The sequence below is a fragment of the Streptomyces sp. NBC_00029 genome (genome assembly GCF_045160505.1).
Lineage (GTDB): Bacteria > Actinomycetota > Actinomycetes > Streptomycetales > Streptomycetaceae > Streptomyces.
Window position 1 is genome coordinate 282,334 of sequence record NZ_CP108292.1, and the last position, 113,332, is coordinate 395,665.

The window sequence follows — 113,332 nt, forward strand, 5'->3', positions numbered from 1 at the left end:
TCGGCATCTTCACTCCCCAAGGGTCTCTACTTACATGTTAAGTAGAGACCCTTCTTCATGCATGCGGGCATTCATGCACAAACCATCCCAGCTTTGCGCTGTTTCTGGACACATCGTTGACACCTTCCGGTCGCTGCTACTTAACATGCATGCATAACAGCGCACCGATCCGGAGCGCTCTCGCATTCAGCAGACAGGTCGACGCGAGATGCTCAGCACCCTTCCGGCCGCCACCGGCCACCTCTCCCCCGCCGCTCCCGCCCCTGCCCCCTGGTGGCGTGACGCGGTGATCTACCAGGTCTATGTCCGCAGCTTCCTCGACAGCACCGGGGACGGCATCGGCGACCTGGCCGGCGTCCGGACCGGACTCCCCTACCTGCGCAAGCTCGGGGTCGACGGCATCTGGCTCAGCCCCTTCTACCCGTCGCCGCAGCACGACCACGGCTACGACGTCGCCGACTACTGCGGGGTCGACCCCGTCTACGGCGACCTCGCCGAGTTCGACCGGCTGGTGGCCGACGCCCGCCGGCTCGGGCTCAAGCTCCTGCTCGACATCGTCCCCAACCACTGCTCCAGCGAGCACCCGTGGTTCCGGGACGCGCTCGCCTCGGGACCCGGCAGCGCAGCGCGCTCGCGGTTCCACTTCGCACCCGGCCGCGGCCCGGACGGGGCGGAGCCCCCCAACAACTGGCGCGCCATGTTCGGCGGACCCGCCTGGAGCCGGATCACCGAGCCCGACGGCACCCCCGGTGAGTGGTACCTGCACCTCTTCACTCCCGAGCAGCCGGACCTGAACTGGCGCGACCCCGCCGTGGGGGACGACTTCGAGCAGGTGCTGCGCTTCTGGCTGGACCGCGGGGTCGACGGCTTCCGCATCGACGTCGCCGCCGGACTGTTCAAGCACCCCGCGCTGCCCGACTCCGACGACCCCGGAGCGGACGAGCGCGCCCGCGACGCCGTCAACCAGCTGGCCTGGAACCGGCCCGAGGTCCACGACGTGTGGCGGCGCTGGCGCTCGGTCTGCGAGGAGTACACCGCCCGGGACGGTCACGAGCGGCTGCTGGTCGGCGAGGTGTCCGTACCCACCGCACGCGAGCACGCCGAGTACGTCCGCCCCGACGAACTGCACCAGGCCTTCTTCTTCGACCTGCTCAGCGCACCCTGGGACGCGGACGCCTTCCGCGGGACGATCACCGAAGCGGTGCGCGACATCGCCGGCACCGGCTCCACCGTCACCTGGGTCCTCAACAACCACGACCAGGTCCGCACGGTCACCCGGTACGCGGGCGAGCCCGGGGTGGAAGGCAGCGGACTGGGAGCCGCCCGCGCCCGCGCCGCGGCCCTGCTGATGCTCGCGCTGCCCGGCGCCGCCTACGTCTACCAGGGCGAGGAACTCGGACTCCCCGAGGTCCTCGACCTGCCCGACGAGGTCCTCACCGACCCGATCTTCCTGCGCACGGGCAGCCGCAAGCACGTCCGGGACGGCTGCCGCGTGCCCCTGCCCTGGTCCGGGCACGCCTCCCCGTTCGGCTTCACCGGGGACGCGGCCGGCGCCAAGCCGTGGCTGCCACAGCCCGAGTGGTTCGCCGAGCACGCCACCGACCGCGCGCTGGCCGACACGCGTTCCTTCTGGCACCTCTACCGCGACGGCCTCCAGCTGCGGCGCACCCTGCCGCAGCTCGGCGACGGCGCCCTGCGCTGGCTGGACGCTCCCGCCCAGGTACTGGCGATGGTCCGCGGCGACGGCCTGGTCTGCGCGGTCAACTTCGGCACCGAGCCGGTACCCGCCCCGGTCCCCGGGACGGCGCTGCTCGCCAGCGGTCCCTGCCCCGACGGTGTCCTGCCCGCGGCGACCGCCGCCTGGTGGACGGCCGACTGCCCGGCCCCTGCCCCGGTCCTTGCCCCTGCCCCTGCCCAGATCCCCGGCGCCTGACCCACCGGTTCTCCCCGTTCCGCTTCCCAGTGCGGTCAGGGCCCGCCCCCCGGGGCACCTGACCTCCACGAAAGGACCCCTCTCATGCGACGACCCAGCAAGGCGACCCGACGTACCGCGGCCACCGCATCGGCGGCCTTCGCCCTCGCCCTCGGCGCCACCGCCTGCGGCAACGCCACCGGACCGGCGAGCGGCGGCGAACTGAGCGGCCAGACCGTGACCGTGGCCGGCGTCTGGACCGGCAGCGAGCAGAAGAACTTCAAGAAGGTCCTGGACGCGTTCACCGAGAAGACCGGTGCCAAGACGGTCTTCGTGCCCTCCGGCGACAACGTCTCCACCTTCGTCGGAAGCAAGATCGAAGGCGGCAACGCGCCCGACGTGGTGATGGTTCCCCAGGTGGGCGTGCTCCAGCAGTTCGCCAAGGAGGGCTGGCTCCAGCCCCTTTCCGACCAGACCACCCGCACGGCCGGCTCCACCCTCGCCCCCGTGTGGAAGAACTACGGCACCGTCGACGGCACGTACTACGGCCTCTATTTCAAGGCCGCCCACAAGTCGACGGTCTGGTACGCCCCGGAGGCCTTTGCCCAGGCCGGCGTCAACGAGCCCAAGAGCTACACCGACATGCTCAAGGCCGGCCGCACCCTCGCCGACTCCGGCCGCCCGGCCTTCGCCATAGCCGGCGAGGACGGCTGGACCCTCACCGACTGGTTCGAGAACATCTACCTCTCCCAGGCCGGGCCGGAGAAGTACGACCAGCTCGCCCAGCACAAGCTCAAGTGGACCGACGAGAGCGTCGTCAGGGCGCTGACCACCCTCGGAGAGCTGTTCAAGGACAAGCAGCTCGTCGCGGGCGGTGCCCAGGCGGCGCTCGGGACGGACTTCCCCTCCTCCGTCGCACAGGTCTTCGGCCCCGAGCCCAAGGCGGGCATGGTCTACGAGGGCGACTTCGTCGGCGGCGTCGCCAAGGACCAGTTCGGCAAGAAGCTCGGCACGGACGCCAAGTTCTTCCCGTTCCCCTCGGTCGAGGGCGGCAGGCCGCCGGTCGTCAGCGGCGGCGACGCGGCCGTCGTCCTCAAGGACGGAAAGAACAGCAAGGCCGGCATGAAGCTGCTCGAGTACCTGGCCGGCTCCGAGGCGGCGGAGGTCTGGGCCCGGGCCGGCGGCTTCCTGTCGCCGAACAACCAGGTCGACATCGCCTCGTACGGCGACGACATCACCCGCAGCACCGCCAACTCGCTGATAGCGGCGGGCGACTCGATCCGCTTCGACATGTCCGACCAGGCCCCGGCCGCGTTCGGCGGGACCAAGGGAGCGGGCGAGTGGAAGCTGCTCCAGGACTTCCTGCGCGACCCGTCGGACCCGCAGGGCACGGCCGCGAAGCTCGAGGCCGAGGCCGCCAAGGCCTACGGGAACTGAGGCGACTCTCATGGCTGACACCCTGACCGCCGCCCGCGGCGACATCGCCGACGGGCGGCGCCGGGCCCAGCGGAGGAAGCGCCGCCTCGCGGTCGTCTTCGTCCTCCCGGCCCTGCTGCTGCTCGGCGCGCTGGTCGTCTATCCGGTCCTCTTCTCCTTCGGCCGCAGCCTCTTCGACGCCGACGGCACCCGTTTCGTGGGCGCCGGGAACTACGCGGCGATCGTGCAGGATCCGGCCACCCTCAAGGCGATCCGCAACAGCGCGCTCTGGGTCGTCGTCGCCCCGACGCTGCTGACCGGACTCGGTCTGATGCTCGCCGTGCTCACCGAGAAGGTGCGCTGGGCGACCGCGTTCAAGCTGGTGCTCTTCCTCCCGATGGCCGTGTCGTTCCTGGCCGCGGGCATCATCTTCCGGCTCGCCTACGACCAGGACCCGGACCGGGGCGTGCTCAATGCCGCCGTCGTCGGCGTCCACGACAGCTTCGAGGACTCGGCCGCCTTCCCGACGGCCCGGGCCCGGGAGGGCCAGGGCGTGACCGGGAGCGCGGGCGGCCCGTACAGCACCGAGGGGACGCTGCGTCCCGGCAGTTCGGTCAGTCTCGGGTTCATAGGGGTGGCACCCGGCTCGATGCCCGCCGCAGCGAAGGCCGCGGCCACCGCTGCTCCGGTCGCGGACGCGATCGGAGGCGTCGTCTACCTCGACTTCGCCCCCGGCGGCGCCGGTACGCCGGGCAAGGTCGACCCGGGCGAGAACGGGCTGCCCGGTATGACGGTCGAGGCGGTCCGGGACGGCGGACGGGTGGCCGCGACCGCCGTCACGGCCGACGACGGATCGTTCCGCTTCACGGGGCTGGCCGACGGCGACTACACCGTCCGGCTGCCCGCGGCCAACTTCGAGGCCCCGTACCAGGGCGTGAACTGGCTCGGTCCGGCGCTGGTGACACCGGCCATCATCGGCGCCTACCTGTGGGTGTGGACCGGCTTCGCGATGGTCCTCATCGGCGCCGGCCTCGCCGCCATCCCCCGGGACGCGCTGGAGGCCGCGCGCATGGACGGCGCCTCCGAGGGCCAGATCTTCCGCAAGATCACTGTGCCGCTGCTCGCTCCGGTGCTCACCGTCGTCTTCGTGACCCTGGTGATCAACGTGATGAAGGTCTTCGACCTCGTCTACATCATCGCGCCCGGACCGGTCCAGGAGGAGGCGAACGTGCTGGCCACCCGTATGTGGCTGGTCTCCTTCGGCGGCGGCAACGACCAGGGGCTCGGCAGCGCGCTCAGCGTGGTGCTCCTCCTGCTGGTCGTCCCGGCGATGGTCTTCAACATCCGGCGTTTCCGAAGGAGCGGATCATGAGCGGCCCCAGCACCATCGAGCGCCGGCCGCCGCGGCGACCGTCGGCGGTCCGCCCCGTCGCCGGCCCGGCGGCCACGCCTCCCCGGCCCGGCCGCCGCGGCGGGGGGCGGCTGTCGCGCCTGCTCAGCAACTCCCTCGTCCAGGGCGCGCTGATCCTGGTCGCCCTCGTATGGATCACCCCGCTCGCGGGCCTGCTCATCTCCTCCATGCGCTCCGAGGGCGACAACGCCTCGGACGGCTGGTGGACCGCTCTCACCGACCCGGCCCAGCTGTCCCTGGACAACTACGGCGCCCTCCTGAAGGATTCGGGCATCGCCGCGGCCTTCGGGAACACCGTCCTGATCTCCGTACCCACCACCGTCCTGGTGGTGGCCATCGCGGCCCTCGCCGGATACGCCTTCGCGTGGCTGGAGTTCCCCGGCCGGGACGCCGTCTTCCTGGTGGTCGTCGGACTGCTGGTCGTACCCGTGCAGATCGGGCTGCTGCCCGTGGCCAAACTCTTCGGCGCGGTGGGGCTGTTCGGCACGGTCGCGGGCGTCGTCCTCTTCCACGTCGCCTATGGACTGCCGTTCGCGATCTTCCTGCTGCGCAACTACTTCGCCGAGATTCCGCGAGAGATGCTCGAGGCCGCCCGGATGGACGGCGGCAGCGAGTGGCGGATCTTCTCCCGGCTGGTGCTGCCGCTCGGCCGCCCGGCGATCGCGAGCCTGGCCATCTTCCAGTTCCTGTGGGTGTGGAACGACATGCTGGTGGCGCTGCTCTTCGCCGACAGCGAGTCCCAGCCGCTCACGGTCTCCCTGCAGTCCCAGATGCGGCAGTTCGGCAGCAACATCGGCGTCCTGGCCCCGGGGGCCTTCCTGTCCCTGGTGGTCCCGCTGATCGTCTTCTTCGCCTTCCAACGGCACTTCGTCCAGGGCGTGATGGCGGGCTCGGTGAAGTAGCCGCGCACCCGCCCCGGCCCCCGTCGACGCAGCCGTCGGGCCCGGACCCGCACCCGCGGGTCCGGGCCCGACGCCGTTCGGGGCGACCGGGATCCAGGTCGGATCTGCGAACGGCTGGAAGATTTCTGCAAGTTGCCGCAAGAACTTGCAGAAGTGGATAGGCTGCTGCCGCCCACCGCACTCCGAACGAAGGGACCAACTCCCCATGCAGGGACCGAAGAGCAGACGCGCCGGTGTCATCGTGGTCGCCCTGGCCGCCGCACTCCTCCCCTTGGCCTCGCCGTCCTCCGCGGCGGACACGCCCTCGACGTCACCCGTCCGGTTCCAGGTCACGACCACCACCGGCTGGGGCGACCAGGTCTTCGCCGTCGGCAGCGATCCGGCCCTCGGATCCTGGGATCCGGCCCGCGCGCTGCCGCTCGACGCGCACGGCTATCCCGCATGGGACGCCGAGGCCCTCGTGGGCTCCGGCTCCTCCGTCGCGTACAAGTACCTGGTGAAGGCGGCCGACGGAACGATCACCTGGGAGGCCGGGCCGGACCGCAGCTTCCGGCCCCGGCCCGACACCGCCCTCACCACCCGGGACACGTTCCGGCGCACACCCGGCACGCCGGCCTCCGGCATCGCGCCCACGTGCGTCACCTGGTCCGAGACCTGGCGCTACACCTCGGTCTTCAACGGCTGCGGCGACACTCGCGGCCTCCAGGTCCTCTACCAGGACGGCAGCACTTCGCCCTGCCGGGAGATCGCCGCCGCCACGACCGCCACCTTCGCGGGATACGGCCCGCACGAGAACCACCCCGTGGCGGTCAACCACTGCTGACCGTCCGGCACTTGTCCGCGACCGGCTCCGCCGCGTCGGCGCGGTCAGAGGGTCGCTGTCGGGGTGTCGCTCTGTTCGCGCATCGCCCAGGGTGACCCGTACGCGGTGAGCAGGTCGAGGAAGGGGAGCGGCGGGAGCGCCTCGGGGCCCAGTACGCCGGCCTGCGACCAGACGCCGGTGGCGAGGAGTTCGAGGGCCACCACCGGGTTGACGGCGGTCTGCCAGACGACGGCCTGGGAGCCGTACTCCCGCATGGACCACTGGTTGTCGACCACGTGGTAGAGGTAGACCTCGCGGGGCAGGCCGTCCTTGGTGCCCTTGACCCAGGTGCCGGCGCAGGTCTTTCCGGTCATGCGGTCCCCGAGCGTCGCCGGATCGGGCAAGCAGGCGGCGACCACGTCGCGGGGTGAGACGCGCACCTCCGCGCCGCCCTCACCGCGGACCGCAACCCGGTCGGTGGAGTCCAGGCCCAGGGCGTGGAGGGTCTTGAGCTTGCCGATGAAGTCGTCGCCGAGGCCGTACTTGAAGGTGACCCGGCGGGCTCCGACCCAGCGGGGGACGAGGAGGACCTCCTCGTGTTCGACGTTGACGCACTCGACGGGGCCGATGCCCTCGGGGAAGTCGAAGACCTCGGGCTCGCTGAAGGGCTCGGTGGTGAACCAGCCGCGCTCGCGCTCGTAGACGACCGGGGGGTTCAGGCACTCCTCGATCGTCGTCCAGATGTTGAAGGACGGGGCGAAGTCGAACCCCTCGACGGCCAGGTTCGCACCGTCGCGGATGCCGATCTCGTCGATGTCGTCGAAGAGGGTGTCGGCCGCGTAGCGGGCGAAGACGTCCGAGAGCCCGGGCTCGACGCCCATCCCGACGAGCGCGAGGCGGCCCGACTTCTCCCATTCCTCGGCCCGTTCGAACTGCTCGTCACCGAGCTTCACGCCGCATTCGCCGTGCGGGCGGTCCGGGTGCGGCCGGGAGAGGGACATGGCCATGTCGAGGTAGTGGCTGCCCGCCGCCAGCGCGGCGTTGAACAGGGGCATGACGAAGCGCGGGTCCGTGGCATTCATCAGGACGTCGCATCCGCTCTCGGTGAGCAGCCGGGTGACCGCCGCCTCGTCGGAGGCGTCCACGCGGCGGGCGCTGAACCGCTGCTCGGCGCCGCCCAGGGCCGCGACCGCCGCCTCGGCGCGGGCCAGATCGTAGTCGGCGACGACGAAGTGGTCGAAGAAGTCGCGGCGGGCGGCGATCTTGGTGATCGCGCTCCCGACACCGCCGGCACCCACAAGCAGAACACGCATGGCGAGGTCCTTTCTCTGCGAGGCGTGCGCCTCGGGGGACTGATGGAACCGGGCGCTCCGAGTTAAGGTCAATGGTGTTGGCATAAGGATGGGAGAGCGCCCGATGGCGAAGGACGTGGTTCCGGAAGAGGCCCGCAGGCGGCGGCGTCCGACCCGGCAGGGGACGGTGCTCTCCGAGCGCCTGATCGTCGAGACGGCCCTGCGGATGGTGCGCGAGCACGGCAGCGCGGGCCTGTCCGCCCGGCGGCTGGGCGCCGCCCTCGGCGCGGACCCCAGCACCCTGTACCGGTATTTCGACGGCATGGACGGCCTGACTCTGGCCATCGGCGAGGAGCTGATCGGCCGGGCGCTCGCCGGCTGGGTTCCCACCGGGCAGTGGCGCGACGACCTGCGCTCGCTCGGGCTGCGCATCCACGGCGCCTACCTCGCGCATCCCCAGGCGGCGCTGCTGACCGCGAGCCGGGTGACCGGCCGGCCGCGCGAGATCGCCGCCGACGAGGCGATCCTCGGCAGCCTGCGCGGCGCGGGATTCGCGGACGGGGACGCCGTACGGATCTACCACGCGTACATCGACCAGTCGCTGGCCTTCGCGGCGCTCGACGCGGGTCCGCTCGCGCTGACGGACAAGGCGCGCGAGTCGGACGAGGAGAGGTGGGAGTCGACGTACGCACGGCTGCCGGCGGACGAATACCCGAACATCGCGGCCACCGCCGGGCTGCTGGCGGCCCGCATGCCGCACAGCGCCTACCCGGTCGCGCTGGAGATGCTGCTGGACACCGCCGAGAGGCAACTGGCCGAGGCGGCCGGGAGCTCCGGGGGCCGGCCGGCAGCCGGGGGCGGGGACGCGGGGCGGCGCGGCTGATCCGGCGTGCTTATGCCAACACCATTGACCCTCTGTGCGGCGTACGGGTTTCCTCATCGCATCCGCTTTCTACTAACTGAACAGGGCCGACCCCGACTGCGGCACGACCTTTTCGTGGGTGACGCGTGCGCTCGGTCCGACGGCCGGCTGGCTGGGCGGCTGGGCGATCGCCATGACCGGGCTCCTGGTGGTCGGCTCGCTCGCCGACGTGGCCGTCCAATTCGGCCTGCTGGCCGTCGGCCTGGACGGCTGGGCCGGTGACACCCTGATCCGCCAGGCACTGACCGTGCTGGTGATCGTGACGATGGCGGCGCTGTGCGTGCGGGACACGCAGGCCGCGGCCCGCCTGCAGAACGTCCCCGTCCTGCTGCAGACCCTCTGCCCGTTCGCGTTCGCTGCCGTCGCCCTCTACCGGTCCACGCCGGCACCGGGTCGCTCGACGCGCCGCGGCCGTCCGTCGGCTGGCTCGACCCCTTCGGGGCGGGAGGCACGGCGCTGACCGGCGGGCTGCTCCTCGGCGTCTTCGTCTACTGGGGCCGGGAGTCGGCCGTCAACCTCGCCGAGGAGACGACGGACCTTCAGGCCGTCTTCGCGTCCCTGGCCCGCGAGGCACTCGGCGGATGGGACTGGATCGTTCTCCTCGCCGTCGCCACCTCGGCACTCGCCTCGACAGGGACGACGATCATCCCGGCCTCCCGCACCGCACTGTCCATGGCCCGCAGACACGCCCTCACCGGCATCGCCTGCGCGGTCTACCACCGGCGCCGGCTGACCTCTGGGGTGCGCGCGTTCCTGTTCATCGGCACCGGACCCCTCGCCGGAGCGGGTCCACGAGGGCCCGGACGACGGGCCGAAAGCATCGCGGCCCGGCTCCCCCGGCCCGCTGGACGGCGCCGAACCCGAGGCGGGCGGGCGGGCCGTGACAGGACGGCGGTGAGGGGGCGGCGGTCAGGGGGCGGCGGTGAGGGCGCCGGGGCGATTGTCAGTGCCTCGCGAGAGGATCACTCCCATGACGAACCTTTCCGCCGTTGAGGCGCTGTCCAGCATGTCCGGCCGGTCCGAGTACGAGGCCGCGCTCGAGCGCCTGCGCGCCGCATCGGGTGCGTACTACGCCGACGGCGACAGCTCGATGGACGACGCGACCTACGACCGGCTCCGGCTCGCCGTGCTGGCCTGGGAGGAGCAGCACCCCGAGGACGTCGCCGCCGACTCCCCCACCGGACAGGTCGGCGACGGCGTCGCCCCGGCCGGTGACGTCGCGCACACCACCCGGCTGCTCAGCCTGGACAACGTCTTCAACCCCGAAGGCCTGCTGTCGTGGGGCGAATCCCTGCAGCGCCGGCTGGGCGCCGCTGCGGCCGGCGGGTTCACCGTCGAGCCGAAGCTGGACGGCGCGGCCGTGGCGGCCCGCTACCGGGCGGGGCGGCTGGTGCAGATCATCACGCGTGGCGACGGCAGCAGTGGCGAGGACATCAGCCACGTCATCGGGCAGATCGAGGGCCTGCCCGAGCGGTTGGCGGTGCCCGCCACCTTCGAGGTGCGCGGCGAGGTGCTGTTCACCCAGGAGCAGTTCGAGACCGCGAACGCGGTCCGCACCGCGCACGGCGCGCAGGTCTTCGCCAACCCCCGCAACGGCACGGCCGGCACCCTGCGGGCGAAGGACCGCCCGTACCGGCTGATGATGACGTTCTGGACGTACGGCGCCGTCGAGCTGGACGGGGAGGCGTTCCTGCCCGTCGGGGGCACGCACGCCGAGGTGCTGGCCGCTGTCGCCGCGGCCGGAGTGCGGACGACCGCGGACACACCGGCCGGGCTTCACGTGGTCGCCACCCTCGCCGAGGCTCAGCAGCGGGTGGACGAGATCGCCGCGATGCGCCCCGGGCTGCCGTTCGGTATCGACGGTGTCGTGATCAAGGTCAATGACCCGGCCGAGCAGCAAGCGGCAGGCCTGGGCAGCCGTTTCCCCTACTTCGCCGTCGCCTTCAAGCTCCCGGCCGTCGAGCGGCAGACCGTGCTGGAGGATGTGGTGTGGGAGGTCGGCCGGACCGGCGTGCTCGCCCCGACCGCCATACTCGCACCCGTCCTGATCGACGGGTCCACGGTCACCCGGGCCACGCTCCACAACCCGGCCGACATCCGGCGCCGCGATCTGCACCTGGGCGACACGGTGACCGTCTACAAGGCGGGCGACATCATCCCTCGCGTCCAGGCCGCCGTGGTGGCGCTGCGCCCGGCCGGAGCGACGGAGGTGCCGCTCCCCCAGGAGTGCCCCAACTGCGGCGGAGAGATCAACAAGACCCAGGAGCGGTGGCGCTGCGCACAGGGCGCGGCCTGCGCCCTCCCGGCCCTCATCGAGTACGCCGCCGGGCGCGAGATGCTCGACATCGACGGGCTCGGCAAGACGTACGTGAAGGCCCTGGTCGATGCCGGAGACGTCACGGACGTAGCCGATCTGTTCGTCCTGACCCTCGACCAGCTCACCACCGCCTCCGGCAGCGCCAGGCGTGCCGCGAAGCTCGCCGAGCAGATCGAAACGGCGAAGACCCGCCCGCTGAGCCGCGTCGTCTGCGCACTGGGCATCCTGGGGACCGGGCGCAGCATCTCGCGCCGCATCGCCCGGCACTTCGGCACGATGGACGCGGTCCGCAGGGCCGATGCCACGGCCATGCAGGCCGTGGACGGCATCGGCCCGGAGAAGGCCCCGGTGATAGTCGACCAGATCGCCGCCCTGGCTGCGGTCATCGACAAGCTCGCCGCGGCGGGGGTCAATATGACCGAGCCTCAGGAGCCGGCCGAGGCACAGGGATCGGGTCCGCTGGCCGGCAAGGTCGTGGTGGTGACGGGGAAGATGACAGGAGCGCTGGAGGGCCGGGGGCGGGACGCCATGAACGTCCTGATCGAGAAGGCGGGCGGGCGCGCGGGCAGCAGCGTCAGCGCGAAGACCTCCGTCCTGGTCTCCGCGCCGTCCGCGAACGGCAAGCCGAGTTCGAAGGCCGTCAAGGCCGCCGAACTCGGTGTCGAGGTCCTCACCCCGGAGGCCTTCGCCGAACTGGTCGCCGACTTCCTGGACTGACCGGCCTGTTGCCGCGGAGGGACGCGCCGACGGCGCGTCCCTCCGGCCGGTCGTCGGTCCGATCGGCCGTCCGGTCCGCCGTGCGGAGGCTGCCGGGCCGGGACATCACCGGTCGTTGAGCCGGCGGCGACGGGGGCGACGGGGGCGAAGTAGGCTCCCCGGCGGCGGGCCGGGCCGGGCAGGCGGTCCTGACCCTGCCGCCGAAGGTGATGCGGAATGTGCGTGTGAACGCGCCCTCCGCCCGACCACAGGAGACCGTATGGCAACAGCGACCGACCACTACGAAGACCTGCTCGCCGACCAGTACACCTGGATGCTCGGCGGGGACATCACCTCTCTCGCCGAGGGACAGGCCTCCCTGCTGAAGGGCCTCGGCGTCCTCCCCGACGAGGATCACGCCGAGGCGGGCGGCCACGCGATCGACCTCGGCTGCGGGCCCGGCGTCCAGTCCCTGGCCCTGGCCGCCCTCGGGTTCAGTCCTGTCACCGCCGTCGACACCAGCGGAAAGCTCCTGGCCGAACTCACCCGTTGCGCCGGGAAGAACTCCCCGATCCGCCCCCTGAACGCCGACATCCGTACCGCCCTGCCCCGGATCGCGGCCCCCGGAACAGCAGCGGCGGTCCTCTGCATGGGAGACACCCTCCCGCATCTGCCCACGCCGTCGGACGTTCCGGCCCTCCTCGCCGACGTCCGTCGGGCGCTGGCCCCCGGCGGCCACCTCGTCATCACCTACCGCGACCTCAGCGCACCCCTGGAAGGCACCGACCGTTTCCTTCCCGTGCGCAGCGACGAGAACCGGCTGCTGACCTGCTTCCTGGAATACGTCGACGAGGACACCGTGATGGTGCACGACCTCCTCCACACCCGCGCCGACGGTGAGTGGACCCTGCGCACCAGCAGTTACCCGAAGCTGCGGATCCCCGCCGAGCGGCTGGCCGCCCAGTGCCGGGAGGCCGGCCTGGAGATTTCGCACGACGCCACGGGTGCACGGGGCATGCGCGTGCTCCACGCCCGCAAGCCGTAGCGGCCCTCCCCGCCGCACCCTGCCGATCGCAGACGGGCCCGGGATGTGACCTGTCGTCACATCCCGGCGTCCGGAGTGCGGTGCGGCGATCGCGGACCCGGACGCGGGGCCGGACGCGGGGCCGTCGGAGCGATGCCTGCGCCGGGGATACCCTGAGGTCATGCCAGCCCTGAACTCCCCCGCACCGGGCCCGCTGCGCCTGGAACCCGTGACCGGCGACAACTTCGACGCCGTCTGCGCGATACAGGTGCGCCCCGACCAGAGCCACCTCGTATCCCCCGTCGTGAAGTCGCTCGCCGAGGCGTACGTGCACACGGCGACCGCCTGGCCGCGGGCCATCGTCGACGGCGACGAAGTCGTCGGCTTCGTGATGGCCTTCCACGACATCGTCTGGGACCCGGCCACCGACCCCGCCGACCGGCGCAGCGGCATCTGGCGCCTGAACATCGACGCACGCCACCAGGGCAAGGGGTACGGCCGCTTCGCCGTCCACGCCACCACGGAGGAGATCCGCTCCCGCGGCATCCACGAGGCGTACGTCTGCTGGGACACCGGCGACAACAGCCCCGAGCCGTTCTATCTCGGCCTCGGCTTCAGTCCCACGGGCGAGCTCAGCGGCGGCCAACGCGTGGCCCGGCTCGCTCTCGCCCCGAACGGCCCGAGCCCGGCGACGAGTTGACGGCGATCCCCCCGGTCCTGACCCTCGAGGAGGCCAAGGACCTCCAGAAGATGCTCCCGGCCGAGATCGGGCCGGGGCTCGACGAACGGGAACTCGGCCGGATCGAGGAGCGGTTCGGCTTCAGGTTCGCGGCGGACCATCGCGTCTTCCTCGCCGCCGGACTCCCGCACGGGACTCGGGCCTGGCCCGACTGGCGGGGCGGCGATCCCGCCGAGCTGGCCCACCGGCTCGCCGGCCCGGCCGAGGGCGTGCTCTTCGACATGGAGCACGCCCGCTTCTGGCATCCCGACTGGAGAGCGAGACCTGCGCAGACGTCCGATGCCCTTCGGCTCGCACGGGCCGAACTCGCGGCCGCTCCCCCGCTGGTCCCCGTGTACGGCCACCGCTACCTGCCCGCCACGGCGGGCGAGTGGGGCCACTGCGTCCTGTCCGTCCACCAGAGCGACATCATCGTCTACGGGAACGACCTCGCCGATTACATCCGGCACGAGTTCGCCGGCCGGGCGAGCGGCCTTCCCACCCGTCGATCGACCGTCCGTTTCTGGTCGTACTTCGTCAATGGCAGGCCGGGGATCGACGTCCGTGCGCCCACACCTCATACCCCGTACGCCGTCAGTGCGCAGGAGGCGGTCGAGTACCTGCGGATGCTGGCGCTCGAGCGCCTGATCGGCCGTCGGCTCCATCCGCACCACCTGATCGAGGCCGCGCTTGCGGCACTGGTGCTGGGCGTCGAGACGGAGTCTCTGGTGCTGCTCGCCGGTCTGACGCGGGCCGGGAGCGAAGGGGCCGATGCGCTGTTCGACCGGGCACTCGTCGAGCTGGGCCTGGCCGAGGGCCTTCCCACCGATGACACCGACCTGCCGTGGGAGTCGGCCCGCTGGGAGCTCGTGCGCTGGTGGCTCCGGCTGATCGTGAACGGCAGCATGGCTCCCGCCGACGGTGGGGATGTGATCGTGCACGAGGGCTGGGAGGCTCTGGCGCACCCGCGCGCCCTTCGGCCGCTGGTCGACAGGGTCGATGCGTACCACGGCCGGGGGGCGAACCGGGTTGGCCAGGGGGTGCAGTTGGCCGCTGCCATCGTCGCGGAGGCGGGGCGTCTGCTGGCGGCCGGTCCCTGGCCACCGCCGGATCGACCCGGTCCGGCAGAACGGAAATCTTCCGTCCGGAGCGGGTGCTGAAACGATCGGCCCCGCCACCCGGTGTCCTACCGTGGATGGGATGAAGAATCTCGTCGCCGGCCTCACCGCGGCTGCCGCCGTACTGCTCCTCGCTCCCTCCCCGGCGCACGCGGCGGTGAACCCCGCCCCGTGCACCGCGAAGTCGGGCCCGGACGCGACGGAAACCCGCGCGGACAGTTCTGTGGACGACGGTGAGATCCGGTGGACCGACCGGACCGGCTACGACGACGCCTTCAAGTGGGCGGTCGCGAAGTGGCAGTACCCGGGCTCGAGGATCAAGATCGTCGCTGATTCGGCGATCACCTCGAACGACCTCGAGTTCACCGACTATTCGAGCGCCTCCGACGTGGCCGCGGCGAAGTGGGAACGGCGCCCCGGGACCGGGGCGACGGACTACATCAGGTTCAACAGGGCCAAGATGTCCCGCTACGACGCGGACACGCGGCGGGAGGTGGCCGTGCACGAGCTGGGGCACGCGCTCGGGCTGTGCCACAAGAGCGACGGCGGGTCCACCTACGTGCGGTCGATCATGTGGACCGGCGCCCACTCGCTCTTCACCCTTCCGCAGGACGTGGACAAGGCCAACTACCGGAAGCTGTGGGGCTGATGCACACGAAGGTATGGACGTTCGGCGGACTGGCCGCCGGCTGCTTGCTCGCCGCCGGGGGCTGGGTCGTGGCTGCCGGCCGGGGCGAGGTGACGACCTCGATGATCTGTGCGGCGGACCTCTCCACGGACACCGGGGTCGCCTCGGCGGCACGCGGCATCGCCCTCGTCGAGGGCGTGCGCACCGGGCCGTACCAGGAGGACGAGAGCACGCAGCCGGGAGCGTTCCTGACGACCGAGGTGAAGGTCCTGAACGTGGTGAAGGGCCGGTTCCCGGCGGTGCTGTCCCTGACGCAGGGCGTCAAGGGCGGCGGCAGCCCGGGCAGGTACGCGACGGAGGACCCGGACCGGTACGCGGTGCTGGAGCCGGGCAAGCGGTACGTCATCGCCGTCCGCTTCGGCTCGACGATGGGCGAACCGGGTACCGAGGCGTGGGTGTCGCACGCCGAGCCGTTGCGGCGCGGCATCGACGGGGAGATCTCGCACTGGAGAACCGCTGTCGCGGACAGCCCGAAGGCGGCCACCCCCGCCGAGTGCAACGACGTGTTCAGTCCGGGCTGACCGCCGCGGCCCGGTCCGCTTCCGGTGCACGGCACTCGGGGCGGCCGGCGGACGGCGGCTCACCGGCCTGTCCGACGCACGCGCTTCACATCGATTGCGGCTCGGCCAGGAGGACCACCCGATCGGCCCGGACGTCGAAGCCGAGTACCGGGTGGCCGTGAGCACCCTCCGGATCCATCAGGACCGGCTTGCCCAGGAGCCGCCCGATCTCCCGCAGGAAGCCGCAGAACACGTCAAGTCGTTCCTGCCCCTGCAACTCCCTCAGGTCGACGTCGAAGTCGATCACCTCGTCGTCATGGAAGCGGAAGATCGCCAGGACGTCCGGATCCGGCCGGACGCGCAGTTCCGGGCACTCGGCGTCCGCCGGGCGGGACAACACGGTCTCCGCCCGGGGCACCGGCAGTACGGTCGCGCCCTCGGAGTACCGGCACGCCCAGCCCCTCGCCCCGACGAGATCGAGGACCGCCTGCCAGTCCCCCACCGAACAGTCCGGGACGCGCACGTCCGGCAGCGACCCCATCGAGTCGGGGTCGAAGAAGCACTTCACGTCATCCCACAGAAGATCACTCACACCGCCATGCTGCCCGGGTGCTCGATCGAACGCAGCCCGGTTTCCTGCCTGCGGGCGGCCAACGGCCAACGGCCGGCGGTCCGGAAAACGGGATGACAGCGCGGCAGACCGCGGGGAAGACTCGCGGCGTGCGTGAACGTATCGATGTTTCCCCGGGCTTGGTGCTGCGTAGATGGGCGATGCGTGATGCGCCATCGGTGATGACCGCCTTCGCGGACCCCCTCATGCGTGAGCAGACCAGCGAGCCGATCGGCACCGTGCACGCCGCGGAGCAGTGGATCGCGGCTCGTGATGACGAGTGGGACTCCGGCTCTGCCTTCGCCTTCTCCGTCGTCGTCGACGACGATGACGGCATGGTGCTCGGACACGTGTCGGTCGGTGCGGTGAACCGGCGCCACGGCATCGGTTGGGTCTCCTACTGGACCACGGCGACGGCCCGGGGTCGCGGCGTCGCGTCCCGGGCCTGCCGGACTCTCGCTCTCTGGGCGTTCCGCGACGCCGAACTGTTCCGGCTGGAGCTGGGGCACCGGGTGAACAACCCCGGATCGTGCCGAGTCGCTCTCGCTGCGGGCTTCGCCGTGGAAGGCCGGCAACGCCAGAAGCTCTCCTACGACGGCAGTCGCTTCGACGTCGAGCTCCATGCCCGCCTGGCGACGGACCCGGATCCCTGTCAGTACGCGATCTTGTAGGTCACGTCCTTCGGGACCGGGGACGGAGCGGTGTCCGTGTAGAGGAGTCTCATCATGGTGAAGCGCTGGACGCCCGGGTGGTCCGGCCAGGGTTCAGGACTGCTCAGCGTCACCTTCACCGGGTAGGGCCGGAAGCGGCCCGCCGCGCAATAGGGGGTGCAGTCGTTCACCATGTCGGTGCCCGTGGCCGTCGCGTCCTGCGCACCCCATGTGTCCCAGCGGAGATCCACGAGGCGGTTGTTGCCGTCCCCGCAGGCCAGCAAGTACTCCTCGGGCTTGACCTGGGCCTCCGAGAAGCAGTCGACGACCACGACCGGCGCCGGTGCCCGGTCCGGTGCGGTCCGCGTCTGTGCGGAGGCCGGGACCACGGCCGTGACGAGGGCCGCCGCCGCGCAAAGCAGCGTGGCGGTCCGCACTCCGGAGCGGATCCGCGACCGGGGTGCGCGAACGGACCGGCCGTCTGCTGATCTTTCCACGAGGCCTCCTCGCCCGTCTGTCCCGCGCTCGGCTCTGCGGCTATGCCCAGCTTCCCCCATCCGGGCGACCCGCGCACGTGCAGGACCCGAGGGTGCCGTCGGCGCAGGCCCGTGCGCTCAAGGGCGACGCCGCCGCCGAAGCCGCTGGTGGCGGCCTCAGGTCCTGTCGGACGCGCTCGCTCCTTGATCGCGAAACCTTTCCCCGAGCGGCGGCTGCCCCGACAATGGGGTCGGGCCGATTGACGCGGCGGGCGGGCGAGCCCACGCGCGCGGCCTCGTAGCCGATGGCGGCTCAAGTCGACGGGGGACGTCCATGCAGATCGGGGTCTATCTGGCACACCCGCGGCCGGGGAGCTTCAACCACGCCGTGTTCGATGCCGTCGTGGAGGAGCTGCGCGGTCTGGGGTGCGGGGTCATCGCGCACGACCTCTGCGCCGAGGAGTTCCCGCCGCTGCTGTCCGCCGAGGAGACGGGGACGGTCGAGGCTGCCGCGCCGGCCATCGACCCGCAGGTGGCGCTGCACCAGCGAGAGATCGCTGCTCTCGACGCCCTGGTGTTCGTCCATCCGAACTGGTGGGGGATGCCGCCCGCCGTGCTCACGGGCTGGGTGCAGCGGGTACTGGCGCCGGGTGTCGCCTACAAGCTGGGCACCGCGGACGGGGAGCCCGCACCGCTCCTGAAGGCCGGCAGGGCGCTCGTCCTGAACACGTCCGACACCCCCCTCGACCGCGAGGAGAGCGAGTTCGGTGATCCGCTGCAGAGGATATGGGCGGCATGTGTCCTGCCGTATGCGGGGATGACCGACGTGCGGCGCGTCGTGTTCCGTACGGTCACCGACTCCTCCGACGAGGAACGCGCGGCCTGGCTGCACCAGGCACGCCGGCAGGCCGCGGCGCTCATGGACTGACCCGAGCGGTGTTCCACCGAGCGGCTGGCCCGCCCGGTTCATCCCGATCGCCCGATTCCGTTTCGGTGGCCGGCCGTCGTGGGATCGCCCGCGGAAACGTGCGCCTTGGTCCCGGGACCGCAACCAAGGTCAAACCATGTGATCATATTGCGGCATGACCACGAGGACGCTCCACCTGCTCTGCTCCGCCGCCCCGCCCGTCTTCGACATCGCGCATGTCATCGAGGACGCCCAGACGCGCGGCTGGGACGTGTGCCTCGGCCTCACCCCCACCGCAGCACACTGGCTGTCCGGAAGCCTCGACGGACTCGCCGCCCTCACCGGCCATCCCGTCCGCTGGCAGTACAAATTCCCCGGCCAACCCGACCTATGGCCTGCCGCCGACGCCGTCCTCTTCGCACCCGCCACCTTCAACACCGTGAACGCGTGGGCCCTCGGCCTCACCAGCAACCTCGTCATAGGTCTCGCCGCCGAGGCGACCGGCAAGCGCCTGCCCGTCATCGCGATGCCCTGCACCAACACGGCTCTCGCCGCCCACCCCCAGTTCGAGGTCTCCCTGAACACCCTGCGCACCGCCGGGGTCGAACTGCTCCACGGCGAAACCGGCTACACCCCTGATCCGGTCGACCCCGACGCCCCGCTCAACTTCCCCTGGCCCACCGCGCTCAACGCCCTCAGCCAGGTCTCCGCCCAGGCGTAGCGCGCGTCCCGGCCCCCTCGCCCGGCCACGGCCGGGGGCGAAGTCCGTCAGCGCAGGTCGAGCCGCATCAGGATCCGGGGATGGCCGGCCAGCACCGAAGTGGTGTCAGCGGCGTGGACGAAGCCGGCGCGCTCGAAGTTCTTGCGGATGCCGGCGTACGCCATCGTCAGGTCCGCCTTGGCGTCACCGTTGTCCAGGGGGTAGGCCTCGATCACCGGTGCGCCCTGGGCGCGGGCGAATGCGACCGCACCGGCGATGAGGGCGTGCGAGATCCCCTTCTTCCGGTGCCCGGGTCGGACGCGGACGCACCACAGGGACCAGACCGGCAGGTCGTCGACGTGCGGGATCCTTCGACTGTGGGCGAACGAGGTGTCCGCACGCGGCGCCACCGCGGCCCAGCCGACCGGCTCGTCGCCGTCGTACGCGACCACCCCGGGAGGGGGATCACTGCGGCACAGCTCTGCGACGTACTCACCGCGAGCGGGCCCGCGCAGCTCGTTGTTGAGCTTGGACGGGATCCGGTAGCTCAGGCACCAGCAGACATTGGCGCCGGGTGACTTCGGCCCGAGCATGACGCGGACGTCCTCGAACTCCGCGGCCGGGCGAACACTGATGACCATGGCATCACGATGCCACGATGTCATCGCCGGGACGGTGACCCCTGTGGCGTGCGTCAGTACCGGCAGGGCCAGACGCTGACGGAGCTCCGTCCGGCGCGTACCTCCACCCAGGTGCCGTCGGCGTCGTCCGGCGGTGGCGGACCGGCGATCTCGAAGAGGATCAGGGCGCCGCCCACGTCCAGGACGGCCGCCCCGTCCTCGGTCAGGCCCAGCCGCCCCCGGAAGACGATGTGGCCGCCCTCCTCCCGCACCCCGGACGTGGCGGAAGCGGCCGACCGGGTGTTCCCCGCCCAGGCGATGTCCTCGTCGACGGTCCACTCGATGTGGTGCTCGCCGCCCACCGCCTCACGGGCACCGTCCTCCCAGACCACGACAGCGGCACCCACCGCCGAGTGCACCCGCACCACCACGGGCCCCGATGGTTCCTGCCGCAGCGTTTCCACTCGTACCAGCACTCCGCCATCATCCCCGGTCCCGCCCCGCGGGCGGCCATGCCCCCGCGACCGGCCGCGCCAGGTGCCCGCAAGCGAATTCCGGAGAGGCGACCCCCGCACCGGCCGGTTCCGGCCAACCTGCCTCGCGGCTCGGCCCGGCAGCCCGGCGGCCGCCGGACACGATCAGCGGCCACGGCAAGGGGGCCGTCTCCACGAGGTCGGCCAGATCCCGCTGCTCCGGCCTCCGGCCTGCGCTCTACTCGCTCCTCCCCGTTCCCGCGACCACGCATCCGCCCCCTGCGCAACCGCGCAGCAGGGCTTCTCCACCATGCGCACGAGCACACGAACGGGCCTCCGAAACAACCCGGTTGAAGGAGAAGCAGCATGTCCGAGCAGCAGACCGAGCAACAGACCGAGCAGCAGGCCGAGCACCGGAAGACCGCCGCACCGCCCGCCCCTCCGGAGTTCAAGTACACCTGGGGCCAGCACAACGAGACCATGGAGGCGCTGTCGCTCGGGCAGATGGCCCGCCGCGTCCCCTCCGCCCTCCGGCAGACCGCGAGGCTCGCCCTCGCCGTCAACCGCGCCGCGTTCCACGTCCTGGTCGCGGCCCAGCTCCTCGGCGGGATCTGCACGGCGGCCGCACTCGCGGCGATCTCCCGGGCGATGGTCCCGCTCCTGGCGGGCGACGGCGTCCAGGAGCGCATCTCGGCGGCCGCCCCGCCCCTGGTCTTCGCCGCCGCGATGACCGCGCTCGGCGCACTGGCCTCCATCACCTCGGGCAGCGCGGCCCGCCGCCTGAACCCCGGTATGGCCACCCTCGCCGACCTCGCCATGGTCGACGCCCACATGGACGTGGAACTCGCGGCCTACGACGCCCCGGACTTCACCGAGCGCTCCGAGGCCGCCGAGACCGGATCCGCCCGCTCCGCCATGCTGCTGCAGGACGCCCTCGGCTTCACCGGCGGTCTGATCGACATGGTCGCCGTGGCGTCCGTCCTCGCCGTCGTCCACCCGGTGCTGCTGCCGCTCCTCGTGCTGTCGGTGGTCCCCCGCGGCCTCGGTTCGGTCTACGCCGCCCGCCTCGACCACCGCCTCCACAACCAGACGATCGCCTCGCGCAACATCAAGCACATGATGCGCTGGCACCTGACGACCCCGAAGCTCGCCGACGAGCTGCGCGGCAACAGCATGCGGCCGTACGCCCATTCCTGGTACGCGGCCGTCTGCGCGCGCATCGACTCCAGGATGGTCAGCTCCGCGCCCCGCTACCTCACCGTCCACCTGATCGCCGCCGCGGCCTCGGGGGTCTTCGTCGTCGCGACGTACGGGACGCTCGCCGGGCTCGTCCTCGGCGGGTACATGGCGATGGCCGCAGCCGGCACGGCGATCGTCGCCATGCGAACGTCCACAGCCGCCCTGTCGCAGCTCGTCGTCTACGGCGCGGCCATGTTCCAGCACGCCCTCTACCTCGGCGACTACACCGCCTTCGTCGCGGAGGCCCGCGAGAAGTCCGGCCCGCGCGGACCGCACGTGATGGAGGGCGCCCCGGAGAAGATCCGCCTGGAGGAGGCCACCTACACCTACCCGGGCAAGGACACCCCCTCGCTCGGGCCGGTCTCCCTCACCCTGTCCCGGGGCGAGGTGATCGCGGTCGTCGGCGAGAACGGCGCCGGGAAGTCCACCCTGATCCGGCTCCTCACCTCGCTGACGGCCCCGAGCTCGGGCACGGTCTCCTGGGACGGGATCCCGACCTCCGACGCCGACCAGCGCAGCGCCTGGCAGCACGTGGGCCTCGTGACGCAGTCGTACGGGCACTGGCCCTTCTCCGCCCGGGAGAACATCACGCTCGGCCAGCCCGGCCCGCGCGGCGAGGAGGCCGTCTGGGACGCCCTGGACGCGGTCGGCATGCGGACGGCCGTCCAGGCGTTCCCGGACGGCCTGGACACCCTGCTGGCCCGTTCGGTCTGGGGCGGGCACGAGCCCTCGGGCGGTCAGTGGCAGCGTCTGGCCTGCGGGCGCGCCTTCCACCGGAAGCCGGGTCTGCTGGTGATGGACGAGCCGACGTCGGCCATGGACCCGCGCGGGGAACACATGGTGTTCTCCGGGCTGCGGGACATGAAGGACGACCGGATCACGGTGATCGTCACCCACCGGATGGAGAACTGCCGCCTCGCCGACCGGATCATCGTCCTCGACGGGGGACGGATCACGGAGCAGGGCACCTACGGGGAACTGGTCCGCATGGACGGCTCTTTCGCCGAGCTCGTCCGGCTCTCCCAGGACCGGTAGACCGGCGGCTCCGGGCCGGGCGGCGTGCGTACGGCCGTGTACGGGCGCCGCGCCCGGCCGTCGGCGGTGCTGTCAGTGGGGCCGTCTAGCCTGGTCACATGATCAAGGGGGAATTCGCCGTACCGTCACTGGGTGCGCTCGCCGACGAGGTCGCGGCCGTGCTGGCAGAACGCCGTGACCCCGGCGTGGAGTCGTTGGAACGGCTGCTCAACGCCGTGGTGAGTCACGGCTACCGGGACCGGGAGGCACTGGCCACCGCGCTGGGATCCGTCCCGCGCGCGTTCAGGCTGAAGCCGCACTCGCAGGTGCAGTCCCTCGGGGGTGTGGTCGGCGCCGCGGTCGAGCCGGTGCAGGCGCTGACGTCCTGGGAGAAGGTCGGGGCGGACTGGCTCGAACTGTGCCAGCACGTGGCGCTGAACTACATAGCCGGGGCGCGCGTGGGCGAGGTCGCGGCGCGGTTGCGGGCCGGTGATCACGTTCCGTTCCTGCTGTCCGTCCCGAGCGGGCCGACGGGCGCGGTGGAACCGTACGATCTGGTCGCGCGGCTCGCGGAGTACGAGCGCCTCGGCGTCCGGCCCGGGCCGGCCGATCTCGGCCAGGCCCTGCTGCGCTGTGGCGGCCCGGTGGATCCCGAAGCGGTGCGGGCCGCGGAGGGGTTGGAGCTGGAGGAGGGGGCCCGGGTGGCCGCCTGGCTGCGGCAGGGCGGTCTCCCCCGGCCTGTGTGGTGGCGGGAGCGCGAAGCCGGTGAGCCCGAGCGGCCCAGCAGGCGTCGGGGAGCACGGATCGGCCGCAGGATCTATGTGGGGCACGAGGCGATCGAGGGCCGGGGCGCGTTCCCCCGGGCCTTCTGGTCGCTGTTCCGCAAGTTCGAGCCGCACCTCTCCTGTCCGCACTGGTCGATGCCGGACTACCGGAACGCCCACACGGTTGCGACCCTGCCCTGGCATCCGGAGATAGCCGCGGCCCGGCTGCTGACGGGGGTCGCGTCGGCCGCCGATCAGGACGGCAGCGGCTCCCCCTCCTTTCTGCAGGCGCTCGCGACGACCGACGGCCCGGCGGGACCCGCCGTGCACCTGGCCGTCGCCTACGGGCTCGCGTCCGTCCCCGAGCAGGACCGGGAGGCCGCGGTGCGGGCGCTGGTCCTGCTGGCCGCTCGGGGCCGGCTGGACGGAGAACTGCTGGGCCGGGAGCTGACCGAACTCGTGGGGCTGGGCACGCTGAAGGTGCCCCTGCTGACCGAGTCGCTGCGGGCGGCGACCGTCGCGCCGCAAGGCGCCGGGGCGGTCTGGGCGGTGCTGGCCACTGCTCTCCCGGGGCTTCTGGCCTGCACCCGCCCGCAGGTCCACGGGGCGTTGCTGGCCGTCTCGGCGGACTCGGCCCGGCTGTCGGGTGCGCGCGGTGAGCTGCCCGAGGTCACCGCTCTCGCCGGGCGACCCGGTTCTTCCCGGCTGCTGAAGGAGGCAAGGCGGCTGCGGGACGCGCTGGCCGGGGTCTGAGCCCGCGGGCCAGTCAGCCGTGCTGGTGCTGTTCGGGCAGCCGGCTCTCCGGGTGCGCCCACAGCAGCACGTTCTCGGGTCGCTCGTCGCGGAAGAAGTCGAGGACGTCCTGGTCCGAGTGGCGCAGGCTGAAGTGGGTGAGGACGAAGAGGGTGTCGGGGTGTGCCTCGACAACGGGCTTCAACCGGCTCCACACGGTGTGTCCGACCCGGTCAGCCCGCTCCAGCTCGGTGTCGTCGAGGAAGGTGCACTCGGTGATGACCACCGGATACTCGAACAGCCACGGGTTGTCCTCGAAGACGCTCACGTGGGTGTCGCCGAGGAAGGCGAACAAAGGCTTGAGCACCTCTCGTTCGACCTCGGCCCCCTCCTTTCGGCGCTGGGCGAGGGTCCGGCCGAACTCCGCGCCCCGGCCCTGTTCCGCGAGGTCGCGCCGCAGTTCCTCGTACTCGGGCAGCAGCGCCTTGCGGCGCTCGGAGAACGCGTACCCCACGCACGGCACCTTGTGGACGCACTCCACCACCCGTACGTGGTGGCCGCGGCGTCCGAAGGTGAACTCGTCGCCGCCGCGCACGCCGTGGAGCCGGCAGCCCTCGGCGAGGACGGGGTCGTAGGCGGCGCCGTGGTTCAGCTCCGCGGAGGACCGCAGAAAGGTCTCCACGTACGGGACCGCGGCGGCCGGCAGGTGGATGTCGACGCCGTCGGGTCTGGCGGCGAGGTAGTCGAGGTCCTTGGAGTGGTCGTGGTGGGTGTGGGTGAGGAAGACGGTTTCGGGCTGACGTCCTTCCGCCAGCCCGGCGTCGAGCGCACAGCGCAGTTCCGGTATGTGGAAGAACGTCTTGTCGTTGGCGCGCGAGTACCCGGAGAGGGTGAGATCGGTACCGGGGATGCGCCAGGTCTCCACTGGCGGAACGGATGCCCGTTCTCCAGCCGTTCGGGGTGGGCGGGTGTCCACGCAGGGGCCAGTGTCATCGGTGCCTCCGTGGGACCGCCATGATCGGATGAGGCCCCGATCGTAGCGGCCGGTGCCCCTGAGCGGCCCGCGGTTTTCCGGCGCGGGAAACGGCCTCCCGGATCGTCACCGGGCGTGGTGGGTGGGGCGTCCGGGGCGCTTGCGGCAGGGCTTGCGCGGGGCTCCGTTTCCGTCCGCCCCAATGCACCGGAACCGGTGGACGGCCGCTCGCGGGGAACCCGAAGATGAGCGCGGCCCGCGCTCGGTGGGCTGCGAAGGGAGTGCCATGACGACGTCTCCAGTGGCGGGCAGGCCGGCGCCACCACCGAGCACCGCCCGGGAGGTCCCGGACAAGAACAAGTGGGCCGTGGGGCCGCTGAACGACGGCAAGCAGGCGTACGCGCTGCCCACCGAGTGGAAATCCGGTGCACTGCACCACAAGATCTCGAAGGAACGGCTCAGCTCGATGGCCGAACAGGTCACCCCGGCCTGGAACTCCAAGAACCGACAGGTGCAGGATGCGGCGCGGGCGTTCTGGAACCTGTGCTGGTCGGTGGCCGGGGAGGACGTCGCCCGCGCCGTGGCCATGGCGGGGCACGGCGGCAGCCCCAACCCGCACCGCCTGCTGTGGAACCTGCCGCTGATGGTGTCGCTGGGGCCGCAGAGCCCGGCCAACGACCCGGGCATGAACTTCGACCCCGACACCGAGCCGGTGCCGGACGGTCCGGGCACCCGCCGGATGGACGCCGTGTCGCTCGCGCTCAAGGCGCTGGAGACCGCCTGGCTGAACGCCGCGGAGGCCGACAACGGGCGCGGTGTGTACGACGCCGCGCTCTGGACCACCCTGCACGGGCACCTGCAGAGCGCGCACATGGCCGCCGAACGGGTCGCACGCGGTGGGCGGGTGCTGTACCCGCCCCTGCGCGAGCAGTGGGTGTTCGACGCCACGACCAAGCAGAACCTGCGCAAGGGGCTCACACCGTTCCCGACGACCGAGCGGGGACTGCGGCTCTTCGCAGCGGCCCGGGTGAACGCGCCGTCGATCGCGGCGTACGCCGGTTCGGCGACGGCTGCCGCCACGGCCACGGTCCGTGCCACCGTGAGCGGGCGGAGGGTCACCCTGACGCTCACCGCGGCCGAGAAGAACGTGCACCACGTGTGCGTGCGCCACACGCTCACGTTCTTCGACTTCACGGACGCGTCCCGGCCCCGCCCGATCAACACCTTCTGGCCCGGCGTGCGCACGTTCGCCGATGCCACCGCCCTCGCCGCGACGCTGCTTCCGGGAATCGGGCGCAGCTGTCTGCGCGAGCTGGACCGCACCCTGGGCAACGTGGTGAAGGCGGACGACTGGCTCGACGAGGTCCTGGAGATCTCCAACGAGGACGTGGACGGCCGGATGGTCTTCTACAACGTGCAGTTGACCGAGGTGGACGGCACGGACGAGGCTCCGGTCATCCAGGCCGTCATCGAGTCGTTCGCACCGGACGGCGCAGACGGTCCGGGCTTCACCCGGGGGGACCTGGACCTCATCGCCGGGCGGCTGTGACGCCGGCCGCTCCGGGGCTCACGGCAGGACCACACCCGCGGCGGCAGCCGCCGCGCCAATGAGGAGGACGAGGACGACGAGGGCGATGTCCCAGCGGGCGGAGCGGCGGGCGTCGGCCGGATCCAGGGCGCAGAGGGTGAGGGCGTCGGGCGCGTAGTGCATGGCGAGTTCCCGTCCGTACGCATGGGCCAGGTCCGGTATTCCGGTGCGGAGGCGGGCGGTGACGGCCGTTCCCTCCCGGCCCCGCCGCCCGCAGACCCGTTCGGTGCTCCCGTTCGGTGCTCCCGTTCGGTGCGCTGACCTGCGATCCGCTCGCGGGGTGGCAGTCGGCTCGCCGTACCCTGAATCCCGTGCCGCCCTCCCGCCTTCACCGTGTCGCCGTCCTCGTCCTCGAGGGCGCCAAGCCCCTCGACGTCGGTATCCCCGCGCAGGTGTTCACGACCCGCGCGAGCATGCCGTACGAGGTACGGGTGTGCGGCGCGGCGCCCGGCCTCGTGACCGGCGGGGACGGTCTGTCGTACCACGTCACGCACGGGCTCGACGCGCTCGCGTGGGCCGACATCGTCTTCGTCCCCGGCTACCGCTTCCCCGACCGTGAGGACCCTCCCCGGGCCGTGATCGACGCGCTGATCGCCGCGCACGACCGGGGCGCGCGGCTCGCCGCCATCTCCACGGGCGCGTTCGCGCTCGCCGCCACGGGCCTGCTCGACGGCAAGCGCGCCACGACCCACTGGCACTACGCGCGCGCCCTCGCCGCGAAACATCCGCACATCCGGCTCGACGAGAACGTGCTGTTCGTCGACGAGGGCAGCGTCCTGACCTCGGCCGGCGCCGCTTCCGGCATCGACCTGTGCCTGCACATCCTGCGCCGCGACCTCGGCGTGGCCGCCTCGAACCACGCGGCCCGGCGCCTGGTCGCCGCCCCCTACCGCAGCGGCGGGCAGGCGCAGTACGTGCCGCGGAGCGTTCCCGAGCCGCTCGGCGAGCGGTTCGCCGCAACCCGCGAGTGGGCGCTGCACCGGCTCGGCGACCCCCTGACCCTGGAGGCGCTCGCCCAGCACGCGGGGGTCTCGCCCCGTACGTTCTCCCGGCGTTTCGCCGAGGACACGGGGTACACGCCCATGCAGTGGGTGATGCGCGCCCGGATCGACGTGGCCCGCGAGCTGCTGGAACGTTCGGAGCGGAGTGTGGAGCAGGTCGCGGACGACGTCGGCCTCGGCACGGGTGCGAATCTGCGGCTGCACTTCCACCGCATCCTCGGCACCACCCCGACGGAGTACCGGCGCACGTTCACGCAGGGCGAATAGCTCGAGGTCAGCCAGGTGGGACCGGTGTGCGAGCGGCGTGGGAGCGGTGTGGGAGCCGTGTGGCGAGATCCTTACGAACCATGGCGATCTCGCCGCTGTCGCGGACGGTGAGCGGGCGCGAACCTGATGGCGAACGAAAGGGACATCGCTCATGACTCGCATTGCCATCAACGGATTCGGTCGCATCGGCCGCAACGTGCTGCGCGCGCTCCTCGAGCGCGACACCGACCTCGAGGTCGTCGCCGTCAACGACCTCACCGAGCCCGCCACCCTCGCGCGGCTGCTCGCCTACGACACCACGTCCGGCCGGCTCGGCCGCCCCGTGACCGTCGAGGGGAACGTGCTCGTCGTCGACGGCCACCGCATCACGGTGCTCGCCGAGCGGGAGCCGGAGCAGCTGCCGTGGGCCGAGCTCGGTGTCGACCTCGTCCTGGAGGCGACCGGCCGCTTCACCTCGGCCGAGGCCGCCCGCGCCCACATCAAGGCCGGCGCGCGCAAGGTGCTCGTCAGTGCGCCGTCCGACGGTGCCGACGTCACGCTCGCGTTCGGTGTCAACACCGACGCCTACGACCCGGCCGTGCACACGATCGTCTCGAACGCGTCCTGCACCACCAACGCGCTCGCCCCGCTGGCCGCCGTGCTCGACGAGCTGGCCGGCATCGAGCACGGCTTCATGACCACGGTGCACGCCTACACGCAGGAGCAGAACCTGCAGGACGGTCCGCACCGCGACCCGCGCCGGGCCCGCGCCGCCGGCGTCAACATCGTGCCGACCTCGACCGGCGCCGCGAAGGCGATCGGCCTGGTGCTGCCGCAGCTCGACGGCAAGCTGTCGGGCGACTCGATCCGCGTGCCGGTTCCGGTGGGCTCGATCGTCGAGCTGAACACCACCGTCGCCCGCGAGGTGACGCGCGAGGAGATCCTCGAGGCCTACCGCGCCGCGGCGCAGGGCCCGCTGGCCGGCGTCCTCGAGTACTCGGACGACCCGCTCGTGTCCTCCGACATCACGGGCAACCCCGCCTCGTCGATCTTCGACTCGGAGCTCACCCGTGTCGACGGCCGCCACGTCAAGGTGGTCGCCTGGTACGACAACGAGTGGGGCTTCTCGAACCGCGTCATCGACACGCTCACGCTGCTCGCCGCGGGCTGAACCGACGGCGGTCCCCGGCGGGGCGGCTCAGAGGTTGTCCCAGAGCCTGCGCCAGAAGCCGTCGCGCACGTCGCTGATCCAGTGGCGGGTGTTGCAGTGCATCTTGCGCACCACCGGGAAGGGCTGAGGCACCGGGCGCCCGCACCACTGGCACGGCTTCGTGCGTCGTGCGGGCGGGCCCGGCGCCTGCATGCGGTTGGTCTCGGTCATGGATCACAGTGAACCGGCCGGCCGCGCGCGGCGCCTCGGCGTACCTACTCAGCCGCCCCGGTGCTTCCTACTCATGCGGATCGCTCAGCGCATGCGGGGAAGGCGGAGGCTGAGGACGACCGTCAGCGCGATCAGGGCGAGTTGTACGAGCAGGGTGACGCTCACCGCCCCGCGGACGCCCGCCGTCGGGATCAGGGCGAGGAAGAGGCTTCCCAGCGTGGCGACCCCGAGCGCCACGGCGGACTGCTGGGCCGTGATCATGACGCCGCTGCCCGCCCCGGCCCGGTCGGCGGGGACGTCCGAGAGCATCAGACGTATCAGTACGGGCATCTGGAAGCCCTGGCCCAGTCCTGCCAGGGCAGTGCCCGGCGCGAGCACGGCGGGGCCGAGGTCCGGCCAGCCGTGGCGCAGGGTGGCCAGCAGGAGGGCGATCCCGGCCGCCTGGATGACGCCTCCGGCCGTGACGATCCGGCTGCCGAAGCGGGTGACGAGGCGCGGCCCCGCCAGCGAGGCGCCGAAGAAGGCGACGGCCATCGGCGCCAGCGCCAGGCCCGCCGCCACCGGACCCATCTCCAGGCCCTGCTGGAGGGTGACGGCGAGGACGAACATGAAGCCGCCGAACCCGATCGAGAACGGCAGCAGGAGCGCGAGGCCTCGTCGCAGCGACTCCAGCCTCAGCAGGCTCGGCGGCACCAGCGGGGTACGGCCGCGGCGGTCGGCCCGGCGCTCGGTGAAGTAGAACGCCACGGCAGCGACGGGGAACACGGCGAGTGAGACCCAGGTCCACAGCGGCCAGCCGGCGGCCCGCCCCTCGGTCAGCGGGAGCAGCAGCGAGACCAGCGACAGCGCGAGCAGCAGGGTGCCCGGTACGTCCACGCCGGCGGGCCGGCCGGCGCGGGTGTCCGGCACGGTGCGCACGGCCAGGACCAGCCCCAGGAGCACCACGGGGACGTTGACCAGGAACACCGCGCGCCAGCCGGTTCCGGCGAGGTCCGCGGCGACCAGGACGCCGCCGAGGATCTGCCCGGCGACCATGGACAGGCCGCCGGTGGCCCCGTACAGGCTCAACGCCCGCGCCCGGCGCGGGCCTTCGGTGGTGGCCTGGATGGTGGCGAGCACCTGCGGCAGCATGAGGGCGGAGGCCGCGCCCTGGGCGACGCGGGCGGCGACGAGGCTCCAGGCGTTCGGGGCGAGGCCGCAGGCGAGCGAGGTCACGCCGAAGGCGGCCATGCCGATGAGGAAGAGCCGGCGGCGGCCGAGGCTGTCGCCGACGCGCCCGCCCAGGACGAGCAGGACGGCGTACGCGACGCCGTAGCCGCCGACGACGAGCTCCAGGAGGGCGGGGCCGGCGGACAGGTCGTGCTCGATGGACGGCAGCGCGACGTTGACGATGAAGAAGTCGATCAGGGGCAGGGCCGCGCCCAGGAGCACGGTGAACAGACCGAGCCCGCCCAGGTGGGGCGCGGACGCGGTGGCGGTGCGTGCGGTGCCGGTGCGTGCGGGGGTGCTGCGCGCAGAGGTGTTGCGGAGAGGGGTTTGAGTCACCCTCCGACGGTCGCGCAGGCGCCGGGCGGGTACCAGAGTGCACTTATCCGGGTATCAGGAGTACCTGGCAACAGGATGGGCCGTGCGGCAGGCTGGCAGTATGACCACTGTGGCCCCTGGAAGCGATGTCCGCCGGCACGAGCTGGCCGAGTTCCTGCGCAGCCGCCGCGAGCGGATCACCCCCGAGCAGGTCGGACTGGTGCGCGGGCCGCGCCGCAGGACCCCGGGGCTGCGCCGCGAGGAGGTCGCGCACCTGTCCTCGGTGGGCGTGACCTGGTACACGTGGCTGGAACAGGCGCGCGACATCCAGGTGTCCGCGCAGGTGCTGGACGCGGTCGCGCGGGCGCTGATGCTCGACGTGAGCGAGCGGGAGCACCTGTTCGCGCTGGCCGGGAGCCTGGACCCGGCCCCGCCGGCGTTCTGCCCCAGCGTGACCCCGGCCGTGCGGGCGATGCTGGACCAGTTGGGCCACATCCCGGCGTGCGTGCAGAACAGCCGGTACGACATCCTCGCGTACAACGCCGCCTACGGGCGGCTGCTGGGCGACCTGGACGCCACGCCGCCTGAGGACCGCAACTGCATGTGGCTGGCCTTCACGGACCCGCAGTGGCGGGAGGCGGTCGTGGACCTGCCGAGCACGCACCGGCTCATGGCGGCAAGGTTCCGGGCGGCGATGGCCGAGCACCTGCTGGAGCCCGCGTGGACGACGCTGCTGGCCCGGCTGGAGGCGGCGTCGGCGGAGTTCCGGGCGGTGTGGGCCCGCCACGAGGTGGCCGGCGGCCCGATCGCGAAGTCGAAGTACATCCGCAACGCGCACGTGGGCATGCTGCACCTGGAGCACACCAACCTGTGGCTCGGCCCGAGCACCGGGCCGAGGCTGGTGACGTACGTACCGCTGGACCCGCAGACGCGGGAGCGGCTGGAGAGCCTGGAGCAGCTCGCGAAGTCGGCGGATGCGTCAGAGCCGGCGGAGGTGGCCGGCACCGGGTCCGTCGTGCCGGCCTGACCTTCGAAGCGATCATGGCCGCGATCGCGGCCGAGGTCCAGGCCGAGATCGCAGTCGAGGTCGCCACTGCGCCGAACGCGTCGCCCCGGTCCGCTAGGCGAAGGGCCCTTCGGCCATGAAGCGGCACAGGTGGCGGGCGAAGGTCTCGGCCTCGCCCGGGGGCCACGAGGACAGGCTCTCCGTGATCCGGTCGGCCAGGCGCGTCCGCAGCTCGGCCACGACGAGCCGGCCCTCCTCGGTGAGGACGAGGAGGTGCGCGCGCCGGTCGGCGGGGTCCGGCTCACGGCGGACGAGGCCGGCGGCCTCCAGCCGGGAGGCCCGGCGGGTGACGCCGGAACGGTCGACCCCCGCGACCTGAGCGAGGTCGGCCGCACTGCGGGGGGCGGTCCGGGCCAGGGCGCTGAGCACCGGGTAGGTCAGCTCGTCGACAGCCTCCCCATGCCGTCCGTGAGCTGCTGGTGCAGGCGCGTGCGAGTCGTGCGCTTGAGCAGAATGCCCAGCGCGTCCGCGATCTCGTGTCCGATCGGCCCGCGATGTTGGCCCTCGCCAAAGACGTGGCCGGCCGCCGGATCCTGGACGCCGGCTACGGCTCGGGCTCCCTGTCCGCTGCACTACGCGACGGCGGTGCGGTCGTCACCGGCATCGACGCCAGCGCCGGGATGCTGGCGTTGGCCAGGCGGCGGCGGCTGGATGACGACGTGGCCCTGCACGTGGTCGACCTGAGCGACCGCCTGCCGTACGCCGACGGTGCGTTCGACGACGTGGTCGCGTCGCTGGTGCTGCACTACCTGGAGGACCGGGGGCCGACACTGGCCGATCTACGGCGAGTGCTCAGGCCCGGCGGCCGGCTGATCGCGTCGGTGAACCACCCGTTCGTGGCCTACACGATCCAAGATCCTCGGCCCGACTACTTTGCGACCACCAGCTATACATTCGACTGGACGTTCAACGGGCAGTCCGTCCCGATGAGGTTCTGGCGCAAGCCATTGCACGCGATGACTGATGCCTTCACCGCCGCCGGCTTCCGTCAGTTGCTCCAGGGCACGGGCCAAGTCACCGAGGTCGAGATCGCGGAGAACCGTCAGGCCCTCCGTCAGCGGGCCCCGGGCCCGCTTCACATCCGTGCTCGCGGGCGCAGCCCACGGATCGGCGGCCTCCCCCGAACCGGCGGCGCGGCGGGCGCAGGCGCAGCGGCCGGAGCGGGGACTCGGCGGGCCGGGCGCTCCGCCGATCGGTGAGGTGTGCGTCGGTCGGCTGCCGGCGGTGGTGGCTGAAGGCAATGAGGACGGGCACCGCGCTGCTCGCCTCCCTGAAGCGGGACCCGGGTGCGGTAGTGCTTGCGAAGGTCGGCTTGATTCCCATGCCGTAGGGTCATGCAGTGACCAGCTCCTTGCCCCCTTCCGAATGCGTGTTTGCCGATGAGTTGCTGCTCGAGGGGTATGGCGGCCCGAGCGCGCTTTATGTGCGCGACCAAGCGCGCGGCGTCGTCAGGGCGGTGCACGCCGGAGGGGCGATCGCCCCTGATGACAGCGACAAGCTGGTCGACCTGCTCGGCGACCCGCAGGCATTCATCAACGAGCCGACCGAGCCCGCCCATCTGGGCGGGGACAACCGCCACAACATCACCAAGGCCCTGCTGATCCACGCGTGCCGCACCGACGATCCGGACCTTATTCGACGCCTCCGGCAGGTAGCGCCGTCGGAGGTCCACCGCATCGATCTTCGCCTCCCGCTGTCGGTGCCATGCCTGCTCGCGCTCTTCGACGGCCTCGGACAGGAAGAACTGGCCGTTCGTCACGCCGCCATGCACATGGTCCGCAACAGCCACAGGCACACCGACATCACGCCGATCCTCGACACCATCGTCAGCGAGCTGGCCTCCCCTGAGCATGGTCGCGGCTACCACCGGGTCGCCCCGGCCGACGGTGCACGCTGGGCGCTGCTCTCCTACAGCCTCGACACCGACGACTTCGACAGCCTGTACGAGCGGGTCGCGGCGGCGATCGACCCGTCTACGCCGACCCAGAACGCGCTGCGCACGCTGGCCGCCCTGTACGCGGCTACCGAACAATTCGACCGGGTGATCAGCCTTGTCGGACGCGCAAGCACCCGGGTCGCGGTCATCGGGGGGATCCACGACGCCGTCTGCGCGATCGCTGGAAACCTTAAGTTTGCGAGACATCTGCCCAATGCCCGCTACCCCTTCACCGAGGCGATCACCCTCGCCGAGGGCCTGGCCACCAACGCCGGCCACCGCAAGCAGGTGGAGCACATCCGCAAGCGGCTCAACCATCTCCGGCCCAGGAAGGCCGAACCCGGAAATCCGCGCAGTGCCACGTAGTGCGTACGGAGGGATGCGGAACCGATGGCGCTCGCCATGAGTGCGTGTTTCTGATCCCTGACCTGCAAGGACCGCGACCTGTAGGATTCCTGCTCTTTGACTGGAGGGTCGCGGTGGAGCACGAAGCACTGATGGCAGGGTTGTCGGATGCCTTGCCAACGGATTTCGGCGTTGACGAGGGCGTCGACTGGGTTGCAGCCGAAGCGAAGTGGGAGTCACGCTTCCCCAGCGACTTCGTGGCCTTCATGTCCGTGTATGGCGCTGGCACCCTCACCCGCCACGTCGGTATCTACGAGCCCTTGTCCGAGGCGTTCGACGAGGAAACGGAGACCGCCCGCGATATCTGGGAGGTGGAGGGTGGTCGAGAGGTCTTGGACGTTGATCCCGCCCACATTCTCGCGTGGGGCGTGACTGGAGGCGCGGACATCCTGTGTTGGCTGACCGCCGATTCAGACCCGGATGAATGGCCCGTCCTGGTCTGCGGGCGTCACACGGAGGAAGTTTTCACGGTCTACCCGTGCGGCATGGCAGAGTTCTTGCGCAGGCTCCTTCTGAACGACTTCCCCGTCTACCCCATCAGCATCGATGTGACATCGGCGGACAGCGGGTTCGTGCACCGTTCCGTGGCACGGGAACGCAGAAGAGCGGGCCTCGATGCCTATACGGGCCAGCCGCTTTAAGCGTGGCAGTGATTGCTGCAGCGGTCACCGCGCGGTGCAGGTCTGCTTGGTGCACCCACTGGTGCGACGGGTGATGCGTCGGGTCATGAGGGTGATCGCGGCCCAGGTGATGAGGGCTTCGCTGTGCTGGACAAGTCGTTCGTAGTCTCTCGCGTGGCGCCGGGCTTGCGTGATCCACGACAGGCTGCGTTCAACGACCCAGCGGCGGGGCAGGACGACGAATCCAGTGGCATCCTTGGGCCGGCTGACGGTCTTCACGGTCAGCCGGAGGTATTTCTTGGCCGAGTCGACGAGCTGGTCGGCGTCAGCGGAGTCGGCCCATACGAGGGTGATTTCGGGGTGCATGAGGCGGAGTCTGAAGAGGACTTCTTTGGCCGCGTCGCGGTCGGTCATGTCGGCGGGGGGGACCATGACCAGCAGCGGAAGACCTCGGGTGTCGACCACGAGGTGGCGTTTCCTGCCGTTGATCTCTTTCGCGGCGTCGTAGCCGCGTGAGTCCTTGCCGACGGTCTCGGCGGCCTTGACGCTCTGGGAGTCGATGACGGTGGCGACGGCCCGGGGGCCTTTGCCCATGTCACGGCGGATGTGTCCGCGCAGGTGGTCACGGATCTGGCCGACGACTCCGGCTGCGGTCCATCTCGCCATGAACCCCCAGACGGTCCGCCTATTAGTTACGTGGAATCACGCGCCGCAGGATGCAGCTCGTATCCTGCGGCGTCCCCACGTACTGAGGAGACCCGTTGGGCAGCGCAGTGGTCATCGAGGAGAAGTGGCCGGTCCTGGGCCGGCCTAAGCGGGCGGCCGAGTGGCTGCGAGTGTGGAGGGATCTGGGGCGGGCTCCTCGGACGATCGACGCGTACGCGCGGGGACTGGCTGAGTACCTGCTGGTCTGCGAGCGAGACGGGATCGACCCTGTTGCCGCGAAGCGTCTGCATGTGGCGGCGTTCGTGAGGTCCAGCGGCGATGCACCGAGGCTGGGGCAGACGACGCAGTCCGAGAGGACCGCGAGCGGGTGCAGGCGCGGAGCATCCCCGGGCGTAGCAGGACCCGACCCAACCGTCATGCCACCCAGCACAGCCCAGGTCAGCCGTCCCCCCGGGACGAGAACCATTCACCAGGCAGTCAGCAATGACCACCCGCTCACACGCACACCACCGCCCCCGCAGGGGCACGCCCGTGGTCCGCCGACTCAGGTGAGGGCGGCGATCACCTCTCGCGCCGCCCGTTCGCCCTCGGTGGCACCGCCCTCCATGAAGCCCTGGAAGTCGTAGCTGCAGTGCTCGCCGGAGAGGTGGACGTTGCCCTGCGCGGTGCCCTCGTACTTCGCGTACCGGTGCAGGTAGCCGGTCGGCCAGTACGAGTACGCGCCCAGCGAGTACGGGTTGCGGTGCCACGCGGAGAGCTGGGCCCGCCCCGTCCATGCGGCCTTGGTGCGGGGGAAGAACGCGTCGATCCCGGTCAGCGTGCGGTCGGTGAGCCGCCGCACGTACGGGTCGGACTCGGTGGCGAACGGTGTGACGGGGGTCAGGGCGCGCGCCAGGGTCCCGCCGCCGTACTGGAGCAGGATGCCGCCGGTGCCGGGCTGGAGCTTGGTGGTGTCCCAGGTCTGCTGGACCTCGGAGTCAGTGAAGCAGTCGCCCGCCGACACGCCGGGCCAGGGGCCGGTGCCGCGCCACGGGCGGCCGGTGAACTGCATGTTGAGCTTGGTGCAGGCGCCCATCCGGGCGTCGCGCAGCAAGTTCTTCATGAGGGGGTCGAAACCGGCCGCCGAGGTGTCGACGCCCTGGAGGACCGGCAGCGGCAGGCACAGGACGGTGTGGTCGGCCACGACCGTGCGGGTGGCGCCGGAGTCGTCGAAGGTGAGGGTCTGGGTGCCGCCGGTGTCGGCGCGCACGGCGACCAGCCGGCGGCCCATGACGATCGAACCGGAAGGCAGGGCCGCGGCAATGGCGTTCGGCAGCTGGTCGTTGCCGCCGACGATGTGGTAGCGCTCGTTGGACAGGCCCCAGACGTTGAAGTTACCGGGGTTGGGCTGGTAGCCCATCAGCAGGACCAGGGCGAGGGCGGACTGGTCGGTGGTGTCGGCCCCGTACTCGACGTTGTAGGCCACGTCGATGAAGCGGCCGAGCGGCGAGTCGTGCCCGCCGGGGACCCGGCTCTCGATCCACTCGTAAAGGGTCATGTTGTCCAGGGCCGTGCCGACGGGGGTGGTGGAGTTCCAGGACACCTCGCCGGAGTCCTGGAGGTCACGGTGCAGCTGCTGGTAGACGGCCTTGAAGTCCTCGTCGGCCCGGGTGCGGGAGTAGTAGGTGCCGTTGAACCACAGGACCTCCTCGGCCCCGTTGGGGCCGCCGCCGAGGAAGTCCTCGGTCGGGAGGCCGAAGCGGCGGCAGAGCTCCAACATCTTCTTGTGGCTGGTGTCGATCAGTTCACCGCCCACCTCGGAGGTCTGCCCGTACGCCCAGTGGTCGCGCTGCGTCCACATCCGGCCGCCGACGCGGTCGGGGTTGGCTTCGTAGACGGTGCACGGGATGCCCGCGTCCTGGAGGGTGAGGGCGGCGGTGAGGCCGGCGATGCCCGCACCGACCACCGCAACGCGGGCCCGTTGGGGCCTTTTGCCGTCGGGGGCGGGGGTGGCGGCGCGGGCCGGGGCGGCGGCGACGCCCGCCACGGCGGTGCCGAGGCCGAGGGCGGCCGCCCGCCGCATCAGCTCCCGGCGGCCGAGGCCGCGCACGTCGGCGACGGGCAGACGCAGGCGGTGGGCGGCGGCGTGTTCGGCGGTGAGCCGGCGGAGTGCGTGCATGAGGGGCGTACGGGCCATGGCGGGGACTCCTTCGCGGGGTGGGCGACTGCAGGCCGGGCGTTCGTGGATCAGGTGTACGTGGATCAGACGTCCGCACGGAACGGGGACAGGCCGGTGGTGCCGTCGGAACCGGGGGCGGTGCCGTCGTCGGCACGCTCGGCGGCGTCCTCCAGGACGATGCGGCCGATGACCTCGTAGCGCTCGGGCGCCTTGGCCTTCAGCCACAGGCCGAGGCCCAGTCCGCCGAAGAAGACGGCGCCGACGATCCAGGGGATCAGCTTGAAGAAGACGGAGTCGGCGGCGGCACCGGCCGCGGTCTCCATGTTGACGACAAGCAGGACCACGACGGCGGTCATCGCGATCCCACCGAGCAGGGGCGCGGTGAAGGTCCTGAACCAGTGCCGGTCCTCGGGGTGGTTGCGGCGGAAGTAGCCGATGACGGCGAAGGAGCACAGGGTCTGGACGATCAGGATCGCCATGGTGCCCAGGATCGCCAGCAGCGTGTACAGGTGCAGGTACGGGTCCTGGCCGGTGAGCCAGAAACCTGCGACCAGGGTCACCGCGATGACGGTCTGGACGACGGAGGCGACGTGCGGCGAGCCGTGGCGCGGGTGGGTCCGGCCGAGCGCCGGGTGCAGGAAGCGCTCGCGGCCGATGGCGTACAGGTAGCGGGCGGCGCACTGGTGGAAGGCCATCCCGCAGGCGAACGAGCCGGTGAGCAGCAGCCATTGGAAGGCGTCCACGGCCCATGCGCCGATGAAGTGCCGGGTGGGGCTGAAGAAGAGGTCGAGGGGGTTGGCGGAGGCGGACAGTTCCACGGACCCGGTCAGGCCGTTGCCGGCGATGGTCATCCAGGAGACGTAGATGTAGAAGAGGCCGACTCCGACGACGGAGATGAGCGTGGCCTTGGGAATGACCCGCTTGGGGTCGCGGGACTCCTCGCCGTACATGGCGGTGGACTCGAAGCCGACCCAGGACCAGAAAGCGAAGAAGAGGCCGAGGCCGGCGGAGGTACCGGTGAAGGCGTTCCGGGGGTCGACCGGCTCGAGGGGGATCCCGTCGGGGCCGCCGCCGGAGACCAGTACGGCGGTGGCGACGGCGAACAGGACCGCGATCTCGGCGACCAGCATCACGCCGAGTGCCTTGGCGGTCAGGTTGATGTCGAAGTGGGCGAGGCCGGCGGTGACGGCGAGCATCCCGGCCGCGTACAGCACCCAGGGGAGGTCGACGCCGAGCTGGTCCTGGACCGTGGTGCGGGCGAAGTAGGAGAAGACGCCGACGATCGAGGCCTCGAAGACGACGTACGCGAGGACGGCGAGCATGCCGGAGGCCATGCCGGCGATCCGGCCGAGTCCGTGGGAGATGTACCCGTAGAAGGCGCCCGCGGCGGTGATGCGCTTGGCCATGGCCACGTAGCCGACCGCGAAGACGGTGAGGACGACGGTGGCGAAGAGGTACCCGGCGGGGGCGCCGGTTCCGTTGCCGAAGCCGACCGCGATGGGGAGATTGCCGGTCATGGCGGTGATGGGGGCGGCGGTGGCGACGGCCATGAAGACGACGCCGATCAGGCCGACGGAGTTGGCCTTGAGGCGCTGGACCTCGCCTGCGGGGCGGGCCGCCGGGGTGGATCGGGGGGTGCCGGTGGAACCGTTGGACATGTCGTCCTCTTCCGCTCGTGCTGGGTGTCCCGACGTGAGGCGGGCCACTCTGGCGGTAGGTGACGCAGCCCACAATCGGCATGCGGTCCGGTAATCGCCGTGTGGGGCCGACGAGTTGTCGGGGCATCAGGAGCGGTTCGTACGCCTTCGGCGGTGGGCACGGCGGCGTGTCCGGCGGGCGGCCCGGGGGCGGCTCGGCAGGTGGGGCCGATCCGGACCTTGTCAGGGTCTGTTCAAGCCGGGTGCTGGTGGGCGAGGATCACGCCCGCCCCACCCGTTTTTCCTTCCCCACCACGCCTTCCCACCCCGGAGGATGTCCATGACCCGCCGCACACCCCGCGGCATGCTCGCCGCGGCCACCGCCACCGTGGCGCTCTTCTCGCTCGCCGGCCCGGCCACCGCACAGTCCTCGGCCCCGACGGCCGACTCCACCGCGCCGCAGGGCCGGATCTTCATGGTCAACCCCGTCCAGGCCACGGGCGACCAGGCACTCACCGACGGTAAGGACGCCGATTCCGCCGTCCCCGCCACCGCGTACGCCCTGGCCGCGCTGCGCAACCTGGACGGCGGCGGCGGACTCCACGGCCGCTGGGCCTCCGTACGCTCGGACACCGGCCCCTCGGCCAGGACCGGCGAGGCCGCCGGGTACACCCGTCACGACGACCGGTTCGAGCAGGTTATGGCCTACTTCTGGGTCAACGAGACGCAGGAGTACCTCCAGTCCCTGGGCTTCGGCACCGAGCTGCGGGGCGCCAACGACCGGGTGCAGCCCGTACGGATCAACCAGTGGGGCGCGGACAACTCCTTCTTCACCGACAAGAAGGACGAGATCCGCTTCGGCAAGGGCGGGGTCGACGACGCCGAGGACGCCGAGGTGATCGTCCACGAGTACGGCCACGCGGTGCACAACGCGCAGGTCCCCGGCTTCGGCTCCTCTCCCGAGGCCGGCGCGATAGGCGAGGCCTTCGGTGACTACCTGGCGGTCGAGGTCGGCGCCCATGCGGACGCCGCATACGGCTGGCCGCGGCGGGCCGACCTGGCCTGCGTCGCCGACTGGGACGCGGCCTCCTACAGCGAGGCCCCGCACTGCCTGCGCCGCATCGATGGGAACAAGGTGTACGCCGACCTGGAGGGCGAGGTCCACGCGGACGGGGAGATCTGGTCCCGCGCCCTCTTCGACATCCGCAACGCCCTGGGCTCCCGGACCGCTGACCGCATCATTGTCAACGCCCAGTTCGGTTTCGCGCCGGACACGTCCTTCAAGGACGCGGCCCTGACGACGGTTTCGACCGCCCAGCGGATGTACGGCGCGAACGCTGCGGATGCCGTGCGTGCCGCGTTCAAGGCCCGGCAGATCCCCGGCGTCCAGTAACGGCCGGGCCCTTCCCCGGACTCGGTGCACACCGCGTCCGGGGAGTGGTACCTCGCCCCGGCGGGCCCGCCGGGGCTTCCGCCGCTTCCGGCGGACTGCGGACTGCGGACTACAGGTCGCGGTGCACCTGTGAGGGCCAGATGTGGTCCTGCGGGCTGTGCGGGATCGGTGCCGAGTCATGGGGCGCCCGGGCGGGGTCCGCCTCGTAGCCGCTGTGCGGCTCGCCCGCGGGGCCGTCCCAGGCCCCGGCAACCTGCGGCGCCCCGGGCGCGGGCGGGCGGCCGTACGAAGGGTCGGAGGGCCGGGGCGGCACCGCAATCAGCGGCTCGGAGGGGGTGGCGGGTGCCTGCAGGCTGCCGTAGCGCTCCATCCGCTGCCAGCGCAGTCTGGAGCCGGCGACGGCGGTGAAGACGGACTGGATCACCACCAGGTACATGAGTTGGCGGTAGACGAACTGTTGCAGCGGCAGGCTCCACAGCGGGCCCGGCCGCTCCCCGTCCAGGCGGAACGCGTACAGGCCCATCAGGACCTGGAGGAGCAGGAACGCCGTCCACAGGCCGAGGATGCGCAGGGGGTCGAGGAAGACCAGGCCGTAGACGGCGAAGACGTCCACGATGGGTGCGAGCAGGGGCAGCAGGACCTGGAACATCAGCAGGTAGACCAGACCGCGTCGCCCGAGCTTGCCGGCCTGCCCCCGCTGGGCGAGGGCGCCCCGATGCTTCCACATGGCCTGGAGGGTGCCGTAGCACCACCGGTAGCGCTGCTTCCACAGGGCACCGAGCGAGGCGGGCGCTTCCGTCCAGGCTTTGGCCCGCTCCTCGTAGACAACGCGCCAGCCGTCCCGGCACAGGGCCATGGTGAGGTCGGTGTCCTCGGCGAGTGTGGTGTCGCTGACACCGCCGACCCGCAGCAGTGCCTCTCGGCGGAACGCGCCGACGGCGCCCGGCACGGTGGGCATGCACTCGGCGAGGTCGAACAGGCGGCGGTCCAGGTTGAAGCCGACGACGTACTCGATGTGCTGCCAGCGTCCGAGCAGCCCTCCCCGGTTGATCACCTTGGCGTTGCCGGAGACTGCGCCCACCCGGCGGTGGGCGAAGGGCTGGACGAGCATGCGGACGGCGTCCGGTTCGAAGACGGTGTCGCCGTCGACCATGACGAGCAGATTGCAGGAGGCGGCCGCGATACCCGTGTTGAGGGCGGCCGGCTTTCCGGCGTTCTGCTGCCGGATGACCCGTACGCCGGGCAACCGGAGGGCTTCGACGATGTCGGCGGTGCCGTCCGTGGAGCCGTCGTCGACGACGATGACCTCGAGTTGATGGTCGGAGGCCACGAGGGAGCGGACGGCCGCCTCGATGCCGGCGCTCTCGTTGTAGGCGGGGACGATGACGCTCACGGGTTCGGTGACCGGAGCTCCCCAGGGCTTTCGGCGCATCCGTACGTGCCGGCGTGCGGCAACGAAGACGGCGACCGCACGCAGCAGGCTGATCGCGCCCGCTGCCCACAGCAGCCACGAGAGGGCTTCGAGGATCCAGTCACTGGTACGGATCGCGGTGATCAGGGCGAGGCCCTGCCACCGGTCTGTGGTCGCGGCGGGCTGCACGGCCCCCCGGAGTGCGACCGCATCGCCCACCGTGGCGAACGTCCAGCCGGAGGCCTTCAGCCGCGGCACGAGCTGTTCGAGCGCGGCGACTGTCTGCGTGCGGTCTCCGCCTGAATCGTGCAGGAGCACGATCTGCCCGGAGGTGTCCTTGGGGGTGGCGCCGGCGACGATCTGTTCTACGCCCGGGCGTCGCCAGTCCTCGCTGTCCAGGGTCGTCAGGATGGTCAGGTACCCCTCCTGCCCGGCCTGGACGACGGCGCTCCAGTCAGCGTCGTCGAGCGCCTTGGCGGTGGAGGAGTACGGCGGGCGCAGCAGCGGCGTGGTGACGCCGGTGGCGCCGGCGATGACGAGTTGGGTCTCGCGCAGTTCCAGGGAACGCCGCCAGGCGGACGCGGCGCCGAGATCGGTGTGGGTGAAGCTGTGCAGGCCGATCTGGTGGCCCTCGTCGACGATCCGGCGGGCGAGGTCGGGATTCTCGGCGACCCGGGTGCCGACGGTGAAGAAGGTCGCGGGCACGGCGTTGCGGCGCAGCACGTCGAGGATCTTCGGGGTCCAGACGGGGTCGGGGCCGTCGTCGAAGGTCAGAGCGATCGTGCGGGCCGCCGGGGCAGCGGTGCGGGCCGCCTCCCCCTCGATCACCGGCCCGCCGGAGCTGATCCCCGCCGGCACGGACGTCCCCGGGCCTTGCTCACGGTGAGCCCCGTCGGGGGTGGAGTCGAACAGGTGCTGGGTGTAGCCCTGGAGGAGCAGCGCCGCCGAAAGGGTGAGCACGAGGGTGGTCAGCAACAGCCAGTGGGTGCGCAGGGGGACGTTGCGTACGGTGCTGTGCCTGCCGTGGGGGCGGCGGCGACGGTTCTTCGACAAGGGGTGGGACTTCCTGCCTGCTGCGTGGGGCGGTGCGGTGCCGGCTGTGTGCTCTGTGCTGGGCCTGTCCGGCGTGACGGACGTGGCTGGCTCAGGGACGGCCGGTGGGCTTGCCGCCACCCTGGCCGGGGGGAGCGGTGACGCGGCCGCGGCCGCCGCCGCGAGGCGACGGAGCCGGGTCTGCCGGTCCGGTCGCGGCCTTCGTCGGGCCCTGCCCGTTGCCGGGCGTCCCCTTGTCGGTCACGGTCGCGGCGGCCGGGGCAGGCGCGGCGCCACTGTGCGAGGCTGCCGGGGCGGGGCGTCTGCTGCTGCTCGCCGGACCACGGGTGGAGGGGCCTGCGGTGCCGGTCCCTGGTGTGTCCCCGGGCGCGGGGGTGTGGGGAGCCCGGGCGGAGGGCAGCAAGGGTGACTGGAAGGTGGGGCCGCCCAGCAGGGTGCTCATGAGCAGCACGACATAGGCGACGGCCGGTACCACCAGCAGGTAGCCCCAGCGACGCACCCGGCGCTGTCTGCGCCCCGACGTGTCGACGAAGACGGGGGCCTCGGCAGCGGCCGGGACCGGCGGCACCTGCGCCGTGCCGTACGCACCGATATCACCGGGGAAAAGCTCCATCGTGTCCGGATCCGGGATGCCGAAAGGTGGGTGCATGCGTGGTGGCCTCTGGATCGGGAAGCGGAGCGACTGATGCCGGGGGCGCGCTCGAGAGGGCACCCCATGCCCTTCAGCGCTGGAACCACCTTCCGTGTCACACCCGGTGCCGAACCAGTCCCCTTCCGTACGGTGTCGACCGGGATGCCCCGGTCGACACCGATCCACCCGCTCCGCCCCGCTTGACCGGCCGGCCGAGCGCTCGCAGGTGACCCGCCCTGGGAGTCACCACCTCAAGCGCCCTGGACGTCTCCGTCACCTCGGACCCCACGGCCCCGTCCCGCCTGGCCTGTCAGCGAAGACGGCCTCGGGGGACGTGGACATCTCCACCACATGACGCTCAGGGGCTGCGAGTCTCGGTCACCTTGCCGGTGTTCCGATCCTTGCTGCGGTGCCAGTCGAACGTCACCGCTCCGTTGGGCGCGACCCACTTGGACGTCATGTCCGTCACGCGGCCCTGGCCGTCCACCGTCCCTAGAACGATCCCTCCGTGCGGCCCGCGCCCAGGACGGCGGGTCGTACAGGGTCTCCCGTGTGGCCCGCCGCCGTACCCGGATCATCATGGCGACGCGGACGCCGGCGTGGTCAGGGAGGTGAGAGCGGCCCGCCAGAGCCGGGCAGGACCTCCCGCACCATCGACACCATCTGGGAATGCGCGGCCGGCTGCACCTTCAACTGCTTCAGGGCACGAGGCCGGTTGCCGAGGTCGAGATCACGGGGGACGTTCGGACTCTCGGTCAAAGGTCCCCAGGAGCGCTTCCCATCCGCGCTCGCGGGCGCAGCCCACGGACCTGCAGTTCCCGGACCGGCCGCGCGGCAGGCGCTGGGGTGCCCGGATCGTCAGCGTGGAGGAGCTGCTCCGCTTCCTCGGTGGGCTGCGTAGAGTACCTGCGGTCATCGAACGGAGAAGACGTTGGACGCGGTCGAGTTCCCTCTCAGCGCTCGGGTGCGCCGGGCCCGGCGCTGGCTCATGGTCACGAGCGCGGCGGGGGCTGTGGTTGCGGGAGCCGCCGTGGCATCTGTGGTGGCCGACGCTTCGGGCCGGATGTCGGTGTCGCGGACGGTTCAGTCGGGCCTGGTGCTGGTGACGCTGTTCCTGCTGCCCGTCGCGTGGGTGGGAGTGCGCGCCGTCTGGGCGCTGCGCGGGCGTGCCGAGCTGTTCGCCGCCGCCAGTGAGCATCGCCGGCGGCGTCCCACCGACCGGCAGCTGGTCGACCACCTGCGCGACGAGCACCCGCTCACCCCTGTGTGGTGGATGCTGGCCGTCCTCGGCGGCCTCGGCACGCTCTGCCTCGGGCTCGCGCTTCCGTTCGCCCTGGCAGACGGGGCCGTACTCGCCGGTGCACTGCTCGGCGCCGGACTGGCCGCTTCCCTGACCGTCCTGGTCCTCGCCGTGCCCGGGATCCGCCGCGCCGACCGCCAAGGTGCGCTGGACCGGAAACGGCGCAGCGAACTGTGGTCGCTGCCGAACGCCGTCGAACGCCGACTCGCTGTCCCCCTCCTCGGCACCGGCGACGGGGCACACTCCGGCACCTGAGCACACAGCCAGGGACCGGCTCTGCATCCCCACGGGTCAGCGAAGATGGTCGGCGCTCAGAGACTGACCACGGCTGATCAGCGTGCCCGGCATCTGGCACACCCGCAGGTCACACCGCAACAATGACGGCAAAGGCGGCTGTCGGCGCACACCACCCCTCCTCCGCCCCGGACTGCACACCCCAGACTGATCACTCCCGCCGGCCCAACAGCGCACGTCGTTGGACCCGCCCGGACATCCCGCGGTCACCAGCAGCTGTGGAGCATGGCGAAGAGCCGCCACCTGTCGGGCGGCGGTCTCACCGTCGGCTGTCCTATGGGGCGGGGGTGAACTCCACGCCGGTGCCGCCGCAGCCGGCCGCGATGTCGAACAGCCGGTCCTTCTCCGCCTCGTCGACCGCCAGGCCCCACCGGAGCTTGGTCGCGGTCCACTCGGCGCCGTACCGGCACAGCTCGTCCGGCGACGGCGGCAGCCACTCCGCCGGATCCTGGTCGGCTGCTCCTGTGCGAACGCGCCGTCACCGCCACCAGCGAAGCCGGCTGCCCCTGGTCGTTCGCGTACGCCTCCCACCGGGCCGGGGTCCGTTCCGCCGCCCCAGCCGGCGGGGAGCGTCATTCGAAGTGCCGGTATTCCGGGTGGTGCCCCGCTTGCCGGGAGCCGGCCGACCCCACTACCTGGCGGCCCGTGACCGCCGGCCTCCCGCGCCTTCGTGAGCACGGCAGTCAGCGAATGCGGTTCAGGGTGTTGCTGATGGATGTCAGGAGTTGCGTGGGGTTACCAGGCCGGATTCGTAGGCGAGGATCACGAGCTGGGCGCGGTCGCGGGCGTGGAGTTTGGTCATGGCCCGGTTGACGTGGGTTTTCGCGGTCAGTGGGCTGATCACCATGTGGTCCGCGATCTCGTCGTTGGACAGGCCCTGCGCGACCAGTACAACGGCTTCGCGTTCTCGGCCGGTCAGCCCTTCCAGCCCCTGCCCGGTGGTATTCGGGAGCGGCTGGCTGACGTACCGGTTGATGAGCTTGCGGGTGATCGAGGGTGCGAGGAGGGCGTCGCCCCGGGCGGCGACGCGTACGGCGTGCAGGAAGTCCTCCGGCTCGATGTCCTTGACGAGGAATCCGGCGGCGCCTGCGGACAGGGCGTTGAAGACGTATTCGTCCAGGCCGTAGTTGGTGAGGATGACGACGTGGACGCCGGCCAGCGCCGGGTCGGCCGCGATGCGCCGGGTCGTCTCGATGCCGTCGAGGACCGGCATCTGGATGTCGATGAGTGCGACGTCGGGCAGGTGCTTTCCGGCGAGCTCCAGGCCCTCCTGCCCGTTGGCGGCTTCGGCCACGACCTCGATGTCGTCTTCGAGGTCGAGGAACGCGCGGAATCCGCTGCGGATGAGCGGCTGATCGTCGACCAGCAGGACACGGATCACGAGGCACGCTCCACGGGGAGTTCGGCCTGGACGGTGAAGCCGCCCTCGTCGCGCGGTGCTGCCCGGAGGCGACCGCCGAGGACTGTGACGCGTTCACGCATCCCGAGCAGGCCGATGCCCGGCACGGGGATGGTGTCCGGCGTGGCCTTGCCGTTGTCGTCGACCTGGAGGGCGACGGCGTCCGGGCGGTGGTCGATGTGGACCGATGCCGTGGTGGCGTCCGCGTGACGGGCGATGTTGGTGAGGGACTCCTGGACGATCCGGTAGACGGTCCGGCCCACTGCGGCCGGTACGTCGTGCGGCCGGCCCTGGATCGTGAGTGTCGCCCGCAGACCGGTCTTGCCTGCCCGTTCGACCAGTTCGGGGATGTGGTCGAGGCCGTGCGGCGGGGTGGTGTCGTCGTCGCGCAGGGCCTCCAGGGTTGCCCGGAGCTCCCGGGATGCCTCCCGGCCGGCCTCCCGGATGGCCAGCAGGGCCTCCGGTACCTCTTCGCCGCGCTTGCGGGCCACGTGGACGGCGGCTTCGGACTGCACCTTGATCACCGAGATCTGGTGGGTGAGCGAATCGTGCAGTTCTCGCGCGATGTGCAGCCGTTCCTCGTCGGCGCGGCGCCGCGCGGTCTCCTCGCGGGTGCGTTCGGCTTCGTCTGCCCGCTGCTCGGCCTGCCGGAGGGCTTCACCGGCGGCGCCGGCGGCGATGAGCCAGGCGATTTGGAGGGCGCCCCGGGCCTGCGCGAACGCCTCGCCCGTGTCGTGCAGGCCCGAGACCAGGGCCGCGAGGGGAAGCGCGGCCAGCACGGCCACGCTCACCGTCACCGTGACGATGCGGTGTCCCGCCCGCATGGCCGCGTACACCGCGAACAGGAACGCGACGGCGGCCACATCGAACCCTGCCGCCTGGTAACCCACCGCGCACAGCCCGGTGACGGCCAGTACGGCAACCGGAGCCCGGCGGCCGGCCGCCAGCGCCAGGCCACCGACCACCAGCAACGCGTAGCCGAGCAGGTCGAGGCCGGTGGCGGAGTGGTGCCCGGACAGCCCGGTGACCAGCAGCGCCGCCGCCACGCCTACGGCGATCAGCCAGTCTCTGACGCTGGCCCGTATGCGGAACCGTCCTTTGCTCATGCGCGCACCGTAGCCGGAGGCTGCCACGGGCGAATCCCTCTCGCGGACCAGCGGTCGACTACCACGCACGCAGTAGCTCGGCGGCACCTGCCGCGTCCGTGGTAGCGCGAAGTGCCTGCGCCTGCCGGACGACCTGCCACGGCCCGGCCGACATGCTCGGACCACATCCAGTCGTGGGAAGAGAAGGAGCACCATGATGTCCGCTCGTCGCCTGTTCGCCGCCTCCGCGACCGCCCTGCTCGCCGGGGTCGGTCTTGCCACCCCAGCGGCAGCGCACGCCTCGGTCCAGCCGATCCCGATCGCCGCCAGTGTCACCGACTTCAGCCTCGGGCGTCTCGGAGCCACCACCGGCGGGCTGCTGGGGCTGGCCGCCGTGGTCATCGCCGTGCTGGCGCTGACCCGACCAGCCGGTCGCCTCGGCACCGCCAGCGGGTCGCTCGGGGCCACCTTGGCTGTGGTCGCGGGGCTGATCGCCATGGCTCTCGGCGGGCTGGTCGCGGCCACCGCCGACGGTGGGCTCGGCACCGGCAACGGGCTGGGCGGCGCCTACGTGGCCCTGCTGCTCGGGCTGACCGGCACTGCACTGGGCGGGCGGGCGCTGACGCGCTCCCGCCGCACCCGTTGACAACAGCGGATACGTGTTCTGCCGCGGTCACGCCCTGCGGGCGGTCACCGCGCGACGTACCGCGTATGCGGCGGCTCCGGCGGCCAGCACGGCGGCGCCGGCGATCACCGACGAGGCCGGCAGGGCGAACGCGAGGACGAGGCAGCCTGCCAGCCCGACGACCGGGATGATCCGCGCCGGTTGGCCCTCGTCCGGGGCGAGGGTCCCGGCGGAGGCGTTGGCGATGGCGTAGTAGGCGAGCACCCCGAAGGAGGAGAAGCCGATCGCCCCCCGTACGTCGGTGGTCGCGGCGAGTACGGCCACGACGGTGCCGACCACGAGTTCGGCCCGGTGTGGCACCTGGAACTTCGGGTGGACGGCGGCCAGGGCGTGCGGCAGGTGGTGGTCGCGGGCCATGGCCAGGGTCGTGCGCGAGACCCCGAGGATCAGCGCGAGGAGGGAGCCGAGCGCGGCCACCGGGCGGGGCGGTCGCGTGTCCCCCGCCCTACCGAATCTGACGAACTGTCATAATATGCCCATTCTGTCAGCCCGGTCGGGAGGATTGCTGTGACTATCTGTCAAGCCGTGAGGGGGGTGGGCGCGCAGGAGGCCCCTTCGCCGTCGGCACCGCCTGGTCTTCGAGTGCGTCGCTCATGGTGGGGTGGGTTGCTGCGGGCGCTGGTGGCAGGTCCCGTCCTGGTGGCCGGCCTGGCCCTGCCCATGGTGGCCCCGCAGCCCGCCCAGGCCGTGCCGCCCGGCACCTACGCCTACGTCGCCAACTTCAACGATGACACGGTGTCCGTGATCAACACGGCGACGAACACGGTGGTGGTCACGGTTCCCGTCGGCGATGCGCCGTGGGGAGTGGCGGTGTCGCCGGACGGCACCCGCGCCTACGTCACCAACCGCGCCGCCGGCACGGTGTCCGTGATCAACACCGCGACCGACACGGTCGTCGCCACCGTCCCCGTCGGCCTTGAGCCCCTGGGCGTGGCGGTGTCGCCGGACGGCGCCCGCGCCTACGTCACCAACTACGGCGCCGACACGGTGTCCGTGATCAACACGAACACCAACACGGCCGTCGCCACCGTCCCCGTCGGCGATGCTCCCATCGGGGTGGCGGTGTCGCCGGACGGCACCCGCGCCTACGTCACCAATTCCGACGCCGACACGGTGTCCGTGATCAACACGGCGACGAACACGGTCGTCGCCACCGTCCCCGTCGGCGACTTCCCGTTCGGGGTGGCGGTGTCACCGGACGGCACCCGCACCTACGTCACCAATTCCGACGCCGACACGGTGTCCGTAATCAACACGGCGACGAACACGGTCGTCGCCACCATCCTCGTCAGCGATGTGCCCCAGGGGGTGGCGGTGTCGCGGGACGGCACCCGCGCCTACGTCATCAACGCCGACAGCGACACGGTGTCCGTGATCAACACGGCGACGAACACGGTCGTCATCAACATCCCTGTCGGCGATGCGCCTCGAGAGGTGGCGGTGTCGCCGGACGGCACCCGCGCCTACGTCACCAACGCCAACGCCGACACGGTGTCCGTGATCAACACCGCCACCAACACCGTCGTGGCCACCGTCCCCGTCGACGACCTCCCGTTCGGTGTGGCGACCGGGGTCGTGCCCCCGCCGGCGCTGACCTGCGCGACCGCCACAGCCACCATCACCGGCACCAACCGCAACGACGTCCTGATCGGCACCCCCGGCGACGACGTCATCTTCGCTCTCGCCGGAAACGACGTGGTCGACGGCCGCGGCGGCAACGACCTGATCTGCGGCGGCGACGGCAACGACATGCTGTCCGGCGGCGACGGCAACGACCGCATCGAAGGCGGCAACGGAAACGACCGTGTCGAGGGCGGCAAGGGCAACGACACCCTCATCGGCGGCAACGGAAACGACGCCCTGTCCGGCGGCGCGGGTAACGACGCCAACGAGGGCGGACCCGGAAACGACGCTCTCAACGGCGGACCCGGGGCCAACACCAACAACGGCGGAACCGGGCACAATACCTGCACCAACCCCACCACCGGAACCGGCTGCAACACCTGATCAACGATCACCAGAAACGGGCCCCGGAGCGGCTCTTCGTTCCCCAGTCGGTTGCTGTCGGCAACTGGAGCCGGGGCCGCCCGCTCGTGGAGTGTGCGGGCCGTGCCGACCGGTCAAGGGCGCCTTCGGTGGCGCTTCGCGCTGGGCTTCGCCCACCCTGGACAGCTCGGCCCGCCTCTGGACCTGGCTGGCTATCGGGCGGCCCCTCCGCTGTGGCGCCCGGCCGCAGGTCAGCGCCCAGGGGGTGGGGAACTTGGGTGAGCAGGTCTGTCCCACCCCCGAGCGTGGGGTGGGCACATTCTCGATCCCCATCACCCCACGCACAGCCATCACGGTTCGCCCTGAACCACCGCCAGCCGCAGCCGCCAGCCCCGATCACGATCAGGTGCCGGCCCGGTGATACCGGGCCAGCACCACCGGTACGACCCCCCGGGAAGGGCATCTCACCCTGCCGGCGGAGCGGGTTCACCAAAGAACCGATCATGCGCCGCCCCCGGCAGCGCGCTCCTGACAGAACGGCCGCCGACACCGGGATGGGGCTGCGGTACTGCCCCCGGACGGGTGGGCACCGGGCTTGATCCGCGCACGCCATGTCGGGACGGGCTGCAGCGACCTTCACCCGGTAGAACGACCCCGGCGGGAACGGCTGCTGCCGTTCCCACTCTGCATCACTCGGATCAGCCCGCCCCCTGTACACATCAACGACCCGGACACGCAGCAGTCGCGAACGCGGCCGGACCGCTCGATGCGGATCAGAAGGCGTCAGATCAGGTTGGCGCTCAGATAGGCGAGCTCAAGCGTTTCCTCCACCGCCGAGGAGTCACCTGCCGACAGGTCCGCGGCACTCCAGCTCGTAAGCCGGGCGCCCTCGATCTGAAAGCGCTTCACGACCTTGTTGTTCTGCTCGTTCACGTAGGCCAGAACGAGGGTCGGGGAACTGGCTTCCTTTCTGGCCGGGTCCTTGGAATCCAAGATCCACTGAGTGAACTTCTCACACTTGTCCAGGCCCCGCGTGAGGGTCAGCGTCCCGAAGAACTCCGGCCCACCCAGGACAAGGTCGGGAACCGTCATGAGCAGGCGCAGGGTCAGCGAGTGCTTCTCCGGCGGGAGGGCGTCCAGCGCCGCGCGGGCGTGGGCGATGCCGGCGGCGCTGTCGCCGGAGCGGGCGAGCATCAGGCCGCGGTGCATCTGCAGGTGGGTCGCGAACCGGGGCAGGGTCGCGGGGAGCTCCGCGCGGGCCGCGTCCTGGGCGGCGACGGCCGTGGCCCCGTCGCAGAGGCGGGCGGCGAGCAGGGAGGTGAAGACGTTGAGGCGCCAGTGGAGGACGGCGTAGTCGGAGGTCTGTTCGTGGGAGCCGGCCCGGTCGAAGACGCGCCGGCCCTGGGCGAGGAGCGCTCTGGCGGTGGTGTGGTCGCCGCGCAGGGCGGCCGCGTGCGCGTGGGCCTTGCCGAAGACGGCGTTCAGCAGGCCCAGGGACGGCCGGTCGCTGATCGCGATGGCCTGGTCTGCGAAGAAGTCCGCGATCGGGAGGGTGGCGCCTTCGTAGCCGAGGGCGATCGCGGCGCGGCCGCGGACCCAGACGCGGGTGCCGAGGTCTTCGGAGGCGTCGGCGGCCTTCGCGGCCATCTGGTACCAGTGCACCGCCTTCGCCCCGTCCGAACCCGGGAACGTCTTCGCGTACAAGGTCATCAGACGGGTCGCGACCGACCACAGGCGGGGGTCGTCGAGCTACTGCTGCACGATGACCAGTTCAGCGCTCACGCGGCTGGGTCCGCGATAACGCGCCCGCACGTCGTACGACGAGGTCCGTCTACCGCTACCGGAGTAGAACCGCGCCGTTTTGCGGGACGCGCCGCACACGGTCCGCCGTGCTCAGGACACGAGGCCGTGCTCCCAGGCCCAAGCCGCGATCTCCACACGGTTGCGGGCTGGGAGCCTCTCCTGGATCCGGCTCAGGTGACTCTTGATGGTGCTGACGGCCAGATTCAGCTCGGTGGCGATCTCGTTGTTGGTGCGCCCGCGCGCGACGAGGGTGGCGACCTTCAGTTCCTGCGGTGTGAGCCGCTGGATCTGTGTCGTATTCCGCTGGGCAGGAAGCCTGTTGAAGTGGCTCAGCAGCCGCACCGTGGTGGACGGTGAGATGAGCGACTCTCCCCGGGCCGCCGCGTGTACCGCTTCCACGAGCAGACGCGAGCCCGAGTTCTTGACGATGAAGCCGTTGGCCCCGGCACGCAGCGCCTGGTAGGCGTATTCGTCCAGGTCGAAGGTCGTGATGATGACGATCCTCGTGCGGGACGCCGCGGCATGAGGACCGGTCCGCAGCAGTCTCGTCACCTCGAGGCCGTCCAGACCCGGCATCCGGATGTCCATGAGGCACACATCGGGGGCGAGCCGTCGTACGGCCTCGACGGCTTCGACCCCGGTGGACGCCTCACCGACCACGGATATGCCCTCGTGGCTCTCCAGGATCAGCCGGAATCCGGTCCGTACCATCTCCTGGTCGTCGGCGATCACGACGGTGACAGTCACGGCTGGGTGCTCCTCGGGCTCGGGCCGGTCGAATCCCGACGACGCATCGCTGCCGGGAGGCAGGGACTCAAGGTTGGCACAGCCGCCCTCGCCAGGTGACGGCGGCCACCGCCGGCTACTTCAGGGGTATCGAGGCGTCCAGCTCCCAGCCGCCCTCGGGCATGGGGCCGCAGTCGAGCTCGCCACCCAGTTCGGTGAGCCGTTCGGCCAGCCCTATCAGGCCGAAGCCACTGGGGCGGAATCGTGGGCGTGCGCGGTGGCCTCCGGTCGCGTTGTCCCGTACCCGTATGACGACGCGGTCCCCTTCGCTCCCCAACAGGACGTGCACGGAGGTGGCGCCGCGGGCGTGCTTGCGGACGTTGGTCAAGCCTTCCTGCACCAGCCTCTCGACCGACTTGGCCAGTTGCGGCGACCACGTGGTGCTGTCGACCTCGTCGGAGACGGTCAGCCAGGTGCGCTGTTCCGGTGTGTCAGCACGGCTCACCAGATCGCTGACCCTGGTCAGTGCCGGCGTGGTCGGGGCGGCTTGCTCGCGGGTGCCGGCGTCGCGCAGCAGCCGCACCATACGGCTCATGGCCACGAGCCCGTCCTGACCGGTCCGCTCGATGTCGGAGAACAGCCGCCGGGCGGTGGCGGCATCCCGTTCCACGATGTGTTCGCCCGCCTGAGCCTGCACGATGATGGCCGTGACGTGATGGGCGACATGGTCGTGCAGATCGCGCGCCAGCTCCAGTCGTTCGGCCTGTCGCACCTGCTCGGCCGTCGAGCGCCGGCGGCGGTCCTCGGCGCGCAGATACACGCCCAACAGGGCGAACGCTGCCGGCAGCAGGGTGAGGAACCCGTCCAGGGGGCTGAGCAACGGCACGTCCGAAAGCCCGGGTGCCCGCTGGCCCAGCCGCGTCGTCGCGGCAAGGAGCGCGGCCGCGGAGAGCACCAGCGGCAGTCTGCGGCTGTACCGGCAGGTCACGCACATCAGGAGGAGCAGTCCGGCCAACTCGGCCCAGCCGGGGGTCCGCTGCAGTACGGACTCCTGCACCATCGACGTCACCAGCAGCGAGAGGGCGGACGCGCCTGCGGTCAGGGCGCAGGCTGTCCCGTGCCGGCCGCGGCGAAGGCTGCGGGACACAGCGGCCACCGCGCAGCAGACGAGTAGCTCACAGGCCACGACGGCCAGTCCGAGCCTGGTCCTGCTGACCACACCCGTATCGACCGCCAGGAGCAGGACGGCGAGGAGGCCGGCCGCGAGCTCGGGAGAGGTGAGGGCGGCCGGGAGGGGAAGACGGAGCGGGGGCGGGAGACGGAGCGGGGGCGGCATGGCGAAGAGGATAGACGCCCCCGGTCAGAGCAGCGAGGACGGGAAGACGGGTGCGTACTTTTGGTGGAGGCCGTCGGTGCGAATGCGTTCTTTGGACCGCTGGGAGGGGCGTGCCCGACCGCACAGAATGGTCGGCGCAAGCGCCCACAGAACCTCTGGAGACCTCATGAATTCCGCTGCTTTCCGCTTCCCCCTCCCGCACCGCGCGGCCCGTCGCACGCTACTGGCGAGCGCCGCGACGCTGCTCGCTGCCACAACGCTGACCGGGTGCGGCCTCTTCGGCGAGAGCTGGGACGTGAAGATGGAAGTGACGGGGACCGGACAGGCCGACATCGCATACAACTTCTCCGGAAAGAACAACCAGACGAAGGCCCCGGGCGAGGCGTTGCCGTGGCAGGTCTCCCAGAACGTCGGCTTCGGCTTCAACGGCGTCGCCGTCCTCCACCCGCCGCCCGGCACCGCCTGCCGCATCTACGTCGACGGCAAGCTCCGGGAGAGTTCTGACCAGCCGGACGCCGACGGCGCCGTTTCCTGCACCGTCAACCTGCAGGAGAAGTAACAGGGGGACGACGCGCGGCCCGTGCCGGACGGCCGGACGGCCGGGGGACCGGGGGCCGGGGAAAGCAGGGGCTGCACCGGGTCCGGCGGCCGGTCGATGTGGTGATTGGTGCCGTCCCTCAGGGCGTCGTTCCACTGGACGAGGGCGGGCGCATGCTGCTGCCGGGCCACCGCGCCAGTGAACGGTCCGCGGCCGAGGACCGTCGGTGTGCCTGGGCCTCTGAGCATCGCCTCGGCGACTGCGTCGAGTCCGGCGTGAATCGCGACCTGTGGGCCCATAGTTGGCGCGGTTTCGTGTCCGCGATCATGGCGCAGTTCGCCGGTGGCATCACGACTTCTGCGAGCCGGCGGACCCGTCCCTCCTCGTCGCCGGACAGGGGCCCGCCCTATGTCCGTCCCGTCGATGGTCAGCTCCGGAAAGACGCGGCCGGAAGCGATGACGGCCTGCCCCAAGCGAATCACCTGCCGCCACGCGCCGACCGAGTGTGCTTCCTTCCCCAGGTCCTTCTCCAAGGCGAGCACGTTTGCCAGCAGGCGCATTGGGACGTGCCAGCACTCCACGAGCTGAAGCTGGATCGCGGATCGCGGATCGCGGATCCCGGGCCGGCCGGCAGGATGAGCGCGGCTGTATGGGGCCGGATGGGACGGTGGGGTGGTTCCTGCATGGGCAGCCCGGCGGGGCTGTAGACGAGGAAGCGTCCGCTCGGCCCTCGATGTCGATGGTCAGTTCCGGCCCGACGGAGGTGTTCGGCAGCAGCGCGTCGCTGACGTGATCCCGGAACAGGACGCCCTGCCCCACACGCCGCATCCCGCGCCGAACTGCGGAAACAAGCATCACGGATGCCTACTCAGGCCGCAGCGCGGCCGCTCGCGCTCAGAGGGCCCGCGACCGCGGACGGCCCGACCGGCAGAGTGCGGATGGCCGCGTCGTCGCCATCACACACCGCCTGAACGCTGCGCTCCACCGTCTCCAGGAGACGTGTACCCATGCAGGCCCCGGTCACCGCACCGTCCGTGCCCGGCCGGGAGCCGGGCGCCATCCGTTTCGCCCGGGTGCGTCCCGAGTGATCGGGACGGACGCTGGGAGAGGGTCCGGGAGCGGGCTCCCGGGCCACCGGTCAGCGAGCACATCTCACGGGAAGTGATCGGTATGGCCGCGTAGGTGAGACCGGAGACCGTTTGTCGGTGGCTTCCAAGAGCGGTTCATGGCAGGGCACTCTGAGTGGCTGTTGTCTTTCCGGTCGTGAACGCCTCCTGGAACACTCGTTGGCGTAGAACATCTACCGAGCTACCAAAAGGCCCTGTTCTCATGCCCGGCAACCGCCGTGATCACCCGAACGAGACCAACACCCCTCAAGATCGGAACGACAACAGCCACTAGGCCACGGCTTTCGTGAGGGGTCCCATCCAGTCGAGTTGGCCTTCACGCACTGCTTGTAGTACTTGCCGTCAGCCGCTTGGAAGTGCACGCACACGGCGCCATTCAGCTTGGTGTTCACCACCGAATACGATCAAATCGGCCGATCGAGAGGGGTAATTTTGCGGACAAATACTTCGCGTACTGAACCATCTCTTCCGCGGCTGGAAGCCCGCCCTTGTGGAAGCATGTTTGGGTAACGGCACCCGCACTTGTCGGGCGGCAACGACAGGGCAGCGGGTAGAACCGGGAAAGTCACCGTAAAGAACCCGAAACGGCCCGTCAAATATCGACGGGGCCGTCATGAAAAATGAGGTCAATAGCTTGGCGAGTGTTTGCTCAGCCTCGTCGAGCCGGCCTCTTCCTATCCATGATCAAGTAGGTGCAGCGAGTAATGATCGCCGCCGCTGCAATCGTTGCCAGCGTCTTGACTGTGACGGAGGAGTTGCCCGAGAACGTTGCGGCCGCCAGGACGGTTGCGATAGCGATCGAAATCCAGGGAATTATGCGAGTCAGAATGCCGTCGTTCCCCAAGGGGTTTTTCACGCCTCATTCACCTTCCTGCGCAGGTCGCAAAGCTCGGGTAGTTCCAGCCGCCATAGTAGTGGACTGTGACTCGGAGGCACCGGCCGTACCGGCTGGCCCACCAAGCCATAACTCCGTATGCAACGAAAACGTAGTATGCCACCCGGCCGTACGGGCCTAGGTTCTTGATTCCACCCAGGGCGGCTGCAGCCCACCCGCCGCCGGCGGCGAGCGCATCGTTTTGCCGCTTGGACAAGGTGATAACCGCCCTCACCGGCTGCCTGCTCCTGGGCTTCGCCACGAACAAGCGTCAGCGCCACCCGGTCACGCCCCCTCGCGAGGCGTCCTGAAACCGTGTCCCCCATAACCCGCCGGGCAGGCCGCAGGCGGCGTGAAGCCGTATCGATCACCCTGGCCCTCTGGCTGCCGGGACATGCGGCGGACCGCCCGGCCGGTCTCGCGCCGAGCGCCTCGTCCGCAGCCGTCCTGGCTGCGATCGGTGAAACCGGAGACCGGGTTCACTGACGCCGGACGGGACGGCGTCACCGCCCCGACACAGGGCCGCTCCTCCTCCCCTGACCGTGTCCCACGCACCTCGTTACCCTGCCGGGGGACAGCCCCGCAGGCGTCACCGCGGACGCCTTGGTGTGGACCCGGCCGGGCTGTCGCTCCCTGACCGCTCTCAAATTTCCCGTCAGCCCAGGACGAGTGACGGAGAATACGGGAATGGGTCTGAAGCTGCGTGACCATCAGGTCGAGGCCGTCACCGCCATCGTGCGCGGCCTCAATATCCCGCTCCACGGTATTCCGGTCGAGGGCCTGCGAGGCCAAGTCCACGCCGCCTGCGGAACGGGGAAGACCGTCATCGCGGCGGCGTAACCGCGTACACATGTGACAACACGGCCTCCTGGTATTGGTCGGTCAGATTCGCATCCCCGAGCCACCGGCCCTGCCTTCATGCCGTACCGCCGGAAGATCACCCCATCAGGAACCCTGTTCGACCCGCACGTTCCATGATCGGTTGAGATACGGCTTCTGAGAATTGAGAGCACCGGAGTCGGCTCGGTGGTGTGCGGCCCGACCAGGGGCGTGTGGAAGTGAGTGGAACGGTCCGTCGGAGTGGGGCATGATCCGCTCATGGAGCGCGTCATCGATCTTGATCAGGCAGCCGCAGTAATCGCTGAGCGGGCTGTGCGATGGCTGGCGGCCGGTCTCAAGGTTGGGCAAGTGACGTGGCTGGACGAAACTGCGCCGTGGCCTCAGCAGCTTGAGACTGCCAGAACCCTCGTGCATGATCCCCACTCCGTCGGCGTGCTCATCTCCGGACCGGGGGACGCTGGGCTGTCTGTCGTGCTGTTCCGGGGCGGCTGGGCTGACGTCGACTACTTCGACGGCCTCGACGACGGCGGACCGATACCAGCGTTCGACATCACATCAGCAACGGCCTTCGGCACCCAGCTCGATCAGTGGGTGCCGCGCGCCTTTGGGAACCTTGGCTAGAGCTGGAGGGCTGGCACCAGCGAACGGCCCCACCTCGGCGATCAGCCAGCAGCGGCTTGCTGCTCCGTGCGGGCGCGGGTGGCGGCGAGGCGATAGGAGTCGGTTCCGGTCTCGATGATGTTGCCGCCGAAGGTAAGGCGGTCAACGATGGCAGCACAGAGCCGTGGGTCACTGAACGGGTCACTGAACGTCTTGGTCCAACCAGAGAACGACTGTTCGAGGCGGTCGCGACGCTGTTCTTTTCCTCCCGCTCGGTCAAAACCTGGAAGAGGAGTTCGGCGCCGCGGCGGTCCAGTTCCATGTAGCCGAGCTCGTCGATGCACAAAAGATCGACGCGGCCGTAGCGGACGATGGTCTTGGTCAGCTACTTCTCATCGGCGGCCTCGACGAGCTCGTTGACCAGCTTCGTCGCCAGCACGTACTTGACCCGGTAGCCGGCCATCGCGGCTTCGGTGCCCAGCGCGATCAGCAGGCGGGACTTGCCGGTGCCGGAGTCACCGATCAGGCAGAGCGGCAGGCTCTTCTTGATCCATTCGCACGTGGCGAGGGTGTGGATCATGGCTGCGTCGATGTTGGGGTTGGCGTCGAAGTCGAACATTCGGAGGGACTTTTCGCGAGGGAATCCCGCGGCCTTGATGCGGCGTTCGGAGCGGCGGCGGTCCCGGTCGTCGCACTCTGCCAGGAGGAGCTCGGAGAGGAACCCGAGGTAGGACATCTGCTCGCGTTCGGCTGTCGCGGCGACCTCGGGGAACCGGGACCGGATGGCGGGCAGCCGGAGCATCCTGCATGCCTGGTCGACCGCGGCAGTAGCGGCTTGCTCGGTGAGTCCTCGCTGGCGGGGGAAGGTCACAGCCGTTCTCCTTCAGGTGGTGGGGTGTTCCGGCCGGCGCAGTCGCAGGAGTTGGTCGTAGTGGGCGACCGAGGGAAGCGGTCGCTTGTCGGGCAGCAGGTGAGCCAGGCGGCGTGAGGCCAGGGACGTCACATTCGACCGGCCAGCTGCAGGCGGAACGGGTTCCTCCTGGGCATGGCAGTCCTCCTCCGCGGCCTTGCGGGCTTCAAGTGCGACGGCGTCCGCGGTCAGCGCGCCCGTCTTCAGGGCCGCCGCGAGGCCGGAGACCAGGTGTTCGTGGGGAAGGTGGTGGCCGAGAAGAAGGACCTCAATCAGCGCGCGGGTGCCGTCACGTTCTCCGTGAGCCCTCACGGCCGCGCCCACCAGGTGTCATTGGAGCGGGGTGAATCTGCCCGCGGACCGGGCCTGATCGAGCGCGGTCGCTCCCGGCAGGGCGCCAGGCTTGCGCACGAGTGCCTCCAGGTAGTGGTCCAGGTCAAGGCGGCAGCCGCCCTTGGCGATCAGCCGTTCATGCCGGGCGACTTCCTCGCGGCCGTCATGAACGACCAGCTCGGAGGCATGCAGCATCGCGCGGACCGTCCGGCCGATCAGCCGCACCGGCACCGAGTAGCGGTTGGTCCGGACGCAGATCTGGCTGTAGCGGTCGACCCGCAGGGTGAAGAGCCGGCCCGTCTCGAACGGCTCGTCCGGCAACGAGCCCAGCAGCGGCCGCTCGGCCGTGAAGTACTCGCCGATCGTGCGGTGCCGCGACCGGATCCGCCGATCATCTCCGACGCCCGCCTGTGACGCACCCACGCCTCGGCGGACTACGGGCCGCTGCAGGACATCTCCCGGCACACCGTGCGCCTGGACCGCATCCGCGCGCACTGGGGCGACATGCTGCGGGTGGCCGGCTCCCTGACACTTGGCGAGGTCCGCGGCCACGACCTGATCCGCATGCTCTCCCCCGGCCTCTTGGCGTTCCCGTTGCGCACGCGGGCGCGGCCGCCTGGTTCGCCGGCCGCTACGGCTGACGGCGGCCCGTACCGGGGCGGATGACCGGTCCGTCACTCCTGAGGGTGGAACACAGCGGTCCAGTGGGCGCAGCCCCGGCCTGCCGCGTCCCCGTCCCGACCCGGTGTCCCAGAAAGCTGGGGCACCCAAGGAACCGACGGACGGAAGTGGTTCGCGCATGCCCCAGCACTCCCCACGGCGCCGGGCCCGGCGCGGCGGCGCCGCCGGCGCCGCCGCCCTGGCGCTCGTACTCGGACTGCCCACGGCGGCCACGGCCGCTCCCGGCGATCTGGACCCCGCCTTCAGCGGCGACGGCAAGGTCGTCACGGATGTGACCGGCTACGAGAACGTCTCGGGCATGGCCGTCCAGCCCGACGGCAAGATCATCACGGTGGGCGACGGCTACTTCGACGAGACCAGCGGCGACTTCGTGCTGGTGCGCTACAACGCCGACGGCAGCCTGGACACGACCTTCGGCGGCGACGGCATCGTCAACACCGACTTCGACTTCAACAACGACGAGGCCAGGGCCCTGGCCCTGCAACCCGACGGCAAGATCATCGCGGTCGGCGGGTCCACCTCGATCGCCGGCTACGGCGACTGGGTGGCCGCCCGCTACAACCCCGACGGCAGCCTCGACACGACCTTCGGCACCGGCGGCAGGGCGGTCACCGACATCGACCCGGATGCGATCGAGACCGCCATGACCGTGGCCGTGCAGCCCGACGGCCGCATCGTGGCGGCCGGCCAGAGCTTCGCGAGCTGGGTCGTGGTCCGCTGGGACGCCAACGGCTCCCTGGACCCGACCTTCGACGGCGACGGCAAGGCCGTCACCACCTTCCCGGGCGGAACCTTCGCCTCGGCCGCCGACCTGGCCCTCCAGCCCGACGGCCGGGTCGTCGTCGCCGGGGCCGGCCCCGGCGGTGTCACGCTCGCCCGCTACAACACCGACGGCAGCCTCGACCCCACCTTCGACGGCGACGGCCGGGCGACCCCCGGCTTCGGGTCCAGGGCCCGGGGCGTGGCCCTGCAGTCCGACGGCCGGATCGTCGTCGCGACCGGCGACGACAACGTCTTCGGGCTGGCGCGATTCACCGCCGGAGGCGCCGTGGACCCGACGTTCGGCAGCGCCGGCCGGGTCACCACCACCTTCGGACCGGACATCGCCGACGCCGCGGACGTCGCCCTGCAGTCCGACGGCCGGATCGTCGTCGCGGGCCGGTACGCGGGCGACTGGGCGCTGGCCCGGTACAACACCAACGGCGCCGCGGACACCTCCTTCGACGGCGACGGCCGGCTGACGACCGACTTCGGCGGCCCCTCCGAGCAGGCCTCCCAAGTGGCCCTGCAGCCCGACGGGAAGATCGTCGCCGGCGGGGTCATCGGCCAGGCCAACAGCCTCGCCGCCGACCGCGGCGTGGCCCGCTACCTCGGCGGTGGCGGCACCACGCCCCCGCCGCAGTCGGCGGACCTGTCCGTCACCAAGTCCGGTACGACGACGGTGAGCATCGGCGACCAGGCGACGTACACGGTCCGGGTGACCAACGCGGCCTCCTCCACGGCGACCGCGACGGGCGTCTCCCTGACCGACTCCCTCTCCGGAGCCGGCGGCACCCTGATCTCGGCCGTGCCCTCCCAGGGCACCTGCACCACCACCGCGACGGGCGCGACCTGCGCCCTGGGCAGCCTGGCCCCCGGCGCGAGCGCCACGGTCACCGTGACCGCCGAACCGCGCACGACCGGCACCCTGCGGGACACCGCGTCCGTGACGGGCTCCCCTCAGGACCCGAACACCGGCAACAACAGCGCCACCGCCACCACCTCGGTCAACAACGCCCGGGGCTGCACGATCGTCGGCACGTCCGGCACCGACACCCTCACCGGTGGCTACGGCAACGACGTCATCTGCGCGCTCTCCGGCAACGACACCGTGCGTGCGGGCTTCGGCAACGACACCGTCTACGGCGGCCCGGGCAACGACAACCTCGACGGCGGCTTCGGTGACGACACCATGAACGGCGACCGCGGCAACGACGTCCTCACCGGCTACTACGGCAACGACCGCCTGACCACCACCGACGGCGTGAGCGCCAACGACACCGCCAACGGCGGCTCCGGCTTCGACACCTGCACCACCGACACCGGCGACACCCGCAGCAGCTGCCCCTGACGGATGGCCAGCCGCGCATCCCCACCGGCGCCGGCCGGGCGAAACCCCGGCCGGCGCCGGGGCGCGGCCCCGCCGGGCCTGCAGGCCATGACGTGTCAAGAGGCGAGGGCCCACACACCGCAGGACGGCTCCCCGAAGCCACCCCACCCCGACGCCCCGGAGTCTCGCGCAGCTCGCGGCCCGGCTGTCCCGCCTGGTCGTGCCGTCAGCGTGTGTGGGCGGACCAGGACGGCTTCAAGGACGGATACCTGAAGCGCATCTAGCCTCGGCCAGAGCTCAGACTGACGGCCCGTCCGGCACCCACGACCGGCGCGGATGATGAGTTGAGTCCGGCCCGGGCGCCGTGCGGAAGCGCGCGGCGCCCGGTCCGGACGCCGTCTCGTCTCCGCCAAAACCCCTGATTTTCAGGGGCTTTGGGCTTCCTTACACACACGACAGCCAGGGCCTGGAACCCTTGGTGCGGGGCATCCGGCCCATCCGGTCCAGCCGCGGGCCGCGCCGCCGTCGGCCTGCCGAACTGCACGGTGACAAGGGCTACGACTTCGACCGGCTGCGCACTTGGCTCCGCTCCCGCAACATCACACCACGCATCGCCCGCAGGGGCGTCGAGTCTTCCCAGCGCCTTGGCCGCCACCGTTGGACTGTGGAGCGGACGGTGACCTGGCTATCTGGGTGTCAGCGTCTACATCGTCGCTACGAGCGCAAGGCTGAGCACATCCTGGCGTTCGCAGGCATAGCCGCGGCCCCGACCTGCTACCGCAGGTTGGCAGCCTGATCGGAGAGACTCCCGAGCTGGGATGATGCGTGCCGTCACCAGACGCGTCGCCCGGGGGCTGCTTGCGCCCCCTGACTCCAGGGCGGGCTTGTACACAGTGAGGGACGCCTTGACCGACCACCTGACCGCAGTCGTGGCGATGCTCGGTCCAGCCCAGAACCACTACGCGGAGCCGGCCGCCTGGGACCGGCTCCACGCAGAACTCGAACTCCGGCTGCCGTCCGACTACCAGATCCTCGTGGACGCGTACGCTCCCCTCCAGCTCAACGGCCACCTGTACCTGCACCACCCCGCGACCGAACTCTGGAACCTTGGCCAATGGATACGGGAAACGGCTCGCGCCTGGTCTGAGGTGCCCTGGGAGGACCTCGATCCGGATGAGGACCCGTGCCTGCTGTGTGGGCTCGCGGAATTGAGCTTCGGCACCCGCGACGGGCTGTGGCCGATCGCGAGTACGGACCGGGGCGAAACCCTCTTCCTCGTCGAGGCGGACAGCAACGCCCCGTGGCTCCTGATCGACGACGGCGAGGGCGGCTGGGCGAGGTACGACATGAGCTTCGCCGAATGGCTCTACAGCTACCTCATCGGCGAAGACATGGCCGGCCCCAACAGCTCCGCCTTCTACCCCGGTCCGGTACAGCTGCGCAGGCTACCTATGACTCCCGAAGAACGTCCGGAGCCATGGTTCGGGCCAGTCCGCGGCATGTAACTCTGCCCGCCACGACAACCACGAGGCATCCATCGGATAGCACGGCAGGCCAAACGAGACGATCTCTAACTGCCCACCGATCAATCAGACACGCTCTCGGGGCGAGCGTCCATGCGGTGGATGAGTCCGCCGTCGGGACCGAAGACGTCGATAAAGTAGCCCTTCTTGAATGACGCCCCCTCCTTCGTCGTCAGGTGAGCGGTGACCGAGGTGTTCTGCCGGCGGAAGATCGCGTCCGCCTGATCCGCGTTGCGGGTCCGGATGACCACCCGGGGCACGCCTTCCGGTCCGTCCTCGACCTGGATCCCGTACACGTCCGGGTCCCCGCCAGCCGCCCGGTAGCGCTCGGCCAGGGCCACGGCGTCCTGGGGAGCGGCCGTGGCCGTGGACGTCGGGCCGGGCATGACCCGCTTCTGTGGTTCCTCCGTGCAGCCCACCAGCAGCGCGGCTCCCGCCACCGCCGCCAGTGCCGCGCGGGCGCCCCGTCGTAATGTGTGCACCATCGCCAACTCCCCTGATCGGTAAGGATTCAGCGACCCTACGCGAGGCCCGCCGCGCCGCGGAGGCTGGCCCAGTTGGGGGGCTGCAGACCAATCGGACAGACACATCCGATCAACAGCTCAGCCCACCCAAGAGACACGTTCTAGCCGAGCCGGACAATGCCCAGGACCGACAGGCGCCGGAGTACACGGCTGGCGAAGTAGATGACGGACAGGCGGCCGGCGGCGCGATCCGAACATCTTCGTCTTCGGTCGTCGGGGTCCCACCGACCAAAGCCCCACGGGTCGGCCGCGGCGGCGTCGACAGCTGCCCCTTTGGCGCACAAGGCCAGGACGTGGTCGGCCCGCCGAACACTCTCGGGTCTTCTGGCAGGCGGCAAGGTAGTCCGCCCAACTGTCCTGCGCGAACCGAGCCCACTGGTGCGCCGTGCCCGGGTCGATGCCGAGGAGATCACTGACGACGATCGGGGGCAGTTCCGCCACAGACTCGATCATGGCAGTGTTCCGCGCGCTCAAGCTCGGCAGGCCGTGCCGCATCAAACGCGTGTGCGCCCGCCCTCCGCCGATCGGGCGACCGACAGGTCGGCCCGGCCAGAGGTAGTGCGGTCCGTCTCCAGGCAGTTGCTCCAGCATCGAGACGCGCGCAGGGTGCCGGATCTGCTCCTCTATGAGCCGGCCCAGTTCGGGCGGCAGCACGACCGCAGAGTCGGGCGGCGGTGCTGCGGTGCTGCATCCCGACTCTGCGGGCGGCGGCCCGGCCGGGCAAGCAGGCCACGCCCGCATCCTCGCCCGCGTCAATCCGGTCCTCGGACCTGCTTTCGACGGCCATGGGGCAAGGACGCGCACGACACGGTCGGCGACCGGCCGACCAGTTGACCTCTCAGGCTCCCGGGCCGCTCGGCCTCCCGGTGGCGGCGGAGACGGAGTCCTCGGTGTAGTAGCGCCGTAGGAGTTCCCGCTCGGCGTCCCGGTGCGGGAACATGAAGAAGATCAGCAGCGCACCCAGGGCGATCGCGGCCAGGCCGACGGTGTACGCCCAGTCGTCGCCGTGGAGGAACGACTGACGTGCTGCCGCGACGATCTGGTCGGTGTACTGGGGGTGCTGCTGGGCGACCTGCCCGGCGGAGGCGAACGACTTCGTCAGCTCGCTCTGGACCTGGTCCGACACGTCGTTGCTCTCGGGGGAAGCGGCGATCGCCGCGCTGAAGGCCGAGGCGTAGCCAGCGGTGAGGAGCACGCCCATGATGGACTGCATGACGGCCCCGCCGAGGTCCCGTTGCAGGTCGGCGGTGCCTGAGGCCATGCCGGCCCGTCGCACGGGCACCGATCCGGTCAGCGAGTGGGATGCGGGCGTCCCTGCGAAGCCGGCGCCGATTCCGATGAGCACGTAGGCGAAGCCGATCTGCCAGTAGCTGCTGTCCTCGCCCCAGAACAGCAGCATCCATGCGAAGGCGAGGAAGAGGAACGTGTAACCGATCAGCAGGGTCGTGCGGGCGCCGCGTGTCTCGACCAGCTTCGCGGACCGTGGTGCCACGAGCACGATCATCACGACGAGGGGGAGGATGGCGGCGCCGGCTTCGACGGGGTTGTACGCGAGCACGTTCTGCAGGTACTGCTGGCTGATGAACGCCGACCCCATCATGGAGCCGTACACGATGATTCCCGCGCATGCGGCGACCCAGAACGTGCGCCGGCCGGCGATGTGGAGGTCGTACAACGGGTTGGGAGCCCGGCGCTGGCGCCAGAAGAACGCGGCTCCGGCAGCCAGGGCGATCACGACGAGGCCGACGACCAGTGCCCCTTGGCCGGGGACGGCGGCGAAATTGATCGCCAGCACCAGTCCCGCGATCAGGAGGACGGACAGGATGCCGCCGAGGTTGTCCACCGGTTCGGCTGACTCGTTGGCGTGTGCGGGGACGAACAGCAGGGCCATGACCAGCGCGACCACGGCGAGGGGCAGGGTGACCAGGAACACCGACCCCCAGTAGAAGCGTTCGAGCAGCGCGCCCGCGATCACCGGCCCGAGCAGGGAGATGCCGCCGCCCAGGGCCGACCACAGCGCGATCGACTTCGTCCGCTCCGGCCCCGCCCACAGGGCGGTGATCAGCGCCAGGGTGGTCGGGTAGGCCATGCCGGCTGAGAGCCCGCCGAGGATCCGGGCTGCCACGAGGACGGTGTCGTTCGGCGCGTACGCGGCGAGCAGGCACGCGGGGACGGACAGAGCGATGCCGAGGAGCAGCAGCAGCTTGCGCCCGTGACGGTCGCCGACCGCACCCAGATAGAGCACGGATGCGGCCAGACCGAGGGAGTACCCCACGGCGATCAGGTTCAGCGAGGTCTGGGAGGAGTCGAAGGCCTTCCCGATCGCGGGCAGCGCCACGTTGGCCACCGACAGGTTCAAGTTGGCCACCGCGGCAACGATGATCAGGGACGCCAGAACGAGCGATGCCCGCGCCGGGGCCTCACGCGGAACGTCGATGCGAGGCGCGACGCTTTTCGACATGGAACCTCCGGGGCGAAGTTGGTCTCGGCGAGAGTCTTGCCTGATCCGCCGTGCCGCACATCGCCCCATTGGGATGACACGCCCACCGTCGCTGACGCGGTCCGCCCGCCCCGCCGAGGCTCCTCGGGCAGCGGTCTGTCCTGGACCGCGTTCTTCATGACGATGGTGGAGATCAGTGGCTGAACCCTCGGGCAGGCGGGCTTGGCTCCTGCTGCCGGTGGGCGGAGGCCGCCCGCGGCCCGACCCCGGCCCCCTCCGGCCCGGCGCAGAAACTCCGACACATCCCCGGGCGTGAACGCCCTGCCGAGGTCCGTGTCCACCCCGAGGGCGCGCACGGTGGCCTTGCGCCCGCCCCGCGGCGACACGGGACGGATCACGATCTCCGTCCGGTCCGCCAAACACTCCAGCGTGCAGCGGCCCCGACGACATGGCATCCGCAGCCCGCTCTCACGCGCTGAACAGCAATGAAGCGGCTCCGCGCGCGACCCCGAGAGCAGCAGGGCGTGACGTCCTCTCAGAACTGCTGAGAGGAAGGGCGTTTGAGGACGAGGGTGCGGGTCACACGCGCTGGTGTCGGAAGCGCACACCGTGGGGGTTGTGCTTCCGGAGCGGGCCCCGCCCCCGTGACGCCCCTCCCCCTGGCGTCACGGGGCAGGCCCGTCCGCACGACGGGCTGCCGCCCGGATCCGTACGGCACCCGGACACCCGCACCCCGGCCTCCTCCCCGGCCGGGGACCCCGGGGCCGTCCGGCGAACCCCCGGCACCGGCGCTCAGACCGCCGGCCCCCGGGCAACGGACCCGACGGCAGCAGCCCGCCACATGATGTGCGGGGCACGCTGAAAGGGCTCAGCGGGAGGCGTAACGGACCCAGGCGTCCGTGAGGTCCTGCAGTGCGGCCGGTGTGGCATGGCCACCTTCCACGTGCTCGGTGAACGTCTTCAGCCGGTCCGGTTCCTCAGGCCAGTCCGGATCGGCTGCAGCCCTCCTGGCGAGCTCGCCGAGGGCGTCCCGGTCGGTCACATGCCGCAACAGCCAGACGGTGAACCCGTCCATCGACCCATCCCTGCCATCAGTGACCACCAGCCCCGGCCTACGCATCCGAGGCCCCGTGAGACCGCCTTGCGCCCGCCGCCGACAGGCACGGTGAAGACCGCGGCGGCCGTTCAGCCGCCTGGGCAGCACCATGCAGCCGTCCACTCCCGAAACTACTCCGTCGCCGCTGCCCACCGGTACGGGCGCATGAAGGCGCACCCTCAGCTGGCGCGGGGCTGGTGCACAGCTCGGTACAGACGGCGTACGAAGAGAGGTCAGGTACGCGCGCGTGCGGACCTACCTGCCGGTCCTGATGGAACGCAGAGCCAAAGACCTCCTGCCGCCCGACGAGCAGACGGAGCGCCGCAGCTGACCTCGCCGCGCAACCATCCTTGGTGCGCAGGCGCCTTCTGCCCTCCATTCGGATCTTGGTCGCGGGCAGGGCAGTACAATGCGCGCCGTGGACATACCCGACTGGTACGTCTGGATCGCTCTCGGTCTGGCCGTCCTACAAGCCCTTGGCCTCGTCCCCATCGTCCGCCGACTCCGGGGACCCGACCCCGCGCTGCGCTCCCGGGCGCGCCTCGAACTGCTGGAGACCGCCGCCACGCTGCTCCTCATCGGCGGCCTGTTCCTGAGCCTCACAGCCGCGGAATCCTGGTTCTGGCTCGCCGCCACCGGCTTCGCGCTCCTGACCGCCGGTTACGCCGTAAGGGGCGTCCGCCGGCTCCGCGCCCACCGCAGCACCACTTCCTGATCCATACGACAGGCCGCAAGGCCGGCGGGCGGGCGCCCGTCATGAAGCCGTTGCCGCCTTGCTGCTCTGCCTCAGCCGAGCCAGACGGCCCAGGACGGACAGCTTCCGCGTGAGCCGGTTGGCCACGTAGACGACGGACAGCTGTCCCACGGACGCCGCGTGAACGTCCTCGCCCCCTTGCGTGCCGGCGGAGGTCGGTCGCCCAGGTGCTCAGTCCCTACGTACGCGGCCCTGTCGGTTCCGCTGACTAGGGTGATTACTTCGGTGGGCACGGACGGCGGGTCCTGCCCATGAGAGGGGGCAGACGTCATGGGTGACGGTATTCAGTGGCTCGTGGATCAGGACGAGTGGCAGCACGGCGTGGTCTTCGCGCGGGGCATCGACCCGGAGGAACTGGCCGTACGGATGGGTGGCGCGCCGGGATCCGTCATGTCACCGATCACCGAAACAGAGGCCTGGGGCATAGTCCTGGACCTGGCGACGGACGACGATGATGTGGTGCGGGTCGGTGCGTGCGGCGGCTGGTCCTTCGCCGTTGAGTACGGGATGGGCGACGGGAGCCGGAGGCTGGCCGAGATCTCCCGGAACGGAGTGGAGGCCGTGCACCTGGACCCCTCCCCGGACCATCCGCCGGCGATGTTCTCCTACGCCAGGGACGGCGCGGACATCTGCAGTTTCGGAATCGGCGAAGAAGTCTGGCGATGGGGTGAGCAGCCGGACCTTCTGCTGCCTCAGCTGATAGCGGCCGGTGTGGTGGATCCGCGTGGTGAGTACGCACGGCCGGAAGGCGAGTCCTACCGTGACCGCGACCGCCACACGCTGGCTCTCATAGAGAGCCGATTCGGTCTCGCCCTGCCCCGCAACGCAGTAATGGGACGCCTGCCCGCCTTCCTCATCCACTGAGTGACAGCCACCGTTCGAGGCCAGCCGGTGATGTCTGTTGGGTGCCGGTCAGCGGGGCACGATGAAGGGCGGGGTCGGACGGCGCGGCCGTTGGTAGGCGAAGGGCAGGCGGTGGCCTCCTATTGGTGCCTGTCTCTCGACCGCGCCAACGAATGCCCGACGACGGTCTGGACCACAGGCGACCGAACCCTGCATGGGACTGGCTGGAGCTACCGGACAGCCTGATGCTCCAAGTCGACCCGTGCCACCCGGAACTGGCCCACGCCGTTCTCGCCCGGGCCGAACAAAAAACACCCGGCCCGCTGCACGTCGAGGTAACCGGAACCTGAGTCCCGGCCGCCTGGTCAGCGCGCGAGCGCCGACCAGGCGCTCAGCCCCAGCTTGCCGGTGTCGCCCAGGTCCACGGGCGCGCTCAGCCGCAGCGTCAGCCGGGGCGCGCCCGGCTTGGGGACGAGCTCCAGCACCCGCCCCTCGACGGCGGGCACGGACGAGTCGGTGACCAGGTTGCGCCACAGTAGGCCCGTCGTGGCGGCCTGGCCCGGCTGGAGGGTCACCCGCCGCGGCGGCGCGTCCTCGTCGGCGGCGGACGAGGTCACGCCGTTCGTCCCGTGCCCGATGTCCACCTGGAGGGGCCGGTCCTCCCCGTCCAGCAACCGGATCTCCGGGTAGCCCTCCAGCAGGTACGCCGCCGAACCGCAGTTGACCAGCTGGAAGTCGGCCACCCGCAGCCCCATCGCCGCGTTCCCCTCACCCTCGGCCAGCCGCACCCCGCCCTCCGGGCAGGGCTCCGCCCTACCCGTCGGCAGTGATTCCCCGATCGCCTCCATGACCGAGTCGCACCCCACCAGCACCCACGCCAGCGTCAGGGCGCCCGCCACCGCCACCGCACCGATCTGCTTCGTCCGCCCCTGTCCACGCATCCCTCGACCCTATGTCCCAACTCTCCGGGTCTTTGTTGGTGGTTCGGCATCTCGATGTCGCTGGTTGCCGGCCGGTGGAGCCTGGAGGGTGTTTCCACTGGCCAAAGCTGCATGAGTGTTCCGAAAGGCGTCGTTCGTCGAACGAGGGCAGCCGTCCGCGGGTCCCGGCTCATGTCCAGTGGATGCCGACATCGGCGAGTGCGCCAACGCCGTCGCCGTCTCGCCATCGACCGCGAGCGCCGCTACGCCTCGCTGGAAGGCGGCTGACGCCGCCCCGGGCGGCTCGCCCGCTGGGAGGGGTCCGGCAGCGGGGAAGCCGCTGCGCCGGGTTGTCGGTGGCGTCCTGGATCATGTCCGAATGACTCATCGAACGCAGGACACTGGTCCCCTCGGACCCGATACCGGGATTGCCTGGCTCGCGGCGCCCCGCTGGATTCGTTTTGGCGGCTACAACGTGGTGATGGCCCGAGGAGTGACCCCAGGCGAGCTGGTGGAGCGGCTCGCGGCGACGGCCTTCGAGGAGGTGCCCGCCGTTGTCCGCCAGGCCTCTGGCGAGCACACCGCCGAGGAGGTCGCAAACCCTGACCTCTTCGATGACGAAGACGTGCACTTGCGGTACGGCGAGCACGCAGGCCTGTCGTTCGCGGTCATGTACGGCGCCTGGTGGGGCGAGTTCGACGAGCTGGCTCGGGTCTCGGCGGGCGGCGCGCACGTCTTCCAGGTGAAGTTCGAGGAGGACAACGGCAAACCCGTGCCGCCGTTCTTCGAGTACTACCACGACAAGGTTCTTGCCTGTTCGTTCAATCTGCACCTGGACGGGTCATGGGGATACGACGGTATCGACGGGGACCCGACGGTGGCGACGCGGGTGACTGTGGCCATGGAGGAGGCCGGCCTGCCTGTTGCCGGCCGAGAAGGCTACACAGGCGAAGAGGATGACGAGCAGATGCGGCGCACACTGCTGGGAATCCTGGGCCGCTTGTTCGACCTCGCCCTTCCCCGAGGCCGGATCCTTGAGGGGGGCCTCGCCACGGCCACGCTGACGACCTGATGCCGTAGCCCGGTGAGCCCTGGCCCGGCCGGCCCTCCTGCATCGCCGTAGCCGTGCCCGCCACCGAACGGCGGCGCCTGAGCCAAGCAGCTGCCGCGATCAAAGCCCACTCGACTGCGATGGCACTGCCCCTCAGGGTAGCAACCGCTTCGGCAGACAGGCCGTCGTCGCACAGCGCGCCGGCGGCCCGGCCTGATCAAGCAGTGCCCGACGCGGCGTGGCCCGGCCATCCAAACCTGCGGTCCTGCGTCAGCCCCGCGCGGTGGCGAGGCTGACACAAGTGTCTGTGTGCGGGCGCGTCGTATCCGGAGCCCCCGTGATGGCGCTACCGGTTCGCGATTGAGTGCAGAACCTACGGGTAGGACTCCCCCGCTGCCCGGTCAGCGCGGTCGTCGGTCTCGGGCCCTGCGAACAGACCCTCGAGTTCGACTCCTGAAGGACCATACGACCCTGCAGCGCGCTTCACCGCGATGCTCGCGTCGGAAAGCAGCGTGCCACGGGGACCGCCTCCATGGGACCGCCAGGATGAAGCGCAGGCTGCCGGGTCCGCCCGGCGGGCTCTGTCGCAGCGTCAGCAGTCCGCGGGTGAGAACCAGCTCCGGTTCGCTCCGCCTGTGCACGTCCACTGGCGGGCCGGCGCACCATTGGCCGTGCTCCGGTCCGCGATCTCCAGGAACTTCCCGGAGATCTGGTTGTGCAGCGCTGCCGTGTACGGGTCATCGCCGGAAGCCGCCCGATGAGGTCGGTGCTGGAGGTCTTGGACTGTGAGAGCTGTGGCAGGTATGCCACCAGCCGCCGATTGGCCCGTGACCCGGGCTTGGTGCCTTCGGAAGGCTTCATGCCCGGACGTCATACTCAGGGAGTTGCGATGCAGGTAGCCGTGGTCACCTTCGACGGGTTCAACGAGCTTGACAGTTTCATCGCCTCAGCGTTGATCAACCGGTGTCGCAAAGACGGCCTGGAGGCCTTCATCACCACACCTGTGCCCGTGATCACGTCGATGAACGGAGTCGAGGTGACCGGGCAGCGTCCGATGGAGTTCGTCACCGAGGCTGATGTTGTGCTGATCGGCAGCGGGGTGAAGACGCGCGACGTGGTCGCCGATGACCGTCTGCTCGCCATGCTGCGGCTCGAGCCGTCGCGGCAGCTGATCGGTTCTCAGTGCTCCGGCGCGCTGGTACTTGCACGACTCGGGTTGCTGGCTGGGATGCCGGCCAGTACGGATATGACGAGCCGGCCCTATGTCGAGGCCTGCGATGTCACTGTGCTGGACACACCGTTCCATGCGGAGGGGAACATCGCTACGGCAGGCGGCTGCCTGGCATCGCAGTATCTTGCCGCGTGGGTGATCACCCGGACGCTCGGGGAGGATGCCGCGCGCAGCGCTATCGGCTACGCGGCTCCGGTCGGCGAAGTCCATGAGACTGTCGGGCGCGTGATGGGTGCCCTCCACGCAGGCGAGGTCGCACTGAGCTGACACCCGTGTGCAGCCCTTTGGCTCACTGGCAACTACAGCGACGAGAGCGAAGGCGCGTTGAGGCTGTGGGGCTGTGGGGCTGTGGGGCTGTGGGGCTGTCACAGGGTTGCGCGATCATGACCGGCTGCTTGCACCTGGTTGGGCCCGCGCGGCCACCTGGCCGATTTGATCGACGGGCTGGCCGGTCCGTGGTCGACGCTGCGGGACAGTGCGCTGTCCGAACGCCGAGGCCACGACCTCCTGCGTGCGGCAGGCGCCGGCCCAGACCATGATCTCGTGTTTGTCGACCGGGTCATAGTGACGCTGGTCGTGCTGCGGTTCCAACTGCCTCATCAGGCGCTGGCCGAGCTGTACCGGACGAGCCATCTCACGATCGGCCGAGCCGTGCGGGAGATCCGTCGCCTGCTGGCTTCACGCGGGTTCGCAGTCCCGGACCGTTTTGGGGTGCGCCTTCGCACATTGGAGGACGTATTCGCCTTCGCCGAGGCAGAAGGGGTCACGCTGCGGATCGACGGCACCGAAGTTCAGGCCCGCCGCCCGGTCAGAAGACGACGGGAACACGCAGACCGAGAGCAACCGCCGCACGCCTGCAACCCGCGCGAACGGCAGCAAGCTCCGCACGCACATCCGTCGCCGCCCGCCCCGCCGCAGCCGTGGAGGATCTGGCGGCCGCCGTGTGCAGCTCGGCGCACGCGGTGAAACCGTCGCCGGGGAGCACCGTGATCTCGGCGGCGCCCGCGACCGCGCCAACCAGCTGAGCCACTTCGGCCGGCCCGGACACCGACCGGTGAACGTGGACGCCGAGCATCCCGGGAACCCACCCTGCGAGGGCGCCCCGGATGTCCTCGCACAACCCGCCGAGACCCGCGTGCGGGCCGTCGGGCGCGATACCGGCGCTCGTCTCCCCATCGTCACCGCCCCCACTGACACCCCGCTTAGATGCCGCCCCTTGCACGCAGCAGTGCGGGCCGTCGCCCGAGGGGGCGACGGCCCGTGCGGTCATGTCACGCAGGACCCCGACATCGTGCGGGGCCTGCGGTCACGGTGCTAGCGGCGGCGGCCCCAGGTTTCGGTGTCGATGGTGCGGCCGCGGTCGTCGCGCAGGGTGGCGGTGTCGGAGCGGTTGTCCCAGACGTAGTCGCGGCGGTCCTGGAAGAGGTCGGTGCGGGTATCGCGGCCGTTACCGGTGTGGATACGGATGGTGTTACGGCCGCCGATGCGGATGTTGTCGAAGCGGTAGCGGTTGCCGTCGCTGTCGCGCAGCGTCCAGCCGCGGAGGCTGATCGGGTTGCGGGTGGTGTTCGTGATCTCCACCCACTCGCTGTTCAGGGAGCGGTTCGAGCGGTCCTCGCGTCCGGGGCTGTCGGCCTGGACGCGGCTGATCTCCACCCGCGGCCGCTGGTGGTGACGGTCCCCGTCGTGTGCGGCTGCCGGCAGTGCGGCAGCACCGACGACGGCGCCGGCCGCCAGGACGGTGGCGGCGATACGGCGTACGGAGGAAGAAGCAGAAGACATAGGTGGCGCTCCCTCAAGAACAGTGCCCCACCAGCCGAAACAGGGTGGCAGAGGCACTTGTCGAGATCGGCCCGGATGAGCCGAGGGCCACACTCTCGACCCGACACGACCCCCACGGCAGCCCCCGCCGACGCCGGTTACCAGACACGGACATATCCGTCACAGTCGCCTGCCGGATGCACACATTCCGACGGAGCGTGCCCCTGACATTCACTGACCGCTACACCCACCCGCCCGGCGAACCGGACGTCAGGGGCGGCACGCTCCGGCGCACCACCAGGCGCACTCCTTCATCGCCTCACCCAGCCGGACCAGTCGATCAAGTAACAGCCGTTCTGCAGAATTCTTCGCACTCAAGTCCGCAATTCACACACGCTTCTCGCCCTGCAGCAGGCCTAGCACCGCTCGCCCGGAGCCGCGTAGGCCCGGTGCCTGGTGGGTGCTTTCATCTGTCCTGTGCGGTCAGGAGGAGCAGCAGGGCCTTGGACGCCGGACTCGACTCCTCGGTCGTCCGCCCGATCACCCCCGGGAACTGCTGCCCCGGCCGATACTCACTCCACGACGACTGCGTCATCTGTCTCCGTCCCACCACCGGTGCGGGCACCGGTGCTGTGTGTGCGGCTGTGCGGCCTGCCACGACCACAGAGCCCTGCCGGCGACGCGCAATCCGTACTGGACGGCCGGGCAGGAGGCCCCGGCCGGGTCCACGGTCCTGGGCGACTCCACGCTAGGACGCCACCATCACCACGGCGAGCGGGGTGCGACGGCTGGCCCTCCATGCGAGAAGGCGCTACGGGGGGAGGCGACGGTGTCCCCCGCCGCAGCCGGCCGCGATGTCGCACAGCCGGTCCTGCTCGTCCTGGTGGTGGAGAGGTTAGACAGGTCAACAGGCTCCTTCCCAGCACCCGGTCGCTGCCACGCGTTTGCAGCTGAGCTGCGGGCCTCTATGAGGCAGCGGGCTCGTAGACGACAGTCGTAGTGGGGCAGTCCTCGGCGAGTCCGAGCAGTGCCTGGCGCTCAGCCTCCGCACTCCTGACGCAGTCGCGTCAGGATCCGCCTCTCGGCTGGGGTGGTGGTGCCGGTGTCACAGCTGCGGAACGTACGGGGCGAGGCCGACGATGAGGATGGACCGTTCGCCCGGCCCCGGCTCGGAGCCCGCGCGGACCGGGCCGACGTAGTGGCTGACTCTGTGGTCGTGGACGGCGTAGCCATCCAGTGGGTCGGTGAGGGTGAAGTCGGCGTGGATGTCCGCCCACGGGTCCTCGGGCTGGAGGCCTGCGCTGCCTGGTGTGGCGATGACGTTCTGCCCGCCGGTGACGTTGGTACGGCTGATCAGGTGGGCGAAAGTGAACGTGCTGGCCGAGCCACCGTCCTGGTGCAAGCAGTTCGGGTTGGAAACGGCCTCCTGGCCGGGACGGTCGACACCGAGCCTGATCAGGTGGACACCGGCCCACAGCGGCCGTCTCCCCAGATTCTTCAGCGACAGGACCTGCTCGATGTCCCAGCGCAGGAGTCGCAACAGCAGAGTATTGCCGCGCAGCGCCTCGGGAATGTCGGGGAGCACGCGCCGCGTCCGCGGATACTCAGGGTCGTCCTCGCCCTGAGAGAAGTCGGTGACCGTACCGTGTACGGGGTCGGGGGTTCCGGGAATCCAGGACAGCTCGTCCGTCCACGGCAGGTACACGGCATGGGAGTACCGGCGGAACCGATTCGTCCCGGGCGCGTACGGGTCGGGCGGCAGAGCCTCGAAGACCTCCCGGATCCTGGCCAAGTCCCTCGCGGCGGAGCCGGCCGGGAGGATACCGAGTTGCTCAGCGCCGTAGCGGACGAACCCGCGCTCGCGCAGACCATCCGTGCACTCGCCCGCACCCGCCGCATCAGGGTGCGATCGCCGCTGGGGTTCGGCCTTTCCCACGTGTTCCTCCAAGTATCAGAGCAAGTGCTCGGGCGGGAACACTGCGCTGGACGAATCGGTGACGGTGCGCGGTTCTCACGTGAACGGGCTCGATCCGCGCGTTTGCGTGTTCCTGCGGGGAAGTCGCTGTCAGGCGGTCCAGCCCTCGCTGTGGCGATGACGGCCCAGGCCTGCGGCTGAGAACTCGTCCTCTGTAGCGGTTGTCTGCACGCCCAGCTGTCGCAAGGCCTGGGAAATCGGGCTGCCCGCAGGGGGCATCGGCTGGCTCTCCTGCACGTGAAGCGGTCCCAGCTTGATGGCTCCGCCAGCCCAGACCGCAGCGTGCTGCTCGCCCGTGCCACCGAAGTATTCGGCTTCGACGTAGGCCATCGACCCGGCGGTCGACCACTTGGCGAGGAGCCTGTCGAATCCTCCCGGGAGCCGCCGGAACCCCAAATGATCCACATCGGTTCCGTCCGCGAGGGCATCAAACAGCTTGCCGGTCATAGGGGCTAGCGACAGGCCTTGTCTGAGGGGCGCCACCCGAGCCGCAGGCAGGTCCCGGAAGGCATCACGTAGCAGCTCATTTCCGGCGATCACCGCTTGTAGCACATATGCCATCCCGACACTCCCTTGACCGATCGGAGACCCATCTTGTCTCACGAGTCGAAACCGAAGCCATGTGGCCCGTGGCCAAGGCTCCGACCTTTCGGCGAGTTCCGGGCGGAGGCCCTTTCGGATCCCGTGAGCAGGCTGGTTTCGGAGTTCGATCGGCGCACCTGTCCCGAGGATCTGACTGCCCGGCGGCAGTAGCGGAAGCAGGGCTTGAGCCCTTGGCAGGCGCGCCCCGGTCGCGGTCCGGCGCTGCAAGTACTGCGCCGACCCGGCCCGACCAGTCGTGCAACCAACCCACCCGAGGCGGCTCTACCGGGTGGACCCCGCCCGACCGAAGCGGACGCCGACTTCGGCACAGGAATGGGCGCTCGATCGGGCAATGGCGGCTCGCTCCACCTGCCCGAAGTGTCAGCGGCGGTACTACTCCTGCCTCCAGGCTGGTCTGTCGGGACCCGGCTCTCTTCGAAGGGGGGAGCATTCACCCTGTAGATCTTCACGGCAGGCTTCCAGGAACCGATCGCCAGCCGTCCCGAGGTCCGATGTGATCGTCCTGATCTGCTCGGGGAGGTCGAGCTGATCGGACGGGGGTACGTCGTCGGGGCCGAGGGCATGCAGAAAGTCGCTTCCTCCGCTACGGGCGATCCGCCACATGTGCAGACCAGCTGTCCGTGCCTGGTCAGCGCCAAAGAGTGCGACCTGGTTATAGGCCTTCCGGAGCTCGGTGCGAAGTTCGTGCCAGCGAGCCTCCGCATCAGCACGTCGAGCAGCACCGGCCGGGCCGATGAGCAGTGGCATCTCAGAACGTATGAACTGCAGCACCTCCTCTCCTGCAAGCGAGAGCCCGGCATAAGCCTTCGTACGCTCCTCCCGCAGCCACGTCGAATGGTCCGCATCCCATCGCATCGACTCAAGTTCGCGCGTGTCCCGCGCCCTGCGGCGCTCGAGGTAGGCGTTGGCCAGAAGCGTCAGGACTACGCCGCTCAGAGTGGCTCCAACAGTGATCAACTGCGTGGCGGTTCCGAACTCCATGTGCCTCTCCGTATCGACGTTTACGGTAGTCCGCGCTCTGCTGCGTCCACGGCTCAGCACACCACAACAGCAGAGCTCCGCACTGGACTTGCCCCATCATCCGCACACCGGCCACCGGCCACCGGCCACCGGCCGCTCCGTCTCTCACAAGCCGATTCACTGATGTTCATTTCTGAGAACGGGGAAGGGCCCCGACCGATGGCAGGGGCCCTTCGCCGTTCTCGATGTTGCGGTCAGTGGCTGGTCAGTTCACCGGTGAGCTTGCCGTGGAGATCGGCGCTGGGGTCGTTCAGGCCGGTGATTTCCACGGTCTTGCCGCGCTGGGCGTACTTGGTCTCGATGGCGTCCAGGGCGGCGACGGAGGAGGCGTCCCAGATGTGGGCTTGGGACAGGTCGATGACGACCTTGTCGGGGTCGCCGGCGTAGTTGAACTGGCCGACGAGGTCGTTGGAGGAGGCGAAGAACATCTCGCCGGCCACGGTGTACCGGACGCTGCTGCCGTCGGGGGTGGTGGTGGCGGTGACTTCCGCGAGGTGGGCGACGCGCTTGGCAAAGATGACCATCGCGGTGACGGAGCCGACGACGACGCCGATGGCGAGGTTGTGGGTGACGACCACGCAGACGACGGTGATGACCATGACCGTGATTTCCCCGGCCGGCATGCGCTTTAGGGTCTTGGGGGCGATGGAGTGCCAGTCGAACGTCGCGAAGCACACCATGACCATGACGGCGACGAGTGCGGCCATGGGGATGTCGGAGACGACCGGGCCGAAGACGATGCACAGCACCATCAGGAACGCGCCCGCCAGGAACGTGGAGAGGCGGGTGCGGGCGCCGGAGACCTTCACGTTGATCATGGTCTGGCCGATCATGGCGCAGCCGCCCATGCCGCCGAAGAAGCCGGTGACGATGTTGGCGATGCCCTGGCCGACGGACTCGCGGGTCTTGGAGGAGTGGGTGTCGGTGATCTCGTCGACGAGCTTGGCCGTCATCAGCGACTCCATCAGGCCGACCAGCGCCATCGCGAACGCGTAGGGGGCGATGGTGGTCAGGGTGTCCATCGTGAACGGCACGTCCGGCAGGCCTGGGACCGGGAGGGAGGAGGGCAGGGAGCCCTTGGCGCCGACGGTCGGTACCGCGATCCCGGCCGCGACGGTGATCACGGTGAGGATGGCGATGGAGACCAGCGGGGCCGGGATCAAGGTGATGACCTTGGGGAAGAACACCATCAGCGCGAGGCCGGCCGCGATCAGCGGATAGACCGGCCACGGGACGTTCGTCATCTCGGGGACCTGGGTCATGAAGATCAGGATGGCGAGGGAGTTGACGAAACCGACCATCACCGAGCGGGGGACGAACCGCATCAGCTTCGCCACCCCGAGCGCGCCGAGCGCGATCTGGAAGACGCCGGCCAGGATGACCGCGGCGACCAGGTAGCCGAAGCCGTGCTCGCGGTTCAGCGGCGCGATCACCAGTGCGACCGCGCCGGTGGCCGCGGAGATCATGGCTCGTCGGCCGCCGACGATCGAGATGACCACGGCCATCGTGAACGAGGCGAACAGGCCGACCGCCGGGTCGACACCGGCGATGATCGAGAACGAGATCGCCTCCGGTATCAGCGCGAGCGCGACCACCAAGCCGGCCAGCACTTCGGTGCGCCAGACCTTCGGGTCGCCCAGCCAGTCCGGGCGCAGGCCACGCCACCGCATGGCAGGAGTCACTACGGGTGAAGACACGGAGACGAGTACCTGTCGTGCTCGGGCACACCCCGCTGGCAGTCGGGGCGTGCGGGAGAACGCGGAGGAGCCAGGCCGGCGCCCCGCGGACGGCCCGTGAACGGCGGGCCGGAAGTCGAGGAGACGACGGAGCCGGGGCGCGCGAAGGCGCGGCCGAGCGGCTCACGTCGAAAGGTCACGGGGGGCAGGCGGAGGCGCTGGGCGTCATGGGCTCGCGCACGCTCTCTCCTGCGAGAATCGGATCTTCGCCGGGGGCGCCCTCGGCCCCGGAACGGCAGACGGGGGCAGACACGCTGCCTCCAGTAACGGCAACTCTACCCTAACGTTAGGGTAGAGATCGGTGGGGGCGCACGAGACGCGGCCCTCCACGACGAGAAGGGCCAGGACTGCGGGCGTGGACGACAAGCACATGCAGATCGGCGAAGTCGCCGCGCGGACGGAGCTGTCTCTGCGCACCATCCGCCACTATGAGGAGACCGGCCTGGTCGCTCCTTCGGCCCGCTCGCAGGGCGGCTTCCGCCTCTACACCGAGACCGACGTCGCCCGCCTCATGGTCATCCGTCGTATGAAGCCGCTCGGCTTCACCCTCGACCAGATGCGCGACCTCCTGGACGCCACCGACCGCCTCGATGACGAGCCCGGCCCCGATGCCGGCGAGCGCGAGGCCCTGCTGGGCCGCGTGCGCGAGTACGAGCAGGCCGCCACCGAGCAGGTCGACAAACTCCGCATCCAGCTGGCCCGCGCCGAGGACTTCGCCGAAACGCTCCGTACGCGCCTGCACCAGGCCGCACCGGCCGGGTCCTGACCCGCGGTGACCCGGTGCCCCCATCGAAGCCCACTTCGGACCCCTGCGGCAGTTCACTCTCGCCCACTCCCACCACCCCACCACACCGTCCAGACCGGGGCCTGCACGCCTACCTGCGCTGGCGCAACAAGAATGCCCGCCACCCCGACATCCTGGCCGCGGACCGACGCGAACGTGCCCGCATCCGCAGCGAGAAAGCCATCCGCGGGGCTGCAGGCTGCAGACCGCTACCAACAGCGGCCTGAGCAGGACGGAAGAAGCGCCGACTTCACCTGCGGGCAGTACCGAAATCGGGCTGCGACAGACTGACGTGGTGATCGACAACGCGTGATCGTTTCCGGTCTGCCGGCCAGCGGCAAGAGCACCTGGCCCGCGGACTTGCCGCGGAACTCGGCCTGCCGGTCATCGACAAAAACGTGATCCTGGAATTGCTCTACGACTCCCTCGGCATCGGCGATCAGGCATGGCGCTACCGACTGAGCCGGGCCGGCGACGACACCCTGTTCGCGCTCGCTGCCGACGCCGGGCGTGCCGTTCTCGTCACCTGGTGGCACCGTGACACCGTCCCTGCCCGGCTTCGCCAACTCGATGCCCATCTGGTCGAGGTGCCTCGCCGCCCACCCCGGCGCCATGGAGTTAGCCGTCGAGGATCCCAGCCCGAGGCTGCCCCGGCACGGACCCCCGACCTCGTCGACGGGACGGGTGGATTCGGCTGGCACATGGTCAACGATCTCGCCCACCACGTCGTCGTCACGCCCGGGCCCGAAGGCGGCAAGACCGTCCGCGCCCTTCTCCCCCGGTAGCGCGCCGGCCCGTGCCGGCGGGCCTGGCGAGCCCGGGTAAGCCTGTTGCGGTGGCCCTGTTTGCGAGGACTTTCAGCGGCCATACGCGGTCTCGTAAGGTATTTCCACCCAAGAGGGAGTGATCAGCTGTGTCTGGTGAGCAGAAGACCGAGGCGAAGACCGAGCAGGCCAAGGGCAAGCTCAAGGAGACCGCTGGCCGCCTGACGGGCAACGAGCGGCTGACCGCCGAGGGCCGTGCGGAGCAGACCAAGGGCGATGCCCGCGAGGCCAAGGAGAAGGTCAAGGACGTCTTCAAGGCCTGATCGACGTACGTCCGCGCACTCCGGCCCGGTTTCAGGCGGCAGCAGGCTCAGGCCGGCGCAGTTCTGCCTGCCCGAAGAGGAGGGCGTAGCCGCCGGGGAGCTGGTGCAGGATCCGTGCGAGGAGGTCGGGTCCGGCGAGGCGGGCGACGACGGCGAGTACGGCGCCGGTGTCCCAGCGGGCGACGGCCGGGGTGGCGCCGGTGCGTACGGCGAGGTCCTTGACGAAGCCCCAGCCGGTGAGGTGTTCGGTGTCGGGGATCTGGGCGGTCAGGGTGAGGGCGGCTTCGACGGGCAGGGCTTGGGCGAGGTCGACGCGTTCGTCTCCGACGAGCTGCCGGCCGAGGGCGGCGAGGACGGTGCGGACGGCGTCCTCGGCGCGTTCGCGGGTGGGGTAGGCGCCTTCGTAGCGCACGCGTTCCAGCATCTGGTCGAACGTCATAGCGGTCTGGGCCGGGTTCGCTCGAGGCTGGTCGTACATGATCGCGGTTGCCTTTCTCTTCGCTGGCGGCGGTCAGGTGGGCTGGGGGTGGCCGAAGAGGAGGTCGTAGCCGGGCGGGAGCTGGAGCAGTGCTTCGCGGATGAGGACATCTCCGGCAGCTGCAGCCACCGTGGACAGGACCGCGCCGATGTCCCACAGGGCCGTCTTCTCGGTGGCGCCTTCGATCCAGGCCGCGGTCGCGCGGACGAAGCGTTCGGGGGCGAGCGGCTCTGCGGCCTGCAGGGGGTTGAGGAGGATCAGGGCGTAGGTCTCGGGGAGGCGTGCGGCGAGCTCGGCCCGCACGGTGCCGACCAGGTGCGCGCCCAGCAGGGCGAGGACGACGCGGGCCACGCGTTCGGCTTCCTCCCGAGTCCGGTACTCGCCGCGTTCCTGGACGTGCTCCAGGAACGCCTCCCGGCGCATCGGCATCTCACGTCACCTCCATGGGAGGGGTGAAAGGGGGGCGGGGGGGTGCGGAGGACGGGTGCCGGAGGGGGATCGGGTTCCCGTCCTCCGCCGCTGGCGAGCGGTCAGCCGGAGATCTGCTTGCGGCCGGACTCGCCGCCGATGGCGATCTTGCGCGGCTTGGCGCGCTCGGCGATCGGGATCCGCAAGGTCAGGACGCCCGCGTCGTAGTCGGCCTCGATGTGCTCGGTGTCGAGGGTGTCGGCCAGCATGATCTGCCGGGAGAAGACACCGAGGGGCCGCTCGGAGAGCTCCATCTGCACGCCGTCGGACTTCCCCGCAGGCCTGCGCTCGGCCTTCACCGTCAGCATGTTCCGCTCGACGTCGATGTCGATCGCCTCGGTGCTCACTCCGGGGAGGTCGAAGGCGATCACGTACACGTCGCCCTGGCGGTAGGCGTCCATCGGCATCACGGACGGCTTCGACCATGTGCCCGACGTGCCGGACAGCTGCTGGACGATGCGGTCCATCTCGCGGAACGGGTCGGTGCGCATCAACATCGCGAAACACCTCCAGTTGGTTCAGGCAGGAACTGCCAATGCGCTTCAAGTGCCACCGTTGTAACATGTCATCGAAGCGATGACAAGTAATGCGTCACCGGAAGGATGACGACACTGCATGGCATCGAAACGACGACGTTCTGGAGATGGGTCATGAGCGAACCCTCGCCACCCGGGCCGGTCCGCTTCACGGCTGCTGCCGCTGCCCTGGAGATCATCAGCAAGGCCGTGGCAGACACCCGGCAACCCACCGCGGGCACCCCGGAGGACCAGGCGGCATCCGTACCGGCCGCGGGACCTCACCCCGCCCTGGCCGCCCTGCTGATGCTGCGCGAGATCCGGGAGCAGCTCGCCGGCTGGGAAAGCGTGCTGATCGAGACCGCCCGCGACCAAGGTGCCAGTTGGGCCGATCTCGCCGGGCCGCTCGGGGTCGCCAGCCGGCAGGCCGCCGAACGCCGCTACCTCCGGCTGCGCCCCGGCGCGGCAGGCAGCACGGGCGAACAGCGCGTCCAGGCCACCCGCGACTCGCGGGCCGCCGAGCGCACCGTCACCGCCTGGGCCCGCGACAACGCGGCCGACCTGCGGCGCCTCGCAGGACAGGTCACCTCACTCACGGGCCTTCCCACCGGCGCCGAGGGCGCCGTCGGCGAGCTCAATCTGGCGCTCGCAGACGACGACGCCGCTCGCCTGGTCGGCCCCCTGGCCGGCACCCGGCCCCACCTGGGGCCCGACGACACCGACCTCGCCGACCGCATCGAGGCCATGACCCGCCACACCGACCAGCTCCGCCAGGACAGTACCGACCAGCGCAACGCCTGAGCGCTCGTCGACCAACCGGCCGTCCGTACAGGGCTGCACACCGAGGAGGTACTCCCGTGACCGAGCGAGACAACCACGGCAACGGCACACAGCACGTCGTGGAGATCGTCGGCCGCGTGGTCGCCGTCCGGCCCACCGGCGAGATCGACATCGACACCGCCCCCTCCCTCAGCCACGCCCTCGCCGAAGCCATAAGCCTCGTCAGCGCTTCCCGAGCCGACCGCATCGTCGCCGACTGCAGCCGGGTCACTTTCTGCGACTCCTCGGGACTCAACGCACTCCTCGCCGCGCGACTGACAGCGGCCAAGGCCAACGCCGCAGTCCACTTGGCGAACCCGGCTCCCCAGCTCCAAAGGCTGCTGCAGATAACGGGCGCGGAGTCCCTCTTCCCGCGAGAGGACGATCTTCCTGCCTTCGGCCTGCCCTCGGCAGGCGTGTAGGGCGCCGACGAGCCACGGCGGCAGGCCGAGCGGCCCGGACGGACGCCTGTCCGGGCTTCGCCCGCCCCGGCAGGGGGTGATCAAGCCTGTGCGGGAAGGCGCCCAGCAGGACGGCACCGCAGGTCAAGGTGGTGATCAACGATGGCCAGACCCGTCTGGACCGGGATCCTCTCCTTCGGACTCGTCTCGCTGCCGGTCTCGCTCTACACCGCGACCGACATCCACACGATCCACTTCCACCAGCTGCAGCGCGGCACCTCCGACCGGATCCGCAACCGGCGGGTGAACGAGCGCACCGGCAAGGAGATGGAGCTGGAGGAGATCGTCAAGGGCTTCGACACCGGCGAGGAGTACGTGCTCGTCGAGCCGAAGGAGCTCGACGAGATCGCGCCGGGCCGGTCGAGGACGATCGAGGTCAGCGGGTTCGTGGACCTGGACACCGTGGACCCGATCTTCTACCGAGGACCGTACCGGCCGCCGGGTGCCGCGACTGCCGTACGTCGAGCTCGGCGAGGCCCGCTACATCACCGGATTCTCGGCTCCTGCGACAACGTCCGCCCGGTGCAGGAGCTGGGCTTTCGTGACCACACGGCCTACCTCAAGGCGTTCACGGCCAAGCTCGGCGACTGCCAGAAGGCCCGTTACATCCTCCCCGAGGACGCCGTCGACATGCGCCGACGCGCTGGCCTGTGCCCCGCCCTCACCTTCACCCAGGCCTACCGCGACCACTACCCCGAGTACGTCGCGCTCCGGCGCTGTTACACGCTCTAGACAGCCCCGCCCGCGAAGGCCGGCACCGGCACCACGCCCGCCGCGAAGAAGACAGCCGCCAAGAAGGCCACTTCAAGGAGGAAGCCCCGAAGCGATGACCGTGGGAGGCCGGGTCCTCGCTCAGTACCGGCGTCGGCGTCCTCCCGGGCATTCGACATGCGGCAGACGCGGCTGGGCCCCGACCTAGGGGGAAGAGGTCGGGGCCCAGCCGCTGCGTCAGGTACGCGCGGCCGCGGTCAGTGGCGGAAGGCGTCCTTGACGTCTTCCTTGGCGTGACGGGCGTTGCCCTTTGCCTGCTCGGCTTCGCCCTCGGCGGTCATTCGCTCGTTGCCGACGGCCCGCCCGACGGTCTCCTTGACCTTGCCCTTGGCCTGCTCGGCGTGGGCCTTGCTCTTCTCCGTGCCCGACATCGGGGACCTCCTCGTTGCTGTACCGGATTGGTCGTGACCGCTCTCCTGCTCCCGATCACCGGCTGCAAACCCCACCGGGGCTGCCCCATCTCCCTCGGCCAGGACACCGGCTGCCCACTCCTGCTACCGGCCGTTCCCATCCCGGAGGCCGTTCAGCGGTCGTCGCCGGACGCGGGCCGGGTGCCGAAGTTCCCGTACCCCTTGAGCTGGTGAGGATTCAAGCGTTCCCCCGAGTCGGCGTCCGGCATGGGGTCCGCCTCTCTGCCGGAGGTCCCGGCCCCTTCCTCACGTGTGGGCCCCGGATGGGCGGGACGGGAAGGCCGTCAGGCCTGTCGTGCACTCGTCTTGGCAGTGCTGCTGCTGACCCTGGTCCTCCGAACAAGCGACCTGCCGGTCTTCCGGAGGGGTGGGGCGGCCACGTGGCAGGGGTCAGCTGGAGATGGCTTCCAGGAGGTCACCGACCTGGGGGTCGGGGAGGGCTCGGGCCACGTCGAGATGGCCGGCGCCGACGCACTCTTCCCGATCACCGGCAGCTGACCGGGGGGCGGCACCCGGCCGGAGTCCCCCACACGGATCGCACACCGGGCGGCCCACGGTCGGCCGTGGCACGGTGACAGGGCGATGAGAGGGTCCACGCACGGCGGGGCCCGGCCGGTTGACGCCACCCCGGCCGGGCCCCGCTACGAACACGGGCCCTTCTCAGCCCGTCGTTCCCTCTCCCGCCGCAGCCGCTCCGATTCCCGTCTGCGGCGGCTTCCGGCCGGGTGACGCGCACACGGCACGCCGCCCGGCAGGCCCGCCACCGCGCGGGCGGGGACGAGGATGCACGAACCCCTGGACCTTCTACGAATGGAGATCACCTGTGCTGGAACGCAAGCGGCTCAAGGGCAAGACCCAGGTCACCTTCGTCCTGCCCGAGGACAGCCCCGAGGGTCCGGTCAGTGTGGTCGGGGACTTCAACCACTGGAACCCCGCAGCCCACCCCCTCGAACCCCGAGGCGACGGGACCCGCACCGCGAACGTGGCCCTGCCCGCCAACAGCAGCCACTCGTTCCGCTACCTCGCCGCCGGCGACTACTGGTTCGACGACGAGACCGCCGACCACCACGACGGCACCAACAGCCGCATCCACACCTGAACCACCCGGCCGGCCGCACGACGTGATCCGCCGTGCGGCCGGCGCAGCCCTACAGTTCCCGTCCATGAACGATCACGAGGACGACCTCTACCTGCGGGTCCGCGCAGTGCTGACCGCGGCCGGGTTCGAGGAGATCGCCACCGGTGGCGAAGGCGTCCACCTCATCCACCACGCACGCGGCGTCATGGTCGGCTGGATGCCCACCCAGATCACCCACCCCGCCGCCCGCCGACGCGGACCACGACGGACCCGTCCCGTCCAGGCAGACCTCCCCGGCCTGCGGCACGCCTTCACCCTCGCCCTTGCCGCCACCCTCCGCGCCGCCGACCTCACCGTCGAAACCCACGACGACGAATGGCTCCTCGTCCTCGACACCCACCACACACCCGACTGACCCCGACAGGGGGCGCGGCACTCGCCGAGAAAATCGAACACATGTTTCACTGGGAGTGTGAGACCACCGTTCCGCTTCCCCGAGGACCTGATCACGCTCCAGAAGGCGTGGCAGCAGACCTACGCCGAGCTCGCGCAGGCCTCCGCCGGGGCCGGTACAACCATGCTGCGGCGTCGGCTGATCACCCTCTCCGGAGCCCTGTGCACCCACCCCCACTGGGCTACCCCCACCGCCTGGCGGACCGGCAGCGTCGAGCTGCGGCGCGCCGCCCGCACCTCCGCATCGGCAGAAAGGGAGGGTGCAGCATGAGCGAGCAGACCACCGCCACGCCCCGCCCGCAGGTCGTCACCTGGGCACCCGGCCAGACCGGCCCCTGCGCCCGGTGCCACGTTAACTGCACTATCGCCGGTCACGGCCTGCCGTGACCGGCGCACCCAGGAAGTGTGTGTTGCAGGATTTACACCGCCAGCTGATCGAAGGTGGGGGCGAAGTACCTCGCCTTGGCTCGGTCGTCGAGCGGGAGTCCATACCCCGGTACGCCGTTCTCGGGCCTGACGGGACCGCCGTCGCCACCGGCAGTGGCCGGCTACACGTGGTTGGGCCGGAAGGCGCTCAGCTCATCGGCGACGGCACTGAGCCAGCTGCCCGCCGAGTGGTCTCCCGGCGGTTCGAGCTCCATTCCCAGTTCTGCCACGGCGAGTGCGTGGTCGGCCTCGTCCAGTCCGAGTGCGAGCAGCTCGCGGATCTCGCCGACGACGCGGGCCACGAGAGTGCGGTGTGTCGAGTCGGCGTAGTCGCGGACGGCCGCCTCGTGGTCGGTGAACTCGTCCGGCATGTCCTGCGAGAACCAGCCGCCGAGGAACTGTCCGAGTTCGGGGAAACGCGCATGCCATTCCCAACGGGTCTCGGGCAGCTCCGATGGGCGAGGAACCTCTCCGCTCTCGATGCTCTGCTGGATGTGGTCGGCGAGCTGGACGAGCCATGCCTGGATCTCGGAGTCTGATAGGCCGATGTCCGGGACCGGGTAGAACTCGCCGAGCCGCTGACGCAGCCGACCGGGCGGATTGTTGGCGTAAGCGCGCAGTTGCTGCTCCGCGACGGACAGAGCCCAGGGGCGGGTGTGCCAGGTGTGCCGCAAGTAGGCCCGGAGGGCGAGGCTGGGCCGGTCGGGTTCGTCGGCGGCGGGCTGGCCGAGGTAGGCGCTGATCACCTGGTCCAGCTCGCCGTAGCGGCGGTCGAAGTCGATGGGCTTCATGGACATCGGGTGTGGCCTCTAGAGGTAGATCGGGACGGTGGTGTGTACGACGAAGCCGTGAGGTGCGCCGGGCTCGCGCCGGAGCACCACCCGCGCGGCCCGTACGTCCACGGGCCCGCGCCCGGCGAAGGCCATGGCCTGGAGCAGGACACGGCCGACCGGATCGGGACGGGAAGGCCAGGCCGCTTCGAGGGTGATCCGGAGGCGGGTGCCCTGGGCGAGCCAGCGGTGGATGGCCTGCTCGTTACGGGTGATGACCTCCTGGGTGGCCCATTGGGCGGTTTCCCGGTCGGGGTAGGTGGCGGTTCGCGTCAGCACGGGGTCCCCCGTTGGGTCGGGAAGGTCAGAATGATTCGAACGTCCAGATCAGTGCGACTTCGGTGCTGTTGACCGCGAGCAGCCCCGCATCCCAGCGGCTCCGACTGAATGGACTGGTCGCGTTGACCGGCTGCTCGTAAAAATTCGGTGCCTCGCCGTCCCAGCCGATGTTGGAGTAGAAACGGGTGCCGACAGGAAACCGAGAGAGCAGCAACTGAGCACGGCGTTCCATCTCCGGCTGCCGCTCGTTGAAATCCCATGTCTTCGACGCGTCCATGCCGACGATTGCAAGAAGGACCATCAGCGATGTAGCCGAGGAACGTGGCAGCTCATTGACGGAGTGCCGGAACCGAGCCACGTCGGCCGGATGGGTGGGGGGCTCGATCCAGGCGAACGTCTCGACCTCGCGGTCGACCTCCTCCTCGTAGGGATCGAGTGACGCCCAACCCCGGGGATCAGCGGTTTCACCACGCATGATCGCCGCAACGTCGAACCACCACTCCGCGTGATCGCGGGGAGCAACGGTCGCAAAGGCCCAGCGGTCCTCGTACAGCCCGAGTCCGTCTGCCCAGCCTTCCGCAGTGAGGTCGTGCATCATTCGCTCCATTATTCCGGCATCGACGTGAGAATGACGAAGGGCGGGTTGAGGTTCGGGTCGTACTTGATTCGGGTGCTCACGCCGTGGGCATCGTGGACGGGACCTGCATAAGACGCGCTCGCCTTCTCCGACGTCCGGCCTGTTACCGCGTTTCCTTGAAGTGGGCCTTCCAGCGGTACCGACGACACCTGGAACGATCTCGAAGGGGGGCTGGGCGGCGGATTCTTCAGCCAGTCCTGGATCTCAGCCGTGTTCTGGCGGATGCAGTACTGGGTGTACTTCTGAGCCGATTCCACGTCGGGGAAGCTGGAAGTCGACATCAGCTGGAGCTTGCCCGACCCCTTGGCCTCATCCCGGTGCCGCTGAAGCAGCTGCTCATCGGTCTTGCCGACGTGCTTCTCCAGGGTGTGCCCGCCCCCGAGGTCCTCGTTCGTCGCCAGGTCGAACGAGTACATGAACAGGCTGGGGCTCGAGCCACCGCGCTGCCAGCTGTGCTCCTGCTTGAACTCGTTGAGCGACCGCGCACCGAACCCCTGGGCGCGCGCGATTTCGGACTGGTACGTCGGGGCGCTGAGGATCGCCTCTTCCAATTCCGGTACGAGCGCAATCAGCTTGTCCGCCGCTGCGTCGAACTCACGGTGATAATTGTCGACGGCTGCGTCCACGGTCGCTTGGTCCATGTGAGACCGGAATGAGAGCATGACTTCGCCGACGATCGCACCGACCCCGAGCTTGGTGACGTCCCCCAAGCCCAAGCCGCCCGTGAAGTCCTTGGCCGTGGCCCTGGCGGCCTCTTTGCCGCAACGCTCGGTCGTCGCCCTGGTGGTGTCCATGACCTGGGCGAGGTGGTCGAGGGTCTCCTGAAGCGCGTCCGCCGTCTTCTTCAGCACGTCGACGATGGGACGCCGGCCGGCGGGCGGCAGATCCCGATTGGTCCGCCAGCTACGGCCGGTCTCCGCCCTGTTGCGGTTCTCGTCGAGGGCCCTGCCCCACTCGGTCGAGCCCCAGACACTCTGTCCGAACGCGCGCATCGCGCGCTGCCATTCACTATTGCCGCGCGTGTCGGTGATGGTGGAGATCGCATCGGTGAACTCGTCGGAAGCCTTCGTGGTTTCGCCCGCGATGAGGCGCCAGGACTTTGCCATGTTCCGGCCATCCTCCTGCTTGAAGCCAGGAGTGATCTCGTGTGCCTTCCCGAGGCGCAGAAGATGCTGGAACGAGGGCCCGACGATGAGGGCGAGCCAGTCGGGGAACTCGCCGAGGATCCCGGAGATCCACCAAGAGTCGGCGTCCTCTCCGGTGCCCGACCACTTGATGCTGTTGACGGGGCCGTACCGAGGCGGCTTGTCGATGACGACGGGCTCCGGGGCGTTCCTCGGCTGCGTACCCTTGCGACCACTCGCCTCCCAGTCGGCCAGCACATAGTGGTTGGCGGTGATGGTCAGGCCCACGGCGGCGCCGCCGACGCTGACCACGCTCCTGCCCCAGGCCTCCAGGAACTTCTCCGTCACAATCATGTAGGCAACCGCGAAGTTGTGGGCTCCCCAGCCTCTGCCGGCGGACTGGTTGTACTTGTTCAGCGCGTCGACGAGCGCGGATGCCCGGTCGGCGTGGGCGAACTGCGCATCCTTCACCAGCTCCGAGGCGTGGTAGACGTGCACCGGCTGGACGTCGAAGCCGCCGTTCTGGTTTGGCGGGGGCGGAGCAGTCCCTGCCATCAGGCCGCTCCCCATCCGCGCAGCACAGCCTTGTGGGCGTTCGCGTAGCTGTGGTGTCCATTGACGACGATGTCGTGGAGCCAGGCCTGGGTCGCGACCAGGTCCTGCGCCGACCGGTCCCATCGGTCGAGTTGGTCGATGAACGACTGCCTGGCTTCGCCGTCCCAGGTCAACACGACCTTCTCGGCCCGTTCGTAGAGCACGTCCAGCTGCTCGTTGAGTGTCTTGAGGATGGCCTCAAGGTCGCCCGCGAGCTTCTGTTGCGTCGCGAAGTCGACTGATATCCCGTCGTCACCAGACGGCACGGTTCCCCCTCGTGTCCTTGATGGCTGGTCGAGCCGGTGTTATCTGCTCACAGGTTGGCTATGCGGCTGCGTGGCGCGGCGACCGGTGCGAGGTTCGGTGTGGAGAGGACGTCCGCCTCCCCTGACACGTCAGCCCCTGCCTGTACCCGTCTGAACTGCTGCAGGACTTCGAGCTCCTGCGCCGTGAACCCGCCCTCGCTGAGGCGCATCGCCTCAGCGAGCAGCTTCATGGTCCCCCTGATCCTTACGGCGTCCTCCGCTGCCGCGCGATGCCGGGCGCGGTACGCCTCGGCCGCCGGCCCCCGCCACCGCGCCTCGATGGCGTCCACGATCTCGTCCATGCGCAGCAGTTGTTTCGTCAGAACTTCCTGCATCAAGTCGAGGTCGCGGGCGAGACTCTTGAGCCGCTCGGCCTCCACCGAGAGATCTGCGTTTCCCACGGTGCCTCCCTCCCCTGAGTTCCGGGTCGACAGATGATCAACATGTTTGACCTTAGCAAAAACGTTCGATTAGATTTGATTCAAATAGGGGCACCGATCGGCAACCCGTGATCGCGGCAAGGACCACCACTACGGGTCCCGTGTCCAGGCCGCCGTCGAGGCGGAGTTGAGCCGCCAGGGCGTACGGACCACGGTCATGGCGGAGAACGGGATGCGCGTCGACGCCGGCGGGCAGGAGACCTGGGCGCCGGTCGGGATCGCCCTGGCCCTGGCGGTGTGTGCCGTCGCCGGGCTCGCGTGGAGCGGTTGGGCCAGGGCCGTCTCCTGGACAGTCGCCGATCCCCCGTGACGTGGTGCAGGAAAGTCGGCAGCCTTGTTGCCGCTACGGCGTCGGAGCGAACTCGCTTTCTCTCGGGGTGGATCAGCTGTGGTGTGACGCGGGGTGAGGTGGGTTCGTTGAGCTCCTGGGATTCGTTCTCGGGGGGTGTGGCTCTGCGGCGGATTGTTGGACGACTCGATGCAGGAGTTGCTGATGCGGGCGTTTCCCGTGGTGATGCCGTCCGGGCAGAAGTACTGGACGGTCCTTGATGACGATCTGGAGCTCGTCCCCGTGGCCGATCACTGGCTGCGGAACCTTCGGTTCGGCCGGGACCGGGCCGAGCTGACGACGAAGGCGTACGCCGGCGGCGCCGCGCTGTATCTGTGCTGGTGCGGGGCGACGGGCCGGGCGTGGCCGGACGCGGGCCGGGATCTGGGCCTGTTCATGGTCTGGCTGAAGTACACCCCGGCGCCCCGGGACGGGGTCGCGGCGGTGGTGCGCCCCGGCCCGGGGTCGCTGCCGGTGCGGTGCGAGCGGCGGATCAACCGGGTCCTGGTGGCCGTGCGGGGGGCTGCTGTCGTACGCGGTGTCCGCAGGCGAAGCGCAGCGCGGGGTGCTGGGCCAGATCTACGAGCTCGCCGACAGCAGAGACCTGCCGGCGGAGGCGACGGGCGAGGACGGTGGCCTGTTCTACCGGCTGCGCCCCGTGCACCAGCTGAGGGAGCCGGCCACCGACGTCGACCGGGCGGCCGACACCGAGCTGGTGGCGATGTTCACCGCATGCCGCAACGCGCGGGACCGCCTGGTCGTGCTGCTGCTCGGACGGGTGGGGCTGCGGCGCGGGCAGGCAGCCGGGCTGCGCCGAAGCGACATTCATCTGCTGCCGGACTCGCGGGCGCTGGGCTGCGACTGCCCGGGGGCGCACCTGCACGTACGGAGGCGGGAGAACTCGAACGGGGCCTGGTCGAAGTCCCGGCGCGCCTGGGTGGCGCCGCTGGACTTCCTGACAGTGTCCGCGTTCGACCTGTACTACGAGGAACGCCACCGGCTGCTCGGTCCCGGGGGCAGCGACTTCCTCCTGGTGAACCTGTTTCGGGCACCGCTGGGGGCGCCGGAGGCGATCGGCGAGCTGTTCGGCCGGCTGGGAATGCGGGCGGGGCTGGCACGGAAGGTAGGTCCGCACATGGCGCGGCGGGCGTTCGGGTCGAACGTCGCGGACGCGGGTGGTTCACCAGACGAGGTTCAGGCGTTGCTGGGGCAGCGGAGCGTTGACTCGTCGGGTCCGTACCGGTTCCCGGATCCGGGGAGGATGCGGGCAGCGGTCGAACGGGTACCCACTCCGCGCGCCCTCGGGGCACGGGAGGGGGACCAGTGACCGCCGCGGTCGCGGGCATCAGGCCGGAGGCCGGGGCGCCGGCCGCGGACGCGCGGCTGGAGGAGGTCCGCAGGGCTCTCGATCCGGAGTTCCTCGCGCTGTTGGACTGGGATTGGGAGCGGCGAGTGATCACCTTTCCCCGGGTGCATCCGGTGATCGGTCTGCCGGACTGCCCGGTGCCGAACTGTCCGCTGGCGATCACGGTGGCCACCTGGCCGATGTGCCGGGGGTGCATCGAGCGGTGGGGCAGGACCGATGTGCCGTTGGAGGAGTTCCTCCGGATCCCGAAGACCTCGACCATGCGCGGTGGGCAGCTGCCCTGCGCAGTTGCCCAGTGTGAGCGGCCCCGGGACACCGCCGCCGCGAAGCTGTGCGCGACCCACCGCCTCCAGCGCTCCCAGGCTCTGGCCGGTATCGGGATCGAGGAGTTCCTGGCCCACCCCAAGGTGGTCGGCCTCGCCGGGCTCGGGCCCTGCCTGGTCGCCGCCTGCTACCTCGACCGGGTCAGCGGCAAGTATCCGTACTGCAAGGCCCATACCCAGCGCCTGCGCACGGTCCGCGAGCAGACCGGTTTCGACGAAGGGCTGTGGCGGCGGACCGAGAGAGCGGTCTGCTCTACCCGGGAGGTGAGCCTGCGGGGTCTGCCGGACGGGCTGGTCGCCGAAGCCCTGTACGCGCTGTCGTCGCGGATCGACAACGGGTTCAAGCTGCGGCCCGAGTGCCTGCGCCCGCTCTACGACCGGCTGCGTGCCCAGCAGGTGACCCGTCTGGAAGAAGTGGCCGATCCCGAGGCCGCCGGGTACAGCCGCGAGCAGGTCATGATGATCCGCGCCGCCAACCTGGCGCTCGCCCGCCTGAACACCACGCCGGAGACCGAGCGGGTCAAGGACATCTGGGACATGTCCGTGTTCGGACACAACGGCGTGGTCCCGTTCACCGCGATCACCCAGAAGCCGCTGCGGGAAGCGATGAAGATCTGGGTCTACGACGACCTGCCCCGGCGGCGGAACAAGAACGCCGTCCACCACGCCCGCGCCATCGTCTCCGCCGTCGCCATGCTCTCGGAGAGCCTGCGCCTTCAGCGCCCCGACCGCGGCGAGGTGCCGGCACTGTGGGGGCGGGCCGACATCGTGGCGTACTGCAACCGCATGGGCCACCTCACCGCGACGGGTAAACAGAGCGCATCACGCCGACTGGCCTGCACCCGGTTCGTCCGCCGGGTCCTGCTCCGCTTCCGCACCCTGGGCCTGACCGGCCCCGAAAGCGTGCTGGAAGGGATGCCGGTCGACTTCGCGATCTGGCCCGAGGACATGCCCGACGAGCCCGAGGACGCCGAGGCCGGCCGCGACCTGCCCGAAGCGGTGATGCGCGTCCTGTGCGCCCACCTCGCCGCCTGGAGGAGATGAGTAACACCGAGACGAGGGTGGCGACCGAACTCCTCATCGACACCGGACGGCGGCCCGACGAGATCTACACCCTGGCCTGGGACTGCCTGGAGAGCGACCCCGACGGATCACCCGTGCTCGTCTACGACAACCACAAGGCCTACCGGCTCGGCCGGCGCCTCCCCATCGGCGGCGAGACCGCCGAGGTGATCCGCCGCCAGCAGGAACGCGTCCGCGACCGCTTCCCGGACACCGAACCGGCCCGGCTCAAGCTCCTGCCCCGGCCTCGAACGAACCTCGACTGCCTGGGGTGCGAGCACTTCTCCACCGACGTCTCCTACCTCCCCGACCTCCAAGCCCACCTCGCCGACCGGCTGCGAAGCCGGGAACGCCTGATGTCCGCGTTCGAAGCCGACGAATGGGCACGTACCCAGGCCATGCCCTCGCAGGTGGAGATCAGCCGGGTCCGCCGGCTCATCGACCGCGTCAGCTCCGACCTCGACCAGCTCACCGCCGAGGACCGCGCGCAGATCGAACAGGCCGTCACCCTCGTGCGCCGCTCGCGCACCGTCCACCTCGGCATGCCCCGCGTCGGCCAGCCCCTGCCCGACGTCCGACCCCCAAGGACGCACCCGTCGTGACCACACCCATGAACGACGGCCGCCAGGCCGACACCGAACGCCGCCGTACCCGCGTGACGAGCGCGATCACCACCGCACAGCGGGAGGGAAGCCCACTGACCGCCTCAGCCATCGCCCGCACCGCCCGTGTCGACCGCACCTTCCTGTACCGCCATCGCGACCTCCTCGACGCGCTCCACACCGCGGCGCACGAACCGGCCACGCCGTCCGGGACTGGGCCAACCGCCACTTCGGCATCGCTTCAAGCCGATCTCGCCAACGCAGGTGCTCGCAGCGCCCGCTTGGCCGCCCGCGTCCAGCAGCTCGAAGAACGCCTGTCGAAGGCGCTCGGCGAAGAGATCTGGCGGGCCTCCGGCCTCGGGCCACCCGCCGACGTCGCCGAGCTGAACAGTCGGATCACCAGGCTCGAACAGAGCAACGTTGAGCTGACGCGCGCTTGAGGAGCGTCACGCCGAACTTGAAGCCGCCCGAGCAGCCAACCGCGACCTGACCCGCGCCCTCAATCAAAAGAGCTGACGCATCTCCACACGGTGGACGTCAGTCGAGACGAGCGTCGAGCTCAGGTCGATGCGGTGCGCGCGCGAATGCGGTGCGCGGTGCGCAGTCCCTGCTTGGCGGCGGTTGCCACGAGGCCGCCGAGGGTGGTTCTGGCGAGGTCGTGGGCGGCGAGGCGTTCCAGTGCTGGCAGGGCCCGGTCGTCGGCGGTGGGGCCGAGAGCGCGGCAGGCCAGTGCTCGGAGGTCCGGGTCGGGATCGGTGGTGAGGGCGATCAGGTCGTCCACCACCGGCGGGCCGAAGGTGGCGATCGCTGAGGCGAGATGGCTGGCCTTCGGGTTCCGGCGTTCGATCATGGCCTGCCAGAGCGCAGCGAGTGCCCGGTCGCCGCCGATTTGGCCGAGTGACAGGGCGGCTCTGCTGCGTACCCAGTTGGTCTCGTCGTTCAGCCGGGCTGCCAGCGCGGGCACGGCGGCGTGTTCCTCAAGGAGGCCGAGTGCCTCGCAGGCACCCTCGCGAACCATCGGATCGGGATGCTCCAGCAGGGCGGTGATCAGCGGAACGGCCCGGCGGAAGCCGAGTTCGGCACAGGCGAGCGCCGACCACCGCACCCCGCGGTGCCCGGTGTCGGCGAGCGCGCGCAGGAGGCCCGGTTCGACGCTCGCGTCGCCGAACAGGGCGATCCGGTTGAGTGCCTTGGTCCAGACGGTGACATCCTGCGTCCGGTGGTCGGAGGCGACCTCGGACAGGGCCGCCCCGGCCTGCGGCTGGCCGAGCTCGGCCCACTCCAGCAGGGCGTCGATCGCCCGCAGCCGGATCGTACGGTTCCCGCTCAACTCGGAGGCGTGGACGGTGACGAGGGATGTCGGACCGTCCGGCGGGTGGCCGAGTGCGTCCCCGAGCGGGCCGGCGAGCGGTGGTTCGAGCTCGCCCAACCACAGGGCCAGTGGGCCGATTCGGGTGCCGACGTCCGCGTCGTAGCGGCCGTCGCCCCGCAGGTTCGCGGCCAGCTTGGCGACCGTACGGAACAGCAGCCATGCGCGGTCCGATGGGGAATCAGCGAGGGCGTCGAGCCGGCCGGACATTGCCGCGGTGACGGCGGTCTGCGGGCGACCGGTGGCCTCCAGCACCGCCTCCGCCCAGGCGAGTGGCTCGCCCTGACGCTCGTAGAGCTGGCGACCCCACAGGCGGAGGACGGCGTCACGGTGGTCGGTCATCCCAGGATCGTTCCAGCAGGGAACACCGACAGCCAACGGTTTTCCCGAGCCTAAGCCCTGAAGGGCCGGACTCAACCGAGGGTGAGCACGAGGACACAGACAATGGCGATGATTGAGCCAGCGATACCCCAAGCGAGCCCGCTCTTCGTCGCCGCACCGCAGTCGCCCACTCCTCATCTCTGCTTCCGAGGAGGGAGGCTCGCGTGGGCTCTCCAGAACTCAGGGTCCCGTGGCCCGGCGAGCCACGAGATGAACCGACCTGTCACGGTCTCGAAAGCGTCAGCCAACGAAGTCGCTCCGACGACAGTCCGTTCTACGGGGTCGACGTAGTGAGCGTTATGGTCCACCTCGCACCAGCAGGCCAGGCTGATGGCTGACCAGACATTGAGAAGGCCCTCCCTGGTCCACTCCACGTCGAGTGAGACCTCGAGCCATGGACCTGCTGGCCGAGCACGGCGACACTGCGGAGACGCCGATCCCGGTGGCCATCGAGACCAGCCGCGGCCTGCTGGTTGCCACGCTGCGGCAGGTGCCCCGGAAGGTCTGTCCGGTCAACCCCATGGCTGCCTCCCGCTGCCGCGACCGCCACGGAGTCAGCCGCAAGAAGTCGGACCCGGGCGACGCCCTGGTCCTCGCGAACATCATCCGCACCGATGCTCCGGTGCAGCGCCCGCTACCAGCCGACACCGATAGCAAGCCACAGGAATGGGAGGTGGCTTTGTTCACGACTTCCGGTTCTGGCACACATTCCGTGAAAACGATCAATGGCCCTGAGACTCGTCACCATCCGCAGAACATGCCGTTCAATCAGCCCAGCCCTCGGTGTTCGAGCACGACTCGTAGGAGTAGCGCGTGTCGCGGTCCCACTCCTCCCCAGTGATGCGCTTGTATGCCCGGTCCGGTGTGTAGAGCAGGCGCTCGGCCCAGATGAGGTCGATGGCGTAAGGAGTGAAGACCGCAGGGTCTTGGAGGGCGCTGTCGAAGATGGTGCGGCCGGCGGCGACGACCGCGGCACGGGTGTAGAGGAAGGCGTCATCGGACAGGTTGTGTCCGTACTCCTTGCGGTCCAGCCGGTAGAGCGCCCATGACAGTTGCTCGGCAAAGCCGATGACCAGCGGCAACGGGGACTGGGCAAGGCGTTCGGTCACTGTGGCTGCAAGGAGTTCGGCGTCAGGGTCGGGTCCCGTGGGCCTGCAGTCCTCGATGAGCTGCCAGAAGGCGTCTTCGTTCATGCTGGCGAGCATGCCGCAGCAGTCTGACAGTCCTGTCTGCCGGGTTACCTGTTTGCTGCTGCTGTGAGAAGTACGCGCTTGCGGAGAAGGGGGAGCTTGGCCCGCCCGAACATCTGGCGCTTGATCATCTTGATGTGATTGACGCGGCCCTCCACGGGGCCGGAGTTCCAGCGCGTGCTCAGGCCCTGGAGCACGGCATCCCAGTCTTTCTCCAAACCCGTGGCGAAGGTATGCAGGCGGGGCAGGTCCGCGGTGCGGGTAGCGGTGATCCAGTCTTTGAGGTGCTGGCCAGAGCGGGTTTGAAGGATCTCTGCGAAGCTGCGGACGTGCGCGTGGAGGGCCTTCAGTTCAGGACAGTCGGCAAGAATGACGGCGAACTGTCGGCGTTCCCCGTCGGCCAGGTTCTCGGGGTGCCGCATCATCCAGCCGGTGACCCGGCGGATTCCCGGTGGTGCGGGTGGGACGACGCGGATGCGTCGGCGGCGCCTCGGTCGCAGATAGTCGCTGATGATCTGGTAGCTCCCGCGGTAGCCGAGGTTCTGCAGTTCGGCATGCAGCTGGATGGCGTTGGTCTGTCCTTCGGCCCCGAGTTTGTCCAGGTGGGGCTTGTAGGGGTCGAGCTGGCTGGCCCGGGGCTGACGCCTGCCGGTCAGCAGCTGTTCGGGGACTGACGCGCGGGCGTTGCGGCGGACGGTGTTACCGCCCATGTGCAGTTCCCTGGCGATCTCCCGGATCCCGTGCCCTTGGGCCAGCAGGGCATGGATGGTCGCGTGCCGCTCTCTGATGCGAGCTTCGATCGGCGACACCGACTTCGTCGCATCTGAGTCGCCGCCATCGCTCACAGGGTCACCAGGGCTGGTGACCGCATTGAGGCAGTTGATGTGGAGCCGGACGCTGGCTTCGACGGCGGTGCCGAGGTTCTGCCAGAGGTGGAAGGGGTCGGCCACTTGGACCGCGTTCGGGGCGCCGCTCCGGGCGCCGTCGGCGTAGGATCCGGCCCGGTCACGGCAGATCTCGGCGCCGGGATGCTCGCGCAGCCAGCCGGCCAGGGTGGAGGCGTCGCGGCTGGGCAGGAGGTCGAGAGGCCGGCCACTCTCGCAGTCGATGAGGACAGTGCCGTAGTGGTGCCCGCGGCGGGTGGCAAAGTCATCGACGCCCAGCACCCTGGGGACGGCCCAGACAGGATCGGGCACGGCCATGATTGCCCGTAGGAGTGTTGTCCGGCTCACCTGCGTCTGCAGGACAGCAGCAAGACGGGACCCGGCGCGGCCTGCGAGGGCAACTGCAACGACCGCCAGAACACGGCGCGAAGCAGGAGTGCGTCTCCCGTACCTGAACGTCAGCCCCGCGATCTGCTCGACAAACGTACGGCGACCGCACAGGTCGTTCTCGCAGTACAGCCGCCGCACGGTCAGTTCGATCAGCGTCGGCTGGCCACCGACCGGAGTATCAGCCAGCCGACGCTGGTAGCAGCTGTGGACACGACTCGACGGAAGCTCACAGTCCGGGCACGAAGCAGGGCCATCGAGGGTTCTCGCCACGATGTGCACCACACGCACTCCGTGAACACCCGCTCCACCAGAACCGTCCTGAAGTGCGGAAACAGCACCGCTATGAGGTCATCACACCGCACCACGGTCCCAGATGACGAGACGTCACCGTGGCAGACGCCGTTGATCGTCCTCACGGAATGTGTGCCAGAACCTGAAACTCACTTACAAAGCCAATGCTGACTTGATCTCTGTGGGGTTGCTGTTCGTGAGGAACGCGGTGACGTCGGCGGGTGTGCGGAACCTGGCTGTCGAGGGTCGAACGGTGTAGCCGTGGTCGGCGAGTAGGGGCTGGATGTGGTGAACGGCCCTGGTGATGGTGGTGCCGTTGACGCCGAAGAGCTGGGCGATCAGGTCGACCGGGCGAGGTCGCGGGCGAGCAGCAGGTGCAGGGGACCATCCCCGCGGGGCCGGAGCGCGCGCGGGCCGCGTCAGCGGGCCGCCTTGATCAAGTAAAGAAACTCTGAACAGCTCACCCAATGGCCGAGCTGTCAGACTGGCGATCAAGGGTGCTGCTGCCGGTGCTCGGCTCCGCCGGTGCGGCCCCAGCTTCTCGCCCGGCGACAGGTCCGGATCGGCGTCGTCATCATGGAGGGACGGCAGGACAGGCCGCATCCGCTCTTCTCCCGTTGCAGCACTAACTGCGTGCGACGAAGCCGACGACTCGCCGCAGCCTTTGTCCGCTGACGTTGCCGTCACGGTTGCCTCAGAGAGGGCCTTGAAGTACTTCCAACCAACGCAGGCCCTCTCTCCATTTTCTCACTCACATGGAAATTGCTTGCCGGGACCACTGTCGATCCCACTTACAGTAACGGCTTTGCGTCGTCACCTCTGTCCGGGAGAGTCACCCATCACCTTCAGCGCTTCACGCGCCGCTGCAACGACATCACCCCACGCTTGGGAATGAACTATCTCCTCATCGCTTGATGCGGGAGAGGATAGAACGGAATCAAACGCAGAGTTCAATGCAGCCATTGCTGAGACTTCTTCGTCGTCAACAAGTACGTACCCCAGTCTTCCGCTCGGCTCGACCAGGACGCCTGAGTCATAGAAGAAATCTAGCGCCTCATCGAGGCCAGAGGCGCGCGGGTCTTGGCTGACCCAATGCTCCTCTTGCCAATCCCTGTCACTAAGCTTGACCAGCCAATCAACCAACTGGCTCCGCACCCAGGGCGTCTGGAGGTCGTGACCCTTAGGGGGCATTCCAGCTCCTCCGTGTCTGCCACTCGCTGAGTGGAATATGAGCCTCCCGTGGTCAGGCCGCCGTGGGCGCGGCCGTAGTTGACCTCTGCTGAGGCCACCGAGGCGACGTACCCGAGATGGACGAACCAGTCCCAGTCGGCCCTGCGGACCCCGAGGCAGGTGGCGTCCTGGTCCGGGCCGAGCGGTACGTGCTGGTCCAGGAGCGCAGGAAGGTCCCGGCGGCGGGCCAGGGCCGCGGCCTGCTCCGGATGCACCTCAGAGAACCTGACCTCGCCGCCGAGGTGTACCGGCAGGCCAGCCTTCACGAGATGCCCGACGGCCGACGCCGTCACCCGAGGCCGCATGGGCGGCACCGGCACCCCCAGGCCTCCGTCAGCCGGTCCGCCGTCTCCCCCGCGTCTACCGGGCACCGCAGCGCGGAACGGACCGTCTAAGACGTCATCTCATTTGGCCAGCCTTCGGAAGCAGATGAGGGTGCAGGCGATGCTGGTGAAGGCGAGGAAGTGTTCGGCTTTGCGTTCGTAGCGGCGGTGGAGTCGGCGGCAGCCGGCAAGCCAGGCCATGGTGCGTTCGATGGTCCAGCGGTGACGTCCCAGTCGCTGCGAGGACTCGATGCCTCTGCGGGCTATGCGGTGCTTGATGCCGCGCTGACGTAACCATTTTCGCAGGTGGGTGTAGTCGTATCCCTTGTCGGCGTGGAGCTTGCCGGGCTTGCGCCGTCGGCGTCCGCGGCGTGAACGGATGGGCGGTATGCCGCGGACGAGGGGCTCGAGGGCCTGACTGTCGTGCAGGTTCGCCCCTGAGATTCCGACGGACAGGGGTAGACCGGTCCGCTCCGTGATCAAGTGGATCTTCGACCCGTACTTGCCCCTGTCGACAGGATTCGGACCTGTCAGGTCCCCCTTTTCAGGGCCCTCATGTTGACGGAGTCGATAGCGCAGCGGGACCAGTCCAGCTCGCCCCGGGCGCCGAGCTCATCGAGGACCAAGCGGTGGAGCTTGGCCCACACTCGAGCCTTGCTCCACTCGGTAAACCGTCGGTGAGCTGTCGCTCCCGACGGTCCGAACGACGCCGCGGGCAGCTGCTGCCAGGTACAACCCGAGGTCGCGACGAACACGATCGCCGCCAGTACCTCCCGGTCGCCGTGCCGGCGTCGGCCACCGCCCTGCGGCCGCGACGGCGCCTCCGGCACCACCCGCTGGAACAGTGCCCACAACTCATCCGGCACAAGCCGCTCAACAATCCCCGCCACGACCGACAGCCTACCCAACCACCCAAATGAGATGGCCTCTAAGGAGTCGACGGACTCGACCACCGCCCCCGGCCGGCGTCCGCCACCGGGACCAGACCCGAACCCGTCGCCCACCGCCACGCCGCGACGGACACCCGCAGCAGACCCGCCGCCTCCGACTCGTCGAACACCTCGCGCACCGAACGCACCAGCCACCCCACTGATCTGAGCCCTCAGCCCGAACCGGCGACCAGTGCCTCGCCGAGCGGGGTGCGCCGGTAGAGCACCGACCGTCCGGACCGGGCGCGGACGAGCAGTCCCGCGCCTCGCAGGATGGCGAGGTGGTCTCCTACCGCGCCGGGTGCCATGGCGAGGCTTCGGGCGAGGTGGCTGGTACTGGCCGGGCCGTCCAGCGCCAACAGCAGCCGGGCTCGGGCCCGGCCGACCAGAGCGGTCAGCGAGTCCGGTTGGGGGACGGTCGCCTGTTCGCCCCACAGGGCGGCGGTGCCGCGGGCAGGATAGACCAAGGTCCTGGGCCAGGGGTCTTCCATGTGGGCGGCGATATGCCCGACGAAGACCGAAGGGATCAGCAGGAGCCCGTCGCCCGCGAGGCGGACTGTTCCGCCTCGGAAGAAGCCGATCTCGATACCGCCAGCGTGCCAGGCGACGCCCGGGTGCAGGCTCTCGATGGTCGCGGCCCATCCGTGTTCGCCGATCACACCCACCCGGTACACGACATCGCGTTCACAGATCGCGCGCAGTTGCGGCCAGTCCGCGGCGAGCAGCTCGTGCCACGCCTGGTCCATCGCCTCGGCGATCCTGGAGACGGCGTCCGCCGAGTCCAGCACAGCGCGTACGCGGGGATCACGGGCGGACGGTCCGGTCGCGGTGGCGGCGAATTCGTGGCGGGCCGCTTCCAGCGGTGTGGCCCGGATCACGGACAGGTCGTCAGCCCAGGTCTGGTTGAGGCCGCGCGGGGGCGGGGCGACGAAGTTCGGTCCGCCTTGCGGGGCCTGCAGCGCGAGGGCGGCGTCCAGTTCGGTCTCGCAGCGAAGCCGTTCAAAGACCGGCATGAGCCGGGCGGCCCAGGCTCGCGGCAGCGGCTGGCCTTGGCCGGCGAGCGAGCGCAGCAGCAAACAGAGGTCCAGTGCGGGCGACAGCGCGAAGCGGCTGCGCAGCAGGTCCTCAACGGAGACTTCGAAGCGCAGCACCCAGCCATGCTACCCCGGAACGTCCGCTCCGATTCGTCCAGCGACGAATCATTGGTGAGTGGCGTGAGCGCACGGCGAGGCTGGGCGTCATGACCCCAACCGCCGAACCCGCGCAGGTCAACCACCGTGCCACCTACCGGAAGGTGCTGGCCGAGCCGCGATTCCGGCTGCTCTTCTCAACCCGCACCGTCGCGATCACCGCGGACTCGCTGCGGATCACCACGTTCTCGGTGCTGGTCTTCGCGACCACCGGCTCCGCGCTGCTGAGCGCACTGGCCTTCGGTATCGGCTTCATCCCGCAGCTGTTCGGCTCGCTGCTGCTGGGCTCACTGGCCGACCGGCTGCCGCCCCGCGCGCTCATCACCGGCGGCTACGCCTTGACGTGCGCCACCGCTCTGCTGCTCGCCCTGGTGCGGATGCCGGTCGCGGCAAGCCTCGGTGTCGTGGCGCTGGTCGCCCTTGCCACACCGGTGTTTCACGGCGCGTCGAGTCGGCTGGTCGCGCAGTCGCTGGAGGGCGACGCCTATGTACTGGGCCGTTCACTGAACAACATCGCCTCCTCCGGCGCGCAATTGTTCGGTCTGGCGCTGGGAGGTGCGGTCGTCGCGGCACTCGGCCCGCGCCGGGCGCTCGCGGTCAGCGCCGCCCTTTACCTCGGCTGCGCGCTTGCTATCCGCATCCGGCTACCCCGGCTGCAGCCGGGAGAGTTCGGCGGCACACCCGGCAGCGCTCGGGGCGAGGGCGGGGCCGTCCGGGCAAGCCTGCACGGTGCCGGCCTGCTGCTGCGCAAACGCACGGTGCGACGACTGATGCTGCCCCAGTGGCTACCGCCCGCGTTCGTTGCAGGCGCGGAAGGCCTGATCGTCGCCTACGCCGGAGGACGCCACTTCGCGCCCGGCTGGTACGCGGTGCTGATGGGCTGTCTGCCGGTCGGCATGCTCGTCGGTGACCTGCTGGTGGGCCGACTCCTACTACCACCCAGCCGGGAGCGACTGGTAGTCCCGTTGATTGCGCTGATGGGACTGCCGCTGGTCGGCTTCGCTGCCGAGCCCGGAGTGGGCGTCTCGTCCTGTCTGCTGCTGCTCAGCGGCTTCGGATTCGCCTACGGTCTCGGCCTGCAACGGCCGTTCCTGGACGCCCTGCCGCAGGATGGCCAGGGCCAGGCCTTCGGTCTGCTCGGCTCCGGCGGCATGACGCTGCAGGGCGTCGGGCCGGTTTGCTTCGGCTCGGTGGCCGCAGTCATCGGAACCGGCGGCGCCATCACTCTGGCGGGCGGCGCGGCGGCGCTCACCGCCGGCTGGATTCTCACCTGGCAGCCGCACGCCTCCCCGGTCCCCGTCCCGAACTACTCAACGGGATCAGAGAACGGCACCGAACAGCATGCGTGTAGTTCCCCTGCGCAGTAACCGTCGCCGGTCGAGTCGGCCGCGAGCCGTCACGCACCCCACCCCCCACCACGCCTCTCTGACAGACAATCATTCCACCAATCGGAATCAGCCGGAGAGCCGGCCGGGGAAGCGGATGGTGTCGCCGCCTCGCTCGCCGGACTGCTGGCCGACCGAATGCGGGTGCTGGTCCCGGACCACACCCGCACCGGCCGACGATTTGGCGCGGAGCGGGTTCGCGGGTGATCGAATCGATTTCGAGATCAAGAACGATGCGGGTGGGGACGCCGACGTACGCCTGCTGGATGATAACGGCAATGCCTTCGTCTATCAGATGAAGCGGCTCAACAATCCACTGGACCCCGTCTCCGAAATAACCCGGGGCAAGAATCTCGGGCAGCTCACTCACTCAGTGGGCGATCACCGCATCATGCTCGTCGACGGGCAGGGTAGCGTCGCCAAGTGGACAGCGGAAGATGCTGTCGAGAGGCTGATGGAGATCCACCAGAACGGCCGCGGTCGCTTCGAAGCCGGCAAGGACGTGACCTTCGTCATCCGGCTCGATGACGGGACGCTGGTCGTTCCCCCGGGCTCAAAGACCGATCCAAAGGACATGTTGTGATCACCACGGACCCTGTAGGCGAATGGTTCTGGGAGACGACGATTGCCGTCTCCGGACAGCAGGGTGCGCGCCAGGCGCTCCATCTCTTCGACCGAGTCCATTCTCTCGGTTCCGACCTCGGTATCGTCGATGGCTGGGGACACGAGGGAGTCAAGGTCGTCACGCTGGCGGCGCCGCGGGACACGCGGTACGAGTGGGAGGGAAACGGGCGCCTCGAGGGCGCGGTGGAAGAGAGCCGGGCCTGGTTCGACCATAACGCGACCCTGCACATGTGGAGCGTGCTGCCCGGCGAATGGCTGGACGCCGACGGCGGCGCGCATCGCTCTGAGCGTCTCTTCGCGTTGCGGCTGCTCCTCTGGCCCGGCGGGCACACCATCGTGTCGCTTGCGGCGTACTCCGACGCCTGGATGACCCTGGACCTGAGGGAACGCTCCCAGCCCGAGGTCGCCGCGGCGAACGCGCCGCGTCTGGCTTCCCTGTTGAGTGCCGTTTCCGACCTGTTGGGAGCCGAAGTCGATCCTGGGGATCCCACCTACTACGGCAGGCCCACAGCTTCCGGCTTCGAAGACCTCTCGGAAGAGGGCACCGACTACACAGACCCGTGGAGCACCTTTGCCGTACCGGCCAGATGGCAGCGCATGCTGCACCTGCTGCCGAAGGGTTATCAGGAGCAGTCCTACGAGGCGTTCACCGAAGGTCCGGTCAAGTACATCGAGGTTCGCCGGAGCGGTGGCACCGTGGGCTGGCTCTGGGCGGGCAAGGACGGCAGTTCTGCGGGATACGAGCCGCGCACCGCGGCTGGAGAGATCGCCTTCGCCGCCGGTGTACCCCTTCTGCTGGCGTTCGTCGAGGCGCGTCGAGCCGGATCGGCCGCACTGGACGCTCTCAGAATGGCGGCATTGTCGGAGCCCGATGCGGAGATCCGTGACGCGAGTTCACTCGATACCTTGCAGGAATTATCGGGTTGCTGAACCGGCTCCGCACAGTGGAGTGGGTCGGTGACTGGGACAGCGTGTTCGCGCGCGTGATGTCCCGCCGCATTCTCATGCGGGAGTATCTGAGGCGGGCCGGAGGGGACCAGGACCAGGACGCGCTCCCGGCCGACCTGTTCGGCGGCGCGTACGGCGACGAGGGTCTTGCCGCTGCCGGTGGCCATGATGACTTGGGTCCGCAAGCCGACGGCAGGGAGCTCGGCGCTGGAGCGGGGGGTGAGTTCCTCGACTGCGCGGGCCAGGGCTTCGCTCTGATGAGGGCGCAGCGGCGGAGCGGTGCGGGTGTCGGTGCCGGTCATGTGCTCGCCTTGTTCTCGGGTTCCTGGCCCTGGGGCCGGGAGACGGTCGGGGTGGGGGGCGGTGGGTGTGGTCGGGGCAGAGGTCGCGGCCGTCGCGCAGCCTGCGCTATCCGCATTCGCGCAGCCAGGCGCGGAGGGCCCGGTGGTGGGGCATCGGGACGGGAGCGAACCACTCGCGGTCGCAGCCGTCTCCGGACCCGGTCTCGCCGGTGTAGTCGCATCTGATGGTCGGGATGTTGCCGGCGGTCACGGCCGCGTGTTCCCGGCGGCCCAGATCGCGTACTCCTGGCGGACGTAGCCACTGGGGTTGGCAGCCCAGGCAGGGTCATCGGTGGCCCGACCACCCCGACACCCTCTGGAGCGCAACAACCTCGCCGATGTCCTCGCCCTGCTCGGAGCACAAGCGCCATCCGCACCTGCCGGCCAGCGGCGTTGGGGTGAGATCTGGCGCCGTAGGCGCTGGTGATCAAACCCCCTGTAATCCCTGCACAGGCCATGGGCCGCTGCTCAGCTCGCAGCGCAGCAAGTCACTGACCGAACCTGGGAACACCCGTCGCGATCGCCGGTCCGCACGTCGGGGCCGCCGCCCTCCCACCGGATCGGCCCGTCCTCGGACCGGTCCGCATCCTCCAGCCCGGCCCGGCGCAAGAACACCGACACATCCCCGGGCGTGAACGCCCTGCCGAGGTCCGCGTCCACGCCGAGGGCGCGCACGGTGACCTTGCGCCCGCCCTGCGGTGACACGGGATGGATCACGATCTCCGTCCTGCCCGCCGACACCCCTCCGGCGGAGGTGAGCGTCGTGGGGCTTGGACCAGGCGTTAATGCGTCAGCGCTTGGTTCCTGCTTACCGGCGGCGTGCGGCAGCCCGCCGTACTTTCACCTGGCTGCCGGGAGGATGGCCCAGTAGGTGACTGTGTGCGCCAGGATGCGGGTGCCGTGGGCGCTTGCCAGCAGGGTGATGATGGCCACGCCCCGGCCGCGTTCTTCCGGTGCGCAGCTTGTGGCCCAGGTGCCGTGGTTGTCGGTGGGGCCGCCGTCGTCGACTTCGATGTGCAGGGTGCCGTCGTCTTCGGCCTGGTGCAGGTGGAGGGCGAGGGGAGGCAGGGCGTGTTCGAGGGCGTTGGTGACGAGTTCGGAGACGACGAGGAGTGCTTGGTCGATGGTGTCGTCGTCGACGTTCCATGTGTGGAGTACGGCGCTGGCGATGCGGCGTGCGGTGCCGGCGGACTCGGGGTGGTGCGGCAGCCACCAGATGCGGGGTGCGTTGGCCTGTGTGTGGGTGGCGGGCTGTAGCAGCGCGGTGGGGGGAGGTGCTGTTTCGGTGTGGGGGCTGGCGTCCATGGCAGGGTCCTGCCGGTCGGGTGTGTGAGAGGTGTGGGTGGAGCCGGGCTTGTGCGGCTTCGGTGGCCAGCGCAGGGGCTGGTCGAGGACGGTTTGAGGCGAGCGCGGCATCGAGTGCGCCCACGCCGGTGAGGTCGGCGACCGTGATGGCTCTCTCGGGGCGGTCGAGGGGTGTTTTGAGGAGTTCGCCCGCCGCGATGTCGCTGTCCTGGGCGGTGGCCCCGGCCGCTGCGGCGAGGCCCGCGGTGCGCCCCTGCCCCGCATCGACCCGTCGTCCCTATCGCGTGGCCGCCGCAGCTTCACCGGGCAAGTGAATCCGGTACAAGCGGAGGTACGAGTGGGCAGGGCCGGCCCATGCGAGCACACCGGTTCTCGAAATCGGCCGGGAGCCAGCCACGGTGGAGCAGTCGGGGATGAGCTGTGAAACTTGCTCGCGCGGCCAGGACGAAGAGTAGAGAGGCCCACGGAGTGTGAAACCGCAGAGTGCACTGGCCTCCCTGGTGGGTGCGGAGCGCGATCTGAAAGTCCTCAGGCCCGACCAGATCGATGCTGTCCGTCACGCCAGTCCAGTACAGGGAAACAGGGGCGTGCGGATGGCCGAAGTAGGCGCCTTGATCAGTAACCGTGAGTTCCCCACTCCCGTCCAGGACCCAGCGAGGCTGCGCAGCGGCTTCGGCTGCACGGCGGCGTGAAGCATTTCCGAGAGCAGACCCCAGCATGCTGCCGATGACAAATGACGGACGGCCGACAGCAACCACGTTCGTGCGCTGGTAGCTGCCGTTCCCCCGGGCGCGCCAAGTCAGCCGCTGAGCTGGCCCCACCGCCAGGACGCGCTCATTCGGAGCGAGCCGCGCGTAAGTAGCCAGACGTGGGCGCCTCTGTAACCTGCCACTCACTAGATCCGCGAGGATGTCGCACGTATGCCACAGGTGGTCGTCCAGGTAGGTCCAGGATTGCTCGCCGTGAGGTAAAGCCCTCGGATGATCCACACACTCCCCCTCGAACGCGCTCCGACGTCACCGTCTCCCTGGCCAGACAGTATCCGGCCCGAGGCGTCCTCTTCGCATCAACCACATGAGAAGGACGGCCGGGGAACGATCATGCTGCAGTTGGGGAAAGATCTTCAGTCCCCTTCGGAGCTGCGGGTCATGCTCACTCGGGTTCTGGCACAACTTCTGTGGTGCGGCGCGTCCGCTCGGCGCATCGACGCCGTCGAGCGGGGAAAGCGCCGGGTCAACGGCCTGCGTCGAACGGGTCGCCGGCCCGCCGGGCTGGACTCAACAGAAGTTGTGCCAGACCCCTCACTCGTGAACGCCCCCTGTCAGAGCCGCCTGGCAAGATCACACGTATGACCAGCAACACCGGAACTCCCGTCCCACTCCCAGCCAATCACCGCATCTCCGAGACGTACGCCGACTGGGCACGTACTCGGGGGCCAGGCGTCGAAACCGACGCCCGCGACACGCTGGAACGGGCGGACAGCAGCCGGCACCGGGCCTGGGAGAAGCCCGGCCGGTTCGTGGACGACGCGGAGCGCCTGGCCCGGGGCCTGCCGGCCGCCCACCTGCCCTGGTTCTGGGACACCATCGGCCATTGGATGCTGGAGACGCACCGCCGCTCCGCCGCCCGCGCCTACTCGCAGGCGCGCGCCGCCGAGCGCACCCACGCTCTGCCGGTCGATCCCGACTGGCGGCGGGCGAACCAGCTGCTCTTCGCCCGCTTCGGCGCCCTGCCCGCCAGTGAACTCAGCCGAGCGGCAGCCTGGTTGGCCAGTGTCCTCGAACCGGATGACGCGCACCACGAGTTCGTCCGCCTGCTGAGCGCTTGGGCGGCGTCCCCCGGCGAGCTTCCCGCCGATCTGGCCCGCCGGGTCCGGGACTCGGCCCGTGCGGCCGGGCTCGGCAGCGAGGAGGAGGCCCGGGTGCTGGGCGGGGTGCTGGCCGCGGCCCGCGGCAAGGCCATACCCGACCGGCTTCTCAACGCGGCCGTCGGCCCGCTCGGCAACCACCCGCCCGCCGACGAGCAGGCCACCGCCCTCCTCGACCTGTTTCCTGAGTCGAAGAACGACGCGGCGGCCTGGCTGCGGCTGCTCATCGCGTGCGGTGCCGCAGACGCTGCCGCGGCCGGGCGGATCACCCCGGAGGGCGGCCTCGGCGACTGGCTGCGCCGATACACCGCCGGATACTCGCACCGCACGGTGGGCGGCGGTGGGGTGACCCGCCAGCCCATGCCCACGGAACTCTTGGACCTGGTGGGCCGGTTCGCCCCGCTGCTGCGCGCGCACGGCACCCCGGTCCGGCTGCACGAGGACCGCTACCGGTGGCCGCATCTGGACGCCGACCTCCTCGACCTCTGCCTCGCCGAGGGCGTACCCGTCCACGACCCCGGTGCCGCGATCAGCCTGGAGTTCTGGGGTGAGCACTCCCAGCGCGACCTCAAGGCACTCGCCGCCGACCCGGTGTTCGGCCCCCGGCTGGAAGGCACCGTTCACGCCGGGCTCCGCACCCGTGGCGGCACTGCGATCAGCGGCACTGCCATCAGTCGACTCCCGCACAATCCGGGCATCACGGTCGAGGTGCACGCCCGCGTCGAGAAGCTGCTCGACGCCCTGCGCGGCGGGGGACTGGCCGCCGCCGACGAGGCCGTCGACGAGCTGCGCGGACTCCTCGACCGGCCCACCGCCATCGCCCTGGACGGCATCGAGGAGGCCCTCGAGGCACTCGACCTCACCGGCCCGCTGGCCCGCGCCCTGCGGGCCGGGCTCCCCGAGGAGCTGGGCTGGCCCGCCCTGGACCAGGCCCTCGCTGTCTTCCCGCCCGACGAAACCGTGCACGTCACCTGCACCTGGCCGGTGCTCACCGTGTACGGCGAGACCCGCGCCCTCGCCGTCGACCACGCCGGACTGCGCGCAGACCACACCATGGAACTGCCCGACGGCGCACTCGGCCACACCGTGCACTGGGTCGGCGGCCAGTTCCTCGTCGCCTGGAACGAGGAGCACAAGGAGAACCCTTCCAACACCGCCTACTGGTCCGACCACCCCGGCGAAACGTTCGAACCAGAGCAGACGTACGGGCTGCGCCCCTACGGCGGCAGTATCCAGGGCGGCCTCGGCTACCAGTTCGAAACCTCGGACGGGGGCGGCCGGTTCGACGGCGAGCGCGTCCTGCGGGCCGGCGGACGTGAGGGCATCGGCCACCGCGACTACCAGATGAACGACGGCCACACCCTCTGGAGCACCACGGTGTTCAGCGAGGACCGCGGCGGCTGGACCCGCATCGACCCGGCCACCGGCCTTCCCACCGCCGACCGCACCCTGCCCGCCTTCCACGACCCCGACCGGTCCCCGCCCGGCACGAAGCCCTTCCCCGACCACCGCATTCTCGCCGCACTGCCGCCCGGCGCCCCGCCCTCCCCGCTCGGTCAGGACGGCACACTCACCGGCTGCCGGGTCGACTACCGCACCCCGTACGCGGGTCCCTCGCCCCGCGAGTTCGTGCTGGAGTCCATCGACGGTCGCACCGCCTCCTACCGCAGCAACACCTGGGGCCGTCGCCCATGGGGAATCCTTGCCCTGCCGCTCGGCGGTGAGGACGCCGTCCTGAACGGAGGGACCACCATCCGCTGCCATGCCGCCGGCGACAACTCGTTGCTCTGGCAGGTCCAGGGCTTCCCCGGCAGCCGCCACAGGACCCGAAGCCGGACCACCCTGGGCGAACTGGCCGGGCCGGTGCCGCCACCTGCCTTCTGGCACTTCCTCACCCCGCGCGACGAGCCCTCGTCCCGTGTCCTGCGGACGGTCACCGACAGTGCGGTGCGCGAGCTGCTGCACCAGGGCATCGGGTGCGCCCTGCCGGGAGTGACCCACCCGCGGGTCCAGGAGGGCGTCGACCGCGCCGTCCGGCTCGCCGCTGACGTACTGCGCCGCTGCCGGGAGCTGTCACACCGGGTCGCCGTCATGCGGGCCGGGCCGGTCGTCGACCTGCCCGACCCGGCGCCGGACAACCGGCTCGTCCCGGCCCTCCACGGCCTGCTGCCCCAGCTGCGCGGCTACGAGGAACGGCAGCCGCAGCCACAGCCCGCCCTCCTCACCTCGGTCGCCGCCGACGGCCGGTACCTGCGCGGTGAGATCGACGACGAGGTGCGGGTGCTCGCCCTGCCCGCGCCGCCCTCCGAATGGGCGGTGCTGACCGGCCGGATCGATGCCGTGGCCTGGCGAACCGTCGTCGCGGCCACCCCCGACGAGCAGCGACAAGCGCTCGCGGCACTGCTCGGCGTATGGAGCCGGCAGCCGTTCGCGGAGGTTGGCAGTGCCTGGCGGACCGGCCGGGCCCCGGAGCAGCGGATCGCCGCACTGCGCGCGGACGGTTTCGCCGTGGCCTCCGGCCCGGAGCGCAGCGGCCTCGCCCCCTTCCTCCAGCGAGCAGCCGATCCGGTGCCCGCCGATGCCGAAGAGTGCGCCACGCACACCGTCGCCGCCGATGACACCACCCGGCTCCCCCGCCTGCTGGCCCTGCTCGCCGAACAGGGCCCGCGGCCGGTGCCCGAAGAGGCCGTGGACCTGTTCCGCTGGCGCACCGGGGTGCCGCGCCCGATCGCCGCCCTGGTCCTCGATGGATTCGCCGGCAGCGACGACTACGGTGCACACCGCAAGCTGGTCCGCTCCAAGCCGTACAAGGCCGACCAGAACACCCTCTACGCGTACGACGAGTTCCAGCGGCGGCTCGGTCCAGCCGGCCGGCGCACCGTGCTCGCCGCCGCTGTGCCCGGCGACCCGGCGGAGCTCTGGGCCCCCGGCGGGATGACCGCGGCCGCGGAACGCATGGCCGCGGCCTGGACCCGGCTGCTCGGTGCCGCCCCGTACACCGATGACGGCAGCCATGCCGCTGCCCTCGCCGCAGACCACGGACTCCCGGAGACCTGGACCACGGCCCTGCTCACCGGCCGCCTCGAGAAACCTCTGGAGGCCGACAGCATGCAGGCCGCCGCCACCGCTGTCGCCTGGGCTCTCGCCGAGCGCCCGGTGGAAGACCCTGCGGCGCAGGGTGCCCGCGCCCTGCTCGGCGGGCTTACGGACCTGCCCGCTGATCTGCTCACCGCTCTGCGCAGGCTGGCGGACCGGTCCGCCACGACCCCCGTTCCGCCAGGCCAGTACGAGACCAACCCGCTGTTCAGCGTCCCGGACCTGGTGGACGAGGTGGCGGCGGCTCTCGGTGTCAGCCGTGACGCGGCCGCCC

General features: G+C 70.2%; 103 protein-coding genes and 14 pseudogenes (1 of these 117 cut by a window edge). 63 read left to right on the top strand and 54 right to left on the bottom strand.

The window, feature by feature from the left end:
* The first annotated feature begins 208 nt into the window (after positions 1-208).
* The 5 genes from OG753_RS01330 (at position 209) to OG753_RS01350 (ending at position 6,464) form a co-directional block, all read left to right on the top strand.
* Complete coding sequence (locus OG753_RS01330) at positions 209-1,933, top strand: glycoside hydrolase family 13 protein (protein ID WP_405786741.1); 1,725 nt, start codon at positions 209-211, stop codon at positions 1,931-1,933.
* Between the two features lie 84 nt (positions 1,934-2,017).
* Positions 2,018-3,349 carry an ABC transporter substrate-binding protein gene (locus OG753_RS01335; RefSeq protein ID WP_327260224.1) on the top strand — a complete coding sequence of 444 codons (1,332 nt, stop codon included), beginning with the start codon at positions 2,018-2,020 and terminating at the stop codon, positions 3,347-3,349.
* Positions 3,350-3,359: 10 nt separating this feature from the next.
* Positions 3,360-4,700: an ABC transporter permease subunit gene (locus tag OG753_RS01340; RefSeq protein WP_327260225.1), complete on the top strand. Its 1,341-nt coding sequence runs from the start codon at positions 3,360-3,362 to the stop codon at positions 4,698-4,700.
* Positions 4,697-5,641, top strand: coding sequence for a carbohydrate ABC transporter permease (locus OG753_RS01345; RefSeq protein WP_327260226.1), 945 nt, complete (start codon positions 4,697-4,699; stop codon positions 5,639-5,641). The genes OG753_RS01340 and OG753_RS01345 overlap by 4 nt, the downstream gene beginning before the upstream one ends.
* Before the next feature lie 205 nt (positions 5,642-5,846).
* Positions 5,847-6,464, top strand: a complete 618-nt coding sequence (locus tag OG753_RS01350; RefSeq protein WP_405786743.1) for a carbohydrate-binding module family 20 domain-containing protein — start codon at positions 5,847-5,849, stop codon at positions 6,462-6,464.
* Between the two features lie 44 nt (positions 6,465-6,508).
* Here the strand turns inward: OG753_RS01350 and OG753_RS01355 are convergent, their stop codons facing one another.
* Positions 6,509-7,756, bottom strand: a complete 1,248-nt coding sequence (locus OG753_RS01355) for a saccharopine dehydrogenase family protein (protein WP_405786744.1) — start codon at positions 7,754-7,756, stop codon at positions 6,509-6,511.
* A 103-nt stretch (positions 7,757-7,859) separates the two neighbouring features.
* Here OG753_RS01355 and OG753_RS01360 point away from each other — a divergent pair, with 103 nt between their 5' ends.
* From OG753_RS01360 to OG753_RS01395, 8 genes and pseudogenes are all read left to right on the top strand, one after another.
* Complete coding sequence (locus OG753_RS01360; protein ID WP_405786745.1) at positions 7,860-8,618, top strand: TetR/AcrR family transcriptional regulator; 759 nt, start codon at positions 7,860-7,862, stop codon at positions 8,616-8,618.
* A 52-nt stretch (positions 8,619-8,670) separates the two neighbouring features.
* Positions 8,671-9,446: pseudogene (locus OG753_RS01365) on the top strand (amino acid permease); the annotation flags it as partial.
* A gap of 181 nt (positions 9,447-9,627) precedes the next feature.
* Entirely contained in the window at positions 9,628-11,691 is a 2,064-nt protein-coding gene (gene ligA / locus OG753_RS01370) for an NAD-dependent DNA ligase LigA (protein ID WP_405786746.1), read from the top strand.
* Between the two features lie 259 nt (positions 11,692-11,950).
* The gene (locus tag OG753_RS01375) at positions 11,951-12,715 is read left to right on the top strand and encodes a class I SAM-dependent methyltransferase (RefSeq protein ID WP_405786747.1); all 765 of its coding nucleotides are present in this window, start codon (positions 11,951-11,953) and stop codon (positions 12,713-12,715) included.
* Between the two features lie 160 nt (positions 12,716-12,875).
* Positions 12,876-13,394, top strand: a complete 519-nt coding sequence (locus OG753_RS01380; RefSeq protein WP_327260232.1) for a GNAT family N-acetyltransferase — start codon at positions 12,876-12,878, stop codon at positions 13,392-13,394.
* Positions 13,391-14,572, top strand: coding sequence for a hypothetical protein (locus tag OG753_RS01385; RefSeq protein WP_405786748.1), 1,182 nt, complete (start codon positions 13,391-13,393; stop codon positions 14,570-14,572). The genes OG753_RS01380 and OG753_RS01385 overlap by 4 nt, the downstream gene beginning before the upstream one ends.
* A gap of 40 nt (positions 14,573-14,612) precedes the next feature.
* Entirely contained in the window at positions 14,613-15,179 is a 567-nt protein-coding gene (locus OG753_RS01390) for a matrixin family metalloprotease (protein WP_327260234.1), read from the top strand.
* Positions 15,179-15,739 (top strand): hypothetical protein, encoded by a 561-nt coding sequence (locus OG753_RS01395; RefSeq protein WP_327260235.1) that lies wholly within the window; start codon positions 15,179-15,181, stop codon positions 15,737-15,739. Before OG753_RS01390 ends, OG753_RS01395 begins: the two co-directional genes overlap by 1 nt.
* Positions 15,740-15,824: 85 nt before the next feature.
* Here the strand turns inward: OG753_RS01395 and OG753_RS01400 are convergent, their stop codons facing one another.
* The gene (locus OG753_RS01400; protein WP_405786749.1) at positions 15,825-16,310 is read right to left on the bottom strand and encodes a hypothetical protein; all 486 of its coding nucleotides are present in this window, start codon (positions 16,308-16,310) and stop codon (positions 15,825-15,827) included.
* A gap of 17 nt (positions 16,311-16,327) precedes the next feature.
* Between OG753_RS01400 and OG753_RS01405 the strand changes: the two genes are divergently transcribed.
* Positions 16,328-16,999, top strand: coding sequence for a GNAT family N-acetyltransferase (locus OG753_RS01405; RefSeq protein ID WP_405786751.1), 672 nt, complete (start codon positions 16,328-16,330; stop codon positions 16,997-16,999).
* Here the strand turns inward: OG753_RS01405 and OG753_RS01410 are convergent.
* Positions 16,981-17,475, bottom strand: coding sequence for a hypothetical protein (locus OG753_RS01410; protein ID WP_405786753.1), 495 nt, complete (start codon positions 17,473-17,475; stop codon positions 16,981-16,983). The two genes, OG753_RS01405 and OG753_RS01410, sit on opposite strands and share 19 nt — an antisense overlap.
* Positions 17,476-17,788: 313 nt before the next feature.
* Between OG753_RS01410 and OG753_RS01415 the strand changes: the two genes are divergently transcribed.
* A complete protein-coding gene (locus tag OG753_RS01415) occupies positions 17,789-18,382 on the top strand; it encodes an NAD(P)H-dependent oxidoreductase (RefSeq protein ID WP_405786754.1) in 594 nt (197 codons plus the stop codon).
* A gap of 154 nt (positions 18,383-18,536) precedes the next feature.
* Positions 18,537-19,082 (top strand): flavoprotein, encoded by a 546-nt coding sequence (locus OG753_RS01420; RefSeq protein WP_405786756.1) that lies wholly within the window; start codon positions 18,537-18,539, stop codon positions 19,080-19,082.
* Between the two features lie 47 nt (positions 19,083-19,129).
* On the opposite strand, the gene OG753_RS01425 is transcribed toward OG753_RS01420, so the two are convergent.
* Positions 19,130-19,702: a GNAT family N-acetyltransferase gene (locus OG753_RS01425; RefSeq protein ID WP_405786758.1), complete on the bottom strand. Its 573-nt coding sequence runs from the start codon at positions 19,700-19,702 to the stop codon at positions 19,130-19,132.
* Positions 19,703-19,755: 53 nt separating this feature from the next.
* A complete protein-coding gene (locus OG753_RS01430; protein ID WP_405786759.1) occupies positions 19,756-20,157 on the bottom strand; it encodes a hypothetical protein in 402 nt (133 codons plus the stop codon).
* A 363-nt stretch (positions 20,158-20,520) separates the two neighbouring features.
* On the opposite strand from OG753_RS01430, the gene OG753_RS01435 reads away from it, so the two are divergent.
* Both OG753_RS01435 and OG753_RS01440 read left to right on the top strand, forming a co-directional pair.
* Positions 20,521-22,428, top strand: a complete 1,908-nt coding sequence (locus tag OG753_RS01435; RefSeq protein WP_405786761.1) for an ATP-binding cassette domain-containing protein — start codon at positions 20,521-20,523, stop codon at positions 22,426-22,428.
* A 98-nt stretch (positions 22,429-22,526) separates the two neighbouring features.
* Entirely contained in the window at positions 22,527-23,924 is a 1,398-nt protein-coding gene (locus OG753_RS01440) for a hypothetical protein (protein ID WP_405786762.1), read from the top strand.
* A 13-nt stretch (positions 23,925-23,937) separates the two neighbouring features.
* On the opposite strand, the gene OG753_RS01445 is transcribed toward OG753_RS01440, so the two are convergent.
* Positions 23,938-24,828 (bottom strand): MBL fold metallo-hydrolase, encoded by an 891-nt coding sequence (locus OG753_RS01445; protein ID WP_405786763.1) that lies wholly within the window; start codon positions 24,826-24,828, stop codon positions 23,938-23,940.
* Positions 24,829-25,162: 334 nt separating this feature from the next.
* Between OG753_RS01445 and OG753_RS01450 the strand changes: the two genes are divergently transcribed.
* Entirely contained in the window at positions 25,163-26,425 is a 1,263-nt protein-coding gene (locus OG753_RS01450; protein ID WP_405786764.1) for a hypothetical protein, read from the top strand.
* Between the two features lie 18 nt (positions 26,426-26,443).
* Here the strand turns inward: OG753_RS01450 and OG753_RS01455 are convergent, their stop codons facing one another.
* Positions 26,444-26,587, bottom strand: coding sequence for a hypothetical protein (locus OG753_RS01455; RefSeq protein WP_405786766.1), 144 nt, complete (start codon positions 26,585-26,587; stop codon positions 26,444-26,446).
* A 188-nt stretch (positions 26,588-26,775) separates the two neighbouring features.
* Between OG753_RS01455 and OG753_RS01460 the strand changes: the two genes are divergently transcribed.
* Positions 26,776-27,732, top strand: coding sequence for a helix-turn-helix domain-containing protein (locus tag OG753_RS01460; RefSeq protein ID WP_327260248.1), 957 nt, complete (start codon positions 26,776-26,778; stop codon positions 27,730-27,732).
* Between the two features lie 151 nt (positions 27,733-27,883).
* A complete protein-coding gene (gene gap, locus OG753_RS01465; protein ID WP_327260249.1) occupies positions 27,884-28,882 on the top strand; it encodes a type I glyceraldehyde-3-phosphate dehydrogenase in 999 nt (332 codons plus the stop codon).
* 27 nt (positions 28,883-28,909) lie between these two features.
* Here the strand turns inward: gap and OG753_RS01470 are convergent, their stop codons facing one another.
* Positions 28,910-29,092, bottom strand: coding sequence for a hypothetical protein (locus OG753_RS01470; protein WP_405786769.1), 183 nt, complete (start codon positions 29,090-29,092; stop codon positions 28,910-28,912).
* 84 nt (positions 29,093-29,176) lie between these two features.
* A complete protein-coding gene (locus OG753_RS01475; RefSeq protein ID WP_405792490.1) occupies positions 29,177-30,547 on the bottom strand; it encodes an MFS transporter in 1,371 nt (456 codons plus the stop codon).
* Between the two features lie 190 nt (positions 30,548-30,737).
* Between OG753_RS01475 and OG753_RS01480 the strand changes: the two genes are divergently transcribed.
* Positions 30,738-31,643, top strand: a complete 906-nt coding sequence (locus OG753_RS01480; RefSeq protein WP_405786770.1) for a helix-turn-helix transcriptional regulator — start codon at positions 30,738-30,740, stop codon at positions 31,641-31,643.
* A 93-nt stretch (positions 31,644-31,736) separates the two neighbouring features.
* Here OG753_RS01480 and OG753_RS01485 read toward each other — a convergent pair.
* Positions 31,737-32,167 (bottom strand): annotated as a pseudogene (locus tag OG753_RS01485) (MarR family winged helix-turn-helix transcriptional regulator).
* Between OG753_RS01485 and OG753_RS01490 the strand changes: the two are divergent.
* The 3 genes from OG753_RS01490 (at position 32,159) to OG753_RS01500 (ending at position 34,664) form a co-directional block, all read left to right on the top strand.
* On the top strand, positions 32,159-32,881 hold the full coding sequence (locus OG753_RS01490) for a class I SAM-dependent methyltransferase (protein ID WP_405792492.1): 723 nt from the start codon (positions 32,159-32,161) through the stop codon (positions 32,879-32,881). The pseudogene OG753_RS01485 and the gene OG753_RS01490 sit on opposite strands and share 9 nt — an antisense overlap.
* Positions 32,882-33,021: 140 nt before the next feature.
* Positions 33,022-33,984 (top strand): hypothetical protein, encoded by a 963-nt coding sequence (locus OG753_RS01495; protein ID WP_405786771.1) that lies wholly within the window; start codon positions 33,022-33,024, stop codon positions 33,982-33,984.
* 113 nt (positions 33,985-34,097) lie between these two features.
* A complete protein-coding gene (locus OG753_RS01500; protein WP_327260255.1) occupies positions 34,098-34,664 on the top strand; it encodes an SMI1/KNR4 family protein in 567 nt (188 codons plus the stop codon).
* Positions 34,665-34,730: 66 nt separating this feature from the next.
* Here OG753_RS01500 and OG753_RS01505 read toward each other — a convergent pair.
* The 3 genes and pseudogenes from OG753_RS01505 to OG753_RS01515 all read right to left on the bottom strand — a co-directional run.
* A pseudogene (locus OG753_RS01505) lies at positions 34,731-35,327 on the bottom strand (IS5 family transposase); the annotation flags it as partial.
* 526 nt (positions 35,328-35,853) lie between these two features.
* Complete coding sequence (locus OG753_RS01510; RefSeq protein WP_405786772.1) at positions 35,854-37,485, bottom strand: flavin monoamine oxidase family protein; 1,632 nt, start codon at positions 37,483-37,485, stop codon at positions 35,854-35,856.
* Positions 37,486-37,550: 65 nt separating this feature from the next.
* On the bottom strand, positions 37,551-39,125 hold the full coding sequence (locus OG753_RS01515) for an APC family permease (protein ID WP_405786773.1): 1,575 nt from the start codon (positions 39,123-39,125) through the stop codon (positions 37,551-37,553).
* A gap of 319 nt (positions 39,126-39,444) precedes the next feature.
* Here OG753_RS01515 and OG753_RS01520 point away from each other — a divergent pair, with 319 nt between their 5' ends.
* Positions 39,445-40,497 (top strand): M4 family metallopeptidase, encoded by a 1,053-nt coding sequence (locus OG753_RS01520; RefSeq protein ID WP_327260264.1) that lies wholly within the window; start codon positions 39,445-39,447, stop codon positions 40,495-40,497.
* 109 nt (positions 40,498-40,606) lie between these two features.
* Here the strand turns inward: OG753_RS01520 and OG753_RS01525 are convergent, their stop codons facing one another.
* Complete coding sequence (locus OG753_RS01525; protein WP_405786774.1) at positions 40,607-42,961, bottom strand: bifunctional polysaccharide deacetylase/glycosyltransferase family 2 protein; 2,355 nt, start codon at positions 42,959-42,961, stop codon at positions 40,607-40,609.
* Between the two features lie 91 nt (positions 42,962-43,052).
* Positions 43,053-43,610, bottom strand: coding sequence for a hypothetical protein (locus OG753_RS01530; protein WP_327260266.1), 558 nt, complete (start codon positions 43,608-43,610; stop codon positions 43,053-43,055).
* A gap of 1,012 nt (positions 43,611-44,622) precedes the next feature.
* Here OG753_RS01530 and OG753_RS01535 point away from each other — a divergent pair.
* The gene (locus OG753_RS01535; protein ID WP_405786776.1) at positions 44,623-45,147 is read left to right on the top strand and encodes a hypothetical protein; all 525 of its coding nucleotides are present in this window, start codon (positions 44,623-44,625) and stop codon (positions 45,145-45,147) included.
* 757 nt (positions 45,148-45,904) lie between these two features.
* Here the strand turns inward: OG753_RS01535 and OG753_RS01540 are convergent.
* On the bottom strand, positions 45,905-46,567 hold the full coding sequence (locus OG753_RS01540; protein WP_405786777.1) for a response regulator: 663 nt from the start codon (positions 46,565-46,567) through the stop codon (positions 45,905-45,907).
* Positions 46,564-47,691, bottom strand: a complete 1,128-nt coding sequence (locus OG753_RS01545) for a sensor histidine kinase (protein ID WP_405786778.1) — start codon at positions 47,689-47,691, stop codon at positions 46,564-46,566. The genes OG753_RS01540 and OG753_RS01545 overlap by 4 nt, the downstream gene beginning before the upstream one ends.
* Positions 47,692-47,887: 196 nt before the next feature.
* Between OG753_RS01545 and OG753_RS01550 the strand changes: the two genes are divergently transcribed.
* Complete coding sequence (locus OG753_RS01550) at positions 47,888-48,316, top strand: DUF6223 family protein (protein WP_405786779.1); 429 nt, start codon at positions 47,888-47,890, stop codon at positions 48,314-48,316.
* Positions 48,317-48,343: 27 nt separating this feature from the next.
* On the opposite strand, the pseudogene OG753_RS01555 reads toward OG753_RS01550, so the two are convergent.
* Positions 48,344-48,772: pseudogene (locus OG753_RS01555) on the bottom strand (amino acid permease); the annotation flags it as partial.
* 189 nt (positions 48,773-48,961) lie between these two features.
* On the opposite strand from OG753_RS01555, the gene OG753_RS01560 reads away from it, so the two are divergent.
* Entirely contained in the window at positions 48,962-50,362 is a 1,401-nt protein-coding gene (locus tag OG753_RS01560) for a beta-propeller fold lactonase family protein (protein ID WP_405786780.1), read from the top strand.
* 762 nt (positions 50,363-51,124) lie between these two features.
* On the opposite strand, the gene OG753_RS01565 is transcribed toward OG753_RS01560, so the two are convergent.
* From OG753_RS01565 to OG753_RS01580, 4 genes and pseudogenes are all read right to left on the bottom strand, one after another.
* Positions 51,125-51,433, bottom strand: a complete 309-nt coding sequence (locus OG753_RS01565; RefSeq protein ID WP_405792494.1) for a phage tail protein — start codon at positions 51,431-51,433, stop codon at positions 51,125-51,127.
* Positions 51,431-52,126: pseudogene (locus tag OG753_RS01570) on the bottom strand (XRE family transcriptional regulator); the annotation flags it as partial. The pseudogene OG753_RS01570 and the gene OG753_RS01565, both read right to left, overlap by 3 nt.
* Positions 52,127-52,234: 108 nt before the next feature.
* Positions 52,235-52,891: a response regulator gene (locus tag OG753_RS01575; RefSeq protein WP_383200206.1), complete on the bottom strand. Its 657-nt coding sequence runs from the start codon at positions 52,889-52,891 to the stop codon at positions 52,235-52,237.
* A 115-nt stretch (positions 52,892-53,006) separates the two neighbouring features.
* Positions 53,007-54,206 (bottom strand): sensor histidine kinase, encoded by a 1,200-nt coding sequence (locus OG753_RS01580; RefSeq protein ID WP_405786781.1) that lies wholly within the window; start codon positions 54,204-54,206, stop codon positions 53,007-53,009.
* A gap of 166 nt (positions 54,207-54,372) precedes the next feature.
* Between OG753_RS01580 and OG753_RS01585 the strand changes: the two genes are divergently transcribed.
* The 3 genes and pseudogenes from OG753_RS01585 (at position 54,373) to OG753_RS01595 (ending at position 58,206) form a co-directional block, all read left to right on the top strand.
* Entirely contained in the window at positions 54,373-54,765 is a 393-nt protein-coding gene (locus OG753_RS01585) for a hypothetical protein (protein ID WP_383200212.1), read from the top strand.
* Positions 54,766-57,432: 2,667 nt separating this feature from the next.
* Positions 57,433-57,582: pseudogene (locus OG753_RS01590) on the top strand (DEAD/DEAH box helicase family protein); the annotation flags it as partial.
* A gap of 261 nt (positions 57,583-57,843) precedes the next feature.
* Positions 57,844-58,206: a hypothetical protein gene (locus OG753_RS01595; RefSeq protein ID WP_405786782.1), complete on the top strand. Its 363-nt coding sequence runs from the start codon at positions 57,844-57,846 to the stop codon at positions 58,204-58,206.
* A gap of 41 nt (positions 58,207-58,247) precedes the next feature.
* Here OG753_RS01595 and istB read toward each other — a convergent pair.
* From istB to OG753_RS01610, 3 genes and pseudogenes are all read right to left on the bottom strand, one after another.
* A pseudogene (istB, locus tag OG753_RS01600) lies at positions 58,248-59,056 on the bottom strand (IS21-like element helper ATPase IstB).
* A gap of 12 nt (positions 59,057-59,068) precedes the next feature.
* Positions 59,069-59,407 (bottom strand): hypothetical protein, encoded by a 339-nt coding sequence (locus tag OG753_RS01605; protein ID WP_405786783.1) that lies wholly within the window; start codon positions 59,405-59,407, stop codon positions 59,069-59,071.
* 18 nt (positions 59,408-59,425) lie between these two features.
* Positions 59,426-59,980, bottom strand: coding sequence for a Mu transposase domain-containing protein (locus OG753_RS01610; RefSeq protein WP_405786784.1), 555 nt, complete (start codon positions 59,978-59,980; stop codon positions 59,426-59,428).
* On the opposite strand from OG753_RS01610, the gene OG753_RS01615 reads away from it, so the two are divergent.
* From OG753_RS01615 to OG753_RS01630, 4 genes and pseudogenes are all read left to right on the top strand, one after another.
* The gene (locus OG753_RS01615) at positions 59,897-60,094 is read left to right on the top strand and encodes a Tn3 family transposase (RefSeq protein WP_405786785.1); all 198 of its coding nucleotides are present in this window, start codon (positions 59,897-59,899) and stop codon (positions 60,092-60,094) included. The two genes, OG753_RS01610 and OG753_RS01615, sit on opposite strands and share 84 nt — an antisense overlap.
* A 133-nt stretch (positions 60,095-60,227) precedes the next feature.
* Positions 60,228-62,219, top strand: a complete 1,992-nt coding sequence (locus tag OG753_RS01620) for a calcium-binding protein (RefSeq protein ID WP_405786786.1) — start codon at positions 60,228-60,230, stop codon at positions 62,217-62,219.
* 427 nt (positions 62,220-62,646) lie between these two features.
* Positions 62,647-62,994, top strand: a pseudogene (locus OG753_RS01625) (transposase); the annotation flags it as partial.
* 109 nt (positions 62,995-63,103) lie between these two features.
* Positions 63,104-63,703, top strand: coding sequence for an SMI1/KNR4 family protein (locus OG753_RS01630; protein ID WP_405786787.1), 600 nt, complete (start codon positions 63,104-63,106; stop codon positions 63,701-63,703).
* An 80-nt stretch (positions 63,704-63,783) separates the two neighbouring features.
* Here the strand turns inward: OG753_RS01630 and OG753_RS01635 are convergent, their stop codons facing one another.
* The 3 genes from OG753_RS01635 to OG753_RS01645 form a co-directional block, all read right to left on the bottom strand.
* Complete coding sequence (locus OG753_RS01635; RefSeq protein ID WP_405786788.1) at positions 63,784-64,206, bottom strand: hypothetical protein; 423 nt, start codon at positions 64,204-64,206, stop codon at positions 63,784-63,786.
* Between the two features lie 877 nt (positions 64,207-65,083).
* A complete protein-coding gene (locus OG753_RS01640) occupies positions 65,084-66,706 on the bottom strand; it encodes an MFS transporter (RefSeq protein ID WP_405786790.1) in 1,623 nt (540 codons plus the stop codon).
* Between the two features lie 847 nt (positions 66,707-67,553).
* Positions 67,554-67,760, bottom strand: coding sequence for a YozE family protein (locus OG753_RS01645; protein WP_405786791.1), 207 nt, complete (start codon positions 67,758-67,760; stop codon positions 67,554-67,556).
* A 253-nt stretch (positions 67,761-68,013) separates the two neighbouring features.
* Here OG753_RS01645 and OG753_RS01650 point away from each other — a divergent pair.
* From OG753_RS01650 to OG753_RS01660, 3 genes and pseudogenes are all read left to right on the top strand, one after another.
* Positions 68,014-68,112: pseudogene (locus OG753_RS01650) on the top strand (three-helix bundle dimerization domain-containing protein); the annotation flags it as partial.
* 78 nt (positions 68,113-68,190) lie between these two features.
* A complete protein-coding gene (locus OG753_RS01655; RefSeq protein ID WP_327260276.1) occupies positions 68,191-68,496 on the top strand; it encodes a hypothetical protein in 306 nt (101 codons plus the stop codon).
* 309 nt (positions 68,497-68,805) lie between these two features.
* Positions 68,806-69,399 carry a DUF6461 domain-containing protein gene (locus tag OG753_RS01660; protein ID WP_327260277.1) on the top strand — a complete coding sequence of 198 codons (594 nt, stop codon included), beginning with the start codon at positions 68,806-68,808 and terminating at the stop codon, positions 69,397-69,399.
* Positions 69,400-69,743: 344 nt separating this feature from the next.
* Here OG753_RS01660 and OG753_RS01665 read toward each other — a convergent pair whose 3' ends face one another.
* On the bottom strand, positions 69,744-70,319 hold the full coding sequence (locus tag OG753_RS01665) for a DUF4232 domain-containing protein (RefSeq protein WP_327260278.1): 576 nt from the start codon (positions 70,317-70,319) through the stop codon (positions 69,744-69,746).
* 358 nt (positions 70,320-70,677) lie between these two features.
* Between OG753_RS01665 and OG753_RS01670 the strand changes: the two genes are divergently transcribed.
* Entirely contained in the window at positions 70,678-71,370 is a 693-nt protein-coding gene (locus OG753_RS01670; protein ID WP_405786792.1) for a hypothetical protein, read from the top strand.
* Between the two features lie 571 nt (positions 71,371-71,941).
* Here OG753_RS01670 and OG753_RS01675 read toward each other — a convergent pair.
* Positions 71,942-72,223: an RICIN domain-containing protein gene (locus OG753_RS01675; protein ID WP_405786793.1), complete on the bottom strand. Its 282-nt coding sequence runs from the start codon at positions 72,221-72,223 to the stop codon at positions 71,942-71,944.
* Between the two features lie 15 nt (positions 72,224-72,238).
* Here OG753_RS01675 and OG753_RS01680 point away from each other — a divergent pair, with 15 nt between their 5' ends.
* Positions 72,239-72,847 carry a DJ-1/PfpI family protein gene (locus tag OG753_RS01680; protein WP_405786794.1) on the top strand — a complete coding sequence of 203 codons (609 nt, stop codon included), beginning with the start codon at positions 72,239-72,241 and terminating at the stop codon, positions 72,845-72,847.
* 165 nt (positions 72,848-73,012) lie between these two features.
* Positions 73,013-73,546 (top strand): hypothetical protein, encoded by a 534-nt coding sequence (locus tag OG753_RS01685; RefSeq protein WP_405786795.1) that lies wholly within the window; start codon positions 73,013-73,015, stop codon positions 73,544-73,546.
* Positions 73,547-73,894: 348 nt separating this feature from the next.
* Here the strand turns inward: OG753_RS01685 and OG753_RS01690 are convergent, their stop codons facing one another.
* The 5 genes from OG753_RS01690 to OG753_RS01710 all read right to left on the bottom strand — a co-directional run bounded on the left by OG753_RS01690 (position 73,895) and on the right by OG753_RS01710 (position 79,609).
* The gene (locus OG753_RS01690; protein ID WP_405786796.1) at positions 73,895-74,362 is read right to left on the bottom strand and encodes a lamin tail domain-containing protein; all 468 of its coding nucleotides are present in this window, start codon (positions 74,360-74,362) and stop codon (positions 73,895-73,897) included.
* 1,084 nt (positions 74,363-75,446) lie between these two features.
* Positions 75,447-76,277 carry a 2OG-Fe dioxygenase family protein gene (locus OG753_RS01695; protein ID WP_405786797.1) on the bottom strand — a complete coding sequence of 277 codons (831 nt, stop codon included), beginning with the start codon at positions 76,275-76,277 and terminating at the stop codon, positions 75,447-75,449.
* Between the two features lie 129 nt (positions 76,278-76,406).
* Positions 76,407-76,763 (bottom strand): hypothetical protein, encoded by a 357-nt coding sequence (locus tag OG753_RS01700; protein WP_405786798.1) that lies wholly within the window; start codon positions 76,761-76,763, stop codon positions 76,407-76,409.
* A gap of 528 nt (positions 76,764-77,291) precedes the next feature.
* Positions 77,292-77,900: a hypothetical protein gene (locus OG753_RS01705; RefSeq protein WP_405786799.1), complete on the bottom strand. Its 609-nt coding sequence runs from the start codon at positions 77,898-77,900 to the stop codon at positions 77,292-77,294.
* Positions 77,901-78,133: 233 nt separating this feature from the next.
* Positions 78,134-79,609: a SulP family inorganic anion transporter gene (locus OG753_RS01710; RefSeq protein WP_405786800.1), complete on the bottom strand. Its 1,476-nt coding sequence runs from the start codon at positions 79,607-79,609 to the stop codon at positions 78,134-78,136.
* 421 nt (positions 79,610-80,030) lie between these two features.
* Between OG753_RS01710 and OG753_RS01715 the strand changes: the two genes are divergently transcribed.
* From OG753_RS01715 to OG753_RS01730, 4 genes and pseudogenes are all read left to right on the top strand, one after another.
* Positions 80,031-80,441, top strand: a complete 411-nt coding sequence (locus OG753_RS01715) for a MerR family transcriptional regulator (protein ID WP_405786801.1) — start codon at positions 80,031-80,033, stop codon at positions 80,439-80,441.
* Positions 80,442-80,460: 19 nt separating this feature from the next.
* A pseudogene (locus tag OG753_RS01720) lies at positions 80,461-80,686 on the top strand (IS630 family transposase); the annotation flags it as partial.
* A 171-nt stretch (positions 80,687-80,857) separates the two neighbouring features.
* Positions 80,858-81,244 carry a hypothetical protein gene (locus OG753_RS01725; protein ID WP_405786803.1) on the top strand — a complete coding sequence of 129 codons (387 nt, stop codon included), beginning with the start codon at positions 80,858-80,860 and terminating at the stop codon, positions 81,242-81,244.
* Between the two features lie 128 nt (positions 81,245-81,372).
* Entirely contained in the window at positions 81,373-81,546 is a 174-nt protein-coding gene (locus OG753_RS01730; protein WP_327260287.1) for a CsbD family protein, read from the top strand.
* 31 nt (positions 81,547-81,577) lie between these two features.
* Here the strand turns inward: OG753_RS01730 and OG753_RS01735 are convergent, their stop codons facing one another.
* The 3 genes from OG753_RS01735 to OG753_RS01745 all read right to left on the bottom strand — a co-directional run bounded on the left by OG753_RS01735 (position 81,578) and on the right by OG753_RS01745 (position 82,989).
* Positions 81,578-82,024 carry a DUF2267 domain-containing protein gene (locus OG753_RS01735; RefSeq protein WP_327260288.1) on the bottom strand — a complete coding sequence of 149 codons (447 nt, stop codon included), beginning with the start codon at positions 82,022-82,024 and terminating at the stop codon, positions 81,578-81,580.
* A 33-nt stretch (positions 82,025-82,057) separates the two neighbouring features.
* Positions 82,058-82,453 (bottom strand): DUF2267 domain-containing protein, encoded by a 396-nt coding sequence (locus OG753_RS01740; RefSeq protein WP_327260289.1) that lies wholly within the window; start codon positions 82,451-82,453, stop codon positions 82,058-82,060.
* Between the two features lie 101 nt (positions 82,454-82,554).
* The gene (locus tag OG753_RS01745) at positions 82,555-82,989 is read right to left on the bottom strand and encodes an Hsp20/alpha crystallin family protein (RefSeq protein WP_327260290.1); all 435 of its coding nucleotides are present in this window, start codon (positions 82,987-82,989) and stop codon (positions 82,555-82,557) included.
* Between the two features lie 153 nt (positions 82,990-83,142).
* Between OG753_RS01745 and OG753_RS01750 the strand changes: the two genes are divergently transcribed.
* From OG753_RS01750 to OG753_RS01760, 3 genes and pseudogenes are all read left to right on the top strand, one after another.
* The gene (locus tag OG753_RS01750; RefSeq protein WP_327260291.1) at positions 83,143-83,808 is read left to right on the top strand and encodes an HSP18 transcriptional regulator; all 666 of its coding nucleotides are present in this window, start codon (positions 83,143-83,145) and stop codon (positions 83,806-83,808) included.
* 56 nt (positions 83,809-83,864) lie between these two features.
* Positions 83,865-84,248: an STAS domain-containing protein gene (locus OG753_RS01755; RefSeq protein ID WP_327260292.1), complete on the top strand. Its 384-nt coding sequence runs from the start codon at positions 83,865-83,867 to the stop codon at positions 84,246-84,248.
* A 141-nt stretch (positions 84,249-84,389) separates the two neighbouring features.
* A pseudogene (locus OG753_RS01760) lies at positions 84,390-84,719 on the top strand (Ku protein); the annotation flags it as partial.
* Positions 84,720-85,255: 536 nt separating this feature from the next.
* On the opposite strand, the gene OG753_RS01765 reads toward OG753_RS01760, so the two are convergent.
* Positions 85,256-85,429 carry a CsbD family protein gene (locus tag OG753_RS01765; protein ID WP_327260293.1) on the bottom strand — a complete coding sequence of 58 codons (174 nt, stop codon included), beginning with the start codon at positions 85,427-85,429 and terminating at the stop codon, positions 85,256-85,258.
* A gap of 862 nt (positions 85,430-86,291) precedes the next feature.
* On the opposite strand from OG753_RS01765, the gene OG753_RS01770 reads away from it, so the two are divergent.
* The 3 genes from OG753_RS01770 (at position 86,292) to OG753_RS01780 (ending at position 87,270) form a co-directional block, all read left to right on the top strand.
* The gene (locus OG753_RS01770) at positions 86,292-86,567 is read left to right on the top strand and encodes an isoamylase early set domain-containing protein (protein WP_405786807.1); all 276 of its coding nucleotides are present in this window, start codon (positions 86,292-86,294) and stop codon (positions 86,565-86,567) included.
* Between the two features lie 64 nt (positions 86,568-86,631).
* Positions 86,632-86,961, top strand: coding sequence for a hypothetical protein (locus tag OG753_RS01775; RefSeq protein ID WP_405786809.1), 330 nt, complete (start codon positions 86,632-86,634; stop codon positions 86,959-86,961).
* 57 nt (positions 86,962-87,018) lie between these two features.
* Positions 87,019-87,270 (top strand): hypothetical protein, encoded by a 252-nt coding sequence (locus OG753_RS01780; protein ID WP_327260297.1) that lies wholly within the window; start codon positions 87,019-87,021, stop codon positions 87,268-87,270.
* Positions 87,271-87,547: 277 nt separating this feature from the next.
* Here OG753_RS01780 and OG753_RS01785 read toward each other — a convergent pair whose 3' ends face one another.
* From OG753_RS01785 to OG753_RS01810, 6 genes are read right to left on the bottom strand one after another with little or no spacing between them, the layout of a single operon-like run.
* Positions 87,548-88,222, bottom strand: a complete 675-nt coding sequence (locus OG753_RS01785) for a contact-dependent growth inhibition system immunity protein (RefSeq protein WP_405786811.1) — start codon at positions 88,220-88,222, stop codon at positions 87,548-87,550.
* 12 nt (positions 88,223-88,234) lie between these two features.
* Positions 88,235-88,534 carry an RNase A-like domain-containing protein gene (locus OG753_RS01790; RefSeq protein WP_053176088.1) on the bottom strand — a complete coding sequence of 100 codons (300 nt, stop codon included), beginning with the start codon at positions 88,532-88,534 and terminating at the stop codon, positions 88,235-88,237.
* Between the two features lie 25 nt (positions 88,535-88,559).
* A complete protein-coding gene (locus OG753_RS01795) occupies positions 88,560-89,132 on the bottom strand; it encodes a hypothetical protein (protein WP_405786813.1) in 573 nt (190 codons plus the stop codon).
* Between the two features lie 8 nt (positions 89,133-89,140).
* Positions 89,141-90,850, bottom strand: a complete 1,710-nt coding sequence (locus OG753_RS01800) for an RNase A-like domain-containing protein (protein WP_405786814.1) — start codon at positions 90,848-90,850, stop codon at positions 89,141-89,143.
* Positions 90,850-91,155, bottom strand: coding sequence for a WXG100 family type VII secretion target (locus OG753_RS01805; protein ID WP_385806255.1), 306 nt, complete (start codon positions 91,153-91,155; stop codon positions 90,850-90,852). Before OG753_RS01805 ends, OG753_RS01800 begins: the two co-directional genes overlap by 1 nt.
* 47 nt (positions 91,156-91,202) lie before the next feature.
* The gene (locus OG753_RS01810; protein WP_405786816.1) at positions 91,203-91,595 is read right to left on the bottom strand and encodes a WXG100 family type VII secretion target; all 393 of its coding nucleotides are present in this window, start codon (positions 91,593-91,595) and stop codon (positions 91,203-91,205) included.
* A 196-nt stretch (positions 91,596-91,791) separates the two neighbouring features.
* On the opposite strand from OG753_RS01810, the gene OG753_RS01815 reads away from it, so the two are divergent.
* From OG753_RS01815 to OG753_RS01835, 5 genes are all read left to right on the top strand, one after another.
* Positions 91,792-91,944: a hypothetical protein gene (locus tag OG753_RS01815; protein WP_327260305.1), complete on the top strand. Its 153-nt coding sequence runs from the start codon at positions 91,792-91,794 to the stop codon at positions 91,942-91,944.
* A 556-nt stretch (positions 91,945-92,500) separates the two neighbouring features.
* The gene (locus tag OG753_RS01820; RefSeq protein ID WP_405786817.1) at positions 92,501-93,289 is read left to right on the top strand and encodes a tyrosine-type recombinase/integrase; all 789 of its coding nucleotides are present in this window, start codon (positions 92,501-92,503) and stop codon (positions 93,287-93,289) included.
* Positions 93,286-94,695, top strand: coding sequence for a hypothetical protein (locus tag OG753_RS01825; RefSeq protein ID WP_405786818.1), 1,410 nt, complete (start codon positions 93,286-93,288; stop codon positions 94,693-94,695). The genes OG753_RS01820 and OG753_RS01825 overlap by 4 nt, the downstream gene beginning before the upstream one ends.
* Positions 94,692-95,315 (top strand): hypothetical protein, encoded by a 624-nt coding sequence (locus OG753_RS01830; RefSeq protein WP_405786819.1) that lies wholly within the window; start codon positions 94,692-94,694, stop codon positions 95,313-95,315. Before OG753_RS01825 ends, OG753_RS01830 begins: the two co-directional genes overlap by 4 nt.
* Entirely contained in the window at positions 95,312-95,755 is a 444-nt protein-coding gene (locus OG753_RS01835) for a hypothetical protein (protein ID WP_405786820.1), read from the top strand. Before OG753_RS01830 ends, OG753_RS01835 begins: the two co-directional genes overlap by 4 nt.
* 119 nt (positions 95,756-95,874) lie before the next feature.
* On the opposite strand, the gene OG753_RS01840 is transcribed toward OG753_RS01835, so the two are convergent.
* Positions 95,875-97,026 carry a HEAT repeat domain-containing protein gene (locus OG753_RS01840; protein WP_405786821.1) on the bottom strand — a complete coding sequence of 384 codons (1,152 nt, stop codon included), beginning with the start codon at positions 97,024-97,026 and terminating at the stop codon, positions 95,875-95,877.
* 427 nt (positions 97,027-97,453) lie between these two features.
* Here OG753_RS01840 and OG753_RS01845 point away from each other — a divergent pair.
* Positions 97,454-97,717: pseudogene (locus tag OG753_RS01845) on the top strand (transposase); the annotation flags it as partial.
* A gap of 112 nt (positions 97,718-97,829) precedes the next feature.
* Here OG753_RS01845 and OG753_RS01850 read toward each other — a convergent pair.
* The 3 genes and pseudogenes from OG753_RS01850 to OG753_RS01860 form a co-directional block, all read right to left on the bottom strand.
* Positions 97,830-98,258, bottom strand: coding sequence for a DUF4240 domain-containing protein (locus OG753_RS01850; protein WP_327260309.1), 429 nt, complete (start codon positions 98,256-98,258; stop codon positions 97,830-97,832).
* A 44-nt stretch (positions 98,259-98,302) separates the two neighbouring features.
* Positions 98,303-99,811: an ISL3 family transposase gene (locus OG753_RS01855; RefSeq protein WP_405786823.1), complete on the bottom strand. Its 1,509-nt coding sequence runs from the start codon at positions 99,809-99,811 to the stop codon at positions 98,303-98,305.
* Positions 99,812-99,973: 162 nt separating this feature from the next.
* A pseudogene (locus OG753_RS01860) lies at positions 99,974-100,165 on the bottom strand (hypothetical protein); the annotation flags it as partial.
* A gap of 962 nt (positions 100,166-101,127) precedes the next feature.
* Here OG753_RS01860 and OG753_RS01865 point away from each other — a divergent pair.
* A complete protein-coding gene (locus OG753_RS01865; RefSeq protein WP_405786824.1) occupies positions 101,128-101,445 on the top strand; it encodes a hypothetical protein in 318 nt (105 codons plus the stop codon).
* A 9-nt stretch (positions 101,446-101,454) separates the two neighbouring features.
* Here the strand turns inward: OG753_RS01865 and OG753_RS01870 are convergent.
* A protein-coding gene (locus tag OG753_RS01870; RefSeq protein ID WP_405792496.1) for an IS5 family transposase occupies positions 101,455-102,254 on the bottom strand; the annotation gives its coding sequence in 2 pieces (ribosomal slippage) (positions 101,455-101,906 and positions 101,906-102,254; 801 coding nt in all).
* Positions 102,255-102,475: 221 nt separating this feature from the next.
* Positions 102,476-103,453 carry an ArsR/SmtB family transcription factor gene (locus OG753_RS01875; RefSeq protein WP_405786825.1) on the bottom strand — a complete coding sequence of 326 codons (978 nt, stop codon included), beginning with the start codon at positions 103,451-103,453 and terminating at the stop codon, positions 102,476-102,478.
* An 89-nt stretch (positions 103,454-103,542) separates the two neighbouring features.
* On the opposite strand from OG753_RS01875, the gene OG753_RS01880 reads away from it, so the two are divergent.
* From OG753_RS01880 to OG753_RS01890, 3 genes are all read left to right on the top strand, one after another.
* Entirely contained in the window at positions 103,543-104,859 is a 1,317-nt protein-coding gene (locus OG753_RS01880) for an MFS transporter (protein ID WP_405786827.1), read from the top strand.
* Between the two features lie 115 nt (positions 104,860-104,974).
* A complete protein-coding gene (locus OG753_RS01885) occupies positions 104,975-105,460 on the top strand; it encodes a hypothetical protein (protein ID WP_405786828.1) in 486 nt (161 codons plus the stop codon).
* A complete protein-coding gene (locus OG753_RS01890; RefSeq protein WP_405792979.1) occupies positions 105,457-106,431 on the top strand; it encodes a hypothetical protein in 975 nt (324 codons plus the stop codon). The genes OG753_RS01885 and OG753_RS01890 overlap by 4 nt, the downstream gene beginning before the upstream one ends.
* Positions 106,432-106,541: 110 nt before the next feature.
* Here the strand turns inward: OG753_RS01890 and OG753_RS01895 are convergent.
* The 3 genes and pseudogenes from OG753_RS01895 to OG753_RS01905 all read right to left on the bottom strand — a co-directional run.
* Positions 106,542-106,751: pseudogene (locus OG753_RS01895) on the bottom strand (DEAD/DEAH box helicase family protein); the annotation flags it as partial.
* A gap of 106 nt (positions 106,752-106,857) precedes the next feature.
* Positions 106,858-107,001 (bottom strand): hypothetical protein, encoded by a 144-nt coding sequence (locus tag OG753_RS01900; RefSeq protein WP_327260317.1) that lies wholly within the window; start codon positions 106,999-107,001, stop codon positions 106,858-106,860.
* Positions 107,002-107,630: 629 nt separating this feature from the next.
* Positions 107,631-108,095, bottom strand: a complete 465-nt coding sequence (locus OG753_RS01905) for an ATP-binding protein (protein ID WP_405786829.1) — start codon at positions 108,093-108,095, stop codon at positions 107,631-107,633.
* 1,348 nt (positions 108,096-109,443) lie between these two features.
* Here OG753_RS01905 and OG753_RS01910 point away from each other — a divergent pair.
* On the top strand, positions 109,444-113,332 hold the 5' portion of the coding sequence (locus OG753_RS01910) for a hypothetical protein (protein WP_405786830.1). Its footprint extends 233 nt past the window's final position; only the first 3,889 of its 4,122 coding nucleotides appear in the window; the start codon lies at positions 109,444-109,446; its stop codon lies off the right edge, out of view.

Coding starts and splice junctions, on each gene's coding strand:
- OG753_RS01545 (WP_405786778.1), bottom strand. CDS start 47,691: ATGAGCAAAGGACGGTTCCGCATACGGGCCAGCGTCAGAGACTGGCTG.
- OG753_RS01850 (WP_327260309.1), bottom strand. CDS start 98,258: ATGAACGAAGACGCCTTCTGGCAGCTCATCGAGGACTGCAGGCCCACG.
- OG753_RS01880 (WP_405786827.1), top strand. CDS start 103,543: ATGACCCCAACCGCCGAACCCGCGCAGGTCAACCACCGTGCCACCTAC.
- OG753_RS01620 (WP_405786786.1), top strand. CDS start 60,228: ATGCCCCAGCACTCCCCACGGCGCCGGGCCCGGCGCGGCGGCGCCGCC.
- OG753_RS01905 (WP_405786829.1), bottom strand. CDS start 108,095: ATGGACGCCAGCCCCCACACCGAAACAGCACCTCCCCCCACCGCGCTG.
- OG753_RS01840 (WP_405786821.1), bottom strand. CDS start 97,026: ATGACCGACCACCGTGACGCCGTCCTCCGCCTGTGGGGTCGCCAGCTC.
- OG753_RS01710 (WP_405786800.1), bottom strand. CDS start 79,609: ATGCGGTGGCGTGGCCTGCGCCCGGACTGGCTGGGCGACCCGAAGGTC.
- OG753_RS01705 (WP_405786799.1), bottom strand. CDS start 77,900: ATGGAGTTCGGAACCGCCACGCAGTTGATCACTGTTGGAGCCACTCTG.
- OG753_RS01355 (WP_405786744.1), bottom strand. CDS start 7,756: ATGCGTGTTCTGCTTGTGGGTGCCGGCGGTGTCGGGAGCGCGATCACC.
- OG753_RS01395 (WP_327260235.1), top strand. CDS start 15,179: ATGCACACGAAGGTATGGACGTTCGGCGGACTGGCCGCCGGCTGCTTG.
- OG753_RS01345 (WP_327260226.1), top strand. CDS start 4,697: ATGAGCGGCCCCAGCACCATCGAGCGCCGGCCGCCGCGGCGACCGTCG.
- OG753_RS01515 (WP_405786773.1), bottom strand. CDS start 39,125: ATGTCCAACGGTTCCACCGGCACCCCCCGATCCACCCCGGCGGCCCGC.
- OG753_RS01750 (WP_327260291.1), top strand. CDS start 83,143: ATGAGCGAACCCTCGCCACCCGGGCCGGTCCGCTTCACGGCTGCTGCC.
- OG753_RS01885 (WP_405786828.1), top strand. CDS start 104,975: ATGGTGTCGCCGCCTCGCTCGCCGGACTGCTGGCCGACCGAATGCGGG.
- OG753_RS01420 (WP_405786756.1), top strand. CDS start 18,537: ATGACCACGAGGACGCTCCACCTGCTCTGCTCCGCCGCCCCGCCCGTC.
- OG753_RS01815 (WP_327260305.1), top strand. CDS start 91,792: ATGGCGGAGAACGGGATGCGCGTCGACGCCGGCGGGCAGGAGACCTGG.
- OG753_RS01330 (WP_405786741.1), top strand. CDS start 209: ATGCTCAGCACCCTTCCGGCCGCCACCGGCCACCTCTCCCCCGCCGCT.
- OG753_RS01830 (WP_405786819.1), top strand. CDS start 94,692: ATGAGTAACACCGAGACGAGGGTGGCGACCGAACTCCTCATCGACACC.
- OG753_RS01510 (WP_405786772.1), bottom strand. CDS start 37,485: ATGGCCCGTACGCCCCTCATGCACGCACTCCGCCGGCTCACCGCCGAA.
- OG753_RS01700 (WP_405786798.1), bottom strand. CDS start 76,763: ATGACCGGCAAGCTGTTTGATGCCCTCGCGGACGGAACCGATGTGGAT.
- OG753_RS01775 (WP_405786809.1), top strand. CDS start 86,632: ATGAACGATCACGAGGACGACCTCTACCTGCGGGTCCGCGCAGTGCTG.
- OG753_RS01640 (WP_405786790.1), bottom strand. CDS start 66,706: ATGTCGAAAAGCGTCGCGCCTCGCATCGACGTTCCGCGTGAGGCCCCG.
- OG753_RS01440 (WP_405786762.1), top strand. CDS start 22,527: ATGATCAAGGGGGAATTCGCCGTACCGTCACTGGGTGCGCTCGCCGAC.
- OG753_RS01670 (WP_405786792.1), top strand. CDS start 70,678: ATGACTCATCGAACGCAGGACACTGGTCCCCTCGGACCCGATACCGGG.
- OG753_RS01800 (WP_405786814.1), bottom strand. CDS start 90,850: ATGGCAGGGACTGCTCCGCCCCCGCCAAACCAGAACGGCGGCTTCGAC.
- OG753_RS01425 (WP_405786758.1), bottom strand. CDS start 19,702: ATGGTCATCAGTGTTCGCCCGGCCGCGGAGTTCGAGGACGTCCGCGTC.
- OG753_RS01340 (WP_327260225.1), top strand. CDS start 3,360: ATGGCTGACACCCTGACCGCCGCCCGCGGCGACATCGCCGACGGGCGG.
- OG753_RS01390 (WP_327260234.1), top strand. CDS start 14,613: ATGAAGAATCTCGTCGCCGGCCTCACCGCGGCTGCCGCCGTACTGCTC.
- OG753_RS01480 (WP_405786770.1), top strand. CDS start 30,738: ATGACCACTGTGGCCCCTGGAAGCGATGTCCGCCGGCACGAGCTGGCC.
- OG753_RS01745 (WP_327260290.1), bottom strand. CDS start 82,989: ATGTTGATGCGCACCGACCCGTTCCGCGAGATGGACCGCATCGTCCAG.
- OG753_RS01350 (WP_405786743.1), top strand. CDS start 5,847: ATGCAGGGACCGAAGAGCAGACGCGCCGGTGTCATCGTGGTCGCCCTG.
- OG753_RS01585 (WP_383200212.1), top strand. CDS start 54,373: ATGAATTCCGCTGCTTTCCGCTTCCCCCTCCCGCACCGCGCGGCCCGT.
- OG753_RS01675 (WP_405786793.1), bottom strand. CDS start 72,223: ATGACGTCCGGGCATGAAGCCTTCCGAAGGCACCAAGCCCGGGTCACG.
- OG753_RS01380 (WP_327260232.1), top strand. CDS start 12,876: ATGCCAGCCCTGAACTCCCCCGCACCGGGCCCGCTGCGCCTGGAACCC.
- OG753_RS01415 (WP_405786754.1), top strand. CDS start 17,789: ATGCAGATCGGGGTCTATCTGGCACACCCGCGGCCGGGGAGCTTCAAC.
- OG753_RS01520 (WP_327260264.1), top strand. CDS start 39,445: ATGACCCGCCGCACACCCCGCGGCATGCTCGCCGCGGCCACCGCCACC.
- OG753_RS01450 (WP_405786764.1), top strand. CDS start 25,163: ATGACGACGTCTCCAGTGGCGGGCAGGCCGGCGCCACCACCGAGCACC.
- OG753_RS01335 (WP_327260224.1), top strand. CDS start 2,018: ATGCGACGACCCAGCAAGGCGACCCGACGTACCGCGGCCACCGCATCG.
- ligA (WP_405786746.1), top strand. CDS start 9,628: ATGACGAACCTTTCCGCCGTTGAGGCGCTGTCCAGCATGTCCGGCCGG.
- OG753_RS01565 (WP_405792494.1), bottom strand. CDS start 51,433: ATGACGGTTCCCGACCTTGTCCTGGGTGGGCCGGAGTTCTTCGGGACG.
- OG753_RS01580 (WP_405786781.1), bottom strand. CDS start 54,206: ATGCCGCCCCCGCTCCGTCTCCCGCCCCCGCTCCGTCTTCCCCTCCCG.
- OG753_RS01655 (WP_327260276.1), top strand. CDS start 68,191: ATGCGCGCCGTGGACATACCCGACTGGTACGTCTGGATCGCTCTCGGT.
- OG753_RS01360 (WP_405786745.1), top strand. CDS start 7,860: ATGGCGAAGGACGTGGTTCCGGAAGAGGCCCGCAGGCGGCGGCGTCCG.
- OG753_RS01595 (WP_405786782.1), top strand. CDS start 57,844: ATGGAGCGCGTCATCGATCTTGATCAGGCAGCCGCAGTAATCGCTGAG.
- OG753_RS01550 (WP_405786779.1), top strand. CDS start 47,888: ATGTCCGCTCGTCGCCTGTTCGCCGCCTCCGCGACCGCCCTGCTCGCC.
- OG753_RS01735 (WP_327260288.1), bottom strand. CDS start 82,024: ATGTACGACCAGCCTCGAGCGAACCCGGCCCAGACCGCTATGACGTTC.
- OG753_RS01795 (WP_405786813.1), bottom strand. CDS start 89,132: ATGATGCACGACCTCACTGCGGAAGGCTGGGCAGACGGACTCGGGCTG.
- OG753_RS01435 (WP_405786761.1), top strand. CDS start 20,521: ATGTCCGAGCAGCAGACCGAGCAACAGACCGAGCAGCAGGCCGAGCAC.
- OG753_RS01665 (WP_327260278.1), bottom strand. CDS start 70,319: ATGCGTGGACAGGGGCGGACGAAGCAGATCGGTGCGGTGGCGGTGGCG.
- OG753_RS01455 (WP_405786766.1), bottom strand. CDS start 26,587: ATGCACTACGCGCCCGACGCCCTCACCCTCTGCGCCCTGGATCCGGCC.
- OG753_RS01660 (WP_327260277.1), top strand. CDS start 68,806: ATGGGTGACGGTATTCAGTGGCTCGTGGATCAGGACGAGTGGCAGCAC.
- OG753_RS01530 (WP_327260266.1), bottom strand. CDS start 43,610: ATGCACCCACCTTTCGGCATCCCGGATCCGGACACGATGGAGCTTTTC.
- OG753_RS01865 (WP_405786824.1), top strand. CDS start 101,128: ATGGACGAACCAGTCCCAGTCGGCCCTGCGGACCCCGAGGCAGGTGGC.
- OG753_RS01690 (WP_405786796.1), bottom strand. CDS start 74,362: ATGTCTTCTGCTTCTTCCTCCGTACGCCGTATCGCCGCCACCGTCCTG.
- OG753_RS01740 (WP_327260289.1), bottom strand. CDS start 82,453: ATGCCGATGCGCCGGGAGGCGTTCCTGGAGCACGTCCAGGAACGCGGC.
- OG753_RS01765 (WP_327260293.1), bottom strand. CDS start 85,429: ATGTCGGGCACGGAGAAGAGCAAGGCCCACGCCGAGCAGGCCAAGGGC.
- OG753_RS01680 (WP_405786794.1), top strand. CDS start 72,239: ATGCAGGTAGCCGTGGTCACCTTCGACGGGTTCAACGAGCTTGACAGT.
- OG753_RS01470 (WP_405786769.1), bottom strand. CDS start 29,092: ATGACCGAGACCAACCGCATGCAGGCGCCGGGCCCGCCCGCACGACGC.
- OG753_RS01635 (WP_405786788.1), bottom strand. CDS start 64,206: ATGGTGCACACATTACGACGGGGCGCCCGCGCGGCACTGGCGGCGGTG.
- OG753_RS01375 (WP_405786747.1), top strand. CDS start 11,951: ATGGCAACAGCGACCGACCACTACGAAGACCTGCTCGCCGACCAGTAC.
- gap (WP_327260249.1), top strand. CDS start 27,884: ATGACTCGCATTGCCATCAACGGATTCGGTCGCATCGGCCGCAACGTG.
- OG753_RS01645 (WP_405786791.1), bottom strand. CDS start 67,760: ATGGACGGGTTCACCGTCTGGCTGTTGCGGCATGTGACCGACCGGGAC.
- OG753_RS01785 (WP_405786811.1), bottom strand. CDS start 88,222: ATGTCCATGAAGCCCATCGACTTCGACCGCCGCTACGGCGAGCTGGAC.